Source organism: Mesorhizobium sp. M7A.F.Ca.MR.245.00.0.0, from assembly GCF_003997415.1.
Lineage (GTDB): Bacteria > Pseudomonadota > Alphaproteobacteria > Rhizobiales > Rhizobiaceae > Mesorhizobium.
On sequence record NZ_RZTE01000001.1, the window covers coordinates 357595 to 451404 of the forward strand.

The 93810-nt window shown below is 62.8% G+C and carries 87 protein-coding genes and 2 pseudogenes; 52 read left to right on the forward strand and 37 right to left on the reverse strand.

Going from position 1 to position 93810, the window contains the following annotated elements; all coding sequences use genetic code 11:
• Positions 1–189, reverse strand: a pseudogene (locus tag EOB80_RS35005) (response regulator); the annotation flags it as partial.
• Between the two features lie 271 nt (positions 190–460).
• Here EOB80_RS35005 and EOB80_RS01730 point away from each other — a divergent pair.
• Together EOB80_RS01730 and EOB80_RS01735 are read left to right on the forward strand one after the other, a co-directional pair.
• Entirely contained in the window at positions 461–3571 is a 3111-nt protein-coding gene (locus EOB80_RS01730) for a CheR family methyltransferase (protein WP_127326451.1), read from the forward strand.
• A complete protein-coding gene (locus tag EOB80_RS01735) occupies positions 3568–3948 on the forward strand; it encodes a response regulator (protein ID WP_127321138.1) in 381 nt (126 codons plus the stop codon). Before EOB80_RS01730 ends, EOB80_RS01735 begins: the two co-directional genes overlap by 4 nt.
• A 428-nt stretch (positions 3949–4376) precedes the next feature.
• Here EOB80_RS01735 and EOB80_RS01740 read toward each other — a convergent pair whose 3' ends face one another.
• Positions 4377–5555, reverse strand: a complete 1179-nt coding sequence (locus EOB80_RS01740) for a zinc-dependent alcohol dehydrogenase (RefSeq protein ID WP_127326452.1) — start codon at positions 5553–5555, stop codon at positions 4377–4379.
• A gap of 84 nt (positions 5556–5639) precedes the next feature.
• On the reverse strand, positions 5640–6425 hold the full coding sequence (locus EOB80_RS01745; RefSeq protein WP_127326453.1) for an SDR family NAD(P)-dependent oxidoreductase: 786 nt from the start codon (positions 6423–6425) through the stop codon (positions 5640–5642).
• Positions 6426–6776: 351 nt separating this feature from the next.
• On the opposite strand from EOB80_RS01745, the gene EOB80_RS01750 reads away from it, so the two are divergent.
• From EOB80_RS01750 to EOB80_RS01785, 8 genes are all read left to right on the forward strand, one after another.
• Positions 6777–7043 carry a hypothetical protein gene (locus tag EOB80_RS01750; RefSeq protein WP_127326454.1) on the forward strand — a complete coding sequence of 89 codons (267 nt, stop codon included), beginning with the start codon at positions 6777–6779 and terminating at the stop codon, positions 7041–7043.
• On the forward strand, positions 7040–7258 hold the full coding sequence (locus EOB80_RS01755) for a hypothetical protein (protein WP_127255009.1): 219 nt from the start codon (positions 7040–7042) through the stop codon (positions 7256–7258). The genes EOB80_RS01750 and EOB80_RS01755 overlap by 4 nt, the downstream gene beginning before the upstream one ends.
• Positions 7259–7262: 4 nt before the next feature.
• Entirely contained in the window at positions 7263–7481 is a 219-nt protein-coding gene (locus EOB80_RS01760; protein ID WP_013533184.1) for a hypothetical protein, read from the forward strand.
• A gap of 83 nt (positions 7482–7564) precedes the next feature.
• Positions 7565–7795, forward strand: coding sequence for a hypothetical protein (locus tag EOB80_RS01765; protein ID WP_031212583.1), 231 nt, complete (start codon positions 7565–7567; stop codon positions 7793–7795).
• Between the two features lie 157 nt (positions 7796–7952).
• A complete protein-coding gene (locus EOB80_RS01770; protein ID WP_127326455.1) occupies positions 7953–8408 on the forward strand; it encodes a hypothetical protein in 456 nt (151 codons plus the stop codon).
• A complete protein-coding gene (locus EOB80_RS01775; protein ID WP_127326456.1) occupies positions 8405–9625 on the forward strand; it encodes a divalent metal cation transporter in 1221 nt (406 codons plus the stop codon). The genes EOB80_RS01770 and EOB80_RS01775 overlap by 4 nt, the downstream gene beginning before the upstream one ends.
• The gene (locus tag EOB80_RS01780) at positions 9625–9984 is read left to right on the forward strand and encodes a hypothetical protein (protein WP_127326457.1); all 360 of its coding nucleotides are present in this window, start codon (positions 9625–9627) and stop codon (positions 9982–9984) included. Before EOB80_RS01775 ends, EOB80_RS01780 begins: the two co-directional genes overlap by 1 nt.
• A 2-nt stretch (positions 9985–9986) precedes the next feature.
• Positions 9987–10319 carry a hypothetical protein gene (locus tag EOB80_RS01785; RefSeq protein ID WP_127292269.1) on the forward strand — a complete coding sequence of 111 codons (333 nt, stop codon included), beginning with the start codon at positions 9987–9989 and terminating at the stop codon, positions 10317–10319.
• Positions 10320–10348: 29 nt separating this feature from the next.
• Here EOB80_RS01785 and EOB80_RS01790 read toward each other — a convergent pair whose 3' ends face one another.
• The 3 genes from EOB80_RS01790 to EOB80_RS01800 all read right to left on the reverse strand — a co-directional run bounded on the left by EOB80_RS01790 (position 10349) and on the right by EOB80_RS01800 (position 11581).
• The gene (locus EOB80_RS01790) at positions 10349–10675 is read right to left on the reverse strand and encodes a hypothetical protein (RefSeq protein WP_127322793.1); all 327 of its coding nucleotides are present in this window, start codon (positions 10673–10675) and stop codon (positions 10349–10351) included.
• A 69-nt stretch (positions 10676–10744) separates the two neighbouring features.
• Positions 10745–10999 (reverse strand): DUF982 domain-containing protein, encoded by a 255-nt coding sequence (locus EOB80_RS01795; RefSeq protein ID WP_127268255.1) that lies wholly within the window; start codon positions 10997–10999, stop codon positions 10745–10747.
• A gap of 150 nt (positions 11000–11149) precedes the next feature.
• Positions 11150–11581: a GNAT family N-acetyltransferase gene (locus EOB80_RS01800; protein WP_127326458.1), complete on the reverse strand. Its 432-nt coding sequence runs from the start codon at positions 11579–11581 to the stop codon at positions 11150–11152.
• 233 nt (positions 11582–11814) lie between these two features.
• On the opposite strand from EOB80_RS01800, the gene EOB80_RS01805 reads away from it, so the two are divergent.
• Complete coding sequence (locus EOB80_RS01805; protein ID WP_013530427.1) at positions 11815–12012, forward strand: hypothetical protein; 198 nt, start codon at positions 11815–11817, stop codon at positions 12010–12012.
• Positions 12013–12147: 135 nt separating this feature from the next.
• Here the strand turns inward: EOB80_RS01805 and EOB80_RS01810 are convergent, their stop codons facing one another.
• Positions 12148–12666, reverse strand: coding sequence for a ferritin-like domain-containing protein (locus EOB80_RS01810; protein ID WP_127326459.1), 519 nt, complete (start codon positions 12664–12666; stop codon positions 12148–12150).
• Positions 12667–13085: 419 nt separating this feature from the next.
• Between EOB80_RS01810 and EOB80_RS01815 the strand changes: the two genes are divergently transcribed.
• On the forward strand, positions 13086–14648 hold the full coding sequence (locus EOB80_RS01815; protein ID WP_127326460.1) for a GMC family oxidoreductase N-terminal domain-containing protein: 1563 nt from the start codon (positions 13086–13088) through the stop codon (positions 14646–14648).
• A 42-nt stretch (positions 14649–14690) separates the two neighbouring features.
• On the opposite strand, the gene EOB80_RS01820 is transcribed toward EOB80_RS01815, so the two are convergent.
• The 8 genes from EOB80_RS01820 to EOB80_RS01855 all read right to left on the reverse strand — a co-directional run bounded on the left by EOB80_RS01820 (position 14691) and on the right by EOB80_RS01855 (position 24908).
• Positions 14691–16217 carry an aldehyde dehydrogenase family protein gene (locus EOB80_RS01820; RefSeq protein WP_127326461.1) on the reverse strand — a complete coding sequence of 509 codons (1527 nt, stop codon included), beginning with the start codon at positions 16215–16217 and terminating at the stop codon, positions 14691–14693.
• Positions 16217–17023, reverse strand: a complete 807-nt coding sequence (locus EOB80_RS01825; protein WP_127323041.1) for a creatininase family protein — start codon at positions 17021–17023, stop codon at positions 16217–16219. Before EOB80_RS01825 ends, EOB80_RS01820 begins: the two co-directional genes overlap by 1 nt.
• Positions 17020–17994: an ABC transporter permease gene (locus EOB80_RS01830; RefSeq protein WP_024503985.1), complete on the reverse strand. Its 975-nt coding sequence runs from the start codon at positions 17992–17994 to the stop codon at positions 17020–17022. The genes EOB80_RS01825 and EOB80_RS01830 overlap by 4 nt, the downstream gene beginning before the upstream one ends.
• Positions 17995–18004: 10 nt before the next feature.
• Positions 18005–19027, reverse strand: a complete 1023-nt coding sequence (locus tag EOB80_RS01835; protein WP_127326462.1) for a Gfo/Idh/MocA family oxidoreductase — start codon at positions 19025–19027, stop codon at positions 18005–18007.
• Positions 19028–19038: 11 nt separating this feature from the next.
• Positions 19039–21582, reverse strand: a complete 2544-nt coding sequence (locus EOB80_RS01840; RefSeq protein WP_127326463.1) for an ATP-binding cassette domain-containing protein — start codon at positions 21580–21582, stop codon at positions 19039–19041.
• A gap of 116 nt (positions 21583–21698) precedes the next feature.
• Positions 21699–22718, reverse strand: coding sequence for a sugar ABC transporter substrate-binding protein (locus EOB80_RS01845; protein ID WP_013530435.1), 1020 nt, complete (start codon positions 22716–22718; stop codon positions 21699–21701).
• A gap of 158 nt (positions 22719–22876) precedes the next feature.
• Positions 22877–23815, reverse strand: a complete 939-nt coding sequence (locus EOB80_RS01850) for a threonine/serine dehydratase (RefSeq protein ID WP_127326464.1) — start codon at positions 23813–23815, stop codon at positions 22877–22879.
• Positions 23805–24908, reverse strand: coding sequence for a succinylglutamate desuccinylase/aspartoacylase family protein (locus tag EOB80_RS01855; RefSeq protein WP_245466220.1), 1104 nt, complete (start codon positions 24906–24908; stop codon positions 23805–23807). Before EOB80_RS01855 ends, EOB80_RS01850 begins: the two co-directional genes overlap by 11 nt.
• A 94-nt stretch (positions 24909–25002) precedes the next feature.
• Here EOB80_RS01855 and EOB80_RS01860 point away from each other — a divergent pair, with 94 nt between their 5' ends.
• The 6 genes and pseudogenes from EOB80_RS01860 to EOB80_RS01885 all read left to right on the forward strand — a co-directional run bounded on the left by EOB80_RS01860 (position 25003) and on the right by EOB80_RS01885 (position 31438).
• Positions 25003–25788 (forward strand): IclR family transcriptional regulator, encoded by a 786-nt coding sequence (locus EOB80_RS01860; protein ID WP_127326465.1) that lies wholly within the window; start codon positions 25003–25005, stop codon positions 25786–25788.
• A 129-nt stretch (positions 25789–25917) separates the two neighbouring features.
• Positions 25918–26667: a GntR family transcriptional regulator gene (locus EOB80_RS01865; RefSeq protein WP_127326625.1), complete on the forward strand. Its 750-nt coding sequence runs from the start codon at positions 25918–25920 to the stop codon at positions 26665–26667.
• Between the two features lie 68 nt (positions 26668–26735).
• Complete coding sequence (locus EOB80_RS01870) at positions 26736–28313, forward strand: putative N-acetylmannosamine-6-phosphate 2-epimerase (RefSeq protein WP_127326466.1); 1578 nt, start codon at positions 26736–26738, stop codon at positions 28311–28313.
• Between the two features lie 81 nt (positions 28314–28394).
• A complete protein-coding gene (locus EOB80_RS01875; RefSeq protein ID WP_245466221.1) occupies positions 28395–29690 on the forward strand; it encodes a sugar ABC transporter substrate-binding protein in 1296 nt (431 codons plus the stop codon).
• Positions 29691–29746: 56 nt separating this feature from the next.
• Positions 29747–30613, forward strand: coding sequence for a sugar ABC transporter permease (locus EOB80_RS01880; protein ID WP_127321545.1), 867 nt, complete (start codon positions 29747–29749; stop codon positions 30611–30613).
• A 2-nt stretch (positions 30614–30615) separates the two neighbouring features.
• Positions 30616–31438: pseudogene (locus tag EOB80_RS01885) on the forward strand (carbohydrate ABC transporter permease).
• Here EOB80_RS01885 and EOB80_RS01890 read toward each other — a convergent pair.
• Positions 31435–32562, reverse strand: a complete 1128-nt coding sequence (locus EOB80_RS01890; RefSeq protein WP_245466222.1) for an NAD(P)/FAD-dependent oxidoreductase — start codon at positions 32560–32562, stop codon at positions 31435–31437. The pseudogene EOB80_RS01885 and the gene EOB80_RS01890 sit on opposite strands and share 4 nt — an antisense overlap.
• Positions 32563–33092: 530 nt before the next feature.
• Here EOB80_RS01890 and EOB80_RS01895 point away from each other — a divergent pair.
• A complete protein-coding gene (locus EOB80_RS01895) occupies positions 33093–33548 on the forward strand; it encodes a GntR family transcriptional regulator (RefSeq protein WP_127326468.1) in 456 nt (151 codons plus the stop codon).
• Between the two features lie 165 nt (positions 33549–33713).
• Here EOB80_RS01895 and EOB80_RS01900 read toward each other — a convergent pair whose 3' ends face one another.
• The 6 genes from EOB80_RS01900 to EOB80_RS01925 form a co-directional block, all read right to left on the reverse strand.
• Positions 33714–35324, reverse strand: coding sequence for a GMC family oxidoreductase N-terminal domain-containing protein (locus EOB80_RS01900; protein ID WP_127326469.1), 1611 nt, complete (start codon positions 35322–35324; stop codon positions 33714–33716).
• Between the two features lie 56 nt (positions 35325–35380).
• Positions 35381–36412 carry an extracellular solute-binding protein gene (locus tag EOB80_RS01905; RefSeq protein WP_127326470.1) on the reverse strand — a complete coding sequence of 344 codons (1032 nt, stop codon included), beginning with the start codon at positions 36410–36412 and terminating at the stop codon, positions 35381–35383.
• Between the two features lie 104 nt (positions 36413–36516).
• Complete coding sequence (locus tag EOB80_RS01910; RefSeq protein ID WP_127326471.1) at positions 36517–37305, reverse strand: ABC transporter permease; 789 nt, start codon at positions 37303–37305, stop codon at positions 36517–36519.
• Complete coding sequence (locus EOB80_RS01915; protein WP_127326472.1) at positions 37302–38201, reverse strand: ABC transporter permease; 900 nt, start codon at positions 38199–38201, stop codon at positions 37302–37304. The genes EOB80_RS01910 and EOB80_RS01915 overlap by 4 nt, the downstream gene beginning before the upstream one ends.
• Positions 38198–39292: an ABC transporter ATP-binding protein gene (locus tag EOB80_RS01920; RefSeq protein WP_127326473.1), complete on the reverse strand. Its 1095-nt coding sequence runs from the start codon at positions 39290–39292 to the stop codon at positions 38198–38200. The genes EOB80_RS01915 and EOB80_RS01920 overlap by 4 nt, the downstream gene beginning before the upstream one ends.
• A gap of 93 nt (positions 39293–39385) precedes the next feature.
• On the reverse strand, positions 39386–40516 hold the full coding sequence (locus EOB80_RS01925; RefSeq protein WP_127271535.1) for a branched-chain amino acid ABC transporter substrate-binding protein: 1131 nt from the start codon (positions 40514–40516) through the stop codon (positions 39386–39388).
• A gap of 193 nt (positions 40517–40709) precedes the next feature.
• Here EOB80_RS01925 and EOB80_RS01930 point away from each other — a divergent pair, with 193 nt between their 5' ends.
• The 9 genes from EOB80_RS01930 (at position 40710) to EOB80_RS01970 (ending at position 49516) form a co-directional block, all read left to right on the forward strand.
• On the forward strand, positions 40710–41627 hold the full coding sequence (locus tag EOB80_RS01930) for a branched-chain amino acid ABC transporter permease (protein ID WP_127326474.1): 918 nt from the start codon (positions 40710–40712) through the stop codon (positions 41625–41627).
• Between the two features lies 1 nt (position 41628).
• Positions 41629–42804, forward strand: coding sequence for a branched-chain amino acid ABC transporter permease (locus tag EOB80_RS01935; protein WP_023809430.1), 1176 nt, complete (start codon positions 41629–41631; stop codon positions 42802–42804).
• Positions 42801–43586, forward strand: a complete 786-nt coding sequence (locus EOB80_RS01940; protein ID WP_245466223.1) for an ABC transporter ATP-binding protein — start codon at positions 42801–42803, stop codon at positions 43584–43586. Before EOB80_RS01935 ends, EOB80_RS01940 begins: the two co-directional genes overlap by 4 nt.
• Positions 43579–44280, forward strand: coding sequence for an ABC transporter ATP-binding protein (locus tag EOB80_RS01945; RefSeq protein ID WP_127326475.1), 702 nt, complete (start codon positions 43579–43581; stop codon positions 44278–44280). Before EOB80_RS01940 ends, EOB80_RS01945 begins: the two co-directional genes overlap by 8 nt.
• Before the next feature lie 203 nt (positions 44281–44483).
• Positions 44484–45758 carry an NAD(P)/FAD-dependent oxidoreductase gene (locus tag EOB80_RS01950; RefSeq protein WP_127326476.1) on the forward strand — a complete coding sequence of 425 codons (1275 nt, stop codon included), beginning with the start codon at positions 44484–44486 and terminating at the stop codon, positions 45756–45758.
• Between the two features lie 41 nt (positions 45759–45799).
• A complete protein-coding gene (locus EOB80_RS01955; RefSeq protein ID WP_127326477.1) occupies positions 45800–46216 on the forward strand; it encodes a RidA family protein in 417 nt (138 codons plus the stop codon).
• Between the two features lie 4 nt (positions 46217–46220).
• Positions 46221–46895: a DUF1028 domain-containing protein gene (locus EOB80_RS01960; RefSeq protein WP_127326478.1), complete on the forward strand. Its 675-nt coding sequence runs from the start codon at positions 46221–46223 to the stop codon at positions 46893–46895.
• A 22-nt stretch (positions 46896–46917) separates the two neighbouring features.
• Positions 46918–48408, forward strand: a complete 1491-nt coding sequence (locus EOB80_RS01965; RefSeq protein ID WP_127326479.1) for an aldehyde dehydrogenase — start codon at positions 46918–46920, stop codon at positions 48406–48408.
• Between the two features lie 151 nt (positions 48409–48559).
• On the forward strand, positions 48560–49516 hold the full coding sequence (locus EOB80_RS01970; RefSeq protein WP_127326480.1) for a LysR family transcriptional regulator: 957 nt from the start codon (positions 48560–48562) through the stop codon (positions 49514–49516).
• A gap of 6 nt (positions 49517–49522) precedes the next feature.
• Here EOB80_RS01970 and argE read toward each other — a convergent pair whose 3' ends face one another.
• Positions 49523–50683 (reverse strand): acetylornithine deacetylase, encoded by a 1161-nt coding sequence (gene argE, locus EOB80_RS01975; protein ID WP_127326481.1) that lies wholly within the window; start codon positions 50681–50683, stop codon positions 49523–49525.
• A 280-nt stretch (positions 50684–50963) separates the two neighbouring features.
• On the opposite strand from argE, the gene EOB80_RS01980 reads away from it, so the two are divergent.
• The 10 genes from EOB80_RS01980 to EOB80_RS02025 all read left to right on the forward strand — a co-directional run bounded on the left by EOB80_RS01980 (position 50964) and on the right by EOB80_RS02025 (position 64380).
• A complete protein-coding gene (locus EOB80_RS01980; protein WP_245466224.1) occupies positions 50964–53153 on the forward strand; it encodes an NAD(P)-binding protein in 2190 nt (729 codons plus the stop codon).
• On the forward strand, positions 53116–53718 hold the full coding sequence (locus EOB80_RS01985) for an ANTAR domain-containing response regulator (RefSeq protein WP_127267110.1): 603 nt from the start codon (positions 53116–53118) through the stop codon (positions 53716–53718). The genes EOB80_RS01980 and EOB80_RS01985 overlap by 38 nt, the downstream gene beginning before the upstream one ends.
• A gap of 2 nt (positions 53719–53720) precedes the next feature.
• The gene (locus tag EOB80_RS01990) at positions 53721–54959 is read left to right on the forward strand and encodes a CmpA/NrtA family ABC transporter substrate-binding protein (protein WP_164762009.1); all 1239 of its coding nucleotides are present in this window, start codon (positions 53721–53723) and stop codon (positions 54957–54959) included.
• A gap of 356 nt (positions 54960–55315) precedes the next feature.
• A complete protein-coding gene (locus tag EOB80_RS01995; RefSeq protein ID WP_127326482.1) occupies positions 55316–56632 on the forward strand; it encodes a CmpA/NrtA family ABC transporter substrate-binding protein in 1317 nt (438 codons plus the stop codon).
• A gap of 70 nt (positions 56633–56702) precedes the next feature.
• A complete protein-coding gene (gene ntrB / locus EOB80_RS02000) occupies positions 56703–57593 on the forward strand; it encodes a nitrate ABC transporter permease (protein WP_127326483.1) in 891 nt (296 codons plus the stop codon).
• A gap of 11 nt (positions 57594–57604) precedes the next feature.
• Positions 57605–58402, forward strand: coding sequence for an ABC transporter ATP-binding protein (locus tag EOB80_RS02005; protein ID WP_027035388.1), 798 nt, complete (start codon positions 57605–57607; stop codon positions 58400–58402).
• Between the two features lie 4 nt (positions 58403–58406).
• Positions 58407–60857 carry a nitrite reductase large subunit NirB gene (nirB, locus tag EOB80_RS02010; protein ID WP_127326484.1) on the forward strand — a complete coding sequence of 817 codons (2451 nt, stop codon included), beginning with the start codon at positions 58407–58409 and terminating at the stop codon, positions 60855–60857.
• 5 nt (positions 60858–60862) lie between these two features.
• Positions 60863–61192, forward strand: a complete 330-nt coding sequence (gene nirD / locus EOB80_RS02015) for a nitrite reductase small subunit NirD (RefSeq protein WP_127326485.1) — start codon at positions 60863–60865, stop codon at positions 61190–61192.
• Positions 61193–61195: 3 nt separating this feature from the next.
• Positions 61196–64027, forward strand: coding sequence for a nitrate reductase (locus EOB80_RS02020; RefSeq protein WP_127326486.1), 2832 nt, complete (start codon positions 61196–61198; stop codon positions 64025–64027).
• Positions 64028–64122: 95 nt separating this feature from the next.
• The gene (locus EOB80_RS02025; protein WP_127326487.1) at positions 64123–64380 is read left to right on the forward strand and encodes a BrnA antitoxin family protein; all 258 of its coding nucleotides are present in this window, start codon (positions 64123–64125) and stop codon (positions 64378–64380) included.
• Positions 64381–64630: 250 nt separating this feature from the next.
• Here the strand turns inward: EOB80_RS02025 and EOB80_RS02030 are convergent, their stop codons facing one another.
• The 9 genes from EOB80_RS02030 to EOB80_RS02070 form a co-directional block, all read right to left on the reverse strand.
• Positions 64631–64987 carry a cupin domain-containing protein gene (locus tag EOB80_RS02030; RefSeq protein WP_127267126.1) on the reverse strand — a complete coding sequence of 119 codons (357 nt, stop codon included), beginning with the start codon at positions 64985–64987 and terminating at the stop codon, positions 64631–64633.
• 9 nt (positions 64988–64996) lie between these two features.
• A complete protein-coding gene (locus EOB80_RS02035; RefSeq protein WP_127326488.1) occupies positions 64997–66379 on the reverse strand; it encodes an FAD-binding oxidoreductase in 1383 nt (460 codons plus the stop codon).
• A 27-nt stretch (positions 66380–66406) separates the two neighbouring features.
• Positions 66407–67516 carry an ABC transporter ATP-binding protein gene (locus EOB80_RS02040; protein WP_127326489.1) on the reverse strand — a complete coding sequence of 370 codons (1110 nt, stop codon included), beginning with the start codon at positions 67514–67516 and terminating at the stop codon, positions 66407–66409.
• A gap of 1 nt (position 67517) precedes the next feature.
• Positions 67518–68306, reverse strand: coding sequence for an ABC transporter permease (locus EOB80_RS02045; RefSeq protein ID WP_127267129.1), 789 nt, complete (start codon positions 68304–68306; stop codon positions 67518–67520).
• On the reverse strand, positions 68303–69211 hold the full coding sequence (locus tag EOB80_RS02050; RefSeq protein ID WP_127326490.1) for an ABC transporter permease: 909 nt from the start codon (positions 69209–69211) through the stop codon (positions 68303–68305). The genes EOB80_RS02045 and EOB80_RS02050 overlap by 4 nt, the downstream gene beginning before the upstream one ends.
• 24 nt (positions 69212–69235) lie before the next feature.
• Positions 69236–70315, reverse strand: a complete 1080-nt coding sequence (locus tag EOB80_RS02055) for an extracellular solute-binding protein (protein ID WP_127319889.1) — start codon at positions 70313–70315, stop codon at positions 69236–69238.
• A 3-nt stretch (positions 70316–70318) separates the two neighbouring features.
• Complete coding sequence (locus tag EOB80_RS02060; RefSeq protein ID WP_127326491.1) at positions 70319–71011, reverse strand: XRE family transcriptional regulator; 693 nt, start codon at positions 71009–71011, stop codon at positions 70319–70321.
• 135 nt (positions 71012–71146) lie between these two features.
• A complete protein-coding gene (locus tag EOB80_RS02065; RefSeq protein WP_127326628.1) occupies positions 71147–72241 on the reverse strand; it encodes an ROK family transcriptional regulator in 1095 nt (364 codons plus the stop codon).
• A gap of 57 nt (positions 72242–72298) precedes the next feature.
• Positions 72299–72949 carry an SGNH/GDSL hydrolase family protein gene (locus EOB80_RS02070; RefSeq protein WP_023809404.1) on the reverse strand — a complete coding sequence of 217 codons (651 nt, stop codon included), beginning with the start codon at positions 72947–72949 and terminating at the stop codon, positions 72299–72301.
• Positions 72950–73292: 343 nt separating this feature from the next.
• On the opposite strand from EOB80_RS02070, the gene EOB80_RS02075 reads away from it, so the two are divergent.
• From EOB80_RS02075 to EOB80_RS02095, 5 genes are all read left to right on the forward strand, one after another.
• A complete protein-coding gene (locus EOB80_RS02075; RefSeq protein WP_023809403.1) occupies positions 73293–74372 on the forward strand; it encodes a substrate-binding domain-containing protein in 1080 nt (359 codons plus the stop codon).
• A gap of 81 nt (positions 74373–74453) precedes the next feature.
• A complete protein-coding gene (locus EOB80_RS02080; protein ID WP_127326629.1) occupies positions 74454–75965 on the forward strand; it encodes a sugar ABC transporter ATP-binding protein in 1512 nt (503 codons plus the stop codon).
• An 8-nt stretch (positions 75966–75973) separates the two neighbouring features.
• On the forward strand, positions 75974–76936 hold the full coding sequence (locus EOB80_RS02085; protein WP_127326492.1) for an ABC transporter permease: 963 nt from the start codon (positions 75974–75976) through the stop codon (positions 76934–76936).
• 3 nt (positions 76937–76939) lie between these two features.
• On the forward strand, positions 76940–77893 hold the full coding sequence (locus tag EOB80_RS02090; protein WP_127272456.1) for an ABC transporter permease: 954 nt from the start codon (positions 76940–76942) through the stop codon (positions 77891–77893).
• A 64-nt stretch (positions 77894–77957) separates the two neighbouring features.
• Complete coding sequence (locus EOB80_RS02095; RefSeq protein WP_127271777.1) at positions 77958–78641, forward strand: SGNH/GDSL hydrolase family protein; 684 nt, start codon at positions 77958–77960, stop codon at positions 78639–78641.
• A gap of 139 nt (positions 78642–78780) precedes the next feature.
• Here the strand turns inward: EOB80_RS02095 and EOB80_RS02100 are convergent, their stop codons facing one another.
• Together EOB80_RS02100 and EOB80_RS02105 are read right to left on the reverse strand one after the other, a co-directional pair.
• On the reverse strand, positions 78781–79041 hold the full coding sequence (locus EOB80_RS02100; protein ID WP_127326493.1) for a hypothetical protein: 261 nt from the start codon (positions 79039–79041) through the stop codon (positions 78781–78783).
• Positions 79042–79252: 211 nt separating this feature from the next.
• Positions 79253–80356, reverse strand: coding sequence for a histidinol-phosphate transaminase (locus tag EOB80_RS02105; RefSeq protein WP_127326494.1), 1104 nt, complete (start codon positions 80354–80356; stop codon positions 79253–79255).
• Positions 80357–80486: 130 nt separating this feature from the next.
• Between EOB80_RS02105 and EOB80_RS02110 the strand changes: the two genes are divergently transcribed.
• The 8 genes from EOB80_RS02110 to EOB80_RS02150 all read left to right on the forward strand — a co-directional run bounded on the left by EOB80_RS02110 (position 80487) and on the right by EOB80_RS02150 (position 88868).
• Entirely contained in the window at positions 80487–81260 is a 774-nt protein-coding gene (locus tag EOB80_RS02110) for a 3-oxoacyl-ACP reductase family protein (protein WP_127326495.1), read from the forward strand.
• 206 nt (positions 81261–81466) lie between these two features.
• Positions 81467–82789, forward strand: a complete 1323-nt coding sequence (gene hisD / locus EOB80_RS02120; protein WP_127326496.1) for a histidinol dehydrogenase — start codon at positions 81467–81469, stop codon at positions 82787–82789.
• 15 nt (positions 82790–82804) lie between these two features.
• The gene (locus EOB80_RS02125) at positions 82805–83830 is read left to right on the forward strand and encodes a zinc-binding dehydrogenase (RefSeq protein ID WP_127326497.1); all 1026 of its coding nucleotides are present in this window, start codon (positions 82805–82807) and stop codon (positions 83828–83830) included.
• Positions 83831–83862: 32 nt separating this feature from the next.
• Positions 83863–84594 carry a histidine utilization repressor gene (gene hutC / locus EOB80_RS02130; RefSeq protein WP_127326498.1) on the forward strand — a complete coding sequence of 244 codons (732 nt, stop codon included), beginning with the start codon at positions 83863–83865 and terminating at the stop codon, positions 84592–84594.
• Between the two features lie 106 nt (positions 84595–84700).
• Positions 84701–85999 carry a hypothetical protein gene (locus tag EOB80_RS02135; protein ID WP_127326499.1) on the forward strand — a complete coding sequence of 433 codons (1299 nt, stop codon included), beginning with the start codon at positions 84701–84703 and terminating at the stop codon, positions 85997–85999.
• Positions 86000–86199: 200 nt separating this feature from the next.
• Positions 86200–87207 carry an ABC transporter substrate-binding protein gene (locus tag EOB80_RS02140; protein WP_127326500.1) on the forward strand — a complete coding sequence of 336 codons (1008 nt, stop codon included), beginning with the start codon at positions 86200–86202 and terminating at the stop codon, positions 87205–87207.
• A 28-nt stretch (positions 87208–87235) separates the two neighbouring features.
• Complete coding sequence (locus EOB80_RS02145; RefSeq protein ID WP_127322339.1) at positions 87236–88075, forward strand: ABC transporter permease; 840 nt, start codon at positions 87236–87238, stop codon at positions 88073–88075.
• Between the two features lie 10 nt (positions 88076–88085).
• Positions 88086–88868, forward strand: coding sequence for an ABC transporter ATP-binding protein (locus tag EOB80_RS02150; protein ID WP_127269920.1), 783 nt, complete (start codon positions 88086–88088; stop codon positions 88866–88868).
• A gap of 26 nt (positions 88869–88894) precedes the next feature.
• On the opposite strand, the gene EOB80_RS02155 is transcribed toward EOB80_RS02150, so the two are convergent.
• The 3 genes from EOB80_RS02155 to EOB80_RS02165 form a co-directional block, all read right to left on the reverse strand.
• A complete protein-coding gene (locus EOB80_RS02155; protein WP_127326501.1) occupies positions 88895–90787 on the reverse strand; it encodes an ABC transporter ATP-binding protein in 1893 nt (630 codons plus the stop codon).
• On the reverse strand, positions 90787–92649 hold the full coding sequence (locus tag EOB80_RS02160) for an ABC transporter ATP-binding protein (protein WP_127326502.1): 1863 nt from the start codon (positions 92647–92649) through the stop codon (positions 90787–90789). The genes EOB80_RS02155 and EOB80_RS02160 overlap by 1 nt, the downstream gene beginning before the upstream one ends.
• 272 nt (positions 92650–92921) lie before the next feature.
• Positions 92922–93344 carry a hypothetical protein gene (locus tag EOB80_RS02165; protein WP_127270176.1) on the reverse strand — a complete coding sequence of 141 codons (423 nt, stop codon included), beginning with the start codon at positions 93342–93344 and terminating at the stop codon, positions 92922–92924.
• Between the two features lie 55 nt (positions 93345–93399).
• On the opposite strand from EOB80_RS02165, the gene EOB80_RS34415 reads away from it, so the two are divergent.
• Positions 93400–93663: a hypothetical protein gene (locus EOB80_RS34415; RefSeq protein WP_164762469.1), complete on the forward strand. Its 264-nt coding sequence runs from the start codon at positions 93400–93402 to the stop codon at positions 93661–93663.
• Positions 93664–93810: the final 147 nt, after the last annotated feature.

The following is a 93810-nucleotide window of genomic DNA, read 5'->3' on the forward strand; positions in this document are numbered from 1 at the left end:
CTGTTCGACAGTTGCAGCGGGACCAAGGATTATGGCGCCCATATTGCTGAAAAACCGCGCAAGATCTCCCGCCATCGTCCATTCGTCTTCGACTATCAGAATATGCAGCCCCCGCAGGTCGCGCACGTCGTCATCCTTTCTTGGAACGGAGGTTAGAATGCAGCGGATTTGCTTTCCGAATTCTGTCATCCAAGGCCGCCTGCAACCGTTTCGCAAGCGTCAGCATGCGATCCGGGACGGGCCCCGCATGGGAAGCTTCGAGCGATCCAGGCGCTCCTGATACCACCGGCGTCGGGAGTTTTATGTCAGCAGATCGTTTTGCCATTGAACCACCATTGATATCGGGTTCAACGTCATCCCTGACGTCTTGTTCCATCCGTCTTGCGCGCTATATGGTTGTGTCCTGTTCGATCCGGCCTTGAGGAGACTTCATGTCGGGTCGGCGAAAGGGGGACATGCCGTGACTGCCCGATCGACTAGATTTCCCATCGTGGGCATAGGCGCGTCCGCGGGCGGCATTCCCGCGATGGAGGGCCTTTTCAAGGGCGTGACCGGCCAGCCCGGCATGGCGTTCGTCATCATCACGCATCTCAGCCCCAACAGGGAGAGTCTGTTGCATGAGGTTGTCAGCCACTACACCGAGATGCCTGTTTCGGTGGTCGAGGATGGCACGGTGGTTCAACCTGACCACGTCTATGTGATGCCGCAAAACGTGACATTGGCCATTGAATCGGGGGTGCTGCACCTGCGTCGGCCCAATGGGCTTACCCAGGAGCGCAAGCCCATCGATATCTTCTTCAGCGCACTGGGTGAAGACCAGGGCGAATATGCCGTCGGCGTTATCCTGTCGGGCGGTGATTCCGATGGAACCCTGGGCGCCAAGGCCATCAAGGAGCGGGGCGGGTTTATCGTCGCGCAAGCGCCGGACGGCTACGGGCCGCGCAATCCCGACATGCCGCAGAGCGCTATTGCCAGTGGACTCGTCGATATCGCTGTGACTGCCGAGGAGATCGGGGCGAAGCTGGAGGCTTTCGCCCGCGGCTTCGACACGCTGGAGGGGTTGGCGGAAGACGATGGCGATCAAACGCCCGACATCGACAAGGTGCGAGAACAAATCTACGCCATTCTGCGCAGCCACTCCGGCCATGACTTCTCGGGCTATAAGCCCAAGACGTTCCTGCGCCGCGTGAAGCGACGCATGCAGATCGCCCAGGTTCATTCCATCAGCGGTTATATAGACTGGCTGAAGAAGGATGCTCGCGAGGTGATGAACCTTTTTCGCGATCTGCTGATCAACGTCACCAACTTCTTTCGCGACCCCGATGCCTTCGAGTTGCTCGAGCGAAATATCATACCGCAGCTGTTCGAAGGCAAGACCGCCAGCGACACCGTCAGGGTCTGGGTCCCCGGATGCGCCACGGGCGAGGAGGTATTCTCCATCGGCATCCTGCTGCGCGAACACATGGAGAAGCTTACGGTCGTTCCGCGCGTCCAGATATTTGCCACCGACATAGACGAGCCTGCGCTGGCGGTGGCCCGGGCGGCACGCTATCCCGAAGCCTTGCTGCAAGGGCTTTCACCCGAACGCCGACAGCGGTTCTTCAACGGCGACGGAGAGAGCTATGTCATTAGCAACGAGATACGGGAACTGTGCATCTTCTCGCCGCACAGCGTCATTCGCGATCCGCCTTTCTCGCGCATGGACCTGGTCTCCTGCCGCAATCTGCTGATCTATTTCGGCCCGAGCATCCAGAGCCGTGTAATCCCTGTCTTCCACTATGCATTGAAGCCCGGCGGTTACCTGTTCCTCGGCACCTCCGAAAGCGTCGGGCAGCACGACAATCTGTTTGCCACTGTCGACAAGAAACATCGCATTTTCCAGGCGCGGGAGCATGCCTCACCGCACATCAGACTGCCGGCCCTGATCGGAGAAAGCCATTCCAGCGTCTTCCCATCCGAAAGCGCCGGCTCGAAGAAGGGACTTGTCGGCTATCCCCTGCGGCAGGCAGTCGAGGCGCAGGTGCTGGAACGGTTCGCGCCGCCGCATGTCCTGGTCAACGCCGAGGGCGATGTCGTCTATTATTCGGCCAGGACCGGCAGATATCTCGAAGCGCCACAAGGGATTCCCAGCCGGCAGTTGCTGACGATGGCTAGGCGTGGGCTGCGGCTGGACCTCCGCGCCGCGTTGCGGGAAGCGACGACGACGCGCCGCACAGTGGTGCGGGAAAACCTCACCGTGGAGGAAGACGACGAGCGGGTCCAGCCGATCAGGCTGACGATCGAGCCGCTCGCCGAACGCGGCAATGGCGAGCCGCTCTACCTTGTCCTTTTCGAGCCGTCGGGGCCGACCCAGGCCCGGTCCAACGAAGATGGCGGCAGCCGTGACAGTGACAGCACCGCCGATCTCGAGCGGGAACTACGCGACACCAGAGAGCGCCTGCAATCGACGATCGAGGAGTACGAGACCGCGCTGGAGGAGGTGAAATCGTCGAACGAGGAACTCGTCTCCGTCAATGAGGAGGCGCAATCCACCAACGAGGAACTCGAAGCCTCGAAGGAGGAGATGCAGTCGCTCAACGAGGAGCTCAACACGATCAACGCCGAGTTGACGGCCAAGATAGAAGAGCTCGACCACGCCAACGGCGACCTGCGCAACTTGTTCGAAAGCACCGACATCGCGACCATTTTCCTCGACCGCAGCCTTGTGGTGCGAACCTTCACGCCGGCGGCGTCATCCTTCTTCAGCCTGCGCCCCTCCGATGTCGGCCGGCCGCTGACGGATCTGTCGAGCCAACTCGACTACCCCGAGTTGAAGCAGCACATCGACAAGGTGTTCGAGACGGGCGAGGTCCTGAATCACCATCTGGCACGCGATGCCAGGGGTCTGTTCCACATGGTCCGCATCAATCCCTATCGCGACAAGGGCAACAGGATCCAGGGCGTGGTGGTGACACTTGTCGATGTCACCACTCTGGCACAGGCGGAAGAGCATCAGCAGGTGCTCATCTCGGAACTCAACCACCGGGTCAAGAACATGCTTGCGGTGATCGCCAGCATTGCAAGCCGCACGCGGGAAAGTTCTGATACGAAGGAGGAGTTCGCGGACGCGCTGATCGGTCGCCTGCATGCCATGTCGCGGGCCTACGGCCTGCTGACCCGGGAGAGATGGAAGGAAGCCTCGGTCAGGGAATTGCTCCAGCAGGAGCTCGAACCATTCGGCATCGAGCGGATCGAACTCGATGGCGAGGATGTCAAACTAGGTCCGCAACAGGGGCTTTCCCTGAGTATGGCCATTCATGAACTGGCCACCAACGCGGCCAAGTACGGCGCTTTGTCAAAAACCGATGGCAAGGTCAGTGTGCAATGGTCGATCGAGGACGACAGTTTCACATTTGGCTGGCGGGAAAAGGACGGCCCTCTTGTCAAGGCGCCGTTGGAGAACGGTTTTGGGCTGACTCTGCTGCAGGGAGAAATCGGTTACAGGCTCGGCGGCCATGTCGAGACCGCGTTCCACAAGGACGGCCTCAGCGTCCAGATCGCGTTTCCAGCAAACCACAAGGAGGCGCCGTGAGCGACGACAGGCCACGCGTTCTGGTGGTCGAGGACGAATGGCTGATCGCCGAAGACATCGCGTCACGCCTGCGTGCGGCGGGTTATCCGGTGATCGGCCCGGTCTCGTCGGTCGCCGCGGCTCGTCAGCTTATCGATGCAGGCAAAGCCGACGTGGCGCTGCTGGACATTCAATTGAACGGTGAAACAAGTCTGCCCGTGGCCGAAACATTGCTGGCTCGCGGCATCCCATTCGCCTTCATGACCGGATTTGGGCCGCGCGACGTTCCCACACCCTTCCGAAACTGCAAATTCGTGCCGAAGCCAGCAGGCGACGCTGCACTTCTCAACACCCTGGCCGACCTGGCATCGCTTCGTCCCGACAAACACTCGTTATGAATTCAAGAGGCCGGTTTCGATCAGTCCAGGGGCTTGTCCGTCGGCCTAGGCGTGGTGCTCGCCTGACGCGGCCGCCCCGCGTTTCGATTGGCAACCGGATTGTCCAGCGGCGGGACCGATGGCCGGGACGTGCCGGCGGTTTTCGGCGTCAGCGGCTTGGCACCGGCATCCGTGTCACTGGCGTCCCGTCTCGGGTGCGGCAGAGCATCGGCGTTTGGTGACCGGACGCTGGGTTTCGATGTGGAATTCTCATTGCTCATGGCGATAGCTTCCTTCGCAGCGGGCGGGCGACGATAGTCTCGTCGCCCTGAGTTTATTCTGCGGGTCAACCACCGCCACGGTCGAAAGTTCCAGGTTCCTCGTCGGCGTCGGTGCTATCCTTGGCGGGGAATCCGCGCAAGGTGGACCCCGCGCAAGATGCCGACATCTCAGCCATGCGGTCGCATTACCACCTTGATGCAGCCATCCTGCTTGTCACGGAACGTCTTGTAGAGGTCTGGTCCCGCTTCGAGGTCTGCCCGGTGCGTGATCACGAAGGAGGGATCGATGTCGCCCTTCTGCACCATGGCCAGGAGCGGTTCGAGATAGCGTTGCGTGTGCGTCTGACCCATCCGGAAGGTCAGTCCTTTGTTCATGGCGGCGCCGAACGGAATATGATCGACGAGGCCGATATAGACGCCGGGCACCGAGATGGTGCCGCCTTTGCGGCAGGAGTAGATTGCTTCGCGCAATACATGCGGCCTATCGGTGCCGAGATAGACGGCAGCCTTGACCTTGTCGAGCATGGAGTCGGCACTGGCGCCGGGATCCGACTCGGTCCCGACACAGTCTATGCAGCGATCCGGACCGCGGCCATCGGTCATCGCCATCAAAGCGTCGTAGATATCGGAATTGCTGAAGTCGAGCGTCTCGGCCTTGCCGTGCTCGCGAGCCATCGCCAGCCGCTCCGGCACCTTGTCTATGGCAATGACGCGGCCGGCGCCGAGCATCCATGCGCTCTGGATGGCGAACTGACCAACCGGACCGCAACCCCAGATGGCGACGGTTTCGCCTGGCTCGATGCCGGCGTTTTCAGCTGCCATATAGCCGGTTGGAAAGATGTCGGAGAGGAACAGCACCTGTTCGTCGTCCATTCCCTCCGGCACCTTTATCGGACCGACGTCGGCGAAAGGAACACGCAGATATTCGGCTTGCCCTCCCCAATAGCCGCCCACCAGATGCGAATAGCCGAACAGGCCAGCCGGGGATTGTCCCATCACTTCGGCAGCCTGTTTGGCATTGGGATTGGACCTGTCGCAAAGCGAGAACAGCCCCTTCTGGCAAAACCAGCACTCGCCACATGAGATGTTGAAAGGCACCACGATGCGGTCGCCCTTTCTGAACTTCGAATGGCCGCTGCCGACTTCCACGACCTCGCCCATCGTCTCGTGTCCGAGCACATCGCCCGATTTCATCGTCGGCATATATCCGTTCATCAGATGCAGGTCCGAGCCGCATATGGCGCAACAGGTGACTTTGATGATGACGTCGCGATCATCCTCGATGCCGGGGTCAGCCACCTGATCGCATCGAATGTCGCCTTTGCCGTGCCATGTGAGCGCTTTCATGATGGTGCTCCTTTGTTGGAAGAAGGTTGAAGGGGCAGGTCGGATCAAAGGCGCCTCTGAACCTCTGCCGTGATGCCGGATTGATCAGTCTTTGGACGCCGAACCCGGCTCGGCCATCTTGCGATGCTGTTCGGCCAGCGTGCCTGCCGGCGTCACATGCGCTGCGGCGACCTGCAGCTTGTTCTTCCAACCGCTGATGATTTGTTCCTCACCGTCCATCATCGCCTCGTAGCCTGCTTTGGCGACATCGGCGGGATTGTCCTTCTCATCTGTGCCGACCTTGGTATCCATCATTTCGGCGCGTTCGAAGAACCGCGTCTGCGTTGCCCCGGGCATCAGCACGGTGACTGTGACCCCTGTGTCCTGCAACTCATGACGCAGTGCGATCGAGAAGGAATCGATGAATGCCTTGGTGCCGTTGTAGACCGCCTGGAAAGTGCCGGGCATGAAACCAGCGATCGATCCTGTGAAGAGGATGCGGCCTCGGCCGCGGCGTGCCATCCTGGCTCCGAGTTGATGCGCGAGATAGACGGTCCCGGTGATGTTGGTGTCGATGATGCGGCGGATTTTTTTCCAATCCTGATCGACGAAACCACGGCCGAGCCCACGTCCGGCATTCAGGAACAACAGGTCGACATCGCGATCGCCGATCCCGGCGATCAAACGATCGACACCTTCCTCGGTCGCCAGATCGGCCTCGATGGCTTCGACGGTCACACCATGCGAACCGAGCGCCTCGGCGGCCTGCCGGATCGCAGGTTCGTCAGCGGCTATGATCAGATGGTAGCCGTCCTTGGCGCACAGTTTGGCGAGTTCCTTGCCGATGCCGCTTGAGGCGCCCGTCACCACGGCCAACTTTTCATTTGTCATCACGTCCTCCGAACTCGCTTCGGCCGAACCACTGTCGGGGCTGATTGTTCCGTGCGGTTTGATGCGCGGCCGTATGGGGGCCGTGACAACGATTTGTCCTTGAGTTCGTCCAAGCCATGAACAGCGGCGCGTGGAGAGGTGGAACAACTCAGGTCGGTGGGAGTTCGATGTCGGTGCAGCGTCGTTGCTCCCCTTGTTTGATGCTGCACGATCGGGTCCCCCTCAGCCTGATCCAGCCCGCGCGTCCCTGCTCGGGAAGCGCGGGCTTTCCCGTGAGTTCGGCTGCCATGTTTTTAAGTTCTGGTGGGAACAATGTACCCGTTTGGCAGTTCGGCGCGCAGGAGGAACAAAATGCATTACGCCGAAGAAATCGCGCTCAGGCGCGTAAAGATGCTGGTCGAACAATATGTCGTCGCCAGGAGCAGGAGATATGATTTCGTCTCGACGGAACTTGCCTGCAAGGCCATTCGCCAGGTCGTACGAAGCCCGATCGAAGACGCCGAACTGGACCATCTGCTGGCTAGAAGCGCGGTCAAACAAGGGCTCTCGGTGCGGTTCGACCGGATAGGTCATTGGCAGGCGGCTTCGCCCGGACTCAGCCAGGAGAAATCAGCATGAGGGCAGTGCTTTTGATGTCGGCGGCATTGCTCGCCTTGGCGGGGTGCAACGACAATGCCGATCCAGCCAAGTCCAAGACGGATACTACGAACAGCCAGCCGGTCGACAAGAATCCCACGACGGACACCAACCCGACACCGCAGACCAGCACCGGCGGCGACCAGCAAGGTACGCAGCCAACCCAGCCGGCATCTCCCAAGCCAAGTGGTGGCTAGGCCTATGGAGCGGCGCAACGCAATAATCTCGCTGGTGATAGCGGCTGTCATCATTGTCGGTTTCGTCGTCGGCTTTTTCTACGTCGATATGGGCTGGCAGACCTCCCCGCTGAAACGTGCGCCGGAGCAGAACCAGGGCGGCAATGCCCCGGCGGATACCGCCCCGGCTGCCGGCGTCCAGAAAAATCCCAGGGAAAACACGGAAATGCCGGGGCAGCAGTGATCGACGGCCGGCAGCAACAGGCGAGGCGGCGTCGCGGTGACGGTGCCGAAGTGAGTTCGATACAGCACGGATCTGGAGTGTGGATGATGGGCATCCTTTCCGACCTCGACAAGAAACTGACGGACAATATGTACGAGCATGGCAGCGAATTCACCGATGCGGTTTCGGATCTGCCCGAAGCAGTCGTTGAAGCGGTCGAACGGCTGATGTTTTTCATCCAGCCCGACGCGCGCGACACAGTCAGAACTCAGGTTCTCGGCCTCATTCACGAATACAGAATCCAAGACGCTCCGAACGGGGATCGCCCCGCCTGACCTTCAGCTTACGCTGATGCGGCAATTGAAACCGATCGGGACCTGGCTCGCCGCCTCGTGCTCCGGATCGGCGGGCGCGGTCGTTGACGGACCCGACGAGTGCTCTAGATCAGATTTACGCCGGCCACGGTTTTGTTGGGTCGGGGGAGACTATTCGGTGGCGCACCAAACGCCTGATTTGATCGTTAGACGCCGCTATCTCAGGCTCGACTGCTTGTGCTTGCTGTTGCTGATGTTGTCGGCATGCTCATCTTCCGATCAGATCGAGCAGCAATCACGAACAGCGGCCTCCGCATCGCAGACTGTATTGATGGCGCTGGACGCCTGGGCGGCAGGGGCGGCGCCGACAGCATACACGGCGGGTACGCTGCAATCGATCGGCAAGACGCTTGCCGATGCCGGGGCGCAAATCCGGTCCGCCGAAACCAGTGAACCCGCCGAGCAAGCTTCGCTGACGAAGGCAGTCAACGATTTGTCGGTCGCGGTGGCACGTGCAGAGGCCGGATTGCAGGCGGGCGACCGGCCGGAGGTCCAAGACGCGCAACAGGATCTACGGCTGGCGTCGCGTTCGCTCGCTACCGCCTACGCCAAGTATTTCGCGCCGAAGCCATGAAGAAGCTCATGGAGATATCCCTCGGCGTCGTCACCAGCGTCGGCGGCTTCCTCGAAGTTGGGTCCATGGCGACGGCGGCGCAGGCAGGCGCGATGTTTGGCTTCCAGTTGATCTGGGCGGTGGTGCTCGGCACCGTCTGCATCATCTTCCTTGTCGAAATGTCCGGCCGGTTCGCGGCCGTGAGCCATCACACGATCTCCGACGGCATCCGCGAGAGATTCGGCTTCAACGTCTTTCTATGGCCGTTGCTTGCCGCCCTGCTGGTCAATTTCCTGGTGCTGTCCGCCGAGATCGGCGGCGTCGCCATTGCACTCGAATTTGCCACCGGCATAGGCTTCCAGTGGTGGGCACTGCCGGTGGCTTTGCTGGCGTGGCTGCTGCTTTGGAAAGGCACGTTCGGCTTCATCGAGAAGGGCGTATCTATTCTCGGTCTGGTGACGCTGTGTTTCGTCGTCGGAGCGGTGATGCTGAGACCCGATTGGACGGCAGTCGCAAGGGGCGCCGTGCCTTCGCTGCCGGTCCACGATGCCGCCAATTACTGGTTCATGGCGGTCAGCATTCTCGGCGCCTCGATATCGCCCTACCTCTTCATGTTCTATTCCTCGGGGGCCATCGAGGATCGGTGGGACAAAAGCTATCTCGGAGCCAATCGGGCCATAGCGGGGTTGGGCATGACTTTCGGGGGGACCATCTCGATCGGCGTGTTGATCGTGGCCGCTCTCGTGCTCGCCACGCATGGCGTCACCCAAGTGGATGACTATCACCAGTTGCCGTTGATGCTGATACCTATATTCGGCTTCTGGGGCTTCGTGCTGTTTGTTGCCTCCCTCGCCATTGCCTGCTTCGGCGCCGCACTAGAGGTCGGGTTGCAACAGGCCTATCTTGTGGCCCAGGGTTTCGGCTGGAATTGGGGCGAGGATCGCAAGCCGCGCGACGATCCGGGTTTCAGCGCCACCTACACGATATCATTGCTTTTGGCGGCTATTCCCATCGCGCTTGGTCTCGATCCGCTGAGGCTCACCATCTTCTCCATGGCGCTGACGGCAGCCAGCCTGCCGCTGACGGTCGTTCCTTTCCTGTTTCTGCTGAACGACAAACGTTATGTCGGCGAGCATCGCAATGGCATTTTGTCGAATGCCGCCGTCATCTTCATCATCGCGCTCGGCTTCGTACTGGCGGTGGTGACCATCCCGCTGCAGATATTCGGAGGCACATGATGAAGTTGCTGCGTGATCTCCTCGACAAGCAGGTGGTCGACCGCGAGCAGATCAAGATCGGCAAGGTCGACGGGCTGGTGGCGGAGTTACGGCCTGGCAAGCCGCCTCGGATCATTGCCATCGAGCTCGGCTCCATCACCCTGGCACGTCGCCTCGGCGCACGGCCTGGGCGGTGGATGGCGCGGCTCGCGGTCAAGCTGGGTGGCAAGCAGCATGGCGAGCCCCATCGGATCGCCTGGCACGAGGTAAAAGATATCGGCATCGATATCGAGTTCGACATCGATGTGCGAGAAACGTCGATCTTCGCCTGGCAGGACTGGTTGCGCGACCATGTCATCGGGCGCATTCCGGGAGCTTGATGATGACCACCGTCAATCTTGAGCATCTGGCTGGGCGACGCGTACTCTCGCAGCGCGGCAAGAATGTCGGCTATATCGAGGAGATCCACGCCGAACGGGATGGTGACGATTTCGTCGTCACCGAATTCCATGTCGGGGTCTACGCCGCTTTCGAGCGCCTCTCGGCCTCGGCCATAGGCGTGGCAGTGCTGGATCTTTTCCGATTGCGCCGCCGCGACGGTCTATATCGCATCCCTTGGAACAAGCTCGACATTTCCGATCCCGCGCGACCGCGGCTGCTGTGCCCAATGACCGAACTCTCGGGCATGAAGGGCGCACCAGACCTCCAGGAATAGGTCGTGGTGCCGCATCGTCGGGATCATTCTCAGCGCAGCATGCCTGCCGTCAGGAAAACCACGGCTGCTATCAAAACGACAGCTGCAATTACCAACACCGGCCAGTTGCCGCCGGGCCGCAGTTCCGGCTCGCCTTCGACCGGGCGCATGGCATTGGCAAAGCTGGCATCGTTTTCGAATTTTGGGCGAGTGCGCGGCGGACTTGTCCCAGCGACCGGATTTTGCGTGTCCGCAGCCTCGGCGTCTGTCTCAAGCGGGGCAATGGCGGGATCGAACCCCGGCGTTTTGTCCTGCGTTGCTCCTGCCTGAACTTCGCTTCTGGCCGCGGCAGGCGTGGGACTTGAAACCTTGATCATGATTTCTCCCTTTCGAACCAATCTCGGCAGAGTCGCACTTGCAGGCACCGGCGAGGCGACCCACCACGGTCAGACTTGCTCGCTCAGCAGAATCTTGGCGTCCTTGGCCGCAACGATGAACGCCTGTCGTGCGGTCCTTGTAGGCTTTTCGCCTCGCATGACGGCAAGGCACGCTCTGATCGCGGCAAGACGCCTCTCGGATGTCGGCTTTGGCCAGTCCCGCAGCAGCACTTCGGCTGCGTCCGACACCGAAACCACAACCCTGTCGCGGTCTATCCGGCCAGGTTGAATGATAATCGGCTTTCTGAAATGTCCAGTACGCACATGCCTCTCCAGCGGGATGCACTCTATTCGACACGTCGCTGCAAGACTGCGCGTCGCGACGCGTTTAACTCCGCACTCGTCGATTTGTTCCAGAGCATCTGGCGTTTGAAACAACTAGCCGATGGCCATCCGTGCGCCCTGTCCCAAGACTTACAGCAGATCTTTCCGAAGGAAGACTCGGGCATGTCCAGGGATCCCGAATTCGACTTTGCCGAATTCCTCGAACCCGTGCTGCATGTAGAATAGCGGCGCCTGGAAACTGCTCGTCTCCACGACGGCCTTCTTGCAGCCCCGCCGGATGGCTTCTTCCTCGATCGTCGTGAGAAGTTGTGAGCCAAAGGATTGGCCACGCAACTGCTCAGGCAGGAAGAACATGTCGAGAAACAGGAGCCCAAGCTCCGTCCTGCCCCAAAGCCCGCCCCAGGTCTTTCCTGACTGGTCGCGAAGCTCCGCTCCGATATCAGCTCGGTCGTCGATCCCGGTCTGTGCGATGTTGTATTGATAGAGCGCTGCGGCGGCCTGCGCTCTTTCATCGTCGCTATAGGTCAAAGTGATTGTAAATCTCTCGGATCGGAATGACATGCATTTTCCTCCTGGTGGGCACAGGCATGAGATCCGCCGGCAACGTCGGTCACGGCCAAGATGAACTCGTTGCCAACGCCAGAAATAATCCGGCATCCATCTCGGGCGCCTTCGAACGCCGTGGGCTTTGTCTGATGGTCTTCACAAAATATTACGTGAGGGAACGTTCGCGCCTGACTCGTCTTAGGCAATCGAGGCGGTTGTCGCCTCGCGGATTGTGAAGGAGAAGAACAATGCCCAATCAAGGTGGTAGCCACGAACAGCACGTGAAGGCAGGCCAGCAGAGCCACAAGAACGCCGACAATAAAAATCGTCAGCAACAGCAGGCCGCTGGTGGTGGGCAACGGCAGCAGGGCGATGGATCCGGCATGCGTGGTGGAACCCACGAACAGCATGTGAAAGCTGGCGAACAAAGCCACAAGAACCGCTGATCGCGTGTGATTTCAGCAGACCCACTCCGAAGTATCGGGGTGGGTCTGATTGCATCTGAAGGGTGCCGACGAAGAGGCCGCGAGGCCGGGTCGCGAAGTCGCCCGGCGGCTTGGCGCCGGGGCGACGACGCCCAGTCAGGCAGCTTGCTGCAGGGCGCGCTCATTGACACCGCCTTCGCCCAGCCCGGAAAGCGCTTCGTCCGTCGCGACCTCCTCTTTCAATGTCTCGTTGAGGAGCTTGACCACGTCGCTCTTGCCAAGCTGTTCAGCCCACGCGACCAACGTGCCATAGCGCGCGATTTCATAGTGCTCGACGGCCTGTGCCGCGCCGACCAGTCCTGCATCCAGCGCCGGGTCACCCTTGTATTCGTCGAGAATTTCCGACCCTTCCTCAAGAATGCCGTCGATCGCCGGACAGGTCTTGCCGCGGGCCGGTTTGTCCATGAGTTCGAACACTTGCTCGAGCCGATCGACCTGGCCTTCGGTTTCTATGCGATGTTTCTCAAAGGCCGCGGCCACCTCCTCGGATTCGGCGCCCTTTGCCATCTTCGGCAAGGCTTTGAGTATCTTCTTTTCAGCGTAGTAAATGTCCTTCAGCCCATCGAGGAACAAAGCCTCCAGTCCTTTTGTCGTCGCTCTTTTTGCAGTCGCCATGATTTGTCTCCCTTGGATTGTCATGAAAGCTCACCGGCGGTGTAGCCATGGACTAACTTTCCATGGAAGCAGTTGTTCCCTGGGCGCGACTCGGAAGGGGCAGCACGCCAAATACCGCTTTTGTCGAGAGCCGATCGCTATCAAAAGGCGATGGACGATGACGGTTTGAGAATCGCCGGCAGTGACGGAGAGCACCGGGGTTCGTCGCGCCATATGGAGTAGATGGGAGTTCATATACGAAATCATATTTACATATAAAACAAATCATGATGATCTTGCAGTCGTGCAGCGCGGCTAAGGTGGTTGGTTCCGGCGTACATCGCTGAGCCTGAATGCCAGCAGATGATCGTGCGCAAATGAAATCAACATGATGTCGCGGTCGAGCAAGCCGTGCATTGGTCGGATGTAGGGAGTGCGGCATGCCCTTTGATGTCATCGTTGTCGGAGCCGGCGCAGCCGGGGCTGTTCTTGCCGCCAGGCTAACCGAAGATGCCGCCACGAACGTGCTTTTGCTGGAAGCGGGGCCGGACTACCGGAGCGGCGAGCAACCTGCCGAGATGGCGAGCCCAAATCCCTTCAACCTGCTTCTTCCCGATCATTTTCAGCAACAATACATGTATCCCGACCTGATGGCTCGTCGCACGAAGCGGCAGGAACACCGGGTCTACTGGCGCGGCAAGGGGCTTGGCGGTTCGACGGCCGTCAATGGGCAGATTGCCATTCGCGGTGTGCTCCATGCATTCGACCGCTGGGAGGAAATCGGATGCAAGGGCTGGTCGGGAGCCGACGTGCTGCCCTTCTTCTGCCGCCTGGAGGATGACCCGATCGCGGCCAATTTTCACGGCAGCGGCGGCCCGATTCCGATCTACCGCGCGCCTGTCGAAAGCTGGGGCAGCGTCGACAAGGCCATGCGCCAAAGCGCGATGGCTCTCGGCCATCCCTGGCATGACGATCTCAATGCTCCGGATGCCGAAGGGGCTTGCACCTATCCCATCAACAGTCGAGCCGGCAAGCGCGTGTCGGTCAATGACGGCTATCTGGAAGCTGCCCGCGACCGGCCGAACCTTACCATCATCGGGCAGGCGACGGTGGACAAGGTGCTTTTCGATGGCAGGAAAGCGATCGGCGTTTTGGCCATCGTGGCCGGGCTAGTTCGCAAATTCGAGGCGCCGCTGGTCATCGTCTCGGCCGGCGCCATCCACTCTCCGGTCATCCTGCAGCGCTCGGGCATCGGTCCCGCGGCTCTCTTGAAACGAAAGGACATCGAGGTGCTTGCCGACCTGCCGGTCGGCGAAGGTTTCTTCGACCATCCTTATTGCCGCATCGAATTGAAGCTGAAGCCGGGATTCAAGGCGACCGATGTCGACGCGCGGCATACCAACTGCTGTGTGCGGATGAGTTCGGGCGTGCCGGGCGCTGAGCGCGACGACATTCTCTACGTCGCCATGAACCATGGCGGCATCGGCGTGGAGTCCGACAGCGCCCAGTTCGGCGAGGCGATGGTCAATCTGATCCTGATGGAGGCCAAGAGCCGCGGCACCGTGCAACTGCGTTCCGCCAACCCTTTCGACCAGCCGCTCGTGGAAGAGAACATGCTGGACGATCCAATGGATCTCCAGCGTATGCGTATCGCCTATCGCCACCTTGGCGAGATTGCCCGGCAGGCGCCGATCCAGGCGATCGCCGAGCGCGTCCTGCTGGGGGATTCCGATCTGCCTTTGTCATGGCTCGAAACGGCAAGCGACGAGGAGGTCGACAATTTCCTGCTGGCGCAGTCTTCCGATGCGCAGCATGGGATCGGAGGCTGTTGCATGGGAAGGCCCGGCGAGGCCGTGGTCGATCCGGAATGCCGGGTCTACGGTTTGGAAGGACTGCGGGTTATCGATGCGTCGATCATGCCGCTCGATTGCCAGGCAAACACCAATCTCACCTCGATCATGATTGGCGAGAAAATGGCCGACAGCCTGCGCCGGTCCACCTGACAGCTCGAGGGCAAGCCCGCGCACAAGGCGCGGGCCTTGGAGTCAGCGGGTGATATCCACGGTAATCGTCTTCAAATCGCACATTTCCATCAGCGTGTGCCGGCCCCCGGTGCGGCCGAGGCCGCTCTGCGTCCCGGCGGCGCCGCCGGCAGGAATATGCGGCTCCCAATAACAGCTCATCTCGTTGATGTTGACGATGCCGACCTTCAGGCTTTCAGCAAAGGCAAAGGCGTTCTTGATGGTGCTGGTGAAGACCGCGGCCGACAGGCCGTAGGGGCTGGACGCCGCAAGTTCCATCGCCTCCTCGTCGGTCTCGAAGGTCAGCACTGGTGCGATCGGCCCGAAGGATTCCTCGACATTGAGCAGGCTTTCCCGGGTCAGTCCTGTGACGATCGACGGCTCGAAATAGAGATTGGTGGCAAAACCCGACGCCACATTGCCGCCGGTGACGATCTCGGCGCCACGCGCGCGGGCGTCCGCGATGTGGCTGAGCACCTTGTCGACGGCCACCGCATTGTTGATCGGACCCATCGTCGTCGCGGGATCGAAAGGGTCGCCCATTTTCACCTGCGCGGCCGCTTTCACGAGACCTTCGATGAAACGGTCATGGGCGGATTTATGCACCAGCACGCGTTCGGTGGCCGTGCAGATCTGCCCGGCATTGGCAAAGCAGCCGGCCCCGACCTGGGCGGCGGCCATGTCGATATCGGCATCGGCCAGCACGATGGTCGGACCGTTGCCGCCCATTTCGAGCAGAAGCGGCTTGCCCGCTCCACGCCGGGCGATCGTCGCGCCTGTGACAGAACTGCCGGTGAAGCCGATGGCATGGGTGCCCGGATGAACGACCGCCTCGTCGCCCACCTCCGCACCGTCACCCAGAACGAGATTGATGGCGCCGTCCGGCAGGCCCGCCTCGATGAAGCATTCGACAAGTGCCGTGGCAATCAGCGACGTCGTCGGCGCCGGCACCCAGACGACGGTGTTGCCCGTTGCGATGGCCGGTCCGAGATAATAGAGGCAGGGCAGGGCGAGCGGGAAATTCCAAGGTGTGATGATGGCAAAGACACCCTTCGGCTGCAGGAAGCTGAAGGCGCGCTTGTTGGCATCGGCAAGCGGAAACGCCGCCGTCTCCAGCCACTTCATCTGCTCTGCCGCATTGCGGAAACCGAGAGCTGCCGCCGATGCTTCGGCCTTTGCTTCGCTGTGGAAGGGCTTGCCCTGTTCCAGGCAGAGCAGCCGTGCGAGCTCCTCGGCGCGCCTGTCGATCGCGTCGGCGATGCGCATGCACAGCTGAGCCCGCGCGAAGGTTCCCATCTTGCGCATGGCCTCGCGTGCGCCTTCGGCGGCTTTCACCGCGCGGCCGACATCGGCACGGGTGGAAAGCGAGAGATAGCCGAGATGCTCGCCCGTCGACGGACTGTCGATTTTCAGGAATTTGCCGGAGCTGCCGGCAATCCACTCGCCGCCGATGCGGTTGATGCCGATGCGGGCGGCTGCTTCCGGCTCCGAGACGATCGCCATGCCGCGCAGGTTGGGGCCTTCGAGAGAAGATTTGAAATGGACTGTCATCATGCGTTCCTTTGGCCGAATTCGGATTGGATGTTCAAAATGGCGGCGCGGCTGCGTTCCACGGCTGCGATGAAAAGTCTGCTGCCGGCCTCCGCGCTCGCCTCCGAGGGCGTACCGATGACGCCGTTGCCGCGGATGGCTTCGAAACGGCGCCAGACGGTGACGGCCGGCGCGGCGTAAAGGTGAGGATCCGGCCAGGATGGCGGAGTGCCGCCTGGCGGGATGAGATCGCGGCGAACGCTGTCGCCAAGCACATGCATCATCAACGACGTTTCAAGCGCACAAGCGTGACCGGTGCCTGTAGCGGCATCGGGCAGGGCCTCCGCCGCCAGGTCGGCGATGAGATCGAAATACGAGAAACCCGCCGTGACGATGCCACGCTTACCAAGGGTGGTGATCGCCACCTGGATGGCGGCGCGGTTTCCGCCATGCCCGTTCAGCATGACCGGCAGATAGCCGTCTTCGGCAAGGCAGGTGCAGAGATCGACGAGAACGGCGATGAAGGTCTGCGGGCTGAGGCTCATGGTGCCGGAGAAGGAACGATGATGCTCGGACGAGCCATAGGCGAAAGGTTCGGCGACACGCATGGAAGCCTGTCCTTCCGCCGCGGCGAGCGCAACCGCTTCCGCAAGCCAGCAATCGACGCCGAGCGGCAGATGCGGGCCATGTTGCTCGACAGCGCCGAGCGGTAGAATGACGACGGGTTTATGCACGCCGGCTGTCGCGTGTCTTTCCGTATCCGGGGAGGTCATCAGCGCAAAGCTGGATCCAGGCGGGATCGGCAAGGCCGGAGCTGGCTCGTTCATCGTGCTGCCTCGACAAGCCGCGCCTTGGCGTAGGTCATGCCGGAATCGGCCAGGAGAGCGACCATGATGATTGCCCCCTTGTAGAGTTCGAGGCTGGACGGGTCCGTGCCGAACACCCGAAGCGCCGTCGTCAGCAGGCTGACGATCAGGGCGCCGACGACCGCGCCCCACACCGTTCCCCGTCCGCCAAAAATACTGGTGCCGCCGAGCACGGCAGCGGCGATCGCGTCCAGAAGCAGCGAGGTACCACCGATATTGGGCGTCACGACAGGCACCCGGCTGATCATGATCACAGCCGTCAGGAAGACGAAGATACTGGAGGCGCAATAGACGAGGATCGTGTGTTTCGTCACCGGGATGCCGGCAAGTTCCGCGGCTCCGGCATCCGACCCGAGCGCATAGGTACGCAGCCCGAAACGGCTGTGCCGCATCAGGATTGCTGCTACGGCGACGATCAGGAGTGTTGCGAAGATGACATTGGGAATGCCGAAGCTGCGCTCGATGCCGACCGCGCGAAGCGTCGGATCCTTCAGCATCAGGACGCCTTTGGAGGCAACGGCAAGCGTTGCGCCCTGCAGCGCGACCATTGTGGCCAGCGTCGTCACGAAGGGCGGTATCTTCAACAGTGCGATAACGGCGCCGTTCGCGAGGCCGATCACCACCATCACGGCAAAGCCGACGAGCAGGGCAAGCGGCAGGCTGGCGCCGCCGTCGATCAGGCTGGCGATGAAGACGGCGCAGAAGGCGACGCCGACGCCGGCGGACAGGTCGATGCCCGCCGTCAGCAGAACGATCAGAGCCCCAAGCGCCAGGATGGCGATCGGGGTCGCCTGGGCGACGATGTTGATGAGGCTGGCGGTTGAAACGATGCGGGCGTCGATGAGCGCGAAGATCGCCAGCAGGATGACCAGCAGGATCAACGGCGAGAGGTCGAGAAAGCGCCTGCACCAGATGTTCTGTTGGCGGGTCATGAGGATCCTCTCATCGGATGTGCCAATCTTCGACCGGTTCGCGCAGGCCTGATTTGACGCTGCGCAGGATGGCATCATTGACGGCGACGGCGCGCAGGGCGTCGCCGACCGGCATCACGAAAGGGGTGTCGTCGCGAACCGCCGAAATGAAATGGTGGACCTCCTCGAAGAGATCCCCGGTGACACGGCCATTGACGGTCGGCCAGTGCAGGGCGTCGGGTTGCGACCACTGTCCACGCGACAGGATGCGTAGACCGTGGTCGCGCACGTCGAGGTCGATCATGCCTTCCGTGCCGATGATTTCCGTGCGTGCCCAGATGCCGGTCGGAACGGTCGGTGGCAGCGTCCAGCCGAAATAGAGCTGTCCGCTCATTCTGTTCGACAGCTCGACGGTGGAGAAGATCGCGTCTTCGGATCGAACTCCGAGCGAAGGCATGAGCTTGGCGACGGGCCGAGAGTAGACGGCGATGATGTCCGAACCTGAGATCCATTGCAGCGCATCGACGTCGTGCACGCCGAGGTAGAAGCAGACGCTCGAATTTCCGTTCATGCGAAGACCGACTTCGCGATTGGTGAAACGGCCGCTGCTGCCGTGGATCGGCTCGCCGATCCGCCCGGATTTCACCGCTGCCGCTGCCTCGCAATAGCGCGGGTCGAACCGCAGGATGTGGCCGACCAACAGGCGCGCGCCGTTTTTCTCCGCCGCTCTAGCAATCGCCTTGGCAGCGGAAAGATCGTGAGCCATCGGTTTTTCGAGCAGCACCGGCTTGCCGGCATCGAGCAGCGTGCGGCAGACGTCTTCATGCAGCGTGTCGGGTGCCGCCACGATATAGGCGTCGGCGGCATTGGCGGCCAGCGCGGTGGCGGCATCGCGGAAATGCCGGGCACCGAAATCGGACGCGGCCTGGCTTCCCGAGGCAGGATTCGGATCAACGAATGCCGACAGTTCCGCGACAGGGCTAGCGGCAACCACCTGCGCATGCAGGAGGCCCATGTAGCCGGCACCGACGATGGCGATCTTCAGCTTGCTCAAAGGGTTTCTCCTCACAGGCATGGTGCAAGGTTGGATGCTGGCCGGGGTGCGCAGGCTGGTGGTGTGATCGTGCGATCACCGAAAGCCAGCGTCATCACGTCTTCTTCCGTCGCCCCACGAGCCAGCGTGCCGACAGAGTGGCCTTCGCGCATGACGACGATGCGGTCGGCAACGCCGAGAACCTCGGGCAACTCGCTCGACACCATGAGGATCGCCGCGCCTTCGGCCTTCAATCTTGCGATCAGTTGATGGAGTTCGGACTTAGCGCCGACGTCGACGCCGCGTGTCGGCTCGTCAAGCAGGATTATCTTCGGCTTGGTGGCCAGCCATTTGCCGATGACGACCTTCTGCTGATTACCGCCCGAAAGCTCGATGGTCATCTTGTCGGGCTGGGCCGGCCGCACGCCGAGTGAGCCGATGAGATCGCGGGCGAGTGCCAGGATGCGGCGAGGTCTCAGCAGGCCGAATTGACTGTTGTCGCGAATCCAGGCGAGGGACAGGTTATCCCTGATCGACATCGTGCCGACGAAGCCTTCCAGATGCCGGTCTTCCGGTATGTAGACGATGCCGGCGCGATTGGCGGCCTTGGTGTCGCCGCCGGTCTGCTGCCCGCCGAAAATTCTGAGCGTGCCGCCATGCATGGGTTCGAGGCCGGCAATCAGCCTGAGCACTTCGGAGCGGCCGCTGCCCATCAGGCCGGCGAGCGCGACGATTTCGCCCCTGCACACGCTGAGCGTGGCCGACTTCAAGAGCTTGCCATCGGAGATGTTGCTGATCTCGATCGCGGTTTCGCCGACTTGCGCTTCGAGATAGGGGAAGATGTCGCCGACATCGCGCCCGACCATCATGGAGACGATCTCGGCCTCGCTGGTCTGGCGGGTCTGGCGCTCGCCGATGAAGCGTCCGTCACGCAGAACGACGACGCGGTCGCACTGGCTGAAGATCTCCTCCATCTTGTGCGAGATGTAGAGGATGCCGGCGCCGCGAGCTCTCAGCCTGTCGATCAGGTCGTAGAGTTGGTCGCGCTCGCGGTTGGAGAGCGCGCTGGTCGGCTCGTCCATGATGAAGAACCAGGCATCGGACAGAACGGCACGGGCAATTTCCACCATCTGCCGGTGCCCGACGGAAAGCGTTCGCAGCTCCGCGCCAATGTCGATGTCGAGCGACAGCTCGTCCATGATGGATTTTGCATCTCGCCGCATCCGGGCCCGGTCGAGAAATCCCAGGCGGGTATGCGGTTCGCGGCCGATGAAGAGATTCTCGGCCACCGTCAGGTCCGGCGAAAGGCTGAAATGCTGATGGATGACGCTGATGCCCTTGGCGTCGCTGGGGGAGTGGAACTGGACGGCGTTGCCGTCGATGATGATCTCACCCTCGTCCGGGCGATGCAGACCGGAAATGCACTTCACCAGCGTCGATTTCCCGGCCCCGTTCTCGCCGGCAAGTCCCACTACCTCACCGGCCGAGACGGCAAAGCTGACACCGTCGAGTGCTTTGACGCCCGGAAAAGACTTGCCAAGCCCGCGCAAGGCGATGCTGTGTTTGCCGACCGGTGTTGCGGCGGTGTTGCGGGGCGACGGGGTGGACTTGCGGCCACCGGTCTTGAACAGGGCGGCGACACTCTCCGGCTGGCTGGTGAGAACGGCCACCAGAATGAGGCTCGCGGTCACGAAATAGATCAGGATCTGCGGTACCTGCAGGAAGGACAGGCCGGTGTTGATGACGCCCAGCAGCAGCGCCCCGATCGCCGTTCCCCAGATGGAGCCCTGGCCGCCGGACAGTTTCGTGCCGCCGATGATCGCGGCTGTGATGGCTGTAAATTCGAGCCCGGTGCCGGCAAGCGGCTGTGCCGAACCGAGACGACCGATGGTGAGGATCGCGCCGAGTCCGGCTGTCGCACCGGCAATCAGGTAGACGGAGATGCGCACGAGGTCGACGGGAACCAGTGAGGCCCGCGCCGCGCCCGCATTTCCGCCGACCGCATAGATCCAGCGTCCGTAGACCGTACGATTGAGCACGAACCACCAGAGGCCCAGGCAGATGGCGGCGATGATGACGGAGACCGGCAGGAGGCCGATCGTCTCGCGTCCCGCGAAAAGCAGGACCGGATCGGCGACCGCGATGCTGGATGCGCCGGAGAGGCTGAGCGCCAGGCCGCGCGCAAACGCCATGGTGGCGAGCGTTGCGATGAATGGGGAGATGCCGGCAAAGCCGATCAGCGTTCCATTGAGCAGACCGATTGCGGCACCGCCACCGATCGCGGCGAGAAGGCTCAAGCTCGCCGAGCCGGTTGCCGTGTAGGCAAGACCCGCGGCGATGCCGGAGCAGGCAAGATTGCTGCCGACGGAAATATCAATGCCGCGCGCGATGATCACGGCCGTCATGGCAAAAGAGATGAGGGCGATGACCGCACTCTGCTGCGCGATGCTGACAAGATTGCCGGTCGACAGAAAACGCGGATCGATCCAGCCGAAGACGGCGATGGCGACCAGTAGCACCGCGATGAGAACCGGTTCGTTGCGCCGCAGTAACGGAGAGGTCCAGGACTGGAACATGGGTCGGTCCTCTTATCGAGCATCATGCGCGGTCACCACGGAGCGGCGACGGCGATCGTCAGGAAAAGGGGACGCCGGATGATACGTCATCCGGCGCTTGAGCCGCTTTTAGGCTGTTACTTTGCCAGGGTCATGGCGGTCGCCGGAACCTTGGGACCGAGTTGCTCGGTATAGTTCTTGGCTTCCACCGCCTCTTTGTCGGTGTTGATGTATTCGAAGGTGAGACCATCCGCCTTGAGCTTCGCGGCCGTCGCATCCGAGGTCACGAAATAGGTCGGCATGTAGAGATCCTGCGGCAGCTTTTCGCCGTTGGCCAGGCGAGCGGCAACGGCGATGTTCCAGTAGCCGACACGATAGGCGCCGGTCAGCACGTCCATCACCATCTTGCCGTCGTCGATCAGCGGCTTCATCTCGGCGTCGCCGTCATAGCCGCCGTAGAGCAACTGGGTTCCCATCGAGCTGGCGACTGAATCGGCTGCCAGGCAAAGGCTGTCGGAGATGCAGCCGATGGCCTTCAGATCCGGATAGGTGGTGAGCCATGTCTGGGCGGCATTGGTTGCCTTGGCGGCATCCCAGCCGGTCGGCTCGATGCCGACAACCTTGATGTCCGGAAACTCCTTTTTCAGGGTTTCGACAAAGCCTTTTTCGCGCGTGTCGGACACGAAGTTGCCACGCGAACCGACAAGCAGGGCGACTTCGCCCTTGCCGCCAAGCGACTTGCCGAGCGCGCGGGCAACCATCGACATGTTGTCGTAGTCCGGATAGAGCGTCGAATAGTTCGAGCCGGCCTCGACCTTGTTGCCCATGGTGATCACCGGAATGCCGGCGGCGGTGGCTTTCTGGATGACCGGAATGACCGCGTTCTTGTCGATCGGATCGATCAGGATCGCGCTGACGCCCTGATTGATGAAATTCTCGATGATGCTGACCTGTTTTTCCAGACTGCCCTCGGCGCTCTGCCAAGTGGATTTCACCCCATAGTCGGCGGCAGCCACGTCGCCCGCTTCCTTCATGCGGACGAAGAAGGAGTTCTGCAGGTCGATTGCCGCAAGCCCCAAAACCTTTTCCGCGGCAAGCGAGGGCGTCGCGATGGCGAGTGCGAGCAGAGCAATGGATGCTTTCAGGGAAATGCGCATGTTTCAGTTCTCCTCTTGTTGCGACAGGACGATTCTTCGCCTCTTTTTCATGTCCCGCACGACGACCGTCCCAGTGACAGGCATTCCGGCGGTATTTCGCGGCACTCGTGCCGTATTCATGTCAGGGCCGCGTCTGCGTGGACCGGCCTTGCTCAACCTCAGCCATTCAGGCCCTCGACACCGGCGCCACAGACAAGCCCGGCGATGCGGGCGCCGCGCGGTGGCTTGAAAGCGCCGCTCATCAAGGCGGCCAGCGATGCCGCGCCGCTGAGGTCGGCGGCGATGCCGAATTCGAACCAGAGCAATTCAGCGGCCTTCTGCATGTCCGCATCCTCGACAAGGACAATGTCGTCGACGTGCTTGGCGACGATCTCGTAGATGCTTTCGTCCGTGCGGCCGCAGGCCATGGTCGCCACCTTCGTCGTTATCTCGGGCAAGCGAACGACACGGCCGGCAGCCAGGGAGGCGTGAAGGGTCGGTGAACCGGTCGGCTCGACACCGATGATCCTGGCTTCGGGTTTGACGTGCTTCAGGACTTCGGACATGCCGCTGATGAGCCCGCCACCGCCGATCGCGACGATGTAGATGTCGGCATCGGGCATTTGATCGACCATCTCCAGCGCCACGGTTCCCTGACCGGACACGATCTGCGCATCGGCGAAGGGATGCATGTAGAAGGCGGCGCTCGCCTTTGCCTCGGCCAATGCCGCCTCATGCGCTTCATCCCAGACATTGCCTTCGAAGCGAACGTCAGCCCCCCATTTGCGCAGCTTTTCCGCCTTCAGCGGGCTTGCATTGTTCGGCAGGTAGATGGTGGCGGGAACGCCGGCCCGGGCAGCCACATAGGCGGTGGCCAGGCCGTGATTGCCACCGGATGCGGCGATCAGTCCGTTTTTGATCCGGCTTGGCTCGAGCGTTTTAACCCGGTTCGTGGCGCCCCGAATCTTGAAGGAGCCGCTCACCTGGAGGCATTCCAGTTTCAAATAGACATCATTTTGAAGGTTTGCGCCCGTGGCATGGTCGAGCTTGACGACCGGGGTGCGCCGTATGAAGGGGGCAATGCGCCGGGCAGCCGCCATGATGTCCTCATGGCTCATCGGTCAGTGCCTCCGGATATTCGTTGGCAAGCACGAAGCAGCAATTCCCCGGACGCACGCGGCCGGGCTGACGCTTGGCGAAAACGATGCCGTCGATGGGGTGAAGGAGATCGATGGGCGCGCGTGACGGCGTGTGGAGGAAGTGAATGCGTCCGGCAAGGTCGCCTTTGCTGACGGCACTGCCGAGCGGGCTCAAGGGTTCGAAGACACCGTCCTCCTCGGAAAGCAGATAGCCTTCGCTTCCGGGAACCTTGAGCACGCGCGCGTTGGCGCCAGGGGCGATGTCAGGCGCGCCATTCAGAACGCCTGCATGTTTCAGCACATTGCGGATGCCCCTACGGCAGATGGCCAGCGCATCCGGACTGACAAGGCCGCCGCCGGCCATCTCACTGCCGATGACGATCAGCCCCTGGTGGTTGGCGGACGCGGTCGAGGTCCGGGTTTCACCGAGATTGTCGACCATGACAACGGTCGGCGCCCCGAAGGCGAGCGTCGCCTTGATGTTCTTGCGATGCCCCTGCGCGGTCGGGGAGGGCTCGATGATCGCGCTCGGCAGGATCATCAGGGACGAACCGCCGGAATGGAGATCCAGGAAGTAGTCGGCCTTCGGAAACAGGATGTCATGCACATAGGCCGCGATCTGGCTTGTCAGCGTGCCGTTGAAATCGCCCGGAAAACTGCGGTTGAAATTTAACCCGTCGACCGGGGAGGTGCGGGTGCCGGCCTCGACGGCCCGAATGTTGATGGCCGGAATCGCAATGATGCGTCCGGCAATATCCCGTGAATCGATCTCGCGCAGAAGCTCGCCGAGCGCGATCGGCCCCTCATATTCGTCGCCGTGGTTGCCACCCTCGATCAGGACCGTCGGACCGTCACCGTTCTTGATGACGGCGAGCGGAACGCGGACCGTGCCCCAGGCATCGTCGTGCGGCGATTGGGGCACATGGAAGAAACCGATCTGCTTGCCCTCGCGATCGAAATCGACCGACGTGTAAACACTGTTGTTCCGGGGAATGATGGTCGCGCGGACAGTGTTTGCAGGTCTCGGTACGGTCATCGGGTCGGCCTCGAAATTCATTGTCCCCGTCATCATGTCAGTTTTATATATGGTGTCAAGTTTGGATATAAAACCAATGGCAATTCCGATTTCTTGTCTCTATCGTGCGGGACCACCGGGGATTCTTCGAATGGCAGATGACGCAAAAGAGAGTGGCAAACCGACCTATTCGGCCCCGGCGCTGACCAAGGGTCTGGATGTCCTGGAACTGCTGGCGGAGGCGCGGGCGCCCTTGACGATGAAGGAGATCGCGGAAGGCCTCGGCCGTTCGAAGAATGAGATTTTCCGGATGCTGATCGCGCTGCAGGAGCGTCAATATATCGAGCGCAACGCCGAGACCGACGCCTATTCGTTGACCGACAAGCTTTTCAAGCTGGGGCTGCACACGCCGAGCGCTCAGGATCTCATGTCCGCCGCCATGCCCGAGCTGACGCAGATTGCCGGGGACTCAAATCAGTCGCCGCACCTGGTCGTCTTCAATCATGGCTTGACCGTTGTGACCGCGGCCGCTCCCGGCGGCGAGGACATGGCGTTCACGCTGCGCCTCGGCTACGGCCGCCTGGCCACCGACGCGACCTCCGGCCATGTGATACTTGCCTTCCAGTCACCAAAGGTCGCAGCGCGGATGATCGATGAATGTGCGGCGCATTCACCGGCGCCGCTGGATCGTGACGCGCTGGAAAAGCAGCTTCGTACCATCCGCGCGGACGGCTACTGGATGCGCGAAAGCCGCGACTTCGTCGGCATCACCGATATCTGCTGTCCGGTCATCGGACCGGACGGCAGCGCCGTCGCCTCCATTATCGTCGCCTATATCAATCGCCATACGCGTGAAAGCCGCCATGCCTTTACTCTGGAGGTCCTGCGGGCTGCCTGCGATCGCATCTCCATGAAGCTGTCACCGAGGGTTCGCTAAGGGATCGTGATGCGCTGAGGGCGCGGCGAAGCACCGTCCGCTGGCCGTTTGCACCGGATTGATAATACCAGTATAGGTCCAGTCAGGAATGTTTTGATCCTGGGTGCTTCTCGCGCGGGAGGAAGGGCAATGACAACCGTGAACCTGATCGGGCTTGTCAGTCGGGAAATGGAAGCGACAGCGTCCGATGTGCCGCTTTACAGACGGTTGAAATCGGCGATCGAGGCAGCGATCCGTTCCAATGCTTTGAAAGCCGGCGCGGTTCTGCCGGGCGAGCGGGTTCTGGCGGAAGCCCTGTCGATCTCGCGAGTCACTGTGAGAAAGGCCCTGGCGCTGCTCGAAGAGGAAGGGCAGCTCAATCGCCGGCACGGTTCCAAAACCGAGATCGGGTCGCGGGTCGAGAAATCGCTTTCGACGCTGACGAGCTTTTCGGAGGACATTCTGGCGCGCGGCCTGAAGCCTGGATGTCTATGGCTTTCCAAGCAGATAAGCCGTCCATCCCCGGCCGAAATGATGGCCCTGGGTATTGCGGGCAATACCAATGTGGTTCGCATGCGTCGTGTGCGGACAGCCGATGGCGCGCCGATCGCCGTCGAGGTCTCGGCCGTGCCGGTTCGCTTCCTTCCTTCGCCCGAGATGGTTCAGGATTCCCTTTATGAAGCGCTTGATGCACGCGGCTTCCTGCCTCAGAGGGCAATCCAGCGCATGCGCTCGCGCGGCGCATCGCTGGAGGATGCAAAACACCTTCATTGCGACGCGGGCGCACCGTTGCTGATGACCGAGCGCCGCTGCTTTCTCGCCGACGGACAGATCGTGGAATACTGCGAGACACGCTACAAAGGCGACGTCTACGATTTCGTCTTCGAGCTGCAAAGATAATACCAGTTATGAACTGGTTGTAATCTGGTATTTTCCATTTATCGTGATGGCGACAAGGGAGTGCCGACGTGCAGCGGGAAGACATTGCCAACAGTCTCATCGTGTCCTGCCAGCCGGTTCCCGGCGGCCCGATGGACAGTGCGCAATTCGTGACAGGCTTTGCCAGGGCCGCTGTTGAAGCCGGAGCCAAGGCGCTGCGCATCGAATCCGTGCCCTATGTCGCGGCCGCCCGCCTGGCCGTCCGCGTGCCGATCATCGGTATAGTCAAGCGCGATCTCACCGACAGCCCTGTGCGCATCACACCCTATCTGGCCGATGTCGAGGCCCTGGCCGAGGCCGGCGCCGATATCATCGCTTTCGATGCGACGGACCGTGTCCGTCCCGTTCCTGTCGACGAGCTTGTAAAAGCCGTCAAGGCCCGGAACAAACTGACCATGGCCGATTGCTCTTGCCTTGACGATGCGCGCCGGGCCCTTGCCACGGGTGTCGATTTCGTCGGCACGACGCTTTCCGGCTATGTCGGCGGGCCGGAGCCGGAGGATCCGGACATCGCCCTCATCGCTCAAATGCGAACCCTGACCCCCTACGTCATTGCCGAAGGGCGTATCCGGTCGCCTGAGCAGGCGGCTGCCGCCGCGCGCGCCGGCGCCTGTGCCGTGGTTGTCGGCTCGGCGATCACCCGTACCGAGCACGTCACCTCATGGTTCCACCAGGCGCTTTCCGACGCCTATGCGGCGAGGGGCGCGCAAACCGCCCTTGGCACAAGTGTCCTGGGCCCAACCGTTCTGGGCCCATCCGTCCTGGGCCCATCCGTCCTGGGCATCGACATCGGGGGAACCAAGACCATGGCCGCGCTGGTCTGCGATGGCACGGTGATCGAGGACAAGATCGTGCGGACCGCGCGAGAGGCTGGACCCGACGCCTGGCTGGCATCCCTCGCGCAAAGCACGTCAGCCTGGTCGAGCCGCTTCAGCCGCATCGGCATTGCGGTGACCGGACTGGTGCAGGATGGACGCTGGTCGGCATTGAATCCGGCAACCCTTGGCATTCCCGACGGCTATCCGCTGGTCGAAAGGGCATCCGCTGTTTTCGGCAAACCGGTCTGTGCGTTCAACGATGCCCAGGCGGCTGCCTGGGGCGAATACAAATTCGGCGCCGGGCAAGGTCGCGACATCGTCTTTCTGACCATCTCTACCGGAATTGGCGGCGGCATCGTTTGCAACGGCCGATTGCTGTCCGGTCTAGCCGGTCACTTCGGTCTGATCCGTGGTCTGTCTGAAGACCGGGCTCCGCTCGAAGACAGCACGTCCGGCCGCTGGATCGCTTCGGAGGCCCTCAAGGCCGGTTCCAAGGCGGACGCCGCCGATGTGTTCGGACACGCGCTGAAGGGCGAGGACTGGGCCGGCGCCATCGTCTCGCGAAGCGCCTCGCGGGTCGCGGCGCTGTGCCGGGACATTCAGATGATGTTCGATCCGAAATTGATCGTCATCGGTGGCAGCATCGGTCTTGCAGAAGGCTATCTCGACCGGGTGCGCGCACATCTGAGCGAGGTCCCGCCGCGCCTTTCCCCCCATCTCGTGGCGGCGAAGCTCGGAGGCCACGCCGGCGTCATCGGTGTTGCCGATCTTGCCGAACGGGCAAGGTAACGGCGCCCCGGTCGTGTCATGCAAAAATCATCAAAAAAGAAGGGAACGATCATGAAATTGAGCAGGACATCTTTTGCGCTTATGGCCACCCTCCTTGCGGGGACGGCTTTGCCGACCTTTGCCAACGCAACCGTGACCGTGCTCGGCTGGCCTGGCGGCTCCGAGGAAACCGCACTGCGGGCAACCGTGGAAACCTACAACAAGCAGGCCAGCGATGCCGACAAGGTGGAACTGCTGTTCTTCAACCGGGAAGGCTTTTACGACAAGCTGCAGGCTGACATGGCGGCCGGATCCAGTGCCTTCGACGTGAACCTCGTCGCCACCTACTCGCTCGGTCGCTACGCGCCCTATATGGAGCCGGTCGATCTTGGCGCGGACGCGGCCAAGATTTTCGGCGAATCCGTTCTCAAGACGATGCAGTTCGACGGCAAGCAATACGGCGTCCCGACAGACCTTTCGTTGCACTTCATGTCCTACCGCAAGGATCTCATCGACGCCTTGATCAGGGATGACGCCGCCAGGAAGACCTATGGTGAAATCGCCCGGAAATATCTCGGCAAGCCCCTGCAGCCGAAAGACCCGGATAGCTGGACCTGGGACGACTGGGCGGCCACCGCCCTCTATTTCACCAAGCAGGTGAACCCCGACAGCCCGGTGCGTTATGGCACAGTCCTGCAGATGAAGAACCTGCTGTTCAACATGATGGTCTTCCAGTCCCTGCCGCGTTCCTACGGCGGCGACTGGATGGACAAGGACGGCAATGTCACGGTGGATTCCGATGCCTACAAGACCGGCCTCGAACTCTACAAGAAGCTCTATGATGCCGGTTCTTCGCCCAAGGATTCGCTGAGCTACGAATATGCGGAAACCAACGCGGCCTTCGCATCCGGCCAGGCCGCGACGGCGCTGCAGTGGAATGCCGCGGCGGCGGATCTGACCAGCACCGAAAAATCCCCGGCCGTCGCCGAGGTGACCGGGATCGTCGCGCCACCGGCAGGTCCCGACGGACGCGCCGATCACATCCACGGCCTTGGTTTGGGCCTTAACAAGAACGCCAAGAACAAGGAAGGCGCCGTCAAGTTCCTGAAGTGGCTCGCCACCGAGGATGCGGCCTTGCTCTATGCGCGCAGCGGCGGTTCGCCGGCATTGTCTCCCAATGTCGTCGCCAAGGTTGCGAAGGAACGTCCCGACCTCGTCAAGCTCGGCGAATTCGCCAGCAAGTACGGCTATGTCATGACCGGAGCGACGTCCGCGAGTGCGCTCCCGGTCTATGAACTGCAGGCAAAGGAGTTCACCGGCTACTGGTCCGGCCAGCAGAGCCTCGAGGATGCGCTCGCCCACACCAAGGCGGGCATGCAGGACCTTCTCAAGAAATGAACCATTTGCCGGACGCCGGGTCGAGGCTCGGTGTCCGGCGCGTTTGGCGGATCGACATGGCCCTTGTGACACGTGCCGAAGGCAGGATGTATCTGACGCCGCTGGTCGGCTTCCTGCTTCTGTTCCTCGGCTTTCCGGCGATCGTCAATCTGATCTATTCCGTTTCGACCGTCACATTCGAGACGCTGCGCAGTCCGGTGTTGAGTGGTTTCGCCAACTATGTCGCGGTGTTGAACGACCGCGAATTCTGGAGCTCGGCCTGGTTCTCTCTGCGCTTCGGTATTCTTACCGCATCAGCGGAATGTCTGATCGGCCTTTTCCTTGCCATCTTCCTGGCGCCGCTTCTGAGCAAGCGACCAGTCCTGATGGCGCCGTTGATGCTGCCGCTTATGGTCGCGCCGGCCATGGTCGGTCTCATGTACCGGCTGGTGCTGCATGAATTCGCGGGCCCCGTCCCCTACTATCTCTTCGAATGGTTTGGCGACAGCCCGGCCTTCCTCGACATCAACAATGCCTTCCGCACCCTTGTCGTCGTGGAGACGCTGCAATGGACGCCTTTCGCCTTCCTGCTCTTCTACATGGCGTATTCGGCCATACCGCTCGACGTGCGCGAAGCCTCCTCGCTCGATGGCGCATCACCGTTTGAGATCGTTCGGTGGATCGACCTGCCGTTGATGAAGCCGACGCTGGTCATCGCGTTTTTCATCCGTTTCATCGACGGTTTCCGGGTGTTCGACAATGTCTATGCGCTGACCGGCAGTGGCGCTGGCGGTTCAACGACGTCCTTGTCGATCTACATCTACCAGGCCTTCTTCAAGGAAGGGGCTATCGGCAAGGCGGTCGCCGCTTCGGTTGTCTTGTTCCTGGCGTCGTTCATCGTTCTCCACGGCCTTAACCGGCTTGCCGGCCGCAGGAAGCGTTGACGATGGTCAGGGCACTGCGCTGGATCGTTTTTGCCATCGCCGTGCTGGCGATGAATTTCCCCATTATCGTGACGCTGATCACATCGCTCAAAAGCCAGCGCGAGCTTTCGACGAACCCCGGTTTGTGGATCAGCCAACCGACGCTCGACAACTACCTGGAGGTTCTGACGCAGACCAGCCGCTTCAACATCTATGCCTACCTGCTGAACAGCACCGTGGCGGCGCTGATCGGAACCGGCCTTGCGATCGTGCTCGCGTTCCCGGCTGCCTATGCGATCGCGCGTAGCGAGGCGGGAAAGCGCTTGGTCCTGCCGATCGTCATCAATCTTCGCGCCGTGCCGCTGATCATCTTCGCGATCCCACTTTACATGATGTACCAGTGGCTGGGCCTGCTCGATACGCGGATCGGGCTCGGGCTCATCCTGACCATCGTCAACGCGCCGCTTGCGCTCGTCATCCTGGTGAACGCGATTTCAGATGTACCGGTCGAACTCGACGAGGCGGCGAAAGTCGATGGCGCAAGTTCCTTGCAGGTGATGATGATGATCGTCCGGCCCGTCATCCGACCGGCGCTCGTCACAACCTTCATTTTCGGCTTCATCACTGCCTGGAACGAGTTCCTCTTCGGCCTCATGCTGACAACCAGCCGTGCCGTGCCGATGACGGTCGGCGCGTCCTTCTTCTTCGCCGCGAGCGGCGGCGGCGTAAAATGGGGAACCGCTTCCGCGGTCATGATGCTGGGCGCCTTGCCGCCGGCCTTGCTGGGTCTTGTGATGTATCGGCAGATATCAGGATTCCATGACCGCTGGAGCGGTCAAAGGCTAAAGCAAGACGAAGTTCGTCGTTCTGACTAGTTGGACAACCCTATCCGACAGGGCGAGCGCACTTGTCAGGCCAGGTGACTCGATCCCGAAAAGACTGATCAGCCGTCCGGACGGATCTGCCAGAACGTCGAAATCGCCGAACTGCAACCCGTTCGTTTTAGGCCGCAGCCCGCAATAGCTCGGCTCCAGTTCCCCGTCCCTCAGCCCCGGCCAATAGCGTCGGATGGCCGCGTAAAATGGTGTGGCCCGAGTTGGGTCGACCGCGTAGCCGACCTCATCGACGGGCTCGACGTCCGGCCCGAAACGAACCGATCCGGCCATATCCAGCGTCAGGTGAACTCCGAGGCCGCCTGGTTCCGGAACCGGATAAACAAGATGGTTGAAGGACGGGCGGCGTCCAAGCGCAAAATAATTGCCTTTGACATAGGTGACATCTGGGATTTTGCCGCCATGCCCGCCCGCAAGGCTCCGGGCAACGAGATGGGCTGACAATCCGGCCGCATTGATGACCAGATTTGCGGCGATCCGATAGCCTTCCATATCGCCGCCAAACTGGAGCTCGCAGCCCGTTTCGGCGACGTTGCCGCCGAGAACCGGCGCGCGAAACGCAAAGGTGGCACCGGCATTCTCGGCATCGCCCTGTAGCCCCAGCATCAGCGCGCGGCTGTCGACGATCCCCGTGCTTGGGGACAAAAGCGCGCCGGCAACCTCCAGTTCAGGTTCAAGCCGTTCCACATCCGCGCGGCTGAGCATCTCCAGGTCCGCAACACCATTGTCCGCAGCCTTGGTCCGGATCCCCTCCAGAATCGGCAATTCCGCGTCGCTGGCGGCGACGATCAGCTTGCCGATGCGTTTGTGCGGAATCCCGCGCGCTTTGCAATAGCGGTAAAGCGCGTTCTTTCCTTCGACGCATAGCTGCGCTTTCAGGCTGCCCTTCGGATAGTAGATGCCGGCATGGATGACCTCGCTGTTGCGGCTCGACGTGCCCAGCCCTGGGCTGTCCTCGGCCTCCACGACAAGAACTTCGCGTCCCTCGAGCGCCAGCCGCCGCGCAATCGCCAGGCCGACGACGCCGGCGCCGATGACGATACAATCGACTTTCTCGTCGGGGACCTCCATCGTCATTCGCCAGCCCCTGGGGCACAATGCAGGACGTGCAAGCAGGCCTCACCAGAATTCCGGCCCGCCGAAAGCACCACAAGCATGACATGTCACTCCATCGGCCGTTTCTGTCCGAGCGTGCAACGAAATAAAGCACCGCGATTGCGGCAAATACCATGATGTTGGTGATCGACGAAGCGCATAGAGCTCCGGCTTGACGCCATAGCGCAGTGCGCTCCAGGCGACCGATGGCATGGTAGGCGTGGCGCCGGGTAGAACGAGATATTCAGGCCATTGAGCGACAGCACGAAGGCTACGATCAGGCTGCCAAATAAGCCCGACCATGCAGGAATGCGTCATCGCCATCGATTATCGAGGCACGCCGGACAAGCTGGTCGCGGATTTCATCTCGGTGGTAAACCGCGTCTCCCAAGGCCACGATAGCCAAGTTGCGATGTAGTGGCGCGCCATGTTTGTCGTGTCCATGTCTTCGGAATACGCATGCGGTTCGGCTTCGATCCGGCTCGGCCCGGCGGCGCGCATGCAGGGTCAGTATGACCGCAGCCTCGCCGCTCCAGGAACGCATTCGCAATCAGCTTCGGGCTCAGTTCTTCGAGCGAATTCAAGTCGGTGAGCGGATCAACGAGGCGGAGATCGCGGCGACCCTTGGCGTCTCGCGTACACCTGTGCGTCACGCTCTGGTGCAATTGCCGGGCGAAGGGGTCGTAAGTTACGCGCACAACCGCGGCTCGATTGCTCAAGCGATCCAGCCGGGCGCTCGCCGAGATCAGGTGGGGTCGCTTTCTCTCGACGAGAAAGTGATGCGCGACATGGCACTCGGTGTCCTGGATGGGGTCATCAGCGAGCGGGCACTGCTGGCGCGCCATAATGCGACGCCGGGCGCGCTGACCTCGACGTTGCGCCGGCTGATGCGCGACCAACTCGCCGAACCGTCTCCCGAAGGCCGACATCGAAAGGCTGCTGCGCGAGATCAACGGCGAGGCGGATGAGCGGGACGATCAAGCCGCTTGAATTCGACGGCGCGTGCCCGCCGCAGCCCAGCTGCAAAAGCGCCGGTTCAATGTTTGATTCACTGAACCGCTCCAACTCATTGTTTTTGCGCGGCTACTGAAGGAAGGCCGCTGCACGCCTTTCCTGGAGTTGCGCTACAGAAACTATCCCCGGCCCAGGATCATCTCCGCTGCCCGCTGCCCGATCATCATGCTGGGGGCATTGGTGTTGCCGCCGATTAGCTTCGGCATCACGGACGCATCCGCGACCCGCAAGCCACTGATGCCGCGCACCTTGAGCGTTGCCGGGTCGACGACTGCCATCGCGTCGGTCCCCATCTTGCACGTCCCCACCGGATGATAGACGGTGAGCGCTTCGGCACGCAAATAGGCGAGGATCTCGTCATCGCTGCGAACATCCTTGCCCGGCAGCATCTCCGTCCCCCTGATCGGGTCGAACTCGGATGCGGCAAAGATTTGACGCGCGATCTTGATGCCTTCCACCAGCACCCTGGCGTCCTCGTCGTTCGAGAAGAAGCGATGATCGATCAGCACATCCCGGTTCGATGCCTGGCCTGACAGTTTGAGTTCGCCGACGCTTTTGGGCCTGAGCACGCAGGTGTGGATTGCGTAGCCATGGCCGTACTCCACCAGCCTGCCGCGATGGCTGCGATAGCCGGGCACGAAGTGGAACTGGATGTCGGGAATGCCGTTCGTATACTTCGTCCGGGCAAAGCCGCCGGCTTCGACGTAGTTGGTGGTGAGCATGCCCTTGCGGCCGGCAAAATACCGGAAGGGCGCAGCCAGCACGCGGGGCAGGTTGGGCAGCGACAGGCCGAGCGTCTTCGTGCTCGAGGAGCGGACCGTGATCATGCCGTCGATATGGTCCTGAAGGTTCTTGCCCACGCCCGGCAGATCGACAATCGGCTCTATGCCGATCGCCTGCAGCTCGGCGGCTGCGCCGATGCCGGACGCCAGCAAGATCTTCGGTGAATTGATCGCCCCGGCCGAAAGCACGATTTCGCGGCGGGCCGACAGCGTCTTCTGCTCGCCCCTGTGCCGCACCCGTACCCCTGTCGCGCGCCCCTCGGCTATATCGAGGTCGATCACTTCGCATTCGCTGAGGATTGTGAGATTCTTGCGATCGAGCACCGGGCGCATGAAGGCGGTGAAACTGCTGAAGCGCTGGCCGCGATCCTGGGTGACATTGTAGATGCCGAGGCCGAACTGGCTTTCGGCATTGAAGTCGCTGTTGGCCGGAAGACCGGCATTGTTGCCGGCCTTGACGAACATCGACGACAGCACATTCGGATCGCGCGGCTTGTCGACCAGCAGTTCCCCGCCTGTACCGTGGTAGTGCGGGTCCTGGCCAAGCAGGTTGCGCTCAAGCTTCTTGAAGACGGGAAGCACGTCGCTGAATGCCCAGCCTGCGCAGCCGAGTCGCGACCACTCGTCATAGTCCTGCGCGGCGCCCCTGATGTAGACCATCGAGTTGATGGAACTGGAGCCGCCCAGCGCCTTGCCGCGATTGACCGGAATCCTGCGGCCGTTGAGGTTGGGCTGAGGCACGCCGACATAGCAGTAGTCATAGTTCGGATTGCCGTAGAGCGAGAGGATGCCGGCAGGCACCTTGACCCGCAGCCCGCTATCGCTGCCGCCGGCTTCGATCAGGCACACTTTGTGGGACGGGTTGGCGCTCAGGCGATTGGCAAGGACACAACCGGCCGAGCCTGCGCCGATGACGATGTAATCGTAGTCAAGATTTTCGGTCTGCATGGCCAGCCCCTTTGAGAATGGAGATGCCGGGGCGGCGCGCGCCCCGGCTGAGCGGCTCATTGCAGAAGCTGCGTCCAGACCTTGGTGACGAGTTCCTGCGCCGCCGGCGAGCAGGCCTGGCCCATCTTGACGGGAACGGTCGGGAACAGCTCCGGAGCGTTCTCCTTGTTGTAGAGCGCCTTGCTCTCGTCGATCTTCACCGGCGAAGAGTGGCCGTAATAATTGTACTGCGCCGTCGCGTTGTCGATCTGGGTCATGAAATCGATGAACTTCTTGGCGTTCTCGATATTGGCCGCGCCCTTCGGCACGACATAGGAATCCAGCCAGCCGACCAGACCTTCTTTCGGCATCGCGTATTCGACATTGGCCTTGTCGTTGCGGCGAAGCCTCATGGTGTTGCCGTCCCACCAGAAATGGGCGGCAACCTCGCCGCTGCCGATGCGGTTTTCGATGTTGTCGCTGGAATAGGCCGCCACGAATGGCTTCTGCGCCAGCAAGAGGTCGAGCACGCGCTTCATCTCCTGCGGGTCTTCGCTGCAATATTTGATGCCGAGATAGTTTTCCGCTGCCGGAATGACTTCGTCGGGCTGCGCCAGGCTGGCGATCTTGCCGCGCAGCTCCGCCGGTGGCTCGAAATAGATCTTCCAGCTGTCGACCGGGCCTTTGTAGAGGTCGCGGTTGACGGTGTAGCCGGCATTGCCGAAGGCGAGCGGGATCGAATGATTGCCTGTCGCATCCCACCACGGTTTCTGCCAGTCCGGCAGGACTTGGCTGTAGGCCGCCATCGAACTGGCGCCGAAATCCTCAAGCAGCCCGCTGTCGATCATGATCTTCACGAAGTGCTGCGAAGGCGTGACGATGTCGTAGCCCGACGAGCCGGCCTGCAGCTTGGTCAGCAGGTCCTCGTTGGATGAGAAGGCGTCGACCGTGATCTTTATGCCGGTTTCCTTCTCGAATTTCGTGACCATCTCGGGCGAGATGGAATCCGCCCACGCGTAGATGGCCAGGCTGCCCTCGGCGACAGCGGGCGCGCTAAAGGCGAGGCTCATGGCACCGGCCATGGCGAGCGCTGCAATTTTGGTCGTCATGTCATTCCCCTGTTTGTTGTTCTCCCAGGGGCGACGATAACAAACCGTCGGGTTCGATAAATTCGATTTGCCCGACGCCTTGATTAGGAAAAACTACGCCGCTGCTATTGCCGTCGCTGAAGCACGAAGGCCACGGTCGCCAGCACCACCGAAACAATCATGATCAAGGTCGAGATTGCGTTGAGCTGCGGCGACACGCCCTGCTTGATCAGTGAGAAAATGTAGACCGGCAGCGTGGTGGCGCCGCCGGAATTCAACAGGTTGCTGGTGATGAAATCATCCATCGAGATGACGAAGGCGAGCATGGCGCCGGCGAAAACACCCGGCAGGATGAGCGGCAGCGTGACGCGACGAAAGGCGACCCAACCGGTTGCATAGAGATCGCGGGCGGCTTCCTCCAGATCGAAGTCCATTCCCTGCAGGCGGGCGCGTATCGGCAGGAAGGCGAACGGGATGCAGAAGGTGGTGTGGGCGATCATCAGCTTCACCATTCCGTTGGCGAGCCCGATCTCGGAGAAGAGGATCAGGACGGCGACAGCAACGACGATTTCGGGCAGGAGCAGCGGCAGGTTCACCACCGCTTCGGAGATGCGGCGGAAGCGGACATCGCGGCCGCGCACCAGCACCAATGCCGCCATCAACGCGACAAGGGTCGAGGCGACTGTGGCGACCGTGGCGACGAGCAGGGAGGTCTTCACCGCTGTCATCAGGTTGGCGTTGGACAAAGCGGTGGCGTACCAGTGCAATGAGAAGCCGCCCCAATTGGAGACGATCCGGTTCGCATTGAAAGAGTAGAACACCACGACGGCGATGGGCAAATAGAGATAGGCGAAGAAGATCGCGCTGAAGAGACCGAAGCCCGGATAGCGCCTGACATCATCGTCCGCGTTCATGCCGCACGCTCCAGGCCTTCGGTGCGCATCGAGCGCAGACCCTGGAAAATCAGGAAGACCATGACCGCGGCCATCAGCACGATGGCGATGGCGGCGCCGAGCGGCCAGTTGCGGGCGCCACCGAACTGTAGCTGGATGAGATTGCCCATCATCATGGTCTTGCCGCCGCCGAGCAGGGTCGGCTCCAGGACCGCGCCGAGGCTTGGAACGAACACCAGGATCGCGCCGGCGATCATGCCGGGCCGGGTGAGGGGCAGGATAACGCGGCGCAATGTGGTGAGGCGGTTGCCATAGAGATCATGCGACGCCTCGATGAGCGCAGGGTCGAGCTTCTCGATCGAGGCGAAGATCGGCAGGATCATCAGCGGAATGTAGCTGTAGACGAGACCGAGCAGCATGGCGGTGTTGCCGAACAGCAGCGAGTCCATGTTGTCGACGAGGCCGAGACCGCGAAGGGTCTTTTCGACGACACCGTCCTTGCCCAGGATGATGATCCAGGAATAGACGCGCACGATCATCGAAACCCAGAATGGCAGCGTGACGAGATAGATCAGCAGCACTTTGATCGCCGGCCGCTGCAGCGCGATGAAATAGGCGACCGGGAAGCTCAGGAGCAGGCAGATCGATGTTGTCACGGCCGACAGGACCAGCGTTCTGGCAACAACGATGAGATATTGCGGATTGAACTCCATCTCGCCGGTCCAGCCTTCGTTGAACAAAAGCTGCTTGTAGGGCGCTGTGGTGAACACATATTCGAACCCGCCGTAAGGTCCGCGCGTCGAGAACGACACCACGATGATGATGCCGATCGGGATGATCAGCGTCAGCAGCATGATGAAATGGGCCGGCAGCAGGCCGAGGACATTCCAGCCAGGACTTTTTGTGTGTGCCTTCATGCGCCGAGGATCCGCACGGATTCGGCGGCAAAGCCGACTTTTACCGATTGCCCGATTTCGAACATCTGGCCGCGGCTGACGCTGTTGCGCTTGGAGATGCGCAGCTTGGTGCCGCCCGCTTCAATCAGATAGTATGTGTAGCCGCCGAGATAGTTGGTGCTCATGATCGTGCCGTCGACAGCGATCGGGTTGTCCTGCGCGGGCAGGCTGATTTTTTCCGGACGTATCGAGATGAAGGCCTTCTGGCCGGCGACCGCTTTCTTGTGAGAGGCCGTCAAGGTCATGCCGAGCTGCGTTTTCACGGTTGCCTGCTCGCCGTCCACGGCAATCACGTCAGCATCGAGGAAGTTGGTCTCGCCGATGAAATCGGCGACGAAGCGGTTCGACGGCTCCTCGTAGATCGCCGCGGGTGTGCCAAGCTGCTGGATCTCGCCATCGCCGAGAACGCAGATGCGATCCGACATGTCGAGCGCTTCTTCCTGGTCGTGGGTGACGAAGACGAAGGTGATGCCGGTCTTGCGCTGCAGGATGCGCAGCTCGTCGCGCATGGCCTGGCGCAGCTTCAGGTCGAGTGCCGAGAGCGGTTCGTCGAGCAGCAGCACTTCCGGTTCCGGCGCCAGGGCGCGGGCGAGCGCGACGCGCTGGCGCTGGCCGCCCGACAATTGCTGCGGCTTGCGCCCGGCAAAGGCCTCCATATGGACGAGACGAAGCATATCGGCGACGCGCGCATCGCGGCGGCCCTTTGACCAGCCGAGGTTTTCGAGCCCGAAGCCGATGTTCTGTTCGACGCTCATATGCGGAAACAGGGCGTAGCTCTGGAAGACGGTGTTGACCCGCCGCTTATGCGGGGGGAGTCCCTGTATGTCCGAGCCGTGCAGGAAAATCTGCCCCGCCGTCGGCTGCTCGAAACCGGCGATCATGCGCAGCAGGGTGGTCTTGCCGCAGCCGCTCGGGCCGAGCAGCGTGAAGAACTCGTTGTCGTAGATGTCGAAGGAAACAGGCTTCAGCGCCTGATAGGTGCCGAACACCTTGGAGACGCCCTTGATCTCGACGGCCTTTCGAGGTGCGCCGTGGCCAGCCTCGTTATTCATGGTCAGGCGCTCCGGTCAGGACTTTTGCGAGCTCGGCGATGAAGGTGATCGACGCCGCGCCACTGAGAACGGGCGCGGCGTCGATCAGGTAAGTTACATCTTCTCCCATTTGCCGCTGCGGACGACGAACATGTCGATGTCGATAGCCATGTTGGTCTGTCCGTTGGCATCGAACGAGACGTCTCCCAGAATGCCATCGTGGTGGATGTCACGAATGGCCTTGCTCAGCGCCTCCTTGTCGTCGAGGCCTTTTTCCTTGATGACCTGAAGCAGGATCTGCGTCGCCTCGTAGGCATATTTCGCATAGGAGCCGGCGGGATCGGGATAAGCCTTGGTTTCATAGGCCTTGTTGAATTCCTCGAGCTTGGGGTTCGACTGGACGGCCGGAGTTCCGGCGATGGTGCCCTCGGCGGCAGCTCCCGCGATCTCGATGAATTTCGGGTCGTAGATGCCTGAAATTCCGTACATCGGCAGATTGCCCATGCCGAGGTCGGCCATCTGGCTGCGCACCAGCGCTGCTTCGGTGACGACACCGCCGAAATAGACCGCGTCGGGCGACGCTGCCTTCGCGGTAGTCAGCATGGCGCGGAAATCGGTCGTGCCGACAGCCGCGGCATCCGAAGAAACGACCTCGCCGCCGGCCGCCTTGAAGAAATCGCCGAACCATTTGGTGTTGGCCGCACCGTAGTCGGTGGTGTCGGAGATGATGGCGATCTTCTTGATCTTGCCTTGCTTGGCGATGGCTTCGGCCAGCGGTTTGTTCTCGTTGACCAGCGTCGGCGTCACGCGGGTCACGTTGGGGAAGTTCTGTTCGGTGATCTTCGGGCTGACTGCGCCCCAGACGATGAACGGCATCTGCGAGCGGTTGAAGACCGGGATCGTCGCCAACGCGACCGAGCTGTTCCAATGCCCCGTTGCCGCGACCACCGCGGGATCGTTGACCAGCTTCTGCGCCGCCGAAACGCCGACGGCCGGATCGGAGGCGTCATCGAGCACGACGCCTTCCACCTGGTGCGGATAGCCGCTGGCATTGGCCTGCTCGATGGCGAGCAGGAAGCCGTTGCGGGCGCCGAGGCCCTGCTGGGCGTTGCCGCCGGAGAGCGGCCCGATGAAGCCGAGCTTGATCTGGTCGGCCTGTGCCTGGGCGGCGCCCAGGGCGATGGCAAACAGAGAGCCGGCCAGAATTGACGATACGCGGATAAGCGCACTGCGCCTGTTTTGCATGGTTCCACCTCAAACAGAATTATCTGCCGCCGTCGTAGCGACCCGGCCGATCGTGATCGTCGGCTGATCATCAGTGTACGGGCGCGTATTCAGTGACGAAATTCGGAAATTGTGACTCGTGAGTTCGGAGATTCGTTCTGTCCGCCCGGGATGGCGATTGATACCTGTAGGCTTCAATCGAGAGACCGACCGCATGGCGGAACTGCTTGTCCAGCAACTGGTGAACTGGATAACCCTTGGCTGCATCTATGCCTTGCTGGCGATCGGATTCAGCCTGATCTTCGGTGTCTTGAACGTCATTCATTTCTCGCACGGCGATGTCGCGATGACGGCGCCGTTCATCACGCTGGCGCTTGCCCAGGCGTTGGCGACCGCTCTTGGCGCCTCGGGGCCCGCCTGGCTGATGCTTGCGGTTCCGGTCGCCGTGCTCGCCGTCGGTTTGATCGGCGTCCTGCTGGACAAGGTGGTCATCAGGCGCTTCCGCGATGCGCCCGCCATGATGGCGCTGGTGGCGACCGTGGCGCTCGGCATCGTCATCCGCGAGCTGATCCGCCATCTCTATCCGCAGGGATCGAACCCGCATGCCTTCCCGCGCCTGGTGTCGGGCATGGCTTTCGAAATCTCCGGCGTTGCCATCAGCTGGTTCGCGCTGCTGGTGGTGGTGCTGACCGTCGCGCTGGTTGCCATGCTGTTTGTCTTCCTGCGCATGACCCCGCTCGGGCTGCGCATCCGGGCGGCCTCGGAGGACCGGGTCGTGGCGCGCATGATGGGCATCCGCGATGCACGCGTCTTCCGTGCGACGTTCTGCATTGCCTCGGCTATCGGCGCCATCGCTGGACTTCTGTTCGCAAGCTATGCCGGCGTGACACGGTTCGACTTCGGCGTCATGGCCGGCCTGCTCGGCTTTTCCGCCGCGGTCATCGGCGGCCTCGGCTCGATGCCGGGCGCCATACTGGGCGGACTGATCATTGCCGGCATCGAAGTGCTGGCGCAGACATTCGTGCCGGACGGCGCTTCCTACCGGCTGGTCTTCGTCTTCCTGCTGGTCATCGCCGTGCTCATCTTCCGCCCCGCCGGCCTGCTTGGGCGCACCGTCATGGAGAAAGTCTAGCATGCAGGGTCGTGCTTCACCCGACGTGCCGGGCATAGCCGCGGCCACGGTCTTCGCCATCGCCTCGCAAATCATCGGGGCAGCGTTCCTGTACCTCATCCTCAGAGTCGACGGCGGCTGGCAGGTGGTCGGCCTGCTGGCCTTGCTCGGCCTCGGTTTCTATCTGCTGGAGAGGCTGCCGTGGATCGCCGACTATGCGTTGGCGAGCTTTGCCCGGGTTCCGCTCGTGGCGATGATCACTGCGGCGGTCATCGTGCTGGCCTTTCCGTTCTTCGTCGGATCCAACACCTATATCCTCCATCTGCTGATCGTCGCCGAGCTTTATGCGGTGCTGGCGCTGGCGCTCAATTTCCAGCTCGGCAGCGCCAACATTCCGAACTTCGCCACCGGCGCTTCCTACGGCATAGGCGCCTACGTGTCGGCGCTGCTGGCGATCAATTTCGGCGTCAGCTTCTGGCTGACGCTGCCGGTCGCGGCGCTGGCGGCGACCCTGTTCGGTTTCATCATCGGCATCCCGTCGATGCGCACGCGCGACACCTATCTCGCGCTCGTCACCATCGCCTTCGGCGTCGTGGTCCAGCAATTGCTGAACAATTTCAGCTGGACCGGCGGACCCAACGGACTGGTCGGCATTCCGGCGCCCAGCCTGTTCGGCCATTCCTTTGCCGATCCGCTGGTGATCTTCGGCTGGAAGCTGCCGAGCCAGGCGAATTTCTATTATCTGTCGGCCGCACTGGTCGTCGTCGCCATCGTCACCGCGCACCGGCTGCACGGCTCGCGCATCGGTCTGGCCTGGAACGCGCTGCGCGCCGACGAGATCGCCGCCAAGGCGCAAGGCATCAATGTGGCGTGGTTCAAAGTGCTGGCCTTCGCCGTCGACGCCTTTCTCGCCGCCTTCGCCGGCACGATCTACGCCTTCTACGTCTCCTACATTTCTCCCGACAATTTCACCTTCCTGGTCTCCGTCACCATCATGACCATGGTCATCGTCGGCGGCATGGACAATATTTTCGGTGTCATCGTCGGTGCGTTCCTGCTGACCATCCTGCCGGAGAAATTGCGCGCGTTCGCCGACTACCGCCTGCTGTTCTTCGGCGTCGTCATCATCGGCTTCCTGATGATCCGGCCGCAAGGTCTGTTCCCGCAACGCATGCGGCGCTACGGAGGCGAGCCGTGAGCGCGCTTCTCAAGGTCGAGAATTTGACGATGCGCTTCGGCGGCCTGGTCGCGCTCAACGATGTCAGCCTGTCGATCGACAAGGGCGCGGTGCTCGCCGTCATCGGGCCGAACGGCGCCGGCAAGTCGACGCTGTTCAATGTCGTGACCGGCGTCTACCGGCCAACCTCCGGTCGCGTGACCTTCGACGGTGCCGAGATCACCGGCCGCCCGTCCTACGAAGTTGTCGACCGCGGCATCGCCCGCACATTCCAGTCGTCGCGTCTGTTCTCCGACCTCAGTGTCCTCGACAACGTCATCATCGGCATGCACACCCGCACCAGGACCGGCGTGCTGACCGCGCTGTTTAGGCCTGGCGCATCGCGCCGCGAGATGGCGGCTTGCGTGGAAAAGGCCGAAACCCTGCTCAAGCTCAGCTCCGGCGACCTGTTCGAACAACGCTACCGGCCAGCGGGTACACTGGCCCAAGCCGACAGGCGGCGCCTGGAAATTGCCCGAGCGCTCGCATCGCAGCCCAAGCTCTTGCTGCTCGACGAACCTTCGGTCGGCATGGACGATACGGAAACCGACGCGCTGGTGGCCGACATCACGCGGCTGCGCGTACATAACCCTGCTCTGTCGGTGGTCCTGATCGAGCACGACATGCGGGTGGTCGAAGCGTTCCCGCAGCATGTCACCTGCATCGACTATGGCAGCAAGATCGCCGAGGGCGACTTCGCGGCGGTGCGAGCCGACCCGCGCGTCCAGGAAGCCTATCTCGGGAAGGCGGTCGCCCATGCTTGAACTCAGGGATGTCGATACTTCCTATGGCGCGGTGCCGATGCTGCGCGGCGTGGCGATGAGCGTGCGCCCCGGCGAACTGGTCTGCCTGCTGGGGCCGAACGGCGCCGGCAAGACGACAACCTTCATGACAGTCTGCGGCGTCGTGCGGGCGCAGCGCGGCAAGGTCGAGGTGATGGGCAGGGACATGGCGACGCTCGGCACGGAAAACCTGGCGTCGCTCGGCGTCGGGCTCGTTCCCGAAGGGCGCCGGCTGTTCCCCGGCCTGACCGTGATGGAGAATTTGCGCCTGGGCTATGACGCGGTGTCGGGCAGGGGACCAAATTTCGGGGTGCAACTGGACAAGATGTGCAAGCTGTTTCCGCGCATCCAGGAGCGCCTGCGCCAGGTCGCCGGGACTTTGTCGGGCGGCGAACAGGCGATGGTGGCGCTGGCGCGCGCGCTGATCGGCGAACCCAGACTGGTGATCATGGACGAGCCGTCGCTCGGCCTCTCGCCAAAACTCATCGGCGAGTATTTCGAGATCACAAGGGAAATCCATCGCCAAGGCACGACCATCCTGTTGATCGAACAGAATGCCGAAATGGGGCTGGGCATCGCCGATCGCGGCTATGTGCTGGTCAAGGGTAAGGTCGCCCAGGAGGGGCCGGCAAAGGAGTTGCTCTCGTCCAAGGCGGCCAGAAGTCTTTATCTCTGAGCCGTCCGTTTCTTCTGACTCAACAGTGATGATCCACGCCCCGCGCTCCACATCTTCGGCCATGCTTCCCGGCATTTAGGGACAAGCTAACCACTGCCACATGAAATCATAATTTTCGCTGCCCGGTGCCTCCAGTAAACCAACGATCAGATCTCCGCCGCATCCGCAGACACTCCCGGGGAGAGCCAGAAAGGGCCGCTGAAATGCCAGTCGAAACGGTAGACACGCTTGTTGTTGGCGGCGGCCAGGCGGGGCTGGCCATGAGCGAGCATCTGAGCAAGTGCGGGGTGCCGCATCTCGTGCTCGAGCGGAGCCGCATCGCCGAACGCTGGCGTACCGAAAGATGGGACTCGCTGGTTGCCAATGGTCCCGCCTGGCATGATCGTTTTCCCGGCATGGAATTTCCGGACGCCGGTCCCGACGCCTTTGTCGGCAAGGAGAAGGTCGCCGACTATTTTGTCGCTTACGCCGGCATGATCGCTGCCCCCATCCGCTGCGGCCTGGAGGTCAGGAGCGTGGAAAGGCTTGTCGGCCGTCCCGGCTTCCGGGTCGAAACCTCGGATGGCGTGATCGAGGCCAGGAGCGTGGTTGCCGCTACCGGGGCTTTCCAGCATCCGGTCATTCCGGCGGTTGTCCCCGGGGATGCCGGAGCGATGCAGATCCATTCCAGCGCCTATCGCAATCCGGGCCAGTTGCCCGAAGGTGCGGTGCTGGTGGTCGGCTCCGGGTCCTCGGGGGTGCAGATCGCCGACGAACTCCAGCGCGCGGGACGGCGCGTCTACCTCTCGGTCGGGCCGCATGATCGGCCGCCGCGGGCCTATCGCGAGCGTGACTTCTGCTGGTGGCTGGGGGTTTTGGGCAAATGGGACGCCCAAGCGCCGGCGCCTGGCACCGAACACGTCACCATCGCGGTGAGCGGCGCGCGGGGCGGCCAGACGATCGACTTCCGGCGTCTTGCCGCGCAAGGGATGACGCTGGTTGGCCGGACGGAATCCTACAAGGAAGGGGTCATGACCTTCGCTCCGGATCTGGCTAAAAATATCGCGCGCGGCGATGCGAACTACATGTCGGTGCTGGACGAGGCCGACGCCTATGTCGCTCGCAACGGCCTCGACCTTCCCGAGGAGCCCGCGGCCCGCGAGATCGGACCGGACCCGCAATGCATGACTGATCCCATTCTCGAGCTGAACCTGGCGGAAGCCGGGATAGGTTCGATCATCTGGGCAACGGGATTCACCGTCGATTACAACTGGCTGAAGGTCGATGTGTTTGACGAAAAGGGCAAGCCGAAGCACCAGCGCGGCGTGTCGACCGAGCCGGGAATCTATTTCCTGGGACTGCCGTGGCAATCGCGGCGGGGGTCGAGCTTCATCTGGGGCGTCTGGCACGACGCCCAGCATGTGGCGGACCATATCTCCACGCAGCGCAAGTACCTGGCCTACCATGCGTCCGCAAAGCGCGAGACCAAAGTGGCATAGAAACGGACGTCCCGACCTCGAGCCGACTGACGGAGACCAAGATGGCCCATATAAGAATTCGCAAGTTCAACACCAAGGACACCTATCCCGAGCAGAAGCTCGACAATGATCTGTGCCAGGCGGTCGTTACGCGGGGCGGCAGGACCGTCTATCTGCGCGGCCAATGCCCGCAGGACCTCGACACGGCCAAGAATATCGAAAGCCATGATCCGGTCGAACAGACGCACAAGGTCATGCAGAACATCCGCCAGCTGATCGAGGAGTGCGGCGGCACCATCGAGCATTTGGTCAAGGTGGTGGTCTACATTACCGATGTCCGCCATCGCGAGGCGGTCTACCGCACCATGGGCGAGTATATCAAAGGCGTGCATCCCGTCTCGACCGGCCTAGTCGTGCAGGCCCTGGCGCGGCCGGACTGGCTGGTCGAGATCGACGGCACCGCAGTTATCCCGGATTAAAGTCATGACATTCTCCATCGTCGCGCGGTGCAGCCGCACCGGCATGTTCGGGGTCGCGGTGTCCTCCTCGTCGCCTGCTGTGGCGGCGCGCTGCGCCTATGCGCAGGCGGGCGCCGGCGCCGTTGCCAGTCAGAACGTCACCGATCCTGCGCTGGGACTGCGCGGTCTCGAATTGCTGGCGCGCGGCGCGTCGGCGGCAGAGGCGATTGTCATATTGAAGCGCACCGGTGCCTATCCCGAATACCGGCAGGTGCTGGCTGTCGATGCCGCCGGGACGACCGCTATCCACTCAGGGCCCAAGGCGCTTGGCATCTGGGCGGAGGCGCGTGCGGACAATGTCGCCTGCGGCGGCAACATGCTGGCCCATGACGGCGTTCCGCAAGCCATGGTCGAGGCGTTCCTGGCGTCGGAAGGGCATCTCGGCGACCGCCTCATCGCGACCATGCGCGCCGCGCTGAAAGCGGGCGGCGAGGCGGGTCCTGTCCATTCCGCCGGTATGAAGCTGGTGCGCGAGGTGGCGTGGCCGGTCGCCGATTTGCGCTGCGACTGGACCGACGACTGCCCGATCGAGCAACTGGCGACGCTGTGGGAACTCTACAAACCGCAGCTCGATGCCTATGTGACCCGCGCGATAAACCCATCCGATGCGCCGAGCTACGGCGTGCCGGGCGACGAATAGTCAAGACAGGGGGTCACCTGCGATGAGCGAACTCAGTCACAAGGACTGGATCGGCAAGGCGTCCGCGATCCGTTTTCGCGACAAGGCGTTCATCGACGGCAAGACGGTCGCAGCGCGTTCGGGCCGGACCTTCGCCAGCGTCAATCCGGCTACCGGCGAGGTGCTGGCCGAAGTGGCGTCCTGCGGCGAGGAAGATATCGATCTGGCGGTTGCCGCAGCGCGGCGCAGCTTCAATGCGGGTGTCTGGTCGCGCACCAGTCCGGCGCACCGCAAGGAGGTCTTGCTGCGGCTGGCGCAGCTGCTGCGCGAAAACCTGCATGAACTGGCCCTGCTTGAATCGCTCGACATGGGAAAACTGGTCAGGGATGCGGCCGCGGTCGACGTTCCCGGCTCGGCAGCGATCTTCCAATGGTATGGCGAGGCCATCGACAAGATCTATGGCGAAGTGGCGCCGACCGGCGAAGGCGATCTGGTGCTGGTGCGGCGCGAGCCGGTTGGCGTGGTCGGCGCGGTGGTGCCGTGGAATTTCCCGCTCGACATGGCGACCTGGAAATGCGCACCGGCGCTGGCGGCAGGCAATTCGGTGGTGCTGAAACCCGCCGAGCAGTCGCCCTTGTCGGCCCTGCTTCTGGCGGAACTGGCAATGGAAGCGGGCCTGCCCGCAGGCGTGCTCAATGTCGTGCCCGGCCTTGGCGAAACCGCCGGCCAGGCGCTTGGCCGTCATATGGATGTGGATTGCCTCGCCTTCACCGGCTCGACCGCCGTGGGTAAGCTGTTCCTGCAGTATTCCGGCCAGTCGAACATGAAGCAGGTCTGGCTGGAAACCGGCGGCAAGAGCCCGAACCTCGTCTTTGCCGACTGCGGCGATCTCGACGCGGCAGCCGATATGGCGGCCTTCGGCATCTTCTTCAACCAGGGCGAGGTCTGTTCGGCCAATTCACGCCTGCTCGTCCAGCGCGGCATCAAGGATGCCCTGGTGGAAAAGCTCGTGCAGCGTGCGGCGGCCACGCAGCCCGGCGATCCGCTCGATCCGGCTTCGAAAATGGGCGCGATGGTCGATGCCCGCCACGCGGCCAATGTCATGCGGTTCGTCGAGGCCGGCAAGAAAACCGCGCGCCTGGTCGCGGGCGGCGACCTGGTCACGGTCAATGGGCGCGGCAGCTTTGTCCAGCCGACCATCTTCGACGATGTCGCACCTGCCGATCCGATTGCTCGCGACGAGATCTTCGGGCCGGTGCTTTCGGTCATCGCCTTCGACGACGAGGCCGACGCGATCGGCATCGCCAATGACAGCCCCTATGGGCTGGCCGCATCGCTGTGGACCGACAGCCTGTCGCGCGCGCATCGTATCGCCGGCCGGCTGCATGCCGGCACGGTTTCCGTCAACACGGTCGACGCGCTGAGCCCGATGACGCCGTTCGGCGGTTTCAAGCAATCCGGCTTCGGCCGCGACCTGTCGCTGCATGCGCTCGACAAATACACCGCGCTCAAAACGACATGGATCAAATACTGATGGGCGCCTAAAGCGCATCGCGATTGAACGGATTCAAGCGATGCGCTTTAGGCCTTTGCTCTATGCATGTCATTTGCGCAAAACCGGGGCCACTTTTGCGCGACATGCATTAGGCTTGATCGAAGCCCTCAAACCGGCAACATAGCCAGCCATGCCGCTACGCTTCACGCTCAGACAGCTGGAATATTTCGTCGCCGTGGGCGAAGCCGGTTCCATCGCTAAGGCGGCCGAACAGGTCAATGTGTCGCCGCCGTCGATTTCGGCCTCGATCGCACAACTGGAAACCGAGTTCGGTGTCCAGCTGTTTGTCCGCAAGCATTCGCACGGCCTCTCGCTCACCGCCGGTGGCCGCATCTTCCTCAAGGAAGCCGCCCGGCTGCTCAACGATGCCGACGCCTTGCACGACGTCGCCGGCGACTTTGCCGAGAAGGTGCGCGGCCCGCTGGCGGTGGGATGCCTACTGACCTTTGCGCAAATCGTGCTGCCGGCGCTGCGCATGCGGTTCGAGCGCGCCTATCCCGATGTGCGGGTGCGCCAGTTCGAGCGCAATCAGGGGCAATTGCTCGAGATGCTGCAGCGCGGTGAAATCGACCTTGCCTTGACCTACGATCTCGAACTGTCGCAGGACATGACCTTCGAGCCGCTGATGCTGGTGCCGGCGTACGTCATGCTGCCGGCGGGGCATCGCTTCGCGGCAAAGGCGTCGATCACGACGGAGGAGCTGGCCGACGAGCCGATGGTGCTGCTCGACCTGCCGTTCAGCCGCGAATATTTTCTGTCGGCATTCCACCAGCGCGGAATCCGCCCCAACATTGCCGAGCGTACCGGCGACATCGCCGTCATGCGTTCCATGGTGGCCAACGGCTTCGGCTACGGCATCGCCAATATGCGGCCGCTCAACACGCTGGCGCCGGACGGCAAGCCGCTGGTCTTCGTGCCGCTGGACGGCGATCTGCGGCCGCTGACCATGGGCGTCGCCTTGCCCAGTTCCGAACACCGCACGCAAACCGTCCAGGCGTTCATCGACCACTGCCGGCATTTCGTCGTCGAGCAAGGCGTGTTCGGCGCCGAGCGGGCTGTCGGCCAGGCAGCACTTCCACACAAGTAGCCCCGGTTAAGCCAACTGCTGGTCGGCAAGCCGCTGCAGCAATTTTTCCAGCATGCCATCGCAGCGGCGCATTTGCTCGACGCTGACGAACTCATCCGGCTTGTGTCCCTGCGCCATCGATCCCGGTCCGCACACGACCGTCGGCGTGCCGAGATCGCGGCTGAACAGGCCGCCCTCCGTGCCGTAGGCCACCTTGATGGTGTTGTTGGCGCCGGTCAGCGATTTGATGAAAGCGACGGCCTGCGAACTGACCGGCGTGTCCAGGCCGGGATAGGTGTTGGTGATGTCGATGTCGATTGCCGCCTCGAGCGCGATAGCCGAGGCTTCGGTGGCAATGCGCGCGGCCTTCACGCGCAGGCGCTCGAGAATCTCATGCGGGTCGTCGGCCGCGACATTGCGGATCTCGAAGTCGACCTGGCAGAGGTTCGGCACGATGTTCAGCGCCACGCCGGCGTTGATCTTGCCGACATGGACGGTTGTGTACGCAATGTCGTAGTCGCCGTCGCGGGCGCCATCGCGCACCAGCCGGTCCTGTTCGCGGCGCAAGGCGGCGACGAAATCGCAGCCGAGATGGATGGCATTGAGCGCCAGCGGGGCCAGCGCCGAATGGCCCTCGCGTCCCTTGCAAAGCGCGCGTGCGGCAAGCTTGCCCTTGTGGCCCGTCGCCACCTGCATGTCGGTGGGCTCGCCCACGATGCACAGCAAGGGCCGATGCGGGGCTGCTTGCAGCATGTCGATCAGGCTGCGCACACCAATGCAGCCGATCTCCTCGTCGTAGGAGAGCGCCAAATGCAGCGGCGTGCGCAGCGTCATTTTCGATGCTTTAAGGCACGCCGCGAGTGCGCAGGCCACAAAACCCTTCATGTCGGCTGTGCCACGTCCGTAAAGCTTGCCGTCTCGGCTCGTCATCTTGAAGGGCGGCAGCGTCCAAGCCTGGCCGTCGACGGGGACGACGTCGGTGTGGCCGGACAGCATGATGCCGGAAGCATCAGTCGGTCCGATGGTGGCAAACAAATTGGCCTTGTGGCCGTCCTCGCTGTGGATGATCTGGCTGGCAATGCCGTGCGCGTCCAGCAGCTCCGCCACGTAGCCGACGAGGGCGAGGTTCGAATCGCGGCTCACCGTCGGGAACGCGATCAGTTTTTCAAGGATCTGGATGCTGTCCATGCGTCTTGTGTCTCATTGGGCGTGCGCGCTATCTAACATCGCGCGGCGGCGGCCTTGAAGTCGCATTTGGCTCAGCCGGGATTCAGCGGATGCTAATCCATGCAGTGCTGCCGATTAGGCGCGTCCTAACCGGCACAGAAGAAATCTGTTGTTTCCCGGCGCTTGCCGCAATTTATGAATGGTCTCACGGCATCAACCCACTGGGCTGGCCGGCTTGCGCCACGGCTCGAAACCATGATCGGGCATGCTGCAAGGCGACGCTGGCAGGAAGGCACGTTCCATGCGCGATCCGCGCTACGACATTCTGTTCGAGCCCGTGAAGATCGGTCCGGTGACCGCCAAGAACCGCTTCTATCAGGTTCCGCATTGCAATGGCGGCGGCTATCGCGATCCTTCGGCCGCGGCCGAGATGCGCCGCATCAAGTCGGAAGGCGGCTGGGGCGTCATCTTCACCGAGCAGACCGAGATGCACCACACATCGGAGATCACGCCCTTCATCGAGCTCAGGCTGTGGGACGACGCCGATATCCCGGCGTTGGCGAAGATGGCAGAGGCCATGCACCAGCATGGCGCGCTGGCCGGCATCCAGTTGGCCTATTCAGGCATCAACGGTCCCAACCTCTACACCAAGGAGGTACCGCGCGGACCGTCGGCCCTGCCGATCCGAACCTTCACCAACGATCCGGTCCAAGCGCGCGCCATGGACAAGCAGGATATACGCGACCTGCGTCGCTGGCACCGCAATGCCTTCAAACGGGCCAGGCTTGCGGGCTTCGACCTGGTCTGCCTCTACGGCGCGCATGGCTTCGGCATCATCCAGCACTTCCTGTCCACCGCCACCAACCAGCGCAGCGACGAATATGGGGGCTCGCTGGAGAACCGCTCGCGGCTGATGCGTGAGCTGATCGAAGAGGGCAGGGACGCCATCGGCGACACGTGCGGCCTGACGCTGCGGCTGTCGCTGGACGAGATGATCGGTGAGCTCGGCTTTGCCAATTCCGAAGTGCGCGACATGATCGAGATGCATGCCGACCTGCCAGACCTCTGGGACCTGGCGCATGGCGCCTGGGAGGACTGCTCGGGGCCGTCGCGGTTCAAGGAGGAGGGCGCGCAGGAGAGCCTGGTGTCCGGAATCAAGACGCTGACCTCCAAGCCGGTCGTCGGTGTCGGCCGCTTCACCTCGCCGGATGTGATGGTGAAGATGATCAAGTCCGGCACGCTGGACTTCATTGGCTGCGCGCGGCCGTCGATTGCCGATCCCTTCCTGCCGAAGAAGGTGGAGGAGGGGCGCATCGAGGACATTCGCGAATGCATCGGCTGCAACATCTGCATCACCGGCGACATGACCATGTCGATCTCTCGCTGCACGCAGAACCCGACCTTCATGGAGGAGTGGCGCAAGGGCTGGCATCCCGAGCGGATGCAGGCCAAGGGCGACAGCGACAGCGTGCTGATCGTCGGAGCCGGCCCCGCCGGGCTGGAAGCCGCCAGGGCACTCGGCCTGCGCGGCTACCAGGTGGCCATCGCCGAAGCAGGAACCGAACTCGGCGGCCGCGTGGCGCGCGAGTGCCGCTTGCCTGGTCTCTCGGCATGGGGGCGTGTGCGCGACTACCGCCAGTACCAGATCAGCCAGATGTCCAATGTCGACGTCTATTTCGAAAGCCGATTGTCGGCGCAGGAGATACTGGCCTTCGGCTTTCAAAACATCGCCATCGCCACCGGCTCGACATGGCGCCGCGACGGCGTGGCGCGCGCGCATGTCGTGCCGATGCCGGTGGACCCGGCCATGCCGGTCTACACGCCGGACGATCTGATGGGCGGCAATGTGCCGACCGGCAGCGTCGTGCTGTTCGACGACGATCACTATTACATGGGCGGTGTCCTGGCCGAGCTGATGGCGCGGCAGGGCGCGAAGGTGACGCTGGTGACGCCGTCGGCCTATGTGTCCGACTGGACCCGCAACACGCTGGAGCAGGGCGCCATCCATCGCCGGCTGGCCGAACTCGGCGTCGAGATCGTGCTGAACCGGGCCGTGACGCGCATCGTGGCGGGCGGGGTTGCCACTGCGTGCGCCTATACGGGCAGCCAACGCGACTTCGCCGCGGACGCCGTCGTGCTCGTGACGTCGCGCCAACAGGACGATGGCGTCTGGTGCGAACTGAAGGCGCGGCGGGATCAATGGGCCGATAGCGGCATCCGCTCGATCAAAGTCATCGGCGATGCCGAGGCGCCTGGCCCGATCGCCTGGGCAACCTACGCCGGCCACCGCTTCGCCCGCGAGCTGGACGAAGCCGACATCGGCGACGCACTGCCCTTCCGCCGCGAGGTCACGGCGCTGGCGGTGGATGAGGCGCCGGTGGCGCGGTCCGCGAATATTGGGTTGTTCGACCATACTGCATTGCACAATTCCTTCGCTTGGTCACAATGCAGGCATGGTTCGAACCGCACTCGCCGTCCTGGTGATCGATGAAAACCGCATCCGCGCCGCGATCATCGAGGCGGGATTGCGCGAGGCCGGCCATGAGCGTGTCACCGTCATCCATGACGTGACCGGCATTGCGCGGCGGATCGCCGAGATCGAGCCCGATGTCATCGTCATCGATCTCGAAAACCCGAACCGCGACATGCTGGAAAACATGTTCCAGCTGTCGCGCGCCGTAAAACGGCCGATCGCCATGTTCGTCGACCGCTCCGATCAGGCCTCGATCGAGGCGGCGGTCGATGCCGGCGTTTCGGCCTATGTCGTCGACGGTCTGCGGCAAGAGCGCGTCAAGCCGATCCTCGACATGGCGGTCAGCCGTTTCAACGCTTTTTCGCGCATGGCGCGCGAACTGGAAGAGGTTCGCGGCGAGCTCGAGAGCCGCAAGGTGATCGACCGCGCCAAGGGCATCCTGATGAAGTCGCGCGGCCTCTCCGAAGAGGCCGCCTACACGCTGCTGCGCAAGACGGCGATGAACCAGAACCGCAAGATCGGCGACATCGCCCAGAGCCTGGTGACTGCCGCCGGGCTGCTGGGACCGCCGGAGGACGAATGAGCATGACTGCTGCGCACCAGATCACCGCCGGTTTCATGCCGCTTTTCGACAGCGCCGTGCTGGTCGCGGCCGGGGAGCTTGGCTTTGCCGCACGAGAAGGCATCGACCTCACCCTGCACCGCGAGACGTCCTGGGCCAACATCCGCGACCGCATCGCCATCGGTCACTTTCATCTCGCGCATATGCTGGGACCGATGCCGCTCGCCTGCAATCTCGGGCTGACGCCACTCGCTTCGGAAACCATCGTGCCGTTCTCGCTCGGGCTCGGCGGCAATTGCGTCACCGTCTCCAACACCGTCTGGGCCGGAATGGTGGCGCACGGCGCCGAAGCCGATCTTGATCCGGCGCGCGCCGGTGCGGCGTTGCGCGCGCTCATTCGCGAGCGCGCTGCGGCCGGTGGCGACCCGCTGCGCTTCGCCGTGGTGCATCCGCATTCCGGGCACAATTACGAACTCCGCTACTGGCTCGCCGCCTGCGGCATCGATCCGGCGCGCGAAATCGAGATCGTCATCGTGCCGCCGCCCTTCATGGCGGATGCGCTGGCCACCGGCCGCATCGACGGGTACTGCGCAGGCGAACCTTGGAACAGTGCTGCGGTTGCCGCCGGCACCGGGCATATCGTCACCGTCAAGGCGCGGATATGGCGTAACAGCCCGGAGAAGGTGATCGGCGTGCGCAAGGCGTGGGCAGACGAAAACCCCGAGGCACTGGCGGCGCTGCTGCGTGCGCTGCATCACTCGGCGCGCTGGTGCCAGGATCCGGCCAACCGTGGCGAATTGGCAGCTGTGATGGCGCAGGCCGGCTTTCTCGGCCTGCCGCCGGCCGTGCAGATGCCGATCCTGACCGGTCATCTCCGACTGGGCGGCGGCGCGGAGCGGACCATCGACGACTTCTTCCTCCCGTTCGACAAGGCAGCGAACTTTCCATGGAAGAGCCATGCGCTGTGGTTCTACACGCAGATGGTGCGCTGGGGGCACGTGGCGCACACGCCGGAAAACCTTGCCATCGCCCGCAACTGCTACCGGCCCGACCTCTACCGTTCGGCTCTGAAGCCGCTTGGTGTGGCGCTTCCCGGCGCCAATTCGAAAGTCGAGGGTGCGCTCCAAGTTGCCACCGCGGTCGGCGCGACAGGCGCCGGCCTTGTGCTCGGTCCGGACGGTTTCTTCGACGGCCAGATCTTCGATCCGGACGAGGTCGACGCCTACATTACCGGCCAGAAATCGGCTCGCGCGGAAGCCTGATCATTTCCGCGTCATTCTTGTGCATTGCACAAAAATTGTGCGCGCGATTGCCCGAATGAACAATCTTTGGCCTTCCGGCCATACGACCCGGTGCGTCCGAGATCGGCGCGGGTTGCTGATTTAATTGATCTTTTTCACCTCTCTCAAAACTGGCACGGTTCCTGCTTTGAAATAGACAGGCCCTTCGCGGGTCACGGAACAGGCGTCCAATGGCGGGCGCCACAGGCAAAGCTGCCGCTCAGGTTAATGCGCGCTCCCGGTCACCCGGACGCGAAGACCTGGCTGGCGGCTTTTTTGTTTTGATCAACACGCAATCGACGACGCGGATCCCAAGCCGCGCCCAACCGGAGACGACGATGACGAAACGGATCAGGACTGGAACGACCCTCAAGGACATGACGCGCCGCGATTTTCTCGTCAGCAGCGCGATGACGGCCGGCCTGTTCATGGCGGCCCGCAAGCTCTTCCCTTCCGGCGCCTATGCTGCGACCGCCGCTCCGGAGGTCACCGGCGCCAAGCTCGGCTTCATTGCCCTCACCGATGCGGCACCGCTGATGATCGCCAAGGAGAAGGGGCTGTTCGCCAAGTTCGGCATGCCCGATGTCGAGGTGCTCAAGCAGGCCTCCTGGGGTGCGACACGCGACAATCTGATGCTCGGCGGCGCGGCCAACGGCATCGACGGCGCCCATATCCTGACGCCGCTGCCTTACCTCATGCACACGGGCAAGGTGACGCAGAACAACCAGCCGATGCCGATGGCGATCGTGGCGCGGCTCAACTACGACTGCCAAGGCATTTCGGTCGCCCAGGAATATGCCGGCACCGGTGTCGGTCTCGACGCCTCGAAGCTGAAAGACGCTTTTGCCGCCAAGAAAGCGGCTGGCAAGGAAATCAAGGCCGCCATGACCTTCCCGGGCGGCACGCATGATTTGTGGCTGCGCTACTGGCTGGCGGCCGGTGGCATCGATCCCGACAAAGACGTCTCGACCATCGTCGTGCCGCCGCCGCAGATGGTGGCCAACATGAAGGTCGGCAACATGGACGTGTTCTGCGTCGGCGAGCCGTGGAACGAGCAGCTCGTCCATCAGGGCGTCGGTTTCACCGCCGCCACGACGGGCGAATTGTGGAAGGGCCATCCGGAAAAGGCGCTCGGCCTGCGTGCCGAATTCATCGAGAAAAACCCGAACGCCACCAAGGCGATCCTGATGGCCGTCATGGAAGCCCAGCAATGGTGCGAGGCTAGCGACAACAAGAACGAGATGGCCGCCATCATCGGCAAGCGGCAATGGATGAACGTGCCCGTCGCCGACATCATCGGCCGCCTCAAGGGCGATATCAACTACGGCAATGGCCGCGTCGCCAACGGCACCGATCTCTCCATGAAGTTCTGGAAGGGCGGCGTCTCCTATCCTTTTAAGAGCCACGACACGTGGTTCCTCGCCGAGAACATCCGCTGGGGCAAGTTCACGCCGACCACCGACATCAAGGCGCTGGTCGATCAGGTCAACCGCGAGGATTTGTGGCGCGAGGCGGCCAAGGATCTCGGCGTTGCGGCTGCCGACGTTCCGGCGTCGTCGTCGCGCGGCGTCGAGACCTTCTTCGACGGCAAGATCTTCGATCCGGCCAACCCGTCCGCCTATCTCGATAGCCTGAAGATCAAGGCATCGGCCTGAACCCCAGCGCAAACGGCGCATTGCGCCGTTTGTCGCTCGAATTATCTGCCCCACGGAGTTTTCCCCAGACATGTCGATCCAGACTATCGAGGACACCAAGGTGAAGGCCTTTCCTGCCAAGCCGGCGGAGGTCATCGCCTTCACTGCCAAGGCACGGCGTCGCTTCGAGCCGCTCGCCATCGCCGGCAAACTGGCGAGCGCGCTGGTGCCGCCCATCATCGTCATCGCGCTGATGTTGGTCGTCTGGCAGATCGCCTGTTCGTCGCCGACATCAAGCCTGCCGCCGCCGACCCAGGTGTGGAACGAGGCCTACGATTTGATCGCGCATCCGTTCTTCGACAATGGCCCGCAGGATATCGGTCTGGCATGGCGCGTGCTGATCTCGCTGCAGCGTGTCGCCATCGGCTTCGGCCTGGCGGCGGTCGTCGGCGTCGCGCTCGGCGCGCTGGTCGGCCAGTCGATCTGGGCGATGCGCGGCCTCGACCCGGTGTTCCAGATCCTGCGCACGGTGCCGCCGCTGGCCTGGCTGCCTCTGTCGCTGGCGGCGTTCCGCGATTCCAGCCCGTCGGCGATCTTCGTCATCTTCATCACGTCGATCTGGCCAATCATCATCAACACCGCGGTCGGCGTGCGTAACATCCCAGAGGATTATCGCAACGTCTCGCGCATCCTGCGGCTCAACCAGTTCGAGTTCTTCGTGAAGATCATGGTGCCGGCTGCCGCGCCTTACATCTTTACCGGCCTGAGGATCGGCATCGGCCTGTCCTGGCTCGCCATCGTCGCCGCCGAAATGCTGACCGGCGGCGTCGGCATCGGCTTCTTCATCTGGGACGCGTGGAACTCGTCGCGGCTGCCCGACATCATCGTCGCGCTCGCCTATATCGGCGTCACCGGCTTCTGCCTCGACCGTCTGGTCGCAGCGGTCGGCGCCTTTGTCACCCGCGGCACAACGGCAAAGTGAGGAGAGGGGCGATGACGGCCTATCTGAAGCTCGACCATATCGACAAATCGTTCACGCGTGGTGCCCAGGTCAGCGAGGTGTTGAAGGACATCAGGCTGACCATCGACAAGGGCGAATTCGTCTCCATCATCGGCCATTCCGGCTGTGGCAAGTCGACCTTGCTCAATCTGATCGCCGGGCTGACCAAGGTATCCGCCGGCGCCGTGCTGCTCGAGGACAAGGAGGTCGACAGCCCCGGACCGGAACGCGCCGTGGTGTTCCAGAACCACAGCCTTTTGCCGTGGCTGACCGTCTACGAAAACATCAATCTGGCGGTGTCGAAGGTTTTCGGTCGTTCGAAGAGCAAGGCCGAGCGGCATGACTGGATCATGCGCAATCTGGACCTCGTGCAGATGGCGCATGCCAAGGATAAACGCCCGGCAGAAATATCGGGCGGCATGAAGCAGCGCGTCGGCATCGCCCGGGCGCTGGCCATGGAGCCGAAGATCCTGCTGCTCGACGAGCCGTTCGGCGCGCTCGATGCGCTGACGCGCGCCCATCTGCAGGACGCGGTGATGGACATCCATTCCAGGCTCGGCTCGACGACGATCATGATCACCCACGATGTCGACGAGGCGGTGCTGCTTTCCGACCGCATCGTCATGATGACCAATGGCCCGGCGGCAACCATCGGCGAAGTGCTTCCCGTGCCGCTGGCGCGGCCGCGCCGGCGCGTCGAACTCTCTTCCGACCGGACCTTCCTGCGCTGCCGCGAGGCGGTGCTGAAGTTCCTCTACGAACGCCACCGCTTCGTCGAAGCCGCGGAGTAGCACCATGAGCGAAAGACTTGTCATCATCGGCAATGGCATGGCCCCCGGGCGCATGCTCGAGCACCTGCTGGAACAGGCTCCGGGCCGCTACACCGTCACCATCTTCAATGCCGAGCCGCGCGTCAATTACGACCGCATCATGCTGTCGCCGGTGCTGTCGGGCGAGAAAGCCTATGAGGAGATCATCATCCACGGCGACGGCTGGTACATCGCCAACAACATCACCCTCTACAAGGGCCACAAGATCGTCACCATCGACCGGTCAGCGAAGACCGTCACGTCAGATCATGGCGTCACCGAACCCTACGACAAGCTCGTCATCGCCACCGGCTCGGTGCCGTTCATCATTCCGGTGCCGGGCCATGATCTGCCGGGCGTGCTGACCTATCGCGACCTCGACGATGTGCAGGCGATGATGCTCGCCGCTCAGTCGCGGGCCAAGGCGGTGGTCATCGGCGGCGGCCTGCTCGGGCTGGAGGCGGCAGCAGGGCTGAACGCGCAAGGCATGGACGTCACCGTGCTGCATGTCATGCCGACGCTGATGGAGCGCCAGCTCGATCCCGCGGCCGGCTATCTGCTGCAGCGTGCCGTGGAGCAGCGCGGCATCAAGGTGATCACCAAGGCTAACACACAGGCGATCACAGGCAACGGCAAGGTCGGGCAGGTGGAGCTTGCTGACGGCACCATTATCCCAGCAACGCTTGTGGTGATGGCCGTCGGCATCAGGCCGAATTCGGCGCTGGCGAAACAGGCCGGCATCGCCGTCAACAGGGGCATCGTCGTCGACGCCGGCATGCGCAGCAACGATCCCGACATTTACGCGCTCGGCGAATGTGCCGAGGTCAACAGCCAGGTCTATGGCCTCGTCGCGCCGCTCTACGAGATGGCGCGCGTTACAGCCAGCCAGCTTGCCGGCAACGAAGCGGCGGCCTTCGTCCATATGGACACGCCGACCAAGCTCAAGGTCACCGGCATCGACCTGTTCTCGCTCGGCGACTTCGCCGAGGGCGAGGACCGCCAGGAAATCGTGCTGCGCGATGCGGCCGCCGGCGTCTACAAGCGCCTCGTCCTGAAGGACGACCGCATCATCGGTACCGTGCTCTACGGCGAGACGGCTGATGGAGCCTGGTTCAACGACCTGAAGAAGAAGCAGACCGATATTTCCGAAATGCGCGACACGCTCATCTTCGGCCAGTCCTACCAGGGGGGTGCCCCGCTGGACCCTATGGCGGCCGTTGCAGCCTTGCCGGATGATGCGGAAATCTGCGGCTGCAACGGCGTTTGCAAGGGAAAGATCACTGGCGCGATTACGGGGAAAGGCCTGACCTCGCTCGACGACGTGCGCGCCCACACCAAGGCGTCAGCCTCCTGCGGCTCCTGCACCGGGCTGGTCGAGAAGCTGATGGTGCTGACCATCGGCGACAAATACAATCCGGCGGCGGTGCAGCCGATGTGCGGCTGCACGACGCTCGGCCATGACGAGGTGCGCCGGCTGATAATCGCCAAGAGCCTGAAGACCATTCCCGCCGTCATGCAGGAACTGGAGTGGACGACCTCCTGCGGCTGCGCCAAATGCCGGCCGGCGCTCAACTATTATCTCGTCTGCGACTGGCCGGACGACTATGCCGACGACTACCAGTCGCGCTTCATCAACGAGCGCGTCCACGCCAACATCCAGAAGGACGGCACCTATTCGGTGGTGCCGCGCATGTGGGGCGGCGTCACCAACGCGGCGGAGCTGCGCGCCATCGCCGACGTCGTCGACAAGTTCGAAATCCCGATGGTCAAGGTCACCGGCGGCCAGCGCATCGACATGCTCGGCATCCGCAAGGAGGACCTGCCGGCAGTGTGGGCCGATCTCGGTCAGGCCGGCTTCGTCTCCGGCCACGCCTATGCCAAGGGGTTGCGCACGGTGAAGACCTGCGTCGGCTCGGACTGGTGCCGCTTCGGCACGCAGGATTCGACAGGGTTTGGCGTCCGCATCGAAAAATTCATGTGGGGCTCGTGGACGCCGGCCAAGGTCAAGATGGCGGTGTCGGGCTGTCCGCGCAACTGTGCCGAGGCGACCTGCAAGGATGTCGGCGTGATCTGCGTCGACTCCGGCTACGAGATCCATTTTGCCGGCGCGGCCGGCCTCGACATCAAGGGCACCGAGGTGCTCGGCCTGGTCAAGACCGAGGATGAGGCGCTGGAGCATATCGTGGCGCTGACGCAGATGTATCGCGAGCAGGGCCGCTATCTCGAGCGCATCTACAAATGGGCCAAACGCATCGGCATCCCCGAGATCAAGCGTCAGATCATGGACGATGGCGAGAAGCGCAAGGCTTATTACGACCGCTTCGTCTTCAGCCAGAAATTCGCCCAGGTCGATCCGTGGTCGGAACGCGTTTCCGGCAAGGACAAGCACGAATTCCGGCCGATGGCCTCGGTCGGGTTTGCGCAGGCGGCGGAGTGACAATCATGAACTGGATCGCCATCGGCTCTATCGCCGACATCCCCCGCCGCGGCGCGCGCTGCGTCGCCACCCCAGAAGGCAAGATCGCCGTCTTCCGCACCGCCGACGATCAGGTCTACGCCATCGACGACCATTGCCCGCACAAGGGTGGACCGCTCAGCCAGGGCATCGTGCACGGGACGTCGGTGACCTGTCCCTTACACAATTGGGTGATTTCGCTGGAGACGGGCAAGGCGCTCGGCGCCGACGAGGGCGCGGTGCGCACCATTCCGGTGCGGGTCGAAGGCGAGCATCTGTTCATTGCGCTGGAAGCGCTGGCCAGCCGCGCGGCCTGACCAATGGAGATCGAGGAAGCGCGCGAGGTGAGGACCACCTGCCCCTATTGCGGGGTGGGCTGCGGCGTGCTGGCGAAGGTCGCCGCGGACGGTGAGGTGTCCGTGCGTGGCGACCCCGACCACCCGGCCAATTTCGGCCGGCTCTGCTCCAAGGGCTCGGCACTGGCCGAGACCATCGACCTCGACGGCAGGCTGCTTCATCCGGAGATCCATGGCCGCCGCGCCGGCTGGGACGAGGCGCTCGACCTGGTCGCTTCGACCTTCTCGCAGACCATCGCCGAGCATGGGCCCGATGCGGTCGCCTTCTATGTCTCCGGCCAGTTGCTGACCGAGGACTATTATGTAGCCAACAAACTGATGAAGGGTTTTGTCGGCTCGGCCAACATCGACACCAATTCGCGCCTGTGCATGGCCTCCTCGGTCGCCGGCCACCGCCGCGCTTTCGGCTCCGACACCGTGCCGGGAACCTACGAGGATCTGGAACTGGCCGACCTGATCGTGCTGGTCGGCTCCAACCTCGCCTGGTGCCATCCCGTGCTCTACCAGCGCATCGCGGCGGCGCGGGAGAAGCGGCCGGAGATGAAGATCGTGCTGGTCGATCCGCGTCGCACCATGACCGCTGACATCGCCGACATGCATCTGGCGATCGCGCCGGATGGCGACGTCGCTTTGTTCACGGGCCTGCTCGCTTATCTCGGCCAGCACAATGCGCTCGACCGCGCCTACATCACGACGCACACGACCGGCTTCGGGCAAGCGCTTTTCGCGGCCTCCGCGCTCGACCTGGCCGGCGTCGCCGCCGCCACCGGCCTGAGCGAGGACGAGCTTGGCCGTTTCTACAGCCTGTTTGCGGCGGCGGCGAAAACGGTGACGGTTTACAGCCAGGGTGTGAACCAGTCGTCATCCGGCACCGACAAGGTCAACGCCATCATCAACTGCCATCTCGCCACCGGCCGCATCGGCAAACCCGGAGCAGGGCCGTTTTCGGTGACGGGCCAGCCCAACGCCATGGGCGGCCGCGAGGTCGGCGGCATGGCCAATATGCTCGCCGCCCATATGGAGATCGAAAACCCCGACCATCGCGACCGTGTTCAGCGCTTCTGGAACGCGCCGACTGTGGCCGGAAAGCCCGGCCTGAAGGCAGTCGAGATGTTCCAGGCGCTGGCCGACGGGCGCATCAAGGCGCTGTGGATCATGGCCACCAACCCGGTCGATTCGATGCCGGACGCCGATGCCGTCGAAGCGGCGATCAAGGCGTGCCCTTTCGTCGTGGTGTCGGACGTGCTGGCCCGGACCGACACCGTCCGCCATGCCCATGTCCGGCTGCCCGCCGCCGCCTGGGGCGAGAAGGACGGCACCGTCACCAATTCAGAGCGCCGGGTGTCGCGCCAGCGCGCGTTTTTGGAGCTGCCCGGCGAGGTGCTGCCCGACTGGCGGATCGTCGCCGATGTGGGCAAGCGGATGGGGTTCGGCGAGGCGTTTTCCTATGCGACGCCGGGTGATGTGTTTGCCGAGCATGCCGCGCTGTCGGGGTTCGAGAATGATGGTGTGCGGGATTTCGATATTGGCGTCTACGGCGGAGTTGATGGCGAGACCTACGCAACGCTTGAGCCGTTCCAGTGGCCGGCGCCCGGTCGTGCCGACCCCTTCTGGCCTGCCGGCCATCTCCCCCTCAAGGGGGGAGATCAGCCTGCCGCTCGGCTTTCGCCAATCGCCAACGCTGCGGAAGAAGCGCCGGTGTCAAAGCTGCTAGTCTCCCCCCTCGAGGGGGAGAAGGCCGGCAGGCCAGAAGGGGTCGGCACGACTGGGCTCCAGGTTCGCTTCTTCGCCGACGGCAATTTCTACACACCCGATCGCAAGGCGCGCTTCATCGCCATCCGCCCGACCACGGAAGTCCGCACCAGTCCCGACTATCCGCTGATCCTCAACACCGGCCGGATCCGCGACCATTGGCACACCATGACGCGGACCGGCAAAAGCCCGCGGCTTTCGCAGCACATCGCCGAGCCCTTCGTCGAGATCCACCCGGTGGATGCGCAGCGCTTCGGCATCGGTGACGCCGACATCGTGCGCGTTTCCAGCCCGCGCGGTGACGTGCTGGTCCGCGCGCTGGTGACGATACGCCAGCGCCAGGGCAGCCTGTTTGCGCCGATGCACTGGACCGATCAGTTCTCGGCAAAGGGCCGGCTCGACACGCTGACCGCGCCGCTGACCGATCCCATTTCCGGCCAGCCGGCGCTGAAACATGTCGCCGCCCGCATCGAGAAATTCGCCGCAAAAGCCTTCGGCTTTGCGGTGACGCGGCATAGGCCGTCGCCCGATGCCGCGGCCTATTGGGCCGTGGCCAAATGCAAGGGCGGCTGGCGGGTCGAGCTTGCCTTTGCCGAAGAGGATATCGACTGGGCCGGCTTTGCCGGGTCACTGTTCGGCGCGTCACCGGGTGCGGAAATGCTCGCCTATCATGACCGCGACGCCGGCCAGCATCGCATCGCCGCCTTCGACGGCGATCAACTGTCCGGGGCCTTGTTCGTCGCGCCCGGCCCGGTCGCCGTGTCGCGCGGCTGGGCGGCGGAACAGTTAAGTGCCGATCATGTCGACCGGCGCGGAAGGCTGGCGATCGTGGCCGGACGGCCGGGCGGGGTCGACGTCGATCGCGGCGCTATCGTCTGTTCCTGCTTTGGCGTCGGCGCCAACCAGATCGCCGAAGCGGTGCGCCGCGGCTGCGGCAGCGTCGCGGCAATCGGCGCGGCCCTGCATGCCGGTACGAATTGCGGCTCCTGCCGCGCCGAGATCAGGGTCATCATTGACGCGCAAAGTCTTCAAGCAGCCGAGTAATCGTCCCGACCAAAGGGGCCTGCGCGACGGCGCTGGTTGGGCTATGGTGGCGCAAGCGTGCTGCGCACGAATCGTCTTCAGTCAGGGTCATCCCAATGGCAAATCCCCCGCGCCGACCGACAAATCCGATGGCGGCCGCCGAAGCGGCTTTCAAGCCGGTGAAGAAGCCGGCCGCGCCGGTTCGTGAGACCTCCGCCGCTCCAGGCGTCAGGGAGCTTGTTTCGATCCGGATCGACCGCGCCGTGCTGGACCACTTCCAGGAGGATGGGCCGGGCTGGCAGGACCGCATCAACGACGCCTTGCGGCAGGCGATAGAAGGCAAGCCGACGGCCGGCGGTTTGGACGACGAGTAGCGCCCATCGCTTCGTCATCCACGGGCGGAGCAAGGAGCGTAGCGACGCGGCGCAGACCCCTGGAGCTGCTCCGCAGCCCAAGGGATACATGCCGCGACCTCAAAGCGCTGCAGCGGTGCAGAATTCTGTTCCGCTGCATTCCTCGATGGCTGTCACGGAATGGATCCCAAGGTCTCCGCGACGGAGCTTCGCTCCTGCTTCGCCCTAGGATGACGAAGTTGGGGAGGCTTCGGCCAAAGCGGACGTCGGCTCACGCCTCGAAGTGCAGGATATAGAGCTTCCGCGTCTTCTCGTGGATCGTCCATTCGCCTTTCCACCCTTTCGGCAGCACCAGCATTTCGCCCGGGCCGACGTCCTTGCTGCGGCCATCGGGACCATGCAGCGAGACCCGGCCTGACACGATGTGGCACGTTTCGGAATTGCTGTCGCGCGATGCGGTGAAGCGGCCCGGCGTGCACTCCCAGACGCCGACTTCCAACGTGCCGTCGGGCGAGGTCCACAGCGTCTTCGCTGCTTCGAACTGATTGCCGCTGATCGAGGTCGGCTTGGGCTCGGGCTCGCCGAGATCGATCGAGGCGAGATGGGCGAAGGTCTGGAAATCGGTCATGGCAGTCTCTTAATGTCCTGTGATGCGATCGGCGATTGCGGCGAGTTTCGACGTGTGCTGGAGGCCGGCCTCCTCGCGTTCGTCGGCGACGCGATAGAGCTGATACATTGAGTGGACTCCGAGCCAGCGCATCGGCTCGGGCTCCCACTTGCTGACCTGGCGGTTGACCCAGGGCAGTCGGGTCAGTTCGGTGTCGCGCCGCAGGATGAGGTCGCGCAGCGTGCGGCCCGACAGGTTGGAACTGGATACGCCGAGCCCGACATAGCCGCCGGCCCAGCCGATGCCGGTCTCAGGGTCGAGACCGGCCGTCGTGCACCAGTCGCGGGGCACGCCCAGCACGCCGCACCAGGCGTGGTCGATGCGAAGCTTGGCTGTCTGTGGCAGAAGGCGGATGAGGATCGCGTGCAGGCTTTCGATCGTCGCCTGCTGCGTCTGGCCGCGCACGTCGGTCTGCGAGCCGTAGCGGTAGGGCACGCCGCGTCCGCCCATGGTGATGCGGCCTTCCCTGGTGCGCTGTGCATAGCAATAGGCGTGCGCGGCGTCGCCGAGAAGCTCATGGCCCTCCCAGCCGATCTCGTCCCATAGCGATTGCGGCAGCGGCTCGGTGATGATCTGCGCGCTGTTGAGCGGCAGCCAGAGCCGCTCATTGCCTGGTATGCCGGCCGTGAACCCTTCCGTGGCACGGATGATGATTGGCGCGCGCACGGTGCCGCGGCTCGTCGTGACCTTGCCCTTCTCGATGCCGGTCACGGTGGTCTGCTCGTAGATCGGCACGCCAATGCGTTCGACGGCTTCGGACAGGCCGCGCACCAGCTTGGCCGGCTGCACGCGCGCGGTGCCGTGGTGGATATAGCCGCCAAGCACATTTCTGATGTTGATGCGGGCTCTGGCCTCTTCCTGACCGATTAGGCTGACACGCTCGCTCGGCACGCTCCAGCCGATCGCATCGGCATAGGCGGCCTTGATCCGTTCGAGCTGCGGCGGGTTGGTGGCGACCGTCAGATTGTCGACCCGGCGGATGTCGGCATCGATGCCTTCGGTCTCGGTCACCGCGATCACTTCGTCGACCGTGCCATGCATGGCGGTTTCCATGTCGATGACGGCGCCGCGCGTCGAGGTCTGCAGATATTTTTCGCGCGACCAGCTGAAGCCGCCGGACAGCCAGCCGCCATTTCGGCCCGACGCGCCGAAGCCGGCGAACTCCCTCTCGACGATGGCGATGCGGATCGAAGGATCGGCCTTCTTCAGATAATAAGCCGTCCACAAGCCGGTGTAGCCGGCGCCGACGATGCAGACATCGGCTTCGAGATCACCTGGAAGCGGCGCGCGGTAGGCCGGCAGACCGATGTCGGCATACCAGAACGAGACGTTGCCGTTGACTTTGGCGTCCATGTCTAAAAATCCTGCGGGGAAAAGCGGTCAGGTCATCGTCATGTCGGCGCGGTCGTCGTCGGCAAGAAGTTTTGCATCGACGACGGACCAGCGCAGATCGACCGTGTCACCAATCGAGAACGGTGTGGCTTCCAGCGACGAGCGCACGATGGCGACCGAGCCGTCGCGAAGCGTCACCTGGTATTTCGAACCCGACCCCAGATAGATCGCTTCGCTGATCTCACCGGTGAGGCTGTTCTGCCCGGCGGCGGGAGGCGTGTTGGTGCCGGCAAGCGACAGCTTCTCCGGCCGCAGCAGGACCACCGGTTTGCGGCCGCCGGCGAGCTTGCCGCGGGCCGCGATCTTCTGGCCGGCGATCGTCAGGCTGGTTTCGTTTCCGGACGTCTGGGCGGTGCCACGCAAACTGGTCGATTCGCCGATGAACTTGGCCACGAACAAGGTCGTCGGCTCGTCATAGAGCTGGCGGCCAGTTCCGACCTGTTCAATGCGCCCTTGGTTGAAGACGGCGATGCGGTCGGAGAGCACCAGCGCTTCTTCCTGGTCGTGCGTCACATAGACGAAGGTGGTGCCGAGTTCGCGGTGGATACGCTTGATCTCCAGCTGTAGCCATTCGCGCAGTTTCTTGTCGAGCGCGCCGAGCGGTTCGTCCATCAACAGCAGCGGCGGATCGAAGACGATGGCACGCGCCAGCGCCACGCGCTGCTGCTGGCCGCCGGAAAGTTCGGAGGGATAGCGATGCGCGAAGTCGGCCATCTTGACCATGTCCAGTGCTCGTACGACGAGACGGTCGCGCGCCTGCTTGTCCATGCCGCGCAAGGTGAGAGGATAGGCGACGTTCTTGCCGACTGTCATGTGCGGAAACAGCGCGTAATGCTGGAAGACGACGCCGATGTTGCGCTTGTGCGCCGGCAGGGCGACGATGCTCTTGCCGCCGACGGCAAGATCGCCTGCGGTGAGGTCGGTGAAGCCGGCCACCACATTCAGGGTCGTGGTCTTGCCCGAGCCGCTAGGCCCCAGCAGCGTCATGAACTCGCCGGGCTCGATATGCAGGCTGACATCGTCGAGCGCGGTGAAATTGCCGTAACGCTTGGTTGCGCCCTTGATGTCGATGGCCGCGCCACGTTCCCTCGCACTCATCTCAACTCCTCGTCGATTTCGAGCTGATGATCAGCCCGGCGCTGATGATCAGCGTCGTGGCAATGAAGATGATGGTTCCGACGGCCGTCACCGTCGGGTCGGCGTCGCGGGTGATGCTGGTGAAGATCTGCACCGGCAAGGTCTTGAGGTAGGGACTGGTGATGAACAGCGCGACGATGATTTCATCGAAGGAGGTGACGAAGGCAAACAAAAGCCCGGACAGGATACCGGGCGCGATCAGCGGCAAGGTCACGGTGCGGAATGTGGTGAAGCGGTTGGCGCCGAGGCTGGCCGCCGCCGTTTCCAGCCGCACGTCGAAGACTTCGAGGCTTGCCGATACGGCGATGATGACGAAGGGGATCGCCAGCATCGTGTGCGCGATGACGAAGCCGGTGGTGGTGCCGACAAGCTGGTAGTCGAGGTAAACGGCATAGATGCCGATCGCCAGCACCACGCCGGGCACGATCATCGGCGTGATCAGGATAGCGCGCAGCAGGCCGGCGCCGGAATGTTTCATGCGGCTGAGGCCAAGCGACGCCAGCGTGCCGATCAGCGTGGCGGCAACGGCGACGAGGCCCGCGACCCTCAGCGAATTGAAGAAGCTCGACAGCCAATCGGGATTGGTGAAGAAATTCGCGTACCACTGCCAGGAGAAACCGGAGGGTGGGAAGGCCAACGACTTCTTCTCGTTGAACGACATCGGGATGATGACCAGCGTCGGCATGACCAGCCACACGGCGACCAGCAGGCAGAACAGGCCGAGCAGGATGCGGAAGGGGGCCAGCCTCATGATCTGGCCGCCTGCTTGTGGCGCTGGCGCATCAGCGGTGCGGCGAGCGCCAGAAGCACGAAGGTCGCGACCAGCAGGACGACCCCCATGGCGCCGCCGCGTCCCCAGTTGAGCAGGCTGAGCACCTGGCTCTGCACCAGCGTCGACAGCATGGTGCTGCGCGGGCCGCCGAGCAGGGCAGGGGTGATGTAGAAGCCGAGCGACAGGATGAAGACGATGATGGCGCCGGCGAAGACGCCTGGCAGCGACAGCGGCAGATAGATCTGCAGGAAGGCACGTGCGGGCCGCGCGCCGAGGCTGCGCGCCGCCTGCACGAGGCGCAAATCGATGCCGCGCATGACAGAATAGAGCGGCAGGATCATGAACGGCAGCAACACCTGCGCCATGCCGATGACGACTCCGGTCTGCGTGCGGATCAGCTTCACGCCGTCAAAGCCGAGCAGCCTGATGACCGAATTGACGATGCCGGAATCCTGCAGCAGGATGACCCAGGCCAGGGTACGCACCACGCCGCTGACCCAGAACGGTACGAGCACGCACAGGATGAGGACCAGCCGCAGGCGCGGCCCGACCGCCGTCATGAGATAGGCGTAGGGATAGGCGGCGATGACGCAGACGATGGTGACCCAGGCGGCGATGGAAAAGGTGCGCCACAGGACGGTGACGTTCACCGGCGTGGAGAAGAACCAGACGTAGTTCTGCAGGCCCCAGGCCGGGTCCGAAAAACTGCGCAGCGTGACGGTCAGCAAGGGATAGCCCATAGCCGCGATAAGCAGGAGCAGGGCCGGCATCGCCAGCAGCGACGGATAGGCGGCAAGGCGCAGGCGCCGCTGCGGCCCCTGCACGGCACCTGACGGCCGGGGATAATCACCCCCGGCCGTCGGCGTATGCGATGTCTGGCTCACGCCGTCACCTCAGTGGTAGCCGGCTCAGTTGCCGGCCATCAGCGCCGTCCACTTGTCGGACGCAGCGGCGAAGTTGGCGACCCAGAACTTGATGTTCTGCTGATAGCCGAGCTTGGCGTGGTCCGGCGTGTTGGTCAGGAAGGCGGCGACGGACGCGTCGACCTTTGGCTGTGCCTCGTTGTTGATCGGCGAGTAGGAGGTCTGCTCGGTCAGGATCTCCTGCGACTTCTTGCCGAGATAGGCGTTGATCAGCGCGTAGGAGGCATCGGGGTCCTTGGCGCCGACCGGGATGGTCAGCTGATCCATGACGACCAGCCAGTCCTTCCAAACCGGCGTATAGGCAGCGCCATTCTTGACCGCCGTCATGGCGCGGCCGGTCCACATGATGATCATGTCGGCCTCGCCGGATTCGGCGAGCTGCTGGGATTCGGCGCCGGTTTTCCAGAAGATCGTGTCGGGGCCGATCGCCTTGATCTTGGCGATGCCCTTGTCGATATCGGCAGGCGTCATGGCGTCGACCTTGCCGCCGTCGGCCAGGATGGCCTGTTCGATCAGGCCGCCGAGCGGGCTGCCGCTGCCGTCGATGGCGCGGGTGCCGGGGAATTTCGCGGTGTCGAAGAAATCCTTCCAGTCCTTTGGCGGATTGTCCTTGTACGTGTCGTTCTTGTACATCAGGACCATGCCGTAATTCATCGCCGGCACGCTGCACTCGCCGACCTGTCCGGGCGGGATGTGCGAGATGTCGAGCTTGGTCAGATCGAGTTTCTGGAACAGTTTTCCGCAATGCACGAAGGGCGGAAAATCATCCGTGTCGACGACATCCCAGGTCACATTGCCTGATTCGACCTGCGCCTGAAGCTTGGCGATTTCGGTCGGTCCGTCGTTCAAAAGCTTGACGCCGCTCTTGTCGACGAATTCCTTAAGCGCGGCAACCTGGCCGTCCTGGTAGATGCCGCCATACGAGACGAAGGTCAGCGTCTTGCCCTTCAGCGACCCGTCCACCACGGTCCCGGCAGGCGGCGCGTTCTGCGCGTGAGCGGCGGCCGCAAGCAATGCCAGTGCGGCGGCGCCGAAAAACCCGGCCAATCTTGATCTGCTTCCCATTTTCTAACCCTCCGATGGCTCGCTGTTTGATTTTGGCAGACCGGGCGCGAGCGTTTTCCGGGCTACATATTGGTCGAGGTCGACGGCGCCGCTTGTCGGCGGCGCAATGATCCACAGTACTTCGGCCACCGTATCGCCGACATTGATCGTCCGGTGCGGCGTCGAGGTCGAATATTCGATGCTGTCGCCCTCTTCGAGCGTGAAGCTCTCGTCGCCGAGCGTCAGTTGCACGCGTCCGCGCAGCACGAGGAACATCTCGTTCGCGTTGCCATGCGTGTAGGGCACGTCGCCGGTGGAGCCGCCGACGGCGAACTCGCCGCAATAGACTTCCATCTCGCGGATCGGCCGGCGCGACAGCAGCGTCTTGCGGTAGCGTTCGCTGGTCGGCAGCGCCGGCCGTTCGGCCCGTGTCAGCACCGCGTGCGGCGACACCTCGCGTTCGTCGAAAAGATCGGCGAGGCTGATGCCGAGCGCGTTGGCGATCAGCATCAGCGTGCTGGTGTTGGCACCAGAAAGGCCGCGCTCGAGCTGGCTCAGGAAGCTGGCGGTGGTGCCGATCATGTCGCCGAGCTGGCGCAGCGTCAGGCGCCGCGTGGTGCGATAGGCCTTGATGCGATCGCCCAATACCGTCGAGCGGCGCGCTTCGGCGCTGGTTGCGGCATTGTCGTTGAGTGCGTGATCCGCAGCGATTTTCATGGCGATCTCAGGGTTCACTTAACATGCTATTAAGTGAGGCGTCCTGGCAAGCGGAATCGCCTTGTCATTTGAAAATCATCGATGGACCTGCAGAGAGCCCGTAATCGGCCGACCGGCAACGCCGGTTCGGCTCGATCACTGGATCATGAAGCGCGAACTGAATGGCAGGCTTGCCGCGCCGACGGCCTTCGGGCTGATGCTGACCCGCGCGGGCAGCGCTTCGATGCCGGGGAATTCCCGGCCGATGTCGGCGCACAAGGCCTTGGCGATCTTCTGCGGCGCGTAGCTGGACAGGACGACCGTCCTGAATTCGACAAACTGGGTCAGTGCGGAAATAGAGGCTTTCAGGCGGTTGGAGCATTCCCCTAGCCATTCGCTGTAGGCCTCGCCAAGGTCAGGCCACTCGGGGCTGCTGCTCCAGATGATTTCGGACGGGCGCCGGCGCTTGGTCAGTTCGCTCTCCAGGCGCACAAGGCCATGATCGAAGCTGGCGCTGGAGTTTCCCTTGTAGATCTGGTGGTTGAGGATGAGCCTGCTCTGCAGCCGTGCTCCCAGATAGAAGAACAAATAGTCGTTGAGCGGCTTGGCGACTCCGAACATGCTCTCGCCGCCGGCCGCCGCGGTGATGTCGTTCTGCACGAAAACCGGCAGCTTGATCTGTTCCTCGATCTCCCCCTGCAAGGCTTTCAGCGAGGTGCTCGATCCGTTGCGGGTTGCAGCCATCGTGTCGACATCGTCGGGAACGGCCAGGCCGATGCCGGCAACCCGGCTGCGCGCCTCGACCGGCAGGCTGGTCATGGCTTGCCTGATCGCGCCGAACAGATCGCTGCTTTGCGGAAAGGGATTGGCTTCATCCGCCGGCAATTGCGTGTGGAAGCGCACGGTGCCGATGAAATCGATGAGTGCGATGTCGATCCTGCGCCGGCTGAAGCCGACGCCAACCGCATAGGCGCCCTCCGGGTTGAGCGAAAGCGGGATGGTGGGCGGCCCGACGCGGCCGCGCTGCGCTTCGCCCTGCGAGACCAGGCCTTCCTGCTCGAGCGAACGGACGATGACCGAGGCCGTCTGCGCCGACAGGCCGGTCTTTTCGCCGATTTCCATCCGCGAAATGCCCTCGTTCTGAAGCAGCAGCGACAGCACCAGCCGCTCATTGTAGCTGCGCACGCTCAACGCATTCAGCCCGCTCGCACGATCGGCGATGCGCAATGGATTGGGTGGTGCGAACCTCATGTCAGGCAAGGGTCGCCCCGTCGGTAAGAGCGCGCTGCCTCGCGGCGGTATGGTTGCTCATGTCGAGCGGCTCCAGCCGATGGCATCGACCGCTCGGGCAAGTGCGGTGCCCAGCAATCTGTGCGCCTCGGCATCGATGTGAAAGCCGTCCGCTTCGCTGCACGAGACCACCGAGCCGGCATCGAAAAAGTGGAGTTCGAGCGAGTCCGCCAGAACCTCGAACTCGAGCGCGAGCAGGCGCGATTTCTCCGGCGCACCGGCGAAGATGGACTTCCATTCCTTGACGTCGTCCTGCATCGGCGGCGGCGCCACGATCATGATCTCGGGCGTCGAGCCGCCTGGCCCAGGCGCCAGCTCCTTGATGTCGTAGACGAGGCAGCCGATCCCCATCGCCACTTCCGACGGCGGCTTGTTGAAGCGGATCTTCAAATCGTTAGTGCCGAGCATGATGATGACGAGGTCGAGCGTCGCATGGCTCTGCAGGCAGGGGCGAAGATAGGTTCTGCCGTTTTTGTGGGCGCCCTCGATCGGGTCGTCGTGGACGGTGGTGCGGCCGCTCAATCCTTCCTCGATGACATACCAGTCGGGGCCTAGCTGAGAACGCAATATCCCCGGCCAGCGTTCACCCGGCCCATAGCGCTCGAGCGGCCCCCTGCCGGGGATCTGGCCGTGCGTGTTGGAGTCGCCGTAGCACAAGACTGATCGCATGTTTTTCCCGCCGGGACTGACAGCGCGCCGAAGCCGGCGAGCGCCAATCATGATGGATAGAGGAGCGATGAAAGGCAAGCAAGGGAATAGTCATTCAACATGACTAACTATTGACAGGGCGAATCCGCTGTGCTTCTAAAGTGCCCGGAGGAGTTCTCGACCGTCATCATCGTCCAGCAGGAATTGGGCTTCGGCACGCATGTGTTCGGGGGCGGGAGAATTGCGTGCATCGGTCGGTTTGCGACAACGAGCATGCATTGGGAGAGCGTCTCATGGCCGTACGCATTCGTACGGCCGGCCATACGAATTCGTAGGCCGGGGCAACCACAAGGAGGAGAGTTTAATGTTAGGATTGCTGAAAACCGTCGGCCTGGGGATGCTCGTTGCGTCCACGCTTGCCGTGACGTCGCTGGCGCATGCGGAAGACATCAAGCTGATGGACGGCGTGGCGCCGCGCCCCGACGACACGCGCATGACCGCGGCCGGTGCGTTCAAGAAGGACCCGCCCTGGGTCATCGGCATGAGCGACTTCGGCGTCAACGCCAACACCTGGACAGTACAGGTGGCGCATGAGGCGGAGAACGCCGCGGCCAAGGACAAGCGCATCTCGAAATTCATCCTGCTCGATGCCGGCTTCGACCAGAAAAAGCAGGTGGCCGACATCGAGGACCTGATCGCGCAGCATGTCGACGCGATCATCGTTCAGCCGGTGACCAGCACATCGGCCAATGCCAGCATCGCCAAGGCGGTCGCCGCCGGCATCCCGGTCATCCTTCACACCGGCCGCATCGATTCCGACGCCTACACCACCGAAATCCAGGGCGGCGCCGAGCATTTCGGCAAGGTGATGGGCGACTGGCTGGTCAAGACCGTCGGCGACAACGGCAAGATCTGGGTCCTGCGTGGCCTGGCCGGCCATCCGGAAGACACCAACCGCTACAACGGCTTACTGGAATCACTTAAAGGCACGCATGTGCAGATCATCGCCGAGGAGCATGGTGACTGGCAGTACGACAAGGCCAAGAAGCTGTGCGAGACGCTTTATCTGAACAACCCACAGGTTGACGGCATCTGGTCGTCCGGCGCTGACATGACGCGCGCCTGCGTCGATGTCTTCAAGCAGTTCGGCACGCCCGTTCCGCCGATTTCGGGCGAGGGCAACAATGGCTATTTCGGCCAGTGGATCACGGACGGGTTCAAGTCGATCTCGCCGGAATACAGCCCCGCCCAAGGTGCGGCCGGCGTGCGCGCCGCCGTTGCCCTTCTGGAAGGCAAGCAGCTCTACAAGCGCTATGTCTACAATCCCGACGGATGGGACCAGGACAAGGCCAAAAAATATTATCGCGACGACCTCACCGCCAATGTCTGGTGGCCAAGCGAACTGCCAGAAGACAAGCTCAAGGAATATTACGGCAAGAAGTGACGGCGCCGTGGCTGGCGGGGAGTGGACAAGCATTCCCCGCAGGCCATTCCATCTGTCGAATCCGGTTCGTTCGAGGGTTTCGTGACCAATCTTATCGAGATGTCCCACATTTCGAAGGCATTCGGAGGGAGCAAGGCGCTCCATTCCGTTTCCCTCGATCTCAAGGCGGGCAGCGTCCACGCCCTGATGGGCGAGAACGGCGCCGGCAAATCGACGTTGATGAAGATCCTGGCGGGCGTGCATCAGCCCGATTCCGGCGAGATCTTCATGAACGGCGAGAAGCTCGATTTGAAGTCACCGCGCGCCGCGCTCGATGCCGGCATTTCGACCGTTTTCCAGGAGCATTCGCTGCTGCCCAATCTATCGATCGCCGAGAACATGTTTCTCGGCCGGGAGCCGACGACACGGTTCGGCTCGATCGATTATCGGGTGATGAGCAGCCAGACCGCCAAGGCGCTTGGCGAACTCGGCCTCACGCTCGACCCGTCGCAACTCGTTTCCAACCTGACGATCGCCGAGCGGCAATTCGTCGAGATCGCGCATTGCATCCAGGCCGACGCCGGCGTGCTCATCCTCGATGAACCGACGGCGGCGCTCAACGCGGCCGATGTCGATGTGCTCAACCGCAACATCCGCCGGCTGCGCGATAAGGGGAAGGCTGTCGTCTACATCTCGCATCGCATGGAGGAGATCTTCGAGCTGTGCGACACGGTGACGGTGCTGAAGGACGGCGCACTGGTCGGCACAAGAATGGTGTCCGAGATCACCACCGACGAACTCATCGCCATGATGGTCGGACGCGAACTCCAGGACCTTTTTCCCGATCGTACTGATAACAAAGGCGACGAGATCCTGCGCGTCGAGAACCTGAGGATCACCGAGACATCGCGGCCGCTGTCGCTGACATTGCACAAGGGCGAGATCGTCGCCCTGGCCGGCCTGGAGGGACAGGGCCAGCAGCGCTTCCTGAGATCGCTGATCGGCCGCTATCATCCCTCCGCCGGGACGATTTCCGTCAACGGCAAAGCGCTGAAAATGCCGCTCCCGGCATCATCAGGCGTTCGCCATTTGCAGCAGCTGAGGGTCGGCTTCGTTCCAGAGGACCGCAAGGAAGAGGGGCTCTTCCTCGCTTTGCCAATCGCCCACAACATCGCCATCGGATTGCATTCGAGGCGATCCGAACTCGCGGCGGCGCGGCCGTATCGAAACGTGATCGCCCGCATGATGGAGGTCATGAACATAAAGGCGGCAGGGCCGTCCGCGCCGGTCGGCTCCCTGTCCGGCGGCAACCAGCAAAAGGTTCTGCTCGGCCGCTACCTGGCCGCCGATCTCGATCTTCTGCTGGTCGAGGAGCCGACCCGCGGAGTCGACATCGGCGCCAAGTCCGAGATCTACCACCTGCTGCGCGACTTTACCGCCAAGGGCGGCGCCGTGCTGGTGCTGTCGCGCGAGACGATCGAATTGATCGGGCTCTGCGACCGCATCTACGTCGTCCATGACGACACCATCGTTGCCGAAATGCCGGCAGCGCAGGCGACAGAACACAAGATCCTCGACGCGGCCCTGACGGGCGGCTCCGCGCGCCAGCATTAGGGGCCTCCATGCATCGTTCGCTTTTCAGCATCCTGAGTGGCCGGAACACGCGGCAAGGCCTGTGGGGCCTGCCACTTCTGGTCGCCTTGCTCATTTCGCTGTGGCTGACCGTCGAGACGACGCAGTTCGCGACGGCCGAAAACCTTTTCAACCTGGTGGCCCAGGCGATGCCGCTGATCATCGCGGCGATCGGACAGCTCGTCGTCGTGCTCATCGGCGGGCTCGACCTGTCGGTCGGTTCGGTCATCAGCTTCACCACGGCGGTGCTGGCGCTCGACCAGCCGGCGATCGTGCTGATCCCGGCGGTCTTTCTTCTGGCGGCACTCATCGGGCTGATCAACGGCCTGGCGATCACCCGCTTCAACGTCCATCCGATCATCGCGACGCTGTCGACGCAGTACATCGTGCTCGGCATCACGCGCATCCTGCGTCCCGTCTCCGGCGGCACCGTGCCGGAGATCGTCATCGATGCCGTCTCGGGCAGTTTCCTCGGCATTCCCTATCCGGTTTTCTGGGGCATCGTCGTGATCCTGGCAGCGTGGAAACTGCTCTACGGATCCCGGTACGGGCTGCATCTGTTTGCGATCGGCGGCGGCATCGCGTCCGGCGCCGAAAGCGCTGCCCGCAATTTCGGCGTCTCCGACCGCCGCAACATTATCCTCGCCTATGTGGTCTGCTCCTGTTTCGCGGCCGCTGCCGGTGTCTTCCTGGCCGGGCGCATCGTGTCGGGCGATCCGAATGTCGGTCTGCTTTTCGAACTCGATACCGTCACCGCCGTGGCGCTCGGAGGCACCCAGCTCTCCGGCGGCATCGGCAGCCTGCACGGCACAGTGATCGGCGCGCTGGTCATGGCGCTGCTGGCTAACGGCATGAACCTCGCCAACGTCTCGCCCTTTGTTCAGACAGCGATCAAGGGCGGCATCCTGCTGGCGGTGGTCGGGTTGCAATCCCGCAAGAAAATGGGGCTCTGAGCGATGGCCGCCGTTCTCGCAAATCCGATCGCCCGGCGTCTGCTGCGCATCCCGCCGTCCTATTTTGTCTTCATCGTGCTGCTGGCGACGCTGTGGATCGCGCGACCGAACATGCTCAACCTCAACATCATGGGCATCTTCGTCAGGCAGATCGTGCCGCTCGGCATCCTGGTGCTGGGGCAGCTCGTCGTCATGCGGGTGAAGTCGATCGACCTCTCTGGCGGCGGCATCATCCTGCTCATCAACTATTTCATCTCGTCGGGCACTTTCCCCGGCGCGTCGATGCCTTTCTTCGTCGTGCTGGCGCTCGCCACCGGCCTCGTCATCGGCCTGTTCAACGGCTTCATGATCGGCAACCGGCGGGTGTCGGCGGTCATCGTCACGCTGGCGGTCAGCATCATCCTGGTCGGGCTGGTGCAGTTCCTGTCGAGCGGCAATCCGCCCGGCGATGTGCCGAAGCTGTTCAACGACCTATACAACACGAAATTCCTGTCGGTTCCGACGCCGGTGCTGTTCTGGGTCCTGCTGACCGCTTCGGTGTGGCTGCTTCTGTCGCGGACCATCTTTGGCCGCTACGTCGCTTCGGTCGGGGAGAATGCCGAAGCCGCGCATTTTTCCGGCGTGCCGGTCCAGCGCACGGTCATCCTGGCGCATACGCTCGCCGGCCTGATAGCGGCGATCGCCGCCCTGGTGCAGACCGGTTCCATCGCCGTCGGCAGCGTCCGTATCGGCCTCGACCTGCCGATCCTGGCGGTCGCGGCAACGATCCTCGGCGGCGTCGTCTTCGGTCGTGGCGACGGCGGCGTCTGGGGGCCTTTCTTCGGGGCGCTGTGTTTTGCGCTGCTGTTCGTGGTGATGACGGTGCTCGGCATCGACGAGCCCGGCAAGCTCATCGCGCAGGGCGTCATCATCCTCGGCGCGGCGATCTTCTACGGAGTGCGCGTGCGAAACCCCTGATTTGAAACGGCGAAGAGCAAGTGCGCCGGCGTTCAGACAATTGCAAACAGATGGAGAAACATGGATGTCACCGCCAAAAAACATCATGTGCTACGGCGACTCGCTGACCTGGGGCTGGGTTCCGGTCAAGGAAGGGTCGCCGACCTACCGCTACCCTTATGATCAGCGCTGGACCGGTGTGATGGCGGCGGCGCTGGGGGCGGGCTACCACATCATCGAAGAAGGCCTGAGCGCGCGCACGACCTGTCTCGACGACCCCAACGATCCGCGCCTGAACGGGGCGAACTATCTGCCCTCGGCCATCGCCAGCCATCTGCCGCTCGACCTGGTCATCGTCATGCTCGGCACCAACGACACCAAGTCTTATTTCCGCCGGACGCCTTATGAGATCGCCAATGGAATGGCGAAACTGGTCGGGCAGATCCTGACCAGTGCCGGCGGCATCGGCACCCCTTATCCGGCTCCCAAGGCGCTGGTCATTGCGCCGCCGCCGCTGACCCCGATGCCCGATCCGTGGTTCGAGGGCATGTTTGGTGGCGGGCACGAAAAATCCAGGGATCTGGCCAGGCAGTACAAGGCGATGGCGGATTTCATGAAGATCGATTTCCTCAATGCCGGCGATTACCTCACTACGGATGGTGTTGACGGCATCCATTTTACTGCCGGAAACAACGCCGATCTGGGACGCGCCGTCGCCGACAAGGTCAAGTCGATCCTTGAGCCGGGCAAGGTCAGCACTGCCGCCTGAAGCCGCCACGCCCGTCGGCTCGCGGCACACAGGCCCACGGCGCGGGTGTATCGCTCGTTCCTCCGGCGATGCACCATCGATACGGGGCCGTTTGGCCCCGTATCGATGTGGCGCTCGACGCCTGCAGACCTGCATTGATCTACGGCCTTGTGCCCCGAGGAACATGATCGGCAGACGATTTGGTTTGGCGGTCGAAAACGACCGCCAAGCCGTTCTTCACGGCAAGCGAGGCGACCCTGTCGTCGAGTTCGCGATCGGGAATGGCGGGTTTGAGGACCTGCCGGATGGCCCGATAGGCCTGCTCGGTCGACACATAGTCGTAGCGCTTTTTGCGCGCTTCCACATATTGCTCGATGAGAATGCCCAATTGGCGGGCGGCGATGTCATCTGGTTGCTGCAAGGGAGCCTCCTCAGCGTCGATCGTTTGCAGACCCCCGAGATGTAAAACCCACGCCGCGAAAGTTAAGGCCTGCTGTCGGCTTGAAGCCCAAAAAATCTATTGCCTTCGTTCAACGAACTGCACCGCAGAGTGACATCGTGTCCGAACTGGCACATCGCAGCCGCAAGGCGCGGGTCAACTTGCCCGTCCGAATCCCGACCAAAGCGTGTATTCACAACAGCTCCGACAGAACGGCCATGAAATGGTCGTTCTCCGCTGTCGAGCCGATGCTGACGCGCACATAGGTGTCAAAACCCTGCTGCTTCCACGGCTTGACGATGACACCTTGACGCAGCAGGCCTTCGACGAAGGCGGAAGCATCTTGCCGGCAGTTGAAGAACAGGAAGTTGCCCCTGGAGGCAGCGACATCGAGGCCCTTGCTCGCCAGGAAAGTCTCGACGCGTTTTCTCTCTGCATTGGCCAGCGCGACGACCTTGGCAAGGTGTTCGTCGTCGGCCAGTGCCGCGAGTGCGGCGGCCTGGGCCATGGCGTTGGCGTTGAAAGGCGTGCGGACGCGATCGAGCAGCGCGCGCAGCTCCGGGTCACCGACGATGCCGAAGCCGATCCGCAATCCGGCCAGACCGAACGCCTTGGAAAAGGTCCGTAGCACGATCCAGGGCTGCTCCAGCTTTTCGAGATAGGGCAGGGACGATGCATAATCGTCGCCCTTGGCATATTCGGCATAGGCTTCGTCGATGACGATCAGCGTCTCGTCGCCGACCGCATCCAGAACCCTCGACAGATCGCCGCCGGAGAGCCAGCTGCCGACCGGGTTCATCGGGTTCGAAAACAGCAGCATGCGCGGCCGTTCGCGCACCGCCTCGACCAGCGCATCGACATTGATGGTCAGATCGTCGTTGACGACAACGCGTTTGACGGTCGCCCCCATCAGCGTTGCGTAGTCCTCATGCAGCGGGAACGACGGATAGAGCGTGACGACCGCGTCGCCCGGCCGCAACACGGCACGGCTGATGACGGAGAGAAGGTCTTCGGAACCGTTGCCGAGGATGATCTGGCCCTCGGCGACGGCATATTTGTCGCCGATCGCCTGGCGCAGCTTGCGCCCGGCGGGGTCGGGATAGAGGCGGAACATCTCGGAGCCGGCATGCATCGTCGTGGCTAGCGTCGGGCTGGGCCCGAGCGGGTTTTCGTTGGAGCCCAGTTTGGCGATCCTGGCCGGTGCGTATCGCTCCATGACCTCGTCAATGGTGAGCCCGGAATTGTAGGGCGACAAACGGTTGACTTCGGTGCGGACCATGTCCGAGGCTTTCGACACGGGCGGGCTCCTCTGCGGTGGATTTCGTCATCCGTACCGTAGTCGAAATAGTTTGTATATGCTTGTATATGTAACTTGGTCTGCTAGTCTCGACGCTGAAGCGGAAACCGACGCCGGTAAGGAGGATCACATGCGCAACGCTTCTCTCTTCGATCTCTCCGGCAGGAAGGCGCTTGTCACCGGCGCAAGCCGAGGCATCGGGCGCAGCATCGCCGAAGCGCTGAGTGCTGCCGGCGCCGACGTCGCGGTCTCGGCGCGCAGCCTGGCCTCATTGCAGGACACAACGGCAGCCATCCGCGCCGCCGGCGGAGTGGCGCACGCCATCGCTCTCGACGTCACCGATGTCGGCCGCTGCCGGGCAGCGACCGCAGAGGCTGCCAGCCTGCTTGGCGGTCTCGACATTCTCGTAAACAATGCCGGGATGGAGGAAGTCCGGGCCTCGCTCGATGTCGACGAGGCGCTGTGGGACAGGATCGTCGACACCAATCTGAAGGGAGCGTTCTTCTGCGCCCAGGCCGCCGCGCGGCAGATGCGGGACGCCGGGCGGCCTGGCGCCATCATCAATTTGTGCTCGCTGACATCCGAAGTCGGCATTCCCACCGCGGTGCCGTATGGCTCGTCGAAGTCGGGCCTGCTCGGCATGACGCGGGCGCTTGCGGCGGAGTGGGCGGAGCTTGGCATAAGGGTCAATGCGATCGCGCCGGGCTATTTCAGGACGGCGATGACGGACGTTTTCTACAGCAACGAGGCATGGCAGCACTCCATGTTGGCCAAGATCCCGCAGCGGCGTTTCGGTGATCTCTCCGACCTGCACGGCATCGCGGTGTTCCTCGCTTCGGATGCGGCGGCCTACATAACCGGCCAGTCCATTCCGGTCGATGGCGGCTTTCTCGCCTCGATCTGACGAGGCAGGTTTGTCTCCGTGGTTTCGACGGGAAGGATGATGGAAAAATTGCTGGCGACTATCATACATACATGTATATACTTTTGCCCGGTGAAGCCTCTCGACGGCTTTGATCCTTGCCCCGGTCGGCCTGTCGACCCGCAGAACTATGGCCATCCACGGGCCAACCGTCATTGCGTTCCAAGAGTTCCAGGAGACGAGCAATCATGTCCGACATCAGCTTCCACGATTTGTCATCCATCGATGCCGACCAGCGCGCCAGTCTGCTGAAGCGCGCCGAGGCCGATCTGACGGTCTTCGTCGAGAAGGTCCGGCCGATCATCCAGGCCGTCAAGGACGAAGGCGATGCCGCCTTGATCCGCTTCGCCAGGGAACTCGACAAGGCCAATGTCGCCGAGGGCGAACTGCAGGTGTCGGAAGCCGAGTTCGACGCGGCGTTCGACAAGGTGGAAAAGGATGTCGTCCAGAGCATCCGGTTCGGCATCGACAATATCAGGCATTTCCATGAGGAGCAGAAGCCGGAGACGATGTGGCTCAAGGAAGTCCGGCCGGGCGCCTATGCCGGCGACAGGTACACGCCGATCGCATCCGTTGCGCTCTACGTGCCGCGCGGCAAGGGCGCCTTTCCATCGGTGACGATGATGACGTCGGTGCCGGCGGTGATTGCCGGCGTGCCGCAGATCGCCATCGTGACGCCGCCGACATCGGATGGTTCGGTGGATGCGGCAACGCTCGTCGCCGCGCGTCTCGCCGGCGTGGGCACGGTCTACAAATGCGGCGGCGCCCAGGCAGTTGCCGCCGTCGCTTACGGCACCGAGACGGTGAAGCCCGCGCTCAAGATCGTCGGCCCCGGCAGCCCGTGGGTGGTCGCGGCCAAGAGCGTGCTGTCGTCGGTCATCAACACAGGCCTTCCGGCCGGCCCGTCGGAAGCGATCATCTTTGCCGATGACAGCGTTGACGGCGGCCTTGCCGCGCTCGACCTGTTGATCGAAGCCGAGCACGGGCCGGATTCCTCGGCCTATCTGGTGACGCACAGCCGCAAGGTTGCAGAAGCAGCGCTTGCTGCACTTCCCGAGCATTGGTCGCGGATGACCGAGCAGCGTGTCGAGTTTTCGCGCGCGGTGCTGACCGGCAAGCGCGGCGGCATCGTGCTGACCGCGTCGCTGGAAGACAGCTACCGCTTCATCAACGACTATGCGCCCGAACATCTCGAGATCCTGTCGAAGGAGCCGTTCGCGCATCTCGGGCGCATCACCGAGGCGGCCGAAATTCTGATGGGCCCGCACACGCCGGTGACGCTGGCCAACTTCGTTCTCGGTCCCAATGCTGTGCTGCCGACTAGCCGTTGGGCGCGGACCTACGGGCCGCTTTCGGTAACGGATTTCGTCAAGCGCTCGTCGGTCGGCTATGTCACCTCGGTGGCCTATCCGGAACTCGCTCTGCACGCCCGCAGGCTCGCCCGCTACGAGGGCTTCAGCTCGCATGAGAACGCGGTCTCGGAAATCCGCGACCGCTATCTCGCCGGTTGAGCGGAAGCGATCGTGATGAAGGCCGCACGACTGTATGGACCTGGTGACTTGCGCATCGAGGACATCGCCACGCCGGGCGTGCCGGATGCGGGCTGGGTGAAGCTCAGGGTCGACGCCGCCGGCATTTGCGGTTCGGACCTGCACAATTTCCGCACGGGACAGTGGATAAGCCGGTCGCCTTCGACGGCCGGCCATGAGTTGACCGGCACGGTGACTGCCATCGGCGCGGGCGTGGACGCCTTCGCCGTCGGCGACAGGGTGGTCGCCGATTCCCGTTTCTGGTGCGGAAACTGCGCGCAATGTCATGGCGGCAGGCGGCATCTCTGTGTGTCGCTGGGCTTTGTGGGAGAAATCTGCGACGGCGGGTTTGCCGAACAGGCGGTGCTGCCCGCGCGGCTTTTGCATATCATCGATGCCGGGCTCGACGAGCGGGTCGCGGCGATGGCCGAGCCGCTGGCGGTGGCGCTGCACGCGGTGCGGCGCCTGCCGAAAACGGCCGGCTCGGTGCTGGTCGTCGGCTGCGGGCCGATCGGCGGTCTTGCCGCGCTATTGCTGTCGCGAACCTTCGCCGGCACCGTGCTCGTCGCCGACCGCAACCAAGCTCGCAGCGCCCGCGTGTCGCAGGTGACGGGTGCCAGGATCGTCGATCTGAACCGAGATGCCGTTGCCGCCGCAACCGCCAATGCCCCGCTGCTCGCGGCCATTGAGGCGACCGGCAGCGTCGCGGCGCTCAACCAATTGCTTGGCGTTGTCGATCCCGGCGGCACGATCGCCATGGTGGGCATCTTCCATGGCCGCCTCGACATTGATCCCAATACGCTGGTCGAACGCGAAATCGGCTTGCTGGGATGCCACGCCTTTGCCGATGAGCTGCCCGAGGCGGTGCGGATGCTAGGTGAACTCAGCGAACCGCTGTTGGCGCTGATCGACCAGGAGATCGGCCTGGATGACATTCCGGCTGCCTATGAGCGGCTGTTGGCGGGACACAGCGACGGCTTGAAAACAATCATCCGCATGCGGCAACCTGTCGAGCAGTCGTGATTTCCGATGAATCGCCGGAAAGGACTTTTGAAATGATCACTTTGCCCGACACGGCCAGCCCTCTTTACGAGAAGGTGAAGGACTACATCCTGGCGAACATCGGAACGGGCCGGTGGGGCAAGGATCGCAAGCTGCCGTCCGAGAACGAGTTGGTGGCTTCACTCGGCGTGTCGCGGATGACGGTTCACCGGGCGCTCAGAGAGTTGACCTCGGCCGGGTTCCTGATCCGCCTGCAAGGTGTGGGAACCTTCGTCGCGCCGCCGCGGCCGCAATCGACGCTGATCGAGATCAACAACATCGCAGCCGAGATCGTGGAGCGCGGCAACCGGCATCGCTCCGAAGTCCTCGTCCTCGAAACCATCATGCCGACAAAGGAGCTGGCGCTGTCGTTCGAGTTTCCAAAGCGCGTCTCGATCTATCATTCCGTCGTCGTCAATTTCGAGAATGATCTGCCGGTGCAGCTGGAAGAGCGCTTCGTCAATCCGAGCCTCATTCCCGATTACGACAAGCAGGATTTTTCGAAGACGGCGACCTACGACTATCTCATGCAGAAAACCCCGGTGACCGAAGTCGAGCATATCATCTCGGCGATCCCGGCCGACGCCGAGACGGCGCGGCATCTGGGCATCGATGTCGGCGCCTGCTGCCTTTTCCTGCACCGCCGGACATGGACAGGCGCGGTGGTGGCCACCATCAGCAAGCTGACTTATGCCGGCAGCCGCTACTCGCTCGGCAGCCGCTATTCCCCTTCAAAAAGCAGCTAACGGAAGCAGGACGAATGCAAGTCGGAGCGGTTTCGTTGTCAATGTATATACATGTGCTGACGAGAACACTTTCGCTCTCGAATGGACGGGCCAAGAAGGACAACAGATGACGCAGACACCGAGTCGCACGGCGCAGATCCGGGCACTCGCGCAGCATGATGTTGCCGAAGCACAAAGCGCGCTGGCGGCATTGCTGGGCGACCTGTTTGCGATGAGTCCCCGCAATGTGCGCATCAACTTCGACAAATACAGCCTCAATTCCCTGAACGGCTTCTTCGAAGACGACGGCAAGGCCTACTTCTTCAAATTCCATCAGGAGGAGCGGGAGGAGGCGATGACGGGCGAGTATTACCGCGCCGAGATTCTGTCGCGCGCCGGCCTGCCGGTCGACCAACCCATACACATGTCGGCGCAGCCCGGCGAGCAGATCCTTGTCTACCGCCGCCGCACGGATCCGAGATTTTCGGATGTGCTGTTCGCGCTGGATGCGCAGGACGATGCCGGCAAGCGGCAAGAAGCCGTTCTTGCCGAGCGCGACCTGTCGGCCAGGCTGCTCAAGGTCTATCTCGAGACGCTGCATCCGGTGACTGTCGCGGAGGTCTCGGCGGAGCCGATCCACAGGCTGTTTCATGAGCGGCTGATCGATGCAAACACAAGCTTGTCGCCAGGCGGCCGGCTGGCCGATTTCTATGTCGGCAAGCCGTTCGTCTTTCCCGGTGCCGAGCTGGATTGGGATCGGTTTTCCCGGCTGAAATTCGTCATCAACGGCCAGCAGTACACCCACAGCGTCGGTGAGCTTTTCGATGCCGCCGCAGTGCGCTTGCGGCCCGACCGGCTTGCCGATGCCGGCGGCGTGGTCGCGCATGGCGACGCCCACAACGCCAATGTCTGGTACACGGCTAAGGCGGGGAGGGCGGAACTGTCCTTCTTCGATCCCGCCTTTGCCGGCTCGCATATCCCGACGCTGCTGGCGGAGGTGAAGGCGACGTTCCACAACATCTTTGCCCATCCGTTCTGGCTCTATGATCCGGCGACCGCGACAGAGGCTTTTCGCGCCCAGGCGCGGCTGGACGGAAATCTGCTCCATGTCGACACGGACTGGGACCTGAGCCCCGTCCGCCGCGACCTGCTGGAGGTCAAGGCGACAGCGCTGTGGCGGCCATTGCTGCTGGAGCTCAAACGGCGCGGCATGCTGCCGGCCGATTGGCGCGCGGTGCTGCGGGCCGGTCTTTTCCTGTCGCCGACGCTGGTCATGAACCTGCGGGCCGGCGCGCGCAGCCATACGCGGGTCTCCTCCCTCATTGCCTTCTCAGTCGCGGTCATGGTCGGCAGCGAACCCGTTGCCGGAGCCGATCGGGTGACGGGTTTCCTCGATCGGATCGATCCGGAAAAGCGTGAAAATTGAGTCTTTCCAACTTGTATATGCATGTATGTATTTTAGCCTTGACATCCGCTCCCGCTGACGCTGAAATATCCTCGCACTTCACCATGAAGTGGCAGGTAAGACGCCGAGGCACAGTGCCGCAAGAGCAGAAACCCGCAGTCTCACCAGACCGGCTACCTTAGTCAGAAAAAGCGGTCTGATCATCAAGGGGAACAAAGATGATGCGTAACCTAACAGGACAATTTCGCGCGCTCGTGATGGCCGCCGCCATCGGGCTGGCCGCCGCCCCGGCAGCCTACGCAGCCGATGCGGCCATTCCCACCACGCCCGAGGCAGGAGCGTTCAAGATCGGCATCGAGCCCTGGCTCGGCTATGGCCAATGGCATGTCGCCGAGGCCAAGGGCCTGTTCAAGACAAACGGGCTGAGCGACGTCCAGATCGTCAACTTCGCCGAGGACAAGGACATCAACGCAGCACTTGCAAGCGGCCAGCTCGACGCCGCCAACATCGCCACCCACACGGCGATGGGGATGGTCGCGGCCGGCCTGCCGGTGAAGATCGTGCTGCTGCTCGACGTCTCCATGACCGCCGACGCCATCATCGCCGGCAAGGACGTCACCTCCATCGCGGACCTCAAGGGCAAGCAGGTGGCCTTCGAGGAAGGCACGACGAGCGACATTCTGCTCAAATACGCGCTTGCCAGGAACGGCATGTCGATCGACGATGTGAAGCCGGTTCCGATGCCTGCGTCCGATGCCGGCAGCGCCTTGATCGCCGGCCAGGTGCCGGTCGCGGTGACCTATGAACCGTACCTCACCGTCGCCATGGCGCAGAACAAGGACCTCAAGCTGCTGTTCACCGCCGGCGAGGATCCCGGCCTGATCAGCGACGTCCTGGTGGTGCGTGACGAGGTGATCAAGTCGCGGCCCGGCCAGGTGCTGGCCATGATCAAGAGCTGGGACGCGGCGCTCAAGGACTACAATGCCGACACGCCCGGTGGACGCGCCATCATCGCCAAGGCCGTCGGTTCGGACGTCAAGGACCTCAACACCGCCTTTGACGGCGTGCGCTACTACTCACTCGCCGAAAACAAGACGGCGCTGACCGGCGATTTCACCACCAAGACCTTCGCCGATGTCGAGACCGCCGCCAAGAACGCCAAGCTGCTGCAGGCCGATGTGACGCCGGAGCAGATGATCGACCCGGCCTTCGTCAAGGCAGCGGAATGACCAAGGCCGGATCGCGGTGGTGACACAGATGCCCGGGGAGCGACCGGCGGCAGGACCGATCGCGAAACCGGCGAGGCGCCGCCGATCCTCCGGGATCGGCGTGCCCATCGCCAGGTCGCGCTTCCTGATCATCGCGGTGGCCGTGTTCGTCGGGCTCGGCCTTGCCTGGTGGGCGGCGACCGGACTGGGGTTGGTAAAGCCGATCTTCCTGCCGTCGCCGGGCAGCGTAGCTATGCAGATCGCCAAGCTCGCCGCCGACGGCACGTTGTGGCTGGACCTCAAAGCCTCGATGTACCGTATCTCCATCGGCTTCCTCATCGCCTCGGCCCTGTCGATACCGATCGGCGTGCTGATCGGCAGTTTCCGTTCCTGGGAAGCGGCCATCGAGCCGCTGGTGGATTTCATCCGCTACATGCCGGTCGTCGCTTTCGTGCCGCTCTCCATCCTGTGGGCGGGCACCGGCGATTCGCAGAAATTCCTGATCATCTTCATCGGCACCTTCTTCCAGCAGGTGCTGATGATCATGGACAATGTGAAACGGGTTCCAGCCGATTTCATTGGCCTTGGGCGTACACTCGGCTTGCCGGATCGCAAGATCCTGACGCGCATCGTCGTTCCCAGCGCCTTGCCGGGCATCTGGGATACGCTGCGCATCAGCCTGGGCTGGGCATGGACCTGGCTGGTGCTGGCCGAACTTGTCGCCGCGACTTCGGGGCTCGGCTATCGCATCACCGTGTCGCAGCGGTATTTCCAGACCAACACGATCATCGGCTACATCCTGCTGCTTGGCCTGCTCGGCCTCATCACCGACCAGGTGATGAAGGCGCTGGAAAAGGTGCTGTTCAAGCAAGAGGGCCGCTCGCAATGAGGTCCAGCCGATGAGCCCCCCCAAATTGCGGATCGCCGGTCTCCACAAGAGCTTCGGCACCGGCGAGCGGCGCACTGAAGTGCTGCGCGACATCAACCTCGATCTTGCCGACAACGAGTTTGTCTCCCTGGTCGGCACGTCGGGTTGCGGCAAGAGCACGCTGCTGTCGATCGTGGCCGGACTGCAGGACTTCGACGCCGGCGATCTCAGCATCGATGGCGCGCCGATCCTGCAGCCGGGTCTCGACCGTGGCGTCGTCTTCCAGTCCTACACGCTGCTTCCCTGGCTGACGGCGCGGCAGAACATCGAATTTGCCCTTAAGGCCGCCGGTTACGATCGCCCGACCTGCCGCAGGATCGCGCTGGAGCATCTCGAACTCGTCAAGCTGTCCGACAGCGCCGACCGCTATCCGGCCGAACTCTCGGGCGGCATGAAACAGCGCGTCGCCATTGCGCGCGCGCTTTCCTACCGGCCCAAGATGCTGTTGATGGACGAGCCATTCGGCGCGCTCGATGCCTTGACCCGGCATCAGATGCAGGAACTGCTGACCCAGATCTGGGAGGAACACAGGTTGACCGTCCTGTTTGTCACTCATGATGTGGAGGAGGCCGTCTATCTGTCGGACCGCATCGTCGTCATGGGGATCGGCCCGGGACGCATCACGCAGACCTTCAACGTCGATATTGAGCGCCCGCGCCGCGAAGAGGTGATGGAAAGCCCTGCATTCATGGATCTGCAGCGCGGCGTGCACAAGGCCATCCGCGAGGGTTCAAAACGCCCCGAAATGGCGTAGGCGCCTGTGGTCATCAGTAGGCCCAATCACGTCGCCTTGCCGACCGCCGCATCCAACTCCAGCTCGCCTTCCGAAATGTCGTCGAACGAGGCGTAGTTCATGTTGTAGAGGCGGGCGTAGAGACCTTTCCTTGCCATTAGCTGTTCGTGGTTGCCGCTTTCGACAATCTCGCCGTTCTGCAGCACGATGATGCGGTCGGCGCCGCGGATGGTCGCCAGACGGTGGGCGATGACCAGGCCGGTGCGGCCTTCCAGCAGGGTGATCAGCGCCTTCTGGATCAGCATCTCGGTGTAGGAATCGATGCTGGCCGTGGCTTCGTCGAGCACCAGGATCTTTGCATCCGCCACCAGCGCACGCGCAAAGCTGATCAGCTGGCGCTGGCCCAGCGAGAGATTGCCGCCGCGCTGCTCGAGTTCGGTATCGTAGCCATCTGGCAGGTTCTCGATGAAATCGTGCGCGCCGACGGCTTGTGCGGCGCGCACCACCTCTTCGCGGCTGGCTGATGTCTTGTGGTAGCGGATGTTTTCCAGCACCGAGCCGGAGAACAGGAACGGCTCCTGCAGAACCATCGCCACCTGATCGCCGAGCGAATCCTGGGTCAGGTCACGCACATCATGGCCGCCGACCAGAACCTCGCCCGACCAGACATCGTAAAAGCGGTGCACCAGCGCCATCGAGCTCGACTTGCCCGACCCGGTCGGGCCGACCAGGGCCACGGTCTCGCCCGGATTGACGCGAAACGAGATGTTCTTCAGCACCGGCTGGTTCGGCCTATAGCCGAAGGTGACGTTCCTGAACTCGACCGAGCCGTCCATGTCGCGCGACAGCGCGATAGCACCGTCCTTGTCGCTGACGTCGACCGGCACGTCGAGCACTTCGGAGATGCGCTGGCCCGAAGCCATGGCGCGCTGCATGACGCTGTATTGCATGGTCAGCGAGCGGATCGGGTCGAAGAAGCGCTGGATGTAGAACAGGAACGCCACCATGACGCCGATGTCGAGGCTGTGCGACAGCACCATCGAACCGCCGACGACGATGACGGTCGCCATGGCGATGCCGGTCAGCGTGTCGACGATCGGCACCATCACCTGCGCGTATTTCGCCGAGGTCAGATGGGCATTGAGATTGGCCAGCACCTTTTCGTCGTAGAGGTCGAAATTGACGTGCTGGCGCTCCAGGCTCTGCACCGTGCGCACGCCGTGGATGCCTTCCGCCAGCGCGCCATTGGCGATCGAGTTGGTCTCATGCGCGGCCATGAAAGCGACCTTGGCGCGCGGCAGCCAGCACAGGCGCACGATGAACAGCACCGGCATGGTCGACAGCGTCAGCAGCCCGAGCCGGAAATCCAGCCACAAAAGCACGCTGACGATGCCGAACAGCAGCACGATGTCGCCGACCGACATGACGGATGTTTCGAGGAATTCCTGCATCGAATTGACGTCGCCCTGCAGACGCGACATCAGACGGCCGACCTCGGTCTTGTCCATGAAGCTCAACGAGACCCGTTGCAGATGGCTGAACATGGCGCGGCGCAGGTCGGAGAGCACGTTCTCGGCCACTTTGCCGACGACGCTTTCCTGCACATAGGAGGCGGCATAGTTGATGAGGATGATCGCCGAGAAAGCGCCGATCGCGGCGATGATCACCGATTGGTCGAGCTTGCCTGCCGTCATGCCGTGGTCGATGGCGTAGCGGATGACCAGCGGAATCGCCAATTGGGTCAGCGTGAACACCAGTACGGCGGCGACCGAGATGAAGATCCGGCTCTGATACGGCTGCACGAAGCTCCAGATGCGCCTGACGATGCGCGGGTCGTAGGCCTTGCCGAAAACCTCCTCGTCGTCGCGGTGCGAGCCTACGACCGCCTTCGTCGGCCGGCCGCTGGTGTCTTCCTTGTCGTCGTCGGCCTGTGTCGACATCACGCGGCTCCCGCCACGACAGGCCGGTCATCGTCCGGCCGCAGCTGCAAATCGTACAGCGCGCGGTAGCGGCCACCGAGCGCTAGCAGTTCCTCGTGCGTGCCGCGCTCGACGATCCGGCCACCCTCGACGAACAGGATTTGGTCGGCATGCATCAGCGAGCTCAGCCGGTGCGAGATGATGAGCGTGACGCGGTCCCTGGCGAAGCGCTTCATCGCCGCCCGGATGCGCTGTTCGGTACCGGCATCTATTGCCGCGGTCGAATCGTCGAAGACCAGCACCGATGGCCGCAGCATCAGGCTCCGCGCAATGGTCAGGCGCTGCCGCTGGCCACCGGAAAGCGACGCGCCGCGCTCGCCGACAACCGTGGTGTAACCGGCCGGGAGGCCCATGATGTAATTGTGCAGCTGGGCGTACTCGGCTGCCTGCCCGATGCGGGTCTCGCGCGCCCAGGGATTGCCATAGGCGATGTTGTTCTCGATCGAGGTGGTGAACAGGAACGCGTCCTGCTGCACGACGCCGACGGCCTTGCGCAGCGATTTCAGCGTCACCTCACGAATGTCCTGGCCGTCGATGGTGATCGAACCCGAAGTGACGTCGTAGAAACGCGGGATCAGATGCGCGATGGTCGACTTGCCGCTGCCCGGTGGGCCGACAATGCCGATGGTCTCGCCGGACCGGGCCTCGAAGGAGATGCCGGACAGTGTCGACCGGCCGCCTGCGCCCTCATAGCGAAAGCCGACATTGTCGAAGCGCAGCACGCCGTCGCTGACGACGAGATCCCTGGCGCCGGGCGCGTCCTCGATGTCGAGTTCGGCGTCGAGCAGTTCGAACAGCCGGGTGCCGCAGGTCGAGGCGCGGGCGAAGGAATTGACCATCAGCCCGAGCTGGCGCACCGGCATCTGCAGGATGGTCATGAAGGTGAGGAACTGCGCCAGCGTGCCGACGCTGATCTGGCCTGCGATCACCTTCTGGCCGCCGAACCACAGGACCAGCCCCATGGCGGCCAGGAACGAGAAATTCATGGCGCTGGTGTTGGCGACGCGGATGTCGACGCGCTGATTGGCGAGGTCCAGTGCATCGCGCTTGGCGCGATCGAATTTTTCCAGCTCATGCCGCTGCGCTGCGAAAGCGCGCACGACACGGATACCGCCGAGGTTCTCATCCATCACCCGGCTCAGCACCGAGAGGCGCTCCTGCAACGTCAGCCAGGTGCTGCGCAGTTTGAGCTGGGTGACCGAGGACCGCCAGGCGACGAAGGGCACGAAGCTCAGACTGAGCAACCCGAGCACGGGATCGGTGCTGACCAGGAGATACGCGCCGACGCCGATCAGCACGCCGAGCAGCACCACGCGCAAAATGCCAGTGGAAAAGAACATGCGCACGCCGTCGAGATCGAGCAGGCCGAGCGTGATGAGATCGCCGGTGTGGACCCTGTCGTGGTAGGCGAAGCTCAGGCGCTGGATCTTCTCGTAGAAAGCCAGGCGCAGTTCATAGCCGGTGCGATGGCCGACGGCCTCGCCATAGTAGTTCTGCGCCATTGTGAAGAGGCCGCGCAGGATCGAGACGACGAGCAGCGTCAGCGCCGTATTCCACAGCGCCTGTTCCGCGGCAGCGCCGGCCCCGGCCGCCATGACGCCCTGCGCCTGGTCAATGGCGCGTCCCAGCAGGCGTGGGATGAAGAGCTGCAAGGTCGCGGCGATGAAGGTCGAGACGATGGTGATGGCGACCTGCCAGGGATGGCGCAGCGTCATGCGCACGATGCGGAGCAAGGTGCTGAGGCCCTTGCCCCAGGAGGCTTCCGCCACATGGGCAAACGATTTGCCGCGCTCCGGCGCGCCGCCGATTGCTTGCGTGTTCAAGGGAAATATCCAAACCAATCCGGAGGTTAGTCCGGACTAATAAAGCAGACTCAATTCAGATGGCGCGATGTTACGCGCGTCCGAGTTGACCCTTCAAGAGCCAATTCCGGTATCGCACTGTGCCTGAACGGAAGCGAGCATGCGACTGCGATCCGGCTGGCACCAGCGACGGAATCTACTTGCTGAAGGGCGTTGGCCGGACGCCAGCATCCGGCTGTACGCAAGCGACGGCCGGACGGGTGCGACCTCCCATCCGGCCGGAATGCGGTCTGCTAGGCAGGTATCAGGACGGCGATACGATGGACGCCGACCTCCTTACTTGTGTTCGTGGCCTCGTCGGTCTTGCCTTTGGCGCAGGTGTACATGTCGCCTTCCTTGAGCTTGAATTCCTTGTCGGCTTTCTTGATCGTGAATGCGCCTGAAGTAATGGTGCAGACCATGTCATTGTCCATCACCATCTGAGGCGCGTGTGCGCCGGGCTGGAACACCACGTCGACGACTGCGATGCTCTTGTAGGCGGGAATGTCGGAGTCGCCGGTGCTGACCTCAACCACCCTGACACCGGGCGCAATCTCCTTGCCTTCCTTCGGGCCGTATTTCTTGACCTTCGCGGACGCCGCCAGGGTGAACAGAGGCGTTATCGCGGCAGCCGTCACACCGAGAGCAATTGCAGACCTGCGATTTATGGTTTTCATTGCATCCTCCCACATGTTCGTCACGAACGAATGTGCATGACCACAATATATTAGCATGAACGAATATATTTGTATGCGAGGAAACACCCAGGCCCAGCGCGGGCACCAGGAACTCCGGGCTTCCAGTGTCGGCAAATCAGCATGCCATGACAATGTTGCACCGCCTCGCCAGCCGTCGGAGAGGTTCCATGCATCGGACGACCTGCCTGCCGCTGAAACCGAGTTGCTGCGGACCTTCGGACTGCTGTTGAGCCGCTCAAAAACCCTGGCCGTGCCGCCAGCAGGCGATCCGGTGGCCAGCCGCAACCTCTATGGCTGATGGTTCTGCCTTTCTGCAGTCGGGCAGGACCAGGGGGCAGCGATCGGCGAAGGCGCATCCGGTGTTCGGGACACCGGTGGCCTCGATCTCGGCTGGAGCGGATAGTTTCGGCTCGGCCTCATCGGAAGATGCCGCCAGAAGTAGTGC

Bases quoted from the DNA above. Each gene is read 5' to 3' on its own strand.
- EOB80_RS01740 (WP_127326452.1), bottom strand. From the start codon at position 5,555: ATGAAAGCGCTCACATGGCACGGCAAAGGCGACATTCGATGCGATCAG.
- EOB80_RS01745 (WP_127326453.1), bottom strand. From the start codon at position 6,425: ATGACAAATGAAAAGTTGGCCGTGGTGACGGGCGCCTCAAGCGGCATC.
- EOB80_RS01750 (WP_127326454.1), top strand. From the start codon at position 6,777: ATGCATTACGCCGAAGAAATCGCGCTCAGGCGCGTAAAGATGCTGGTC.
- EOB80_RS01755 (WP_127255009.1), top strand. From the start codon at position 7,040: ATGAGGGCAGTGCTTTTGATGTCGGCGGCATTGCTCGCCTTGGCGGGG.
- EOB80_RS01760 (WP_013533184.1), top strand. From the start codon at position 7,263: ATGGAGCGGCGCAACGCAATAATCTCGCTGGTGATAGCGGCTGTCATC.
- EOB80_RS01765 (WP_031212583.1), top strand. From the start codon at position 7,565: ATGATGGGCATCCTTTCCGACCTCGACAAGAAACTGACGGACAATATG.
- EOB80_RS01775 (WP_127326456.1), top strand. From the start codon at position 8,405: ATGAAGAAGCTCATGGAGATATCCCTCGGCGTCGTCACCAGCGTCGGC.
- EOB80_RS01780 (WP_127326457.1), top strand. From the start codon at position 9,625: ATGAAGTTGCTGCGTGATCTCCTCGACAAGCAGGTGGTCGACCGCGAG.
- EOB80_RS01785 (WP_127292269.1), top strand. From the start codon at position 9,987: ATGACCACCGTCAATCTTGAGCATCTGGCTGGGCGACGCGTACTCTCG.
- EOB80_RS01790 (WP_127322793.1), bottom strand. From the start codon at position 10,675: ATGATCAAGGTTTCAAGTCCCACGCCTGCCGCGGCCAGAAGCGAAGTT.
- EOB80_RS01800 (WP_127326458.1), bottom strand. From the start codon at position 11,581: ATGTCATTCCGATCCGAGAGATTTACAATCACTTTGACCTATAGCGAC.
- EOB80_RS01805 (WP_013530427.1), top strand. From the start codon at position 11,815: ATGCCCAATCAAGGTGGTAGCCACGAACAGCACGTGAAGGCAGGCCAG.
- EOB80_RS01810 (WP_127326459.1), bottom strand. From the start codon at position 12,666: ATGGCGACTGCAAAAAGAGCGACGACAAAAGGACTGGAGGCTTTGTTC.
- EOB80_RS01815 (WP_127326460.1), top strand. From the start codon at position 13,086: ATGCCCTTTGATGTCATCGTTGTCGGAGCCGGCGCAGCCGGGGCTGTT.
- EOB80_RS01820 (WP_127326461.1), bottom strand. From the start codon at position 16,217: ATGACAGTCCATTTCAAATCTTCTCTCGAAGGCCCCAACCTGCGCGGC.
- EOB80_RS01825 (WP_127323041.1), bottom strand. From the start codon at position 17,023: ATGAACGAGCCAGCTCCGGCCTTGCCGATCCCGCCTGGATCCAGCTTT.
- EOB80_RS01830 (WP_024503985.1), bottom strand. From the start codon at position 17,994: ATGACCCGCCAACAGAACATCTGGTGCAGGCGCTTTCTCGACCTCTCG.
- EOB80_RS01840 (WP_127326463.1), bottom strand. From the start codon at position 21,582: ATGTTCCAGTCCTGGACCTCTCCGTTACTGCGGCGCAACGAACCGGTT.
- EOB80_RS01845 (WP_013530435.1), bottom strand. From the start codon at position 22,718: ATGCGCATTTCCCTGAAAGCATCCATTGCTCTGCTCGCACTCGCCATC.
- EOB80_RS01850 (WP_127326464.1), bottom strand. From the start codon at position 23,815: ATGAGCCATGAGGACATCATGGCGGCTGCCCGGCGCATTGCCCCCTTC.
- EOB80_RS01855 (WP_245466220.1), bottom strand. From the start codon at position 24,908: ATGATGACGGGGACAATGAATTTCGAGGCCGACCCGATGACCGTACCG.
- EOB80_RS01860 (WP_127326465.1), top strand. From the start codon at position 25,003: ATGGCAGATGACGCAAAAGAGAGTGGCAAACCGACCTATTCGGCCCCG.
- EOB80_RS01865 (WP_127326625.1), top strand. From the start codon at position 25,918: ATGACAACCGTGAACCTGATCGGGCTTGTCAGTCGGGAAATGGAAGCG.
- EOB80_RS01875 (WP_245466221.1), top strand. From the start codon at position 28,395: ATGGCCACCCTCCTTGCGGGGACGGCTTTGCCGACCTTTGCCAACGCA.
- EOB80_RS01880 (WP_127321545.1), top strand. From the start codon at position 29,747: ATGGCCCTTGTGACACGTGCCGAAGGCAGGATGTATCTGACGCCGCTG.
- EOB80_RS01890 (WP_245466222.1), bottom strand. From the start codon at position 32,562: ATGACGATGGAGGTCCCCGACGAGAAAGTCGATTGTATCGTCATCGGC.
- EOB80_RS01895 (WP_127326468.1), top strand. From the start codon at position 33,093: ATGACCGCAGCCTCGCCGCTCCAGGAACGCATTCGCAATCAGCTTCGG.
- EOB80_RS01900 (WP_127326469.1), bottom strand. From the start codon at position 35,324: ATGCAGACCGAAAATCTTGACTACGATTACATCGTCATCGGCGCAGGC.
- EOB80_RS01905 (WP_127326470.1), bottom strand. From the start codon at position 36,412: ATGACGACCAAAATTGCAGCGCTCGCCATGGCCGGTGCCATGAGCCTC.
- EOB80_RS01910 (WP_127326471.1), bottom strand. From the start codon at position 37,305: ATGAACGCGGACGATGATGTCAGGCGCTATCCGGGCTTCGGTCTCTTC.
- EOB80_RS01915 (WP_127326472.1), bottom strand. From the start codon at position 38,201: ATGAAGGCACACACAAAAAGTCCTGGCTGGAATGTCCTCGGCCTGCTG.
- EOB80_RS01920 (WP_127326473.1), bottom strand. From the start codon at position 39,292: ATGAATAACGAGGCTGGCCACGGCGCACCTCGAAAGGCCGTCGAGATC.
- EOB80_RS01925 (WP_127271535.1), bottom strand. From the start codon at position 40,516: ATGCAAAACAGGCGCAGTGCGCTTATCCGCGTATCGTCAATTCTGGCC.
- EOB80_RS01930 (WP_127326474.1), top strand. From the start codon at position 40,710: ATGGCGGAACTGCTTGTCCAGCAACTGGTGAACTGGATAACCCTTGGC.
- EOB80_RS01935 (WP_023809430.1), top strand. From the start codon at position 41,629: ATGCAGGGTCGTGCTTCACCCGACGTGCCGGGCATAGCCGCGGCCACG.
- EOB80_RS01945 (WP_127326475.1), top strand. From the start codon at position 43,579: ATGCTTGAACTCAGGGATGTCGATACTTCCTATGGCGCGGTGCCGATG.
- EOB80_RS01950 (WP_127326476.1), top strand. From the start codon at position 44,484: ATGCCAGTCGAAACGGTAGACACGCTTGTTGTTGGCGGCGGCCAGGCG.
- EOB80_RS01955 (WP_127326477.1), top strand. From the start codon at position 45,800: ATGGCCCATATAAGAATTCGCAAGTTCAACACCAAGGACACCTATCCC.
- EOB80_RS01960 (WP_127326478.1), top strand. From the start codon at position 46,221: ATGACATTCTCCATCGTCGCGCGGTGCAGCCGCACCGGCATGTTCGGG.
- EOB80_RS01965 (WP_127326479.1), top strand. From the start codon at position 46,918: ATGAGCGAACTCAGTCACAAGGACTGGATCGGCAAGGCGTCCGCGATC.
- EOB80_RS01970 (WP_127326480.1), top strand. From the start codon at position 48,560: ATGCCGCTACGCTTCACGCTCAGACAGCTGGAATATTTCGTCGCCGTG.
- argE (WP_127326481.1), bottom strand. From the start codon at position 50,683: ATGGACAGCATCCAGATCCTTGAAAAACTGATCGCGTTCCCGACGGTG.
- EOB80_RS01980 (WP_245466224.1), top strand. From the start codon at position 50,964: ATGCGCGATCCGCGCTACGACATTCTGTTCGAGCCCGTGAAGATCGGT.
- EOB80_RS01985 (WP_127267110.1), top strand. From the start codon at position 53,116: ATGGTTCGAACCGCACTCGCCGTCCTGGTGATCGATGAAAACCGCATC.
- EOB80_RS01990 (WP_164762009.1), top strand. From the start codon at position 53,721: ATGACTGCTGCGCACCAGATCACCGCCGGTTTCATGCCGCTTTTCGAC.
- EOB80_RS01995 (WP_127326482.1), top strand. From the start codon at position 55,316: ATGACGAAACGGATCAGGACTGGAACGACCCTCAAGGACATGACGCGC.
- ntrB (WP_127326483.1), top strand. From the start codon at position 56,703: ATGTCGATCCAGACTATCGAGGACACCAAGGTGAAGGCCTTTCCTGCC.
- EOB80_RS02005 (WP_027035388.1), top strand. From the start codon at position 57,605: ATGACGGCCTATCTGAAGCTCGACCATATCGACAAATCGTTCACGCGT.
- nirB (WP_127326484.1), top strand. From the start codon at position 58,407: ATGAGCGAAAGACTTGTCATCATCGGCAATGGCATGGCCCCCGGGCGC.
- nirD (WP_127326485.1), top strand. From the start codon at position 60,863: ATGAACTGGATCGCCATCGGCTCTATCGCCGACATCCCCCGCCGCGGC.
- EOB80_RS02020 (WP_127326486.1), top strand. From the start codon at position 61,196: ATGGAGATCGAGGAAGCGCGCGAGGTGAGGACCACCTGCCCCTATTGC.
- EOB80_RS02025 (WP_127326487.1), top strand. From the start codon at position 64,123: ATGGCAAATCCCCCGCGCCGACCGACAAATCCGATGGCGGCCGCCGAA.
- EOB80_RS02030 (WP_127267126.1), bottom strand. From the start codon at position 64,987: ATGACCGATTTCCAGACCTTCGCCCATCTCGCCTCGATCGATCTCGGC.
- EOB80_RS02035 (WP_127326488.1), bottom strand. From the start codon at position 66,379: ATGGACGCCAAAGTCAACGGCAACGTCTCGTTCTGGTATGCCGACATC.
- EOB80_RS02040 (WP_127326489.1), bottom strand. From the start codon at position 67,516: ATGAGTGCGAGGGAACGTGGCGCGGCCATCGACATCAAGGGCGCAACC.
- EOB80_RS02045 (WP_127267129.1), bottom strand. From the start codon at position 68,306: ATGAGGCTGGCCCCCTTCCGCATCCTGCTCGGCCTGTTCTGCCTGCTG.
- EOB80_RS02055 (WP_127319889.1), bottom strand. From the start codon at position 70,315: ATGGGAAGCAGATCAAGATTGGCCGGGTTTTTCGGCGCCGCCGCACTG.
- EOB80_RS02060 (WP_127326491.1), bottom strand. From the start codon at position 71,011: ATGAAAATCGCTGCGGATCACGCACTCAACGACAATGCCGCAACCAGC.
- EOB80_RS02065 (WP_127326628.1), bottom strand. From the start codon at position 72,241: ATGAGGTTCGCACCACCCAATCCATTGCGCATCGCCGATCGTGCGAGC.
- EOB80_RS02070 (WP_023809404.1), bottom strand. From the start codon at position 72,949: ATGCGATCAGTCTTGTGCTACGGCGACTCCAACACGCACGGCCAGATC.
- EOB80_RS02075 (WP_023809403.1), top strand. From the start codon at position 73,293: ATGTTAGGATTGCTGAAAACCGTCGGCCTGGGGATGCTCGTTGCGTCC.
- EOB80_RS02085 (WP_127326492.1), top strand. From the start codon at position 75,974: ATGCATCGTTCGCTTTTCAGCATCCTGAGTGGCCGGAACACGCGGCAA.
- EOB80_RS02090 (WP_127272456.1), top strand. From the start codon at position 76,940: ATGGCCGCCGTTCTCGCAAATCCGATCGCCCGGCGTCTGCTGCGCATC.
- EOB80_RS02095 (WP_127271777.1), top strand. From the start codon at position 77,958: ATGTCACCGCCAAAAAACATCATGTGCTACGGCGACTCGCTGACCTGG.
- EOB80_RS02110 (WP_127326495.1), top strand. From the start codon at position 80,487: ATGCGCAACGCTTCTCTCTTCGATCTCTCCGGCAGGAAGGCGCTTGTC.
- hisD (WP_127326496.1), top strand. From the start codon at position 81,467: ATGTCCGACATCAGCTTCCACGATTTGTCATCCATCGATGCCGACCAG.
- EOB80_RS02125 (WP_127326497.1), top strand. From the start codon at position 82,805: ATGAAGGCCGCACGACTGTATGGACCTGGTGACTTGCGCATCGAGGAC.
- hutC (WP_127326498.1), top strand. From the start codon at position 83,863: ATGATCACTTTGCCCGACACGGCCAGCCCTCTTTACGAGAAGGTGAAG.
- EOB80_RS02135 (WP_127326499.1), top strand. From the start codon at position 84,701: ATGACGCAGACACCGAGTCGCACGGCGCAGATCCGGGCACTCGCGCAG.
- EOB80_RS02140 (WP_127326500.1), top strand. From the start codon at position 86,200: ATGCGTAACCTAACAGGACAATTTCGCGCGCTCGTGATGGCCGCCGCC.
- EOB80_RS02145 (WP_127322339.1), top strand. From the start codon at position 87,236: ATGCCCGGGGAGCGACCGGCGGCAGGACCGATCGCGAAACCGGCGAGG.
- EOB80_RS02150 (WP_127269920.1), top strand. From the start codon at position 88,086: ATGAGCCCCCCCAAATTGCGGATCGCCGGTCTCCACAAGAGCTTCGGC.
- EOB80_RS02155 (WP_127326501.1), bottom strand. From the start codon at position 90,787: ATGTCGACACAGGCCGACGACGACAAGGAAGACACCAGCGGCCGGCCG.
- EOB80_RS02165 (WP_127270176.1), bottom strand. From the start codon at position 93,344: ATGAAAACCATAAATCGCAGGTCTGCAATTGCTCTCGGTGTGACGGCT.
- EOB80_RS34415 (WP_164762469.1), top strand. From the start codon at position 93,400: ATGAACGAATATATTTGTATGCGAGGAAACACCCAGGCCCAGCGCGGG.